This is a genomic window from Staphylococcus sp. GDB20D11A (assembly GCF_016893255.1).
In the GTDB taxonomy this organism is placed as follows: domain Bacteria; phylum Bacillota; class Bacilli; order Staphylococcales; family Staphylococcaceae; genus Staphylococcus; species Staphylococcus aureus.
On sequence record NZ_JAFEPJ010000008.1, the window covers coordinates 1 to 115,343 of the forward strand.

The 115,343-nt window shown below is 33.9% G+C and carries 114 protein-coding genes and 3 pseudogenes (1 of these 117 running past the window's edge); 83 read left to right on the top strand and 34 right to left on the bottom strand.

The window, feature by feature from the left end; genetic code table 11:
* Positions 1–14: 14 nt before the first annotated feature.
* The 7 genes and pseudogenes from JV528_RS05760 to JV528_RS14795 all read left to right on the top strand — a co-directional run.
* Positions 15–734 (top strand): annotated as a pseudogene (locus JV528_RS05760) (amino acid permease); the annotation flags it as partial.
* A 16-nt stretch (positions 735–750) separates the two neighbouring features.
* A complete protein-coding gene (arcC, locus tag JV528_RS05765; protein WP_000660032.1) occupies positions 751–1,692 on the top strand; it encodes a carbamate kinase in 942 nt (313 codons plus the stop codon).
* A gap of 98 nt (positions 1,693–1,790) precedes the next feature.
* Positions 1,791–2,495: a Crp/Fnr family transcriptional regulator gene (locus JV528_RS05770; RefSeq protein WP_000138218.1), complete on the top strand. Its 705-nt coding sequence runs from the start codon at positions 1,791–1,793 to the stop codon at positions 2,493–2,495.
* A gap of 363 nt (positions 2,496–2,858) precedes the next feature.
* Positions 2,859–5,594, top strand: a complete 2,736-nt coding sequence (gene clfB, locus JV528_RS05775) for an MSCRAMM family adhesin clumping factor ClfB (RefSeq protein ID WP_204177359.1) — start codon at positions 2,859–2,861, stop codon at positions 5,592–5,594.
* Between the two features lie 117 nt (positions 5,595–5,711).
* Positions 5,712–6,473, top strand: a complete 762-nt coding sequence (locus tag JV528_RS05780; protein WP_204177353.1) for an alpha/beta hydrolase — start codon at positions 5,712–5,714, stop codon at positions 6,471–6,473.
* A gap of 244 nt (positions 6,474–6,717) precedes the next feature.
* On the top strand, positions 6,718–7,173 hold the full coding sequence (locus JV528_RS05785) for a MarR family winged helix-turn-helix transcriptional regulator (RefSeq protein WP_000106185.1): 456 nt from the start codon (positions 6,718–6,720) through the stop codon (positions 7,171–7,173).
* Positions 7,174–7,294: 121 nt separating this feature from the next.
* Positions 7,295–7,396: an SE2200 family small protein gene (locus JV528_RS14795; RefSeq protein ID WP_000731972.1), complete on the top strand. Its 102-nt coding sequence runs from the start codon at positions 7,295–7,297 to the stop codon at positions 7,394–7,396.
* A gap of 59 nt (positions 7,397–7,455) precedes the next feature.
* Here the strand turns inward: JV528_RS14795 and JV528_RS05795 are convergent, their stop codons facing one another.
* Positions 7,456–8,880 (bottom strand): alkaline phosphatase, encoded by a 1,425-nt coding sequence (locus JV528_RS05795; protein ID WP_000948998.1) that lies wholly within the window; start codon positions 8,878–8,880, stop codon positions 7,456–7,458.
* 197 nt (positions 8,881–9,077) lie between these two features.
* Between JV528_RS05795 and JV528_RS05800 the strand changes: the two genes are divergently transcribed.
* The 8 genes from JV528_RS05800 (at position 9,078) to JV528_RS05835 (ending at position 15,664) form a co-directional block, all read left to right on the top strand.
* Complete coding sequence (locus tag JV528_RS05800) at positions 9,078–9,278, top strand: hypothetical protein (RefSeq protein WP_000604725.1); 201 nt, start codon at positions 9,078–9,080, stop codon at positions 9,276–9,278.
* A gap of 25 nt (positions 9,279–9,303) precedes the next feature.
* The gene (nsaR, locus tag JV528_RS05805; protein WP_000697877.1) at positions 9,304–9,969 is read left to right on the top strand and encodes a nisin susceptibility-associated two-component system response regulator NsaR; all 666 of its coding nucleotides are present in this window, start codon (positions 9,304–9,306) and stop codon (positions 9,967–9,969) included.
* Positions 9,970–9,979: 10 nt separating this feature from the next.
* Positions 9,980–10,867, top strand: a complete 888-nt coding sequence (gene nsaS, locus JV528_RS05810; protein ID WP_000143420.1) for a nisin susceptibility-associated two-component system sensor histidine kinase NsaS — start codon at positions 9,980–9,982, stop codon at positions 10,865–10,867.
* A gap of 107 nt (positions 10,868–10,974) precedes the next feature.
* Entirely contained in the window at positions 10,975–11,730 is a 756-nt protein-coding gene (locus JV528_RS05815; RefSeq protein ID WP_000923770.1) for an ABC transporter ATP-binding protein, read from the top strand.
* On the top strand, positions 11,727–13,727 hold the full coding sequence (locus JV528_RS05820) for an ABC transporter permease (protein ID WP_204177351.1): 2,001 nt from the start codon (positions 11,727–11,729) through the stop codon (positions 13,725–13,727). Before JV528_RS05815 ends, JV528_RS05820 begins: the two co-directional genes overlap by 4 nt.
* A 674-nt stretch (positions 13,728–14,401) precedes the next feature.
* Positions 14,402–14,515 carry a hypothetical protein gene (locus JV528_RS05825; RefSeq protein ID WP_078315476.1) on the top strand — a complete coding sequence of 38 codons (114 nt, stop codon included), beginning with the start codon at positions 14,402–14,404 and terminating at the stop codon, positions 14,513–14,515.
* Between the two features lie 381 nt (positions 14,516–14,896).
* Entirely contained in the window at positions 14,897–15,157 is a 261-nt protein-coding gene (locus JV528_RS05830) for a hypothetical protein (protein ID WP_011382405.1), read from the top strand.
* A gap of 9 nt (positions 15,158–15,166) precedes the next feature.
* Complete coding sequence (locus JV528_RS05835; RefSeq protein WP_001065267.1) at positions 15,167–15,664, top strand: glutathione peroxidase; 498 nt, start codon at positions 15,167–15,169, stop codon at positions 15,662–15,664.
* Between the two features lie 107 nt (positions 15,665–15,771).
* Here the strand turns inward: JV528_RS05835 and JV528_RS05840 are convergent, their stop codons facing one another.
* On the bottom strand, positions 15,772–15,864 hold the full coding sequence (locus JV528_RS05840; protein WP_010956583.1) for a hypothetical protein: 93 nt from the start codon (positions 15,862–15,864) through the stop codon (positions 15,772–15,774).
* Positions 15,865–16,058: 194 nt separating this feature from the next.
* Here JV528_RS05840 and JV528_RS05845 point away from each other — a divergent pair, with 194 nt between their 5' ends.
* From JV528_RS05845 to JV528_RS05870, 6 genes are all read left to right on the top strand, one after another.
* Positions 16,059–17,939 carry an assimilatory sulfite reductase (NADPH) flavoprotein subunit gene (locus tag JV528_RS05845; protein WP_204177349.1) on the top strand — a complete coding sequence of 627 codons (1,881 nt, stop codon included), beginning with the start codon at positions 16,059–16,061 and terminating at the stop codon, positions 17,937–17,939.
* A gap of 62 nt (positions 17,940–18,001) precedes the next feature.
* Positions 18,002–18,607, top strand: coding sequence for an NAD(P)-binding protein (locus JV528_RS05850; RefSeq protein WP_204254812.1), 606 nt, complete (start codon positions 18,002–18,004; stop codon positions 18,605–18,607).
* A 475-nt stretch (positions 18,608–19,082) separates the two neighbouring features.
* Complete coding sequence (locus JV528_RS05855) at positions 19,083–20,453, top strand: CitMHS family transporter (RefSeq protein WP_204177346.1); 1,371 nt, start codon at positions 19,083–19,085, stop codon at positions 20,451–20,453.
* A 246-nt stretch (positions 20,454–20,699) separates the two neighbouring features.
* A complete protein-coding gene (gene nrdD, locus JV528_RS05860; RefSeq protein WP_001071717.1) occupies positions 20,700–22,550 on the top strand; it encodes an anaerobic ribonucleoside-triphosphate reductase in 1,851 nt (616 codons plus the stop codon).
* Entirely contained in the window at positions 22,547–23,083 is a 537-nt protein-coding gene (nrdG, locus tag JV528_RS05865; protein ID WP_025785622.1) for an anaerobic ribonucleoside-triphosphate reductase activating protein, read from the top strand. Before nrdD ends, nrdG begins: the two co-directional genes overlap by 4 nt.
* 99 nt (positions 23,084–23,182) lie before the next feature.
* Positions 23,183–23,293 carry a hypothetical protein gene (locus JV528_RS05870; RefSeq protein ID WP_014532714.1) on the top strand — a complete coding sequence of 37 codons (111 nt, stop codon included), beginning with the start codon at positions 23,183–23,185 and terminating at the stop codon, positions 23,291–23,293.
* Positions 23,294–23,308: 15 nt separating this feature from the next.
* On the opposite strand, the gene JV528_RS05875 is transcribed toward JV528_RS05870, so the two are convergent.
* Entirely contained in the window at positions 23,309–23,464 is a 156-nt protein-coding gene (locus JV528_RS05875) for a hypothetical protein (RefSeq protein ID WP_042906193.1), read from the bottom strand.
* A gap of 137 nt (positions 23,465–23,601) precedes the next feature.
* On the opposite strand from JV528_RS05875, the gene JV528_RS05880 reads away from it, so the two are divergent.
* The gene (locus JV528_RS05880) at positions 23,602–25,224 is read left to right on the top strand and encodes a BCCT family transporter (RefSeq protein ID WP_204177339.1); all 1,623 of its coding nucleotides are present in this window, start codon (positions 23,602–23,604) and stop codon (positions 25,222–25,224) included.
* 169 nt (positions 25,225–25,393) lie between these two features.
* On the opposite strand, the gene cudC is transcribed toward JV528_RS05880, so the two are convergent.
* Positions 25,394–25,957 (bottom strand): choline uptake/conversion transcriptional regulator CudC, encoded by a 564-nt coding sequence (cudC, locus tag JV528_RS05885; protein WP_000198598.1) that lies wholly within the window; start codon positions 25,955–25,957, stop codon positions 25,394–25,396.
* Between the two features lie 88 nt (positions 25,958–26,045).
* Complete coding sequence (locus JV528_RS05890; RefSeq protein WP_001789908.1) at positions 26,046–26,141, bottom strand: hypothetical protein; 96 nt, start codon at positions 26,139–26,141, stop codon at positions 26,046–26,048.
* Positions 26,142–26,209: 68 nt separating this feature from the next.
* Between JV528_RS05890 and betB the strand changes: the two genes are divergently transcribed.
* From betB to mbcS, 5 genes are all read left to right on the top strand, one after another.
* Positions 26,210–27,700, top strand: coding sequence for a betaine-aldehyde dehydrogenase (betB, locus tag JV528_RS05895; RefSeq protein ID WP_000421701.1), 1,491 nt, complete (start codon positions 26,210–26,212; stop codon positions 27,698–27,700).
* Between the two features lie 260 nt (positions 27,701–27,960).
* Positions 27,961–29,670 (top strand): choline dehydrogenase, encoded by a 1,710-nt coding sequence (gene betA, locus JV528_RS05900; protein WP_000066521.1) that lies wholly within the window; start codon positions 27,961–27,963, stop codon positions 29,668–29,670.
* Between the two features lie 276 nt (positions 29,671–29,946).
* Positions 29,947–30,159 (top strand): sterile alpha motif-like domain-containing protein, encoded by a 213-nt coding sequence (locus tag JV528_RS05905; protein ID WP_000011688.1) that lies wholly within the window; start codon positions 29,947–29,949, stop codon positions 30,157–30,159.
* A 279-nt stretch (positions 30,160–30,438) separates the two neighbouring features.
* Positions 30,439–30,882, top strand: a complete 444-nt coding sequence (locus tag JV528_RS05910; protein ID WP_001028784.1) for an antibiotic biosynthesis monooxygenase family protein — start codon at positions 30,439–30,441, stop codon at positions 30,880–30,882.
* A gap of 193 nt (positions 30,883–31,075) precedes the next feature.
* Positions 31,076–32,674, top strand: coding sequence for an acyl-CoA synthetase MbcS (gene mbcS / locus JV528_RS05915; protein WP_204177337.1), 1,599 nt, complete (start codon positions 31,076–31,078; stop codon positions 32,672–32,674).
* 59 nt (positions 32,675–32,733) lie between these two features.
* On the opposite strand, the gene JV528_RS05920 is transcribed toward mbcS, so the two are convergent.
* Positions 32,734–33,063, bottom strand: a complete 330-nt coding sequence (locus JV528_RS05920) for a hypothetical protein (protein ID WP_001798838.1) — start codon at positions 33,061–33,063, stop codon at positions 32,734–32,736.
* 295 nt (positions 33,064–33,358) lie between these two features.
* On the opposite strand from JV528_RS05920, the gene lqo reads away from it, so the two are divergent.
* Positions 33,359–34,855: an L-lactate dehydrogenase (quinone) gene (lqo, locus tag JV528_RS05925; RefSeq protein WP_001130051.1), complete on the top strand. Its 1,497-nt coding sequence runs from the start codon at positions 33,359–33,361 to the stop codon at positions 34,853–34,855.
* A 193-nt stretch (positions 34,856–35,048) separates the two neighbouring features.
* On the opposite strand, the gene JV528_RS05930 is transcribed toward lqo, so the two are convergent.
* Together JV528_RS05930 and JV528_RS05935 are read right to left on the bottom strand one after the other, a co-directional pair.
* Positions 35,049–35,939, bottom strand: a complete 891-nt coding sequence (locus JV528_RS05930; RefSeq protein WP_001031407.1) for a fructose bisphosphate aldolase — start codon at positions 35,937–35,939, stop codon at positions 35,049–35,051.
* A 122-nt stretch (positions 35,940–36,061) separates the two neighbouring features.
* Positions 36,062–36,478, bottom strand: a complete 417-nt coding sequence (locus tag JV528_RS05935) for a hypothetical protein (protein WP_001237626.1) — start codon at positions 36,476–36,478, stop codon at positions 36,062–36,064.
* A 253-nt stretch (positions 36,479–36,731) separates the two neighbouring features.
* On the opposite strand from JV528_RS05935, the gene JV528_RS05940 reads away from it, so the two are divergent.
* A complete protein-coding gene (locus JV528_RS05940; protein ID WP_000030077.1) occupies positions 36,732–38,069 on the top strand; it encodes an aspartate aminotransferase family protein in 1,338 nt (445 codons plus the stop codon).
* Between the two features lie 79 nt (positions 38,070–38,148).
* Here the strand turns inward: JV528_RS05940 and JV528_RS05945 are convergent, their stop codons facing one another.
* Entirely contained in the window at positions 38,149–39,597 is a 1,449-nt protein-coding gene (locus JV528_RS05945; RefSeq protein WP_204177335.1) for an APC family permease, read from the bottom strand.
* Positions 39,598–40,283: 686 nt separating this feature from the next.
* Between JV528_RS05945 and JV528_RS05950 the strand changes: the two genes are divergently transcribed.
* Positions 40,284–41,243, top strand: a complete 960-nt coding sequence (locus JV528_RS05950; RefSeq protein ID WP_000846637.1) for an L-lactate dehydrogenase — start codon at positions 40,284–40,286, stop codon at positions 41,241–41,243.
* Positions 41,244–41,520: 277 nt separating this feature from the next.
* Positions 41,521–42,225: an acetolactate decarboxylase gene (gene budA, locus JV528_RS05955; protein WP_204177334.1), complete on the top strand. Its 705-nt coding sequence runs from the start codon at positions 41,521–41,523 to the stop codon at positions 42,223–42,225.
* A gap of 85 nt (positions 42,226–42,310) precedes the next feature.
* On the opposite strand, the gene JV528_RS05960 is transcribed toward budA, so the two are convergent.
* Positions 42,311–43,171 (bottom strand): oxidoreductase, encoded by an 861-nt coding sequence (locus tag JV528_RS05960; protein ID WP_204177332.1) that lies wholly within the window; start codon positions 43,169–43,171, stop codon positions 42,311–42,313.
* A 72-nt stretch (positions 43,172–43,243) separates the two neighbouring features.
* On the opposite strand from JV528_RS05960, the gene panB reads away from it, so the two are divergent.
* The 4 genes from panB (at position 43,244) to sasK (ending at position 46,263) form a co-directional block, all read left to right on the top strand.
* Positions 43,244–44,062 carry a 3-methyl-2-oxobutanoate hydroxymethyltransferase gene (gene panB, locus JV528_RS05965; RefSeq protein WP_000860047.1) on the top strand — a complete coding sequence of 273 codons (819 nt, stop codon included), beginning with the start codon at positions 43,244–43,246 and terminating at the stop codon, positions 44,060–44,062.
* Positions 44,055–44,906 (top strand): pantoate--beta-alanine ligase, encoded by an 852-nt coding sequence (panC, locus tag JV528_RS05970; protein ID WP_000163745.1) that lies wholly within the window; start codon positions 44,055–44,057, stop codon positions 44,904–44,906. Before panB ends, panC begins: the two co-directional genes overlap by 8 nt.
* 1 nt (position 44,907) lies before the next feature.
* Positions 44,908–45,291, top strand: a complete 384-nt coding sequence (gene panD, locus JV528_RS05975) for an aspartate 1-decarboxylase (protein ID WP_204177331.1) — start codon at positions 44,908–44,910, stop codon at positions 45,289–45,291.
* 336 nt (positions 45,292–45,627) lie between these two features.
* The gene (gene sasK, locus JV528_RS05980; RefSeq protein ID WP_000755984.1) at positions 45,628–46,263 is read left to right on the top strand and encodes an LPXTG-anchored surface protein SasK; all 636 of its coding nucleotides are present in this window, start codon (positions 45,628–45,630) and stop codon (positions 46,261–46,263) included.
* 108 nt (positions 46,264–46,371) lie between these two features.
* Here sasK and JV528_RS05985 read toward each other — a convergent pair.
* Positions 46,372–48,044: pseudogene (locus JV528_RS05985) on the bottom strand (CocE/NonD family hydrolase).
* 56 nt (positions 48,045–48,100) lie between these two features.
* Here JV528_RS05985 and JV528_RS05990 point away from each other — a divergent pair.
* Positions 48,101–48,209, top strand: a pseudogene (locus JV528_RS05990) (hypothetical protein).
* Positions 48,187–48,774 (top strand): TetR/AcrR family transcriptional regulator, encoded by a 588-nt coding sequence (locus JV528_RS05995; protein ID WP_000151120.1) that lies wholly within the window; start codon positions 48,187–48,189, stop codon positions 48,772–48,774. Before JV528_RS05990 ends, JV528_RS05995 begins: the two are co-directional and overlap by 23 nt.
* Before the next feature lie 80 nt (positions 48,775–48,854).
* Here JV528_RS05995 and JV528_RS06000 read toward each other — a convergent pair whose 3' ends face one another.
* The gene (locus tag JV528_RS06000; protein ID WP_000125698.1) at positions 48,855–49,304 is read right to left on the bottom strand and encodes a VOC family protein; all 450 of its coding nucleotides are present in this window, start codon (positions 49,302–49,304) and stop codon (positions 48,855–48,857) included.
* Positions 49,305–49,653: 349 nt separating this feature from the next.
* Between JV528_RS06000 and JV528_RS06005 the strand changes: the two genes are divergently transcribed.
* Positions 49,654–50,376, top strand: coding sequence for an epoxyqueuosine reductase QueH (locus JV528_RS06005; protein ID WP_000606210.1), 723 nt, complete (start codon positions 49,654–49,656; stop codon positions 50,374–50,376).
* A gap of 185 nt (positions 50,377–50,561) precedes the next feature.
* Here the strand turns inward: JV528_RS06005 and JV528_RS06010 are convergent, their stop codons facing one another.
* The gene (locus JV528_RS06010) at positions 50,562–50,837 is read right to left on the bottom strand and encodes a hypothetical protein (RefSeq protein WP_000159838.1); all 276 of its coding nucleotides are present in this window, start codon (positions 50,835–50,837) and stop codon (positions 50,562–50,564) included.
* A gap of 154 nt (positions 50,838–50,991) precedes the next feature.
* Positions 50,992–52,056 (bottom strand): quinone-dependent dihydroorotate dehydrogenase, encoded by a 1,065-nt coding sequence (locus JV528_RS06015; protein WP_000277419.1) that lies wholly within the window; start codon positions 52,054–52,056, stop codon positions 50,992–50,994.
* Between the two features lie 217 nt (positions 52,057–52,273).
* Here JV528_RS06015 and JV528_RS06020 point away from each other — a divergent pair, with 217 nt between their 5' ends.
* The 7 genes from JV528_RS06020 to JV528_RS06050 all read left to right on the top strand — a co-directional run bounded on the left by JV528_RS06020 (position 52,274) and on the right by JV528_RS06050 (position 58,187).
* A complete protein-coding gene (locus JV528_RS06020) occupies positions 52,274–53,140 on the top strand; it encodes a fructosamine kinase family protein (protein ID WP_196931781.1) in 867 nt (288 codons plus the stop codon).
* A gap of 336 nt (positions 53,141–53,476) precedes the next feature.
* Positions 53,477–53,755 (top strand): TIGR04197 family type VII secretion effector, encoded by a 279-nt coding sequence (locus JV528_RS06025; RefSeq protein WP_000987948.1) that lies wholly within the window; start codon positions 53,477–53,479, stop codon positions 53,753–53,755.
* A gap of 14 nt (positions 53,756–53,769) precedes the next feature.
* Positions 53,770–54,138, top strand: a complete 369-nt coding sequence (locus JV528_RS06030; protein WP_000066363.1) for a hypothetical protein — start codon at positions 53,770–53,772, stop codon at positions 54,136–54,138.
* The gene (locus JV528_RS06035; RefSeq protein WP_000447707.1) at positions 54,126–54,422 is read left to right on the top strand and encodes a DUF4176 domain-containing protein; all 297 of its coding nucleotides are present in this window, start codon (positions 54,126–54,128) and stop codon (positions 54,420–54,422) included. Before JV528_RS06030 ends, JV528_RS06035 begins: the two co-directional genes overlap by 13 nt.
* Positions 54,423–54,756: 334 nt before the next feature.
* A complete protein-coding gene (locus tag JV528_RS06040) occupies positions 54,757–55,863 on the top strand; it encodes an NAD(P)/FAD-dependent oxidoreductase (RefSeq protein WP_001163744.1) in 1,107 nt (368 codons plus the stop codon).
* Positions 55,857–57,197 carry a nucleoside recognition domain-containing protein gene (locus JV528_RS06045; RefSeq protein WP_204177324.1) on the top strand — a complete coding sequence of 447 codons (1,341 nt, stop codon included), beginning with the start codon at positions 55,857–55,859 and terminating at the stop codon, positions 57,195–57,197. The genes JV528_RS06040 and JV528_RS06045 overlap by 7 nt, the downstream gene beginning before the upstream one ends.
* Before the next feature lie 99 nt (positions 57,198–57,296).
* On the top strand, positions 57,297–58,187 hold the full coding sequence (locus JV528_RS06050; RefSeq protein ID WP_000706520.1) for a CobW family GTP-binding protein: 891 nt from the start codon (positions 57,297–57,299) through the stop codon (positions 58,185–58,187).
* Between the two features lie 145 nt (positions 58,188–58,332).
* Here the strand turns inward: JV528_RS06050 and JV528_RS06055 are convergent, their stop codons facing one another.
* The 4 genes from JV528_RS06055 to JV528_RS06070 all read right to left on the bottom strand — a co-directional run bounded on the left by JV528_RS06055 (position 58,333) and on the right by JV528_RS06070 (position 61,545).
* Entirely contained in the window at positions 58,333–59,163 is an 831-nt protein-coding gene (locus tag JV528_RS06055) for an alpha/beta hydrolase (protein WP_000448904.1), read from the bottom strand.
* A 19-nt stretch (positions 59,164–59,182) separates the two neighbouring features.
* Positions 59,183–60,193 (bottom strand): amidohydrolase family protein, encoded by a 1,011-nt coding sequence (locus tag JV528_RS06060; RefSeq protein ID WP_000836426.1) that lies wholly within the window; start codon positions 60,191–60,193, stop codon positions 59,183–59,185.
* Positions 60,194–60,290: 97 nt separating this feature from the next.
* Positions 60,291–60,995: an SDR family NAD(P)-dependent oxidoreductase gene (locus tag JV528_RS06065; protein ID WP_000161838.1), complete on the bottom strand. Its 705-nt coding sequence runs from the start codon at positions 60,993–60,995 to the stop codon at positions 60,291–60,293.
* Positions 60,988–61,545, bottom strand: coding sequence for a TetR/AcrR family transcriptional regulator (locus JV528_RS06070; protein WP_001224178.1), 558 nt, complete (start codon positions 61,543–61,545; stop codon positions 60,988–60,990). Before JV528_RS06070 ends, JV528_RS06065 begins: the two co-directional genes overlap by 8 nt.
* Positions 61,546–61,675: 130 nt before the next feature.
* Between JV528_RS06070 and JV528_RS06075 the strand changes: the two genes are divergently transcribed.
* Genes JV528_RS06075 through JV528_RS06085 form a run of 3 tightly spaced genes read left to right on the top strand, consistent with a single transcriptional unit; the run spans position 61,676 to position 63,210 of the window.
* Entirely contained in the window at positions 61,676–61,975 is a 300-nt protein-coding gene (locus tag JV528_RS06075) for a DUF2316 family protein (RefSeq protein WP_000055855.1), read from the top strand.
* 19 nt (positions 61,976–61,994) lie between these two features.
* Entirely contained in the window at positions 61,995–62,816 is an 822-nt protein-coding gene (locus JV528_RS06080; RefSeq protein WP_000651834.1) for an NmrA/HSCARG family protein, read from the top strand.
* Between the two features lie 16 nt (positions 62,817–62,832).
* A complete protein-coding gene (locus JV528_RS06085; protein WP_000616224.1) occupies positions 62,833–63,210 on the top strand; it encodes a VOC family protein in 378 nt (125 codons plus the stop codon).
* 220 nt (positions 63,211–63,430) lie between these two features.
* On the opposite strand, the gene JV528_RS06090 is transcribed toward JV528_RS06085, so the two are convergent.
* From JV528_RS06090 to JV528_RS06100, 3 genes are all read right to left on the bottom strand, one after another.
* A complete protein-coding gene (locus JV528_RS06090; RefSeq protein ID WP_000697134.1) occupies positions 63,431–63,661 on the bottom strand; it encodes a DUF896 domain-containing protein in 231 nt (76 codons plus the stop codon).
* Positions 63,662–63,880: 219 nt separating this feature from the next.
* Positions 63,881–64,381, bottom strand: coding sequence for a hypothetical protein (locus JV528_RS06095; RefSeq protein ID WP_078061131.1), 501 nt, complete (start codon positions 64,379–64,381; stop codon positions 63,881–63,883).
* 197 nt (positions 64,382–64,578) lie between these two features.
* A complete protein-coding gene (locus JV528_RS06100) occupies positions 64,579–65,148 on the bottom strand; it encodes a TetR/AcrR family transcriptional regulator (protein ID WP_001789900.1) in 570 nt (189 codons plus the stop codon).
* A 171-nt stretch (positions 65,149–65,319) separates the two neighbouring features.
* On the opposite strand from JV528_RS06100, the gene JV528_RS06105 reads away from it, so the two are divergent.
* From JV528_RS06105 to JV528_RS06160, 12 genes are all read left to right on the top strand, one after another.
* Positions 65,320–65,448, top strand: coding sequence for a hypothetical protein (locus JV528_RS06105; protein ID WP_001791985.1), 129 nt, complete (start codon positions 65,320–65,322; stop codon positions 65,446–65,448).
* 126 nt (positions 65,449–65,574) lie between these two features.
* Positions 65,575–66,630 (top strand): PTS sugar transporter subunit IIC, encoded by a 1,056-nt coding sequence (locus JV528_RS06110; protein ID WP_000200684.1) that lies wholly within the window; start codon positions 65,575–65,577, stop codon positions 66,628–66,630.
* 608 nt (positions 66,631–67,238) lie between these two features.
* A complete protein-coding gene (isaA, locus tag JV528_RS06115; protein ID WP_000751271.1) occupies positions 67,239–67,940 on the top strand; it encodes a lytic transglycosylase IsaA in 702 nt (233 codons plus the stop codon).
* 689 nt (positions 67,941–68,629) lie between these two features.
* Complete coding sequence (locus JV528_RS06120) at positions 68,630–70,441, top strand: acyltransferase family protein (protein ID WP_000379815.1); 1,812 nt, start codon at positions 68,630–68,632, stop codon at positions 70,439–70,441.
* A 361-nt stretch (positions 70,442–70,802) separates the two neighbouring features.
* Positions 70,803–71,570, top strand: a complete 768-nt coding sequence (locus JV528_RS06125; RefSeq protein WP_000725219.1) for a CHAP domain-containing protein — start codon at positions 70,803–70,805, stop codon at positions 71,568–71,570.
* A gap of 174 nt (positions 71,571–71,744) precedes the next feature.
* Positions 71,745–72,233: a glycosyl-4,4'-diaponeurosporenoate acyltransferase gene (gene crtO / locus JV528_RS06130; protein ID WP_001807273.1), complete on the top strand. Its 489-nt coding sequence runs from the start codon at positions 71,745–71,747 to the stop codon at positions 72,231–72,233.
* Entirely contained in the window at positions 72,226–73,719 is a 1,494-nt protein-coding gene (locus tag JV528_RS06135; protein ID WP_000160463.1) for a phytoene desaturase family protein, read from the top strand. Before crtO ends, JV528_RS06135 begins: the two co-directional genes overlap by 8 nt.
* A 5-nt stretch (positions 73,720–73,724) precedes the next feature.
* Entirely contained in the window at positions 73,725–74,852 is a 1,128-nt protein-coding gene (gene crtQ / locus JV528_RS06140; protein ID WP_204177320.1) for a glycosyltransferase family A protein, read from the top strand.
* Between the two features lie 36 nt (positions 74,853–74,888).
* On the top strand, positions 74,889–75,752 hold the full coding sequence (gene crtM / locus JV528_RS06145; protein WP_000178302.1) for a 4,4'-diapophytoene synthase CrtM: 864 nt from the start codon (positions 74,889–74,891) through the stop codon (positions 75,750–75,752).
* Between the two features lie 11 nt (positions 75,753–75,763).
* The gene (locus JV528_RS06150; RefSeq protein WP_000686193.1) at positions 75,764–77,272 is read left to right on the top strand and encodes a phytoene desaturase family protein; all 1,509 of its coding nucleotides are present in this window, start codon (positions 75,764–75,766) and stop codon (positions 77,270–77,272) included.
* A 426-nt stretch (positions 77,273–77,698) separates the two neighbouring features.
* Complete coding sequence (locus JV528_RS06155; protein WP_000625067.1) at positions 77,699–78,853, top strand: aminotransferase class I/II-fold pyridoxal phosphate-dependent enzyme; 1,155 nt, start codon at positions 77,699–77,701, stop codon at positions 78,851–78,853.
* 22 nt (positions 78,854–78,875) lie between these two features.
* The gene (locus tag JV528_RS06160; protein ID WP_000161375.1) at positions 78,876–79,874 is read left to right on the top strand and encodes a D-lactate dehydrogenase; all 999 of its coding nucleotides are present in this window, start codon (positions 78,876–78,878) and stop codon (positions 79,872–79,874) included.
* Positions 79,875–79,963: 89 nt separating this feature from the next.
* Here the strand turns inward: JV528_RS06160 and copZ are convergent, their stop codons facing one another.
* From copZ to cwrA, 3 genes are all read right to left on the bottom strand, one after another.
* Positions 79,964–80,170 (bottom strand): copper chaperone CopZ, encoded by a 207-nt coding sequence (copZ, locus tag JV528_RS06165; RefSeq protein ID WP_000076663.1) that lies wholly within the window; start codon positions 80,168–80,170, stop codon positions 79,964–79,966.
* Between the two features lie 283 nt (positions 80,171–80,453).
* The gene (locus JV528_RS06170; protein ID WP_065316498.1) at positions 80,454–82,862 is read right to left on the bottom strand and encodes a heavy metal translocating P-type ATPase; all 2,409 of its coding nucleotides are present in this window, start codon (positions 82,860–82,862) and stop codon (positions 80,454–80,456) included.
* Positions 82,863–83,101: 239 nt separating this feature from the next.
* Positions 83,102–83,293: a cell wall inhibition responsive protein CwrA gene (gene cwrA, locus JV528_RS06175; RefSeq protein WP_001221404.1), complete on the bottom strand. Its 192-nt coding sequence runs from the start codon at positions 83,291–83,293 to the stop codon at positions 83,102–83,104.
* 238 nt (positions 83,294–83,531) lie between these two features.
* On the opposite strand from cwrA, the gene JV528_RS06180 reads away from it, so the two are divergent.
* The 3 genes from JV528_RS06180 (at position 83,532) to JV528_RS06190 (ending at position 86,145) form a co-directional block, all read left to right on the top strand.
* Positions 83,532–84,131 carry a sugar O-acetyltransferase gene (locus tag JV528_RS06180; protein ID WP_000136494.1) on the top strand — a complete coding sequence of 200 codons (600 nt, stop codon included), beginning with the start codon at positions 83,532–83,534 and terminating at the stop codon, positions 84,129–84,131.
* 190 nt (positions 84,132–84,321) lie between these two features.
* A complete protein-coding gene (pruA, locus tag JV528_RS06185; RefSeq protein WP_000259692.1) occupies positions 84,322–85,866 on the top strand; it encodes an L-glutamate gamma-semialdehyde dehydrogenase in 1,545 nt (514 codons plus the stop codon).
* Positions 85,867–85,977: 111 nt separating this feature from the next.
* The gene (locus JV528_RS06190; RefSeq protein ID WP_078061130.1) at positions 85,978–86,145 is read left to right on the top strand and encodes a hypothetical protein; all 168 of its coding nucleotides are present in this window, start codon (positions 85,978–85,980) and stop codon (positions 86,143–86,145) included.
* Positions 86,146–86,221: 76 nt separating this feature from the next.
* On the opposite strand, the gene farR is transcribed toward JV528_RS06190, so the two are convergent.
* The gene (gene farR, locus JV528_RS06195; RefSeq protein ID WP_000665224.1) at positions 86,222–86,770 is read right to left on the bottom strand and encodes a fatty acid efflux pump transcriptional regulator FarR; all 549 of its coding nucleotides are present in this window, start codon (positions 86,768–86,770) and stop codon (positions 86,222–86,224) included.
* Between the two features lie 143 nt (positions 86,771–86,913).
* On the opposite strand from farR, the gene farE reads away from it, so the two are divergent.
* From farE to JV528_RS06215, 4 genes are all read left to right on the top strand, one after another.
* Positions 86,914–89,403 (top strand): fatty acid efflux MMPL transporter FarE, encoded by a 2,490-nt coding sequence (farE, locus tag JV528_RS06200; RefSeq protein ID WP_001051436.1) that lies wholly within the window; start codon positions 86,914–86,916, stop codon positions 89,401–89,403.
* A 215-nt stretch (positions 89,404–89,618) separates the two neighbouring features.
* The gene (locus JV528_RS06205; protein WP_000932073.1) at positions 89,619–89,846 is read left to right on the top strand and encodes a FeoA family protein; all 228 of its coding nucleotides are present in this window, start codon (positions 89,619–89,621) and stop codon (positions 89,844–89,846) included.
* An 11-nt stretch (positions 89,847–89,857) separates the two neighbouring features.
* Entirely contained in the window at positions 89,858–91,852 is a 1,995-nt protein-coding gene (gene feoB, locus JV528_RS06210) for a ferrous iron transport protein B (protein ID WP_000432916.1), read from the top strand.
* Between the two features lie 12 nt (positions 91,853–91,864).
* The gene (locus JV528_RS06215; RefSeq protein ID WP_000022350.1) at positions 91,865–92,035 is read left to right on the top strand and encodes a FeoB-associated Cys-rich membrane protein; all 171 of its coding nucleotides are present in this window, start codon (positions 91,865–91,867) and stop codon (positions 92,033–92,035) included.
* 66 nt (positions 92,036–92,101) lie between these two features.
* Here the strand turns inward: JV528_RS06215 and clpL are convergent, their stop codons facing one another.
* Positions 92,102–94,210 (bottom strand): AAA family ATPase, encoded by a 2,109-nt coding sequence (gene clpL, locus JV528_RS06220; RefSeq protein WP_204177318.1) that lies wholly within the window; start codon positions 94,208–94,210, stop codon positions 92,102–92,104.
* Between the two features lie 362 nt (positions 94,211–94,572).
* Between clpL and JV528_RS06225 the strand changes: the two genes are divergently transcribed.
* Positions 94,573–95,094, top strand: a complete 522-nt coding sequence (locus JV528_RS06225) for a methylated-DNA--[protein]-cysteine S-methyltransferase (RefSeq protein WP_000262603.1) — start codon at positions 94,573–94,575, stop codon at positions 95,092–95,094.
* Between the two features lie 170 nt (positions 95,095–95,264).
* Here JV528_RS06225 and JV528_RS06230 read toward each other — a convergent pair whose 3' ends face one another.
* Positions 95,265–96,431: a hydroxymethylglutaryl-CoA synthase gene (locus JV528_RS06230; protein WP_000151980.1), complete on the bottom strand. Its 1,167-nt coding sequence runs from the start codon at positions 96,429–96,431 to the stop codon at positions 95,265–95,267.
* A gap of 254 nt (positions 96,432–96,685) precedes the next feature.
* Here JV528_RS06230 and JV528_RS06235 point away from each other — a divergent pair, with 254 nt between their 5' ends.
* Positions 96,686–97,966, top strand: a complete 1,281-nt coding sequence (locus JV528_RS06235; protein ID WP_001191005.1) for a hydroxymethylglutaryl-CoA reductase, degradative — start codon at positions 96,686–96,688, stop codon at positions 97,964–97,966.
* Positions 97,967–98,106: 140 nt separating this feature from the next.
* Here the strand turns inward: JV528_RS06235 and JV528_RS06240 are convergent, their stop codons facing one another.
* Positions 98,107–98,538 carry a CHAP domain-containing protein gene (locus JV528_RS06240; protein ID WP_000455861.1) on the bottom strand — a complete coding sequence of 144 codons (432 nt, stop codon included), beginning with the start codon at positions 98,536–98,538 and terminating at the stop codon, positions 98,107–98,109.
* A 388-nt stretch (positions 98,539–98,926) separates the two neighbouring features.
* Positions 98,927–99,145: a sterile alpha motif-like domain-containing protein gene (locus JV528_RS06245; RefSeq protein ID WP_000011686.1), complete on the bottom strand. Its 219-nt coding sequence runs from the start codon at positions 99,143–99,145 to the stop codon at positions 98,927–98,929.
* Between the two features lie 166 nt (positions 99,146–99,311).
* On the opposite strand from JV528_RS06245, the gene cidR reads away from it, so the two are divergent.
* The 8 genes from cidR to JV528_RS06285 all read left to right on the top strand — a co-directional run bounded on the left by cidR (position 99,312) and on the right by JV528_RS06285 (position 107,902).
* On the top strand, positions 99,312–100,190 hold the full coding sequence (gene cidR, locus JV528_RS06250; protein ID WP_000351761.1) for a cidABC operon transcriptional activator CidR: 879 nt from the start codon (positions 99,312–99,314) through the stop codon (positions 100,188–100,190).
* A gap of 212 nt (positions 100,191–100,402) precedes the next feature.
* Positions 100,403–100,798, top strand: coding sequence for a holin-like murein hydrolase modulator CidA (gene cidA / locus JV528_RS06255; protein WP_000549734.1), 396 nt, complete (start codon positions 100,403–100,405; stop codon positions 100,796–100,798).
* Positions 100,791–101,480, top strand: a complete 690-nt coding sequence (locus JV528_RS06260; RefSeq protein ID WP_001001019.1) for an LrgB family protein — start codon at positions 100,791–100,793, stop codon at positions 101,478–101,480. The genes cidA and JV528_RS06260 overlap by 8 nt, the downstream gene beginning before the upstream one ends.
* A 39-nt stretch (positions 101,481–101,519) precedes the next feature.
* The gene (locus JV528_RS06265; RefSeq protein ID WP_001062663.1) at positions 101,520–103,259 is read left to right on the top strand and encodes a pyruvate oxidase; all 1,740 of its coding nucleotides are present in this window, start codon (positions 101,520–101,522) and stop codon (positions 103,257–103,259) included.
* Positions 103,260–103,558: 299 nt separating this feature from the next.
* Positions 103,559–105,625 (top strand): glucose-specific PTS transporter subunit IIBC, encoded by a 2,067-nt coding sequence (gene ptsG / locus JV528_RS06270; RefSeq protein WP_000473689.1) that lies wholly within the window; start codon positions 103,559–103,561, stop codon positions 105,623–105,625.
* 379 nt (positions 105,626–106,004) lie between these two features.
* A complete protein-coding gene (locus tag JV528_RS06275) occupies positions 106,005–106,415 on the top strand; it encodes an acyl-CoA thioesterase (protein WP_000206035.1) in 411 nt (136 codons plus the stop codon).
* Between the two features lie 41 nt (positions 106,416–106,456).
* A complete protein-coding gene (locus JV528_RS06280; protein ID WP_000240662.1) occupies positions 106,457–106,801 on the top strand; it encodes a thioredoxin family protein in 345 nt (114 codons plus the stop codon).
* Between the two features lie 132 nt (positions 106,802–106,933).
* Positions 106,934–107,902: an alpha/beta hydrolase fold domain-containing protein gene (locus JV528_RS06285; RefSeq protein WP_204177317.1), complete on the top strand. Its 969-nt coding sequence runs from the start codon at positions 106,934–106,936 to the stop codon at positions 107,900–107,902.
* 79 nt (positions 107,903–107,981) lie between these two features.
* Here the strand turns inward: JV528_RS06285 and JV528_RS06290 are convergent, their stop codons facing one another.
* Positions 107,982–108,917 carry a DMT family transporter gene (locus tag JV528_RS06290; RefSeq protein ID WP_078061128.1) on the bottom strand — a complete coding sequence of 312 codons (936 nt, stop codon included), beginning with the start codon at positions 108,915–108,917 and terminating at the stop codon, positions 107,982–107,984.
* 182 nt (positions 108,918–109,099) lie between these two features.
* The gene (locus JV528_RS06295; protein ID WP_001177186.1) at positions 109,100–109,303 is read right to left on the bottom strand and encodes a hypothetical protein; all 204 of its coding nucleotides are present in this window, start codon (positions 109,301–109,303) and stop codon (positions 109,100–109,102) included.
* Positions 109,304–109,851: 548 nt separating this feature from the next.
* On the opposite strand from JV528_RS06295, the gene JV528_RS06300 reads away from it, so the two are divergent.
* From JV528_RS06300 to JV528_RS06320, 5 genes are read left to right on the top strand one after another with little or no spacing between them, the layout of a single operon-like run.
* The gene (locus tag JV528_RS06300) at positions 109,852–110,895 is read left to right on the top strand and encodes a PTS sugar transporter subunit IIC (RefSeq protein WP_000353634.1); all 1,044 of its coding nucleotides are present in this window, start codon (positions 109,852–109,854) and stop codon (positions 110,893–110,895) included.
* A gap of 2 nt (positions 110,896–110,897) precedes the next feature.
* The gene (gene sdaAB, locus JV528_RS06305) at positions 110,898–111,578 is read left to right on the top strand and encodes an L-serine ammonia-lyase, iron-sulfur-dependent subunit beta (RefSeq protein WP_204177315.1); all 681 of its coding nucleotides are present in this window, start codon (positions 110,898–110,900) and stop codon (positions 111,576–111,578) included.
* A gap of 13 nt (positions 111,579–111,591) precedes the next feature.
* Complete coding sequence (gene sdaAA / locus JV528_RS06310) at positions 111,592–112,491, top strand: L-serine ammonia-lyase, iron-sulfur-dependent, subunit alpha (RefSeq protein WP_000460421.1); 900 nt, start codon at positions 111,592–111,594, stop codon at positions 112,489–112,491.
* Positions 112,492–112,509: 18 nt separating this feature from the next.
* Entirely contained in the window at positions 112,510–112,617 is a 108-nt protein-coding gene (locus JV528_RS06315) for a hypothetical protein (RefSeq protein ID WP_031927575.1), read from the top strand.
* 52 nt (positions 112,618–112,669) lie between these two features.
* A complete protein-coding gene (locus tag JV528_RS06320) occupies positions 112,670–112,840 on the top strand; it encodes a hypothetical protein (protein WP_001549802.1) in 171 nt (56 codons plus the stop codon).
* A 148-nt stretch (positions 112,841–112,988) separates the two neighbouring features.
* Here the strand turns inward: JV528_RS06320 and JV528_RS06325 are convergent, their stop codons facing one another.
* Positions 112,989–113,480, bottom strand: a complete 492-nt coding sequence (locus JV528_RS06325; protein WP_000617352.1) for a GNAT family N-acetyltransferase — start codon at positions 113,478–113,480, stop codon at positions 112,989–112,991.
* A gap of 193 nt (positions 113,481–113,673) precedes the next feature.
* On the opposite strand from JV528_RS06325, the gene srtA reads away from it, so the two are divergent.
* Entirely contained in the window at positions 113,674–114,294 is a 621-nt protein-coding gene (srtA, locus tag JV528_RS06330) for a class A sortase SrtA (RefSeq protein WP_000759360.1), read from the top strand.
* A 161-nt stretch (positions 114,295–114,455) separates the two neighbouring features.
* On the opposite strand, the gene JV528_RS06335 is transcribed toward srtA, so the two are convergent.
* A complete protein-coding gene (locus JV528_RS06335; protein WP_078061127.1) occupies positions 114,456–115,187 on the bottom strand; it encodes a peptide ABC transporter permease in 732 nt (243 codons plus the stop codon).
* A gap of 5 nt (positions 115,188–115,192) precedes the next feature.
* Positions 115,193–115,343, bottom strand: the final stretch of a protein-coding gene (locus tag JV528_RS06340) for an ATP-binding cassette domain-containing protein (protein ID WP_204177314.1). The gene runs 485 nt beyond the window's last position; only the last 151 of its 636 coding nucleotides appear in the window; its start codon lies beyond the right edge, outside the window; its stop codon occupies positions 115,193–115,195.

A 115,343-nucleotide genomic window follows, 5' to 3' on the forward strand; every position in this document is an offset into this window, starting at 1 on the left:
ACTAGACTGGGTGCAGTTCAACGGTTATAGGACTTATATCAGTTTTAATTATCTATTTCTTATTAACTGTATTAGCTCAAGGCGTGATTTTGCAAAATCATATTTCTCAATTAGATTCGCCAAGTATGGCGCAGGTGCTTGCAACTATTGTAGGTGGTTGGGGATCTACACTTGTAAATATTGGTTTAATTATTTCGGTACTAGGTGCATGGTTAGGATGGACACTGCTTGCTGGTGAATTACCTTTCATTGTTGCAAAAGATGGATTATTTCCAAAATGGTTTGCTAAAGAAAATAAAAATGGAGCACCTGTAAATGCACTGCTTATTACCAATATATTAGTACAATTATTTTTAATAAGTATGCTATTTACACAGAGTGCGTATCAATTTGCATTTTCACTAGCATCAAGTGCTATTTTATACCCTTATATGTTCAGTGCATTTTACCAAGTTAAATACACTTTAGAGCATAGACAGCAAGCAACTACTAAACAATGGACGATTGGTATCATAGCCTCAATTTATGCTATATGGCTTATATATGCAGCAGGTATCAATTACTTATTATTGACGATGTTACTTTATATTCCAGCTTTTCTTGTTTATTCAATCGTTCAAAAGAATAATCAGACACGTTTGATTAAATCAGACTATATTCTTTTTATGATTATTATCGTACTTGCAGTTATCGGGTTAATTAAGTTATTGATGGGAACGATAAATGTTTTTTAAAAGGAGCGACAAAAATATGAAAGAGAAAATTGTCATTGCATTAGGCGGTAATGCGATACAGACAAAAGAAGCAACAGCTGAAGCACAACAAACAGCTATTAGACGTGCGATGCAAAACCTTAAACCTTTATTTGATTCACCAGCGCGTATTGTCATTTCACATGGTAATGGCCCACAAATTGGAAGTTTATTAATCCAACAAGCTAAATCGAACAGTGACACAACGCCGGCAATGCCATTGGATACTTGTGGTGCAATGTCACAGGGTATGATAGGCTATTGGTTGGAAACTGAAATCAATCGCATTTTAACTGAAATGAATAGTGATAGAACTGTAGGCACAATCGTTACACGTGTGGAAGTAGACAAAAATGATCCACGATTTGATAACCCAACTAAACCAATTGGTCCTTTTTATACGAAAGAAGAAGTTGAAGAATTACAAAAAGAACAGCCAGACTCAGTCTTTAAAGAAGATGCAGGACGTGGTTATAGAAAAGTAGTTGCGTCACCACTACCTCAATCTATACTAGAACACCAGTTAATTCGAACTTTAGCAGACGGTAAAAATATTGTCATTGCATGCGGTGGTGGCGGTATTCCAGTTATAAAAAAAGAAAATACCTATGAAGGTGTTGAAGCGGTTATAGATAAAGATTTTGCTAGTGAGAAATTAGCAACGCTGATTGAAGCAGATACCTTAATGATTCTTACGAATGTAGAAAATGTATTTATTAACTTTAATGAACCTAATCAACAACAAATCGATGATATTGATGTAGCAACACTGAAAAAATACGCAGCACAAGGTAAGTTTGCGGAAGGATCGATGTTGCCAAAAATAGAAGCTGCGATACGATTTGTTGAAAGTGGGGAAAACAAAAAAGTTATCATTACCAATTTAGAGCAGGCATACGAAGCTTTGATTGGTAATAAAGGTACACACATTCACATGTAGCACTTTATCACGCGACAAAACATTAAATATGTTTCTCCGTTGATTCAAATGAAAAAGTTGTCTGCTGACACTTTGCAAGGTTTGAAGGAGTTTAACTTATGACAGAAAACTTTATTTTGGGTAGAAATAATAAATTAGAACATGAACTAAAGGCATTAGCAGATTACATTAATATCCCATATAGTATATTACAACCATATCAAAGTGAATGTTTTGTCAGACATTATACGAAAGGCCAAGTTATTTATTTTTCGCCACAAGAAAGTAGCAATATTTACTTTTTAATTGAAGGTAACATTATTAGAGAACATTACAATCAAAATGGAGATGTATATCGTTATTTTAATAAAGAGCAAGTATTATTTCCAATCAGTAACTTATTTCATCCGAAAGAAGTTAACGAATTGTGTACAGCATTAACCGATTGTACAGTTCTTGGATTGCCTAGAGAATTGATGGCCTTTTTGTGCAAAGCTAATGATGATATATTTTTGACACTTTTTGCATTAATAAATGATAATGAGCAGCAACACATGAACTATAATATGGCATTAACAAGTAAATTTGCTAAAGATCGAATTATCAAATTGTTATGCCATCTATGTCAGACAGTAGGATACGATCAAGATGAATTTTATGAAATCAAACAGTTTTTAACTATTCAACTCATGAGTGATATGGCTGGGATTTCCCGGGAAACAGCTGGTCATATTATTCATGAACTTAAAGATGAAAAACTTGTTGTTAAAGATCATAAAAATTGGTTAGTAAGCAAACATTTATTCAATGATGTATGTGTTTAATATACAATGTAAAATGAATAAGTTGAACATGAGGTCTAACGTACATTTATACGTTAGGCCTTTTTTTGCTAGCGTGATGATTAATTTAATATGTTAGTTAAATTTGATTGTTGAAATTACAGTAAAATTTAAGGTGATGAAAAATTTAGAACTTCTAAGTTTTTGAAAAGTAAAAAATTTGCAATAGTGTAAAAATAGTATATTGATTTTTGCTAGTTAACAGAAAATTTTAAGTTATATAAATAGGAAGAAAACAAATTTTACATAATTTTTTTCGAAAAGCAATTGATATAATTCTTATTTCATTATACAATTTAGACTAATCTAGAAATTGAAATGGAGTAATATTTTTGAAAAAAAAGAATTGATTATTTGTCGAATAAGCAGAATAAGTATTCGATTAGACGTTTTACAGTAGGTACCACATCAGTAATAGTAGGGGCAACTATACTATTTGGGATAGGCAATCATCAAGCACAAGCTTCAGAACAATCGAACGATACAACGCAATCTTCGAAAAATAATGCAAGTGCAGATTCCGAAAAAAACAATACGATAGAAACACCTCAATTAAATACAACGGCTAATGATACATCTGATATTAGTGCAAACACAAACAGTGCGAATGTAGATAGAACAGCAAAACCAATGTCTACACAAACGAGCAATACCACTACAACAGAGCCAGCTTCAACAAATGAAACACCTCAACCGACGGCAATTAAAGATCAAGCAACTGCTGCAAAAATGCAAGATCGAACTGTTCCTCAAGAAGCAAATTCTCAAGTAGATAATAAAACAACGAATGATGCTAATAGCATAACAACAAACAGTGAGCTTAAAAATCCTCAAACATTAGATTTACCACAATCATCACCACAAACGATTTCCAATGCGCAAGGAACTAGTAAACCAAGTGTTAGAACGAGAGCTGTACGTAGTCTTGCAGTTGCTGAACCTGTAGTAAATGCTGGTGATGCTAAAGGCACAAATGTAAATGATAAAGTTACGGCAAAAGATTTTCAATTAGAAAAGACTACATTTGACCCTAACCAAAGTGGTAATACTTTTATGGCGGCAAACTTTACAGTGACTGGACAAGTGAAATCAGGGGATTATTTTACAGCGAAGTTACCAGAAAGTTTAACTGGTAATGGAGACGTGGATTACTCTAATTCAAATAATACGATGCCAATTGCAGATATAGTGAATGATAAAAAAGACGTTGTAGCTAAAGCAACATATGATATCTTGACTAAGACGTATACATTTGTCTTTACAGATTATGTAAATGATAAAGAAAATATTAACGGACAATTTTCATTACCATTATTTACAGACCGAGCAAAGGCACCTAAATCAGGAACATATCCTGCTAATATTAATATTGCAGATGAAATGTTTAATAATCAAATTACTTATAACTATAGTTCACCAATTGCAGGAATTGATAAGCCAAATGGCGCGAACATTTCTTCTCAAATTATTGGTGTAGATACAGCTTCAGGTCAAAACACATACAAGCAAACGGTATTTGTTAACCCTAAGCAACGAGTTTTAGGTAATACGTGGGTGTATATTAAAGGTTACCAAGATAAAATCGAAGAAAGTAGCGGTAAAGTAAGTGCTACAGATACAAAACTGAGAATTTTTGAAGTGAATGATACATCTAAATTATCAGATAGCTACTATGCAGACCCAAATGACTCTAACCTTAAAGAAGTAACGAATGAGTTTAATAATAGAATTTTTTATGAACATCCAAACGTAGCAAGTATTAATTTTGGTGATATAACTAAAACATATGTCGTATTAGTTGAAGGCCACTATGATAATACAGGTAAAAACTTGAAAACGCAGGTTATTCAAGAAAACGTAGATTTAGCGACAGGTAAAGATTACAGTATTTTCGGTTGGAATAATGAGAATGTTGTACGTTATGGTGGTGGAAGTGCTGATGGTGATTCAGCAGTAAATCCGAAAGATCCAACTCCAGGGCCACCGGTTGACCCAGAGCCAGAACCGGAGCCAACGCCGGATCCAGAACCAAGTCCAGACCCGGATCCGGAACCAACGAGAGATCCAGAGCCAAGCCCAGAACCAGATCCGGATTCGGATTCGGACAGTGACTCAGGCTCAGACAGCGACTCAGGTTCAGACAGCGACTCAGGTTCAGACAGCGACTCAGGTTCAGACAGTGACTCGGACTCAGATAGCAACTCGGACTCAGACAGCGACTCGAATTCAGACAGCGATTCTGATTCAGACAGCGATTCTGATTCAGATAGTGACTCAGATTCAGACAGTGATTTAGACTCAGACAGTGAGTCAGATTCAGACAGCGATTCGGACTCAGATAGCGATTCTGATTCAGACAGCGATTCGGACTCAGATAGCGATTTTGATTCAGACAGCGACTCAGATTCAGATAGTGATTCAGACTCAGATAGTGACTCAGATTCAGACAGCGATTCTGATTCAGACAGCGACTCGGATTCAGACAGTGAGTCAGATTCAGACAGTGACTCAGATTCAGACAGCGATTCTGATTCAGACAGTGAGTCAGATTCAGACAGCGACTCGGACTCAGATAGCGATTCGGATTCAGATAGCGACTCGGACTCAGACAGCGACTCAGATTCAGATAGTGATTCAGACTCAGATAGTGACTCAGATTCAGACAGCGATTCGGATTCAGACAGCGACTCGGATTCAGACAGTGAGTCAGATTCAGACAGTGATTCTGATTCAGATAGTGATTCGGATTCAGACAGCGATTCGGATTCAGACAGCGATTCAGACTCAGACAGTGACTCCGATTCAGACAGTGACTCCGATTCAGATAGCGATTCGGACTCAGATAGCGACTCCGATTCAAGAGTTACACCACCAAATAATGAACAGAAAGCACCATCAAATCCTAAAGGTGAAGTAAACCATTCTAATAAGGCATCAAAACAACACAAAACTGATGCTTTACCAGAAACAGGAGATAAGAGCGAAAACACAAATGCAACTTTATTTGGTGCAATGATGGCATTATTAGGATCATTACTATTGTTTAGAAAACGCAAGCAAGATCATAAAGAAAAAGCGTAAATACTTTTTTCAGGCCGAATACATTTGTATTCGGTTTTTTTTGTTGAAAATGATTTTAAAGTGAATTGTTTAAGCGTAAAATGTTGATAAAGTAGAATTAGAAAGGAGTCATGACGTATGGCTTATATTTCATTAAACTATCATTCACCAACAATTGGTATGCATCAAAATTTGACAGTCATTTTACCGGAAGATCAAAGCTTCTTTAATAACGATACAACTGCTAAACCATTAAAAACTTTAATGTTGTTACATGGATTATCAAGTGATGAAACGACATATATGAGATATACAAGCATAGAAAGGTATGCGAATGAACACAAATTAGCTGTGATTATGCCCAATGTGGATCATAGCGCATATGCTAACATGGCATATGGTCATAGCTATTATGATTATATTTTGGAAGTATATGATTATGTTCATCAAATATTTCCACTTTCCAAAAAGCGTGATGACAATTTTATAGCAGGTCACTCTATGGGAGGATATGGCACAATTATATTTGCATTAACACAAGGGGATAAATTTGCCAAAGCTGTACCATTATCTGCTGTGTTTGAAGCGCAAAATTTAATGGATCTAGAGTGGAATGATTTTTCAAAAGAGGCCATAATTGGCAATCTTTCAAGTGTTAAAGGAACTGAACATGATCCGTATTACTTGCTAGACAAAGCTGTAGCTGAAGATAAACAAATTCCAAAATTGCTCATTATATGTGGTAAACAAGACTTTTTATATCAAGACAACTTAGATTTTATCGATTATTTATCACGCAAAAATGTTCCTTATCAATTTGAAGATGGACCAGGAGATCATGATTATGCATATTGGGACCAAGCGATTAAGCGGGCTATAACATGGATGGTGAATGATTAATTATTTCTTGGAAAATATGTGGCTGCATTAAATACACAGAGTGAGTGATACAAACTATTTACTCACGACTAACATTTCTGAGTGTTTAAATTAATTTTGTATTAATATGATTGGCGCAATTTGCTGATACACAAAAATGTTTCTCGTGAAACTTAGATTTAGCTTATAGTTTTATCATCATTTGTATGACTTACATTATAAATTTTATTATAATGAGGTTAACGCTTTGAAAGGAGTCATCATCATGTCGACCAATAAAAACGATTATGAGCATATGTTGTTTTATTTTGCATATAAAACGTTTATTACTACCGCTGATGAAATTATAGAGAAGTATGGTATGAGCCGTCAGCATCATCGTTTTTTGTTTTTTATCAATAAATTACCTGGTATTACTATTAAATCATTACTAGAAATATTAGAAATTTCTAAACAAGGATCACATGCAACACTTCAAAAATTAAAAGAGCAAGGTCTCATTATTGAAAAAGTTTTAGAGACTGATCGACGTGTCAAAAAATTATATTCGACGGATAAAGGTGATCAACTCATTGCTGAATTGAACAAGGCGCAAGATGAATTATTGCAAAATATATATCAACAAGTCGGTTCGGATTGGTATGATGTGATGGAAGCATTGGCTAAAGGGCGACCTGGCTTTGATTTTATTAAGCATTTGAAAGATGAAAAAGAAAGCTAGCATCAGAAATGTTAAAAATCTTCGCATTCTTAAATTTAAAAAATATGTCAAAAAGTGTATAATAAAAACATATAATTTAATTGAACTCAGTTTCAACACATCTTAGAAAGGAGTTTGAATGATGAAAAAATTAGCAGTTATTTTAACATTAGTTGGCGGTTTATACTTCGCATTTAAAAAATACCAAGAACGTGTTAACCAAGCACCTAACATTGAGTACTAAATTAAACCATAAAAAATTCCCGAACACCTTGTTGTAGTGCTCGGGAATTTTTTTATGTTTTACTTGAATATATCAAATATTATTTTTGCGCTTTCTGTATTTTCGATATTACCACTAAATGATTCTGATCTAGGTCCATAAGCGTAGGTATTAACATCCTCGCCTGTATGTCCATCGGAAGTCCACCCTGTATAAGATTTATCATTTACTGGCTTCTGAATTGCGTGTTGTAAGGCTTTTGTTTGTTTTTCTACATCTGCGGATTTTTCGTCTTTTTCTTTTTTAAGTAGTCTTTTTAGCTTTTTATTCTCTTTTTTAACCTTTTTCATATCATCTTGTGAAAATTCAAAGCCATAACCTTCATTAATAACTTTTTCAGGGTCTTCACCTTTAGCCATTTTTTCTGTCATATATGATCCAGAGTGTTTCATCGATTTAATCGGTTGAGGATTCCATTCGTATCCTTTATCTTTACCAATTGTTAGACCACCAGTAGAGTGATCTGCTGTTGCAACGACAAGTGTATCTTTATGTTTCTTAGCATATTGAATGGCGTCATCGAACGCTTTTTCAAAACCTTCCATTTCAGACATAACGCCTGTAATATCGTTAGAATGCGCTGATTTATCTATAGAAGCACCTTCGACCATTAAAAAGAACCCTTTTTTATTACGCTCAAGCTTACTAAGTGCACTTTGTTGCATATCAGCTAATGATGGTTCTTCTTTAGAAGCATCTATTGCAAGTGGCATATTTTTATCTGCAAACAAACCAAGAACTTTATCTTTATCAGATTTTGATAACTCCTTACTGTTCGTGGCAAGATCGTAACCATCTTTTTTGAATTTTTTATCTAAATTGCCATTACTTTTACCGAAATATTTAGCGCCACCGCCTAATAAAACATCAACTTTATGCTTTCCGTTGATTTTATCTTTATAAAATTGTTTAGCGATTTCGTTTTTATCATCTCTAGAAGTCACGTGTGCAGCATATGCTGCTGGTGTTGCATCTGTTAATTCAGCTGTTGAAACAAGACCAGTCGACTTACCTTTTTCTTTTGCACGTTCAAGCACCGTCTTTACTTTCTGCTTGTTACTGTCAACACCGATGGCACCATTATATGTTTTATGACCAGAACTAAAGGCTGTTCCGCCAGCTGCAGAATCAGTAATATTCTGTTTTGGGTCATTTGAATATGTACGATTTGTGCCTTTTAAATATGAATCAAAAGCAGTAGGGGTCATTTCTTTAGCATGCGGATCATTTTTATAATAACGATAAGCTGTGTTAAATGATGGACCCATGCCATCGCCAACTAAAAAGATAACATTTTTTGGATTTTTAGTATTACCAACCGCGAAACTTTCATCTTTAGTACTTTTATCGGATTGCGCAATTGCAGGTGTGACAGAACTAAAAACTGTTGACACGATAATAAGGTTAGCAACTGCAAATTTTGTGGCTTTTTTAATTGATAACATAAGACATCCTCCTGAGTATATGACTATGTCTTCAGTGTAAAAGAGGAATTTTGAGCAATTATGTAGTTTTAGTTAAAAGTATGTAAACAGAGTGATTTAGAATAACAAAAAATGAATATATATGACAATTTGTTATAGAAAGCGTTAGAATAGAAGCGTGTGAAAATATAGAATTAAATATAATTTGAGGTGGAAAAATGATACTAGTAATGTTATCTCCATTATTAATCATATTCTTTATAGTGTTGTCTATTTTAGAAGAGCGTAAACGTACGAAGAAAAAGCAACTCGAGAAAGAAAAAGCAAATACACTAAATCAAAATACAAATGACACGGAAAGTTCAAATCAAGAGCCGTCATTGCAGCAGGCTAAAGAACAAAAAGATGACAAAGGATAATTCAATTGAAGGAAGAAGATTATAGATGAAAATATTAATTGTTGAAGATGATTTTGTTATAGCAGAAAGTTTAGCATCTGAACTTAAAAAATGGAATTACGGTGTTATTGTCGTTGAACAATTTGATGATATACTGTCTATCTTTAACCAACATCAACCTCAGCTTGTATTGCTAGATATTAATTTGCCAACGTTAAATGGTTTTCATTGGTGTCAAGAAATCCGAAAAACATCTAATGTGCCAATTATATTTATTAGTTCCCGTATTGATAATATGGACCAAATTATGGCAATACAAATGGGGGGAGATGATTTTATCGAAAAACCATTTAACTTGTCATTAACGATTGCCAAAATTCAAGCATTATTGAGACGAACTTATGACTTGTCAGTAGCTAATGATTCATTGACGGTTAAAGGTTGTACATTAATATTAGATGAAGCAAAAGTCGTGTATCAAGAACAAAACATACAGCTATCTTTGACTGAATTACAAATATTAAAGTTATTATTTCAAAATGAAGATAAATATGTAAGTAGAACTGCTTTAATTGAAAAATGTTGGGAATCAGAAAACTTCATAGATGATAACACATTAGCTGTTAACATGACGCGCCTGCGTAAAAAATTAAATACTATTGGCGTTAATGATTTTATCATTACAAAGAAAAATGTCGGATATAAAGTATAGGGTGAATGCAATGACCTTTCTTAAAAGTATTACTCAGGAAATAGCAATAGTCATAGTTATTTTTGCTTTATTTGGCTTAATGTTTTACCTGTATCATTTGCCATTAGAAGCATATTTACTAGCACTTGGCGTTATTTTATTATTATTACTCATATTTATAGGTATTAAATATTTAAGTTTTGTAAAAACTATAAGCCAACAACAACAAATTGAAAACTTAGAAAATGCGTTGTATCAGCTTAAAAATGAACAAATTGAATATAAAAATGATGTAGAGAGCTACTTTTTAACATGGGTACATCAAATGAAAACACCCATTACTGCAGCACAACTGTTACTTGAAAGAGATGAGCCTAATGTTGTGAATCGTGTTCGTCAAGAGGTTATTCAAATTGATAACTATACAAGTTTAGCACTTAGTTATTTAAAGTTATTAAATGAAACTTCTGATATTTCTGTCACTAAAATTTCGATTAACAATATCATTCGCCCAATTATTATGAAATATTCAATACAGTTTATTGATCAAAAAACAAAAATCCATTATGAACCTTGTCATCACGAAGTATTAACTGACGTTAGATGGACCTCTTTAATGATAGAACAATTAATAAATAATGCACTTAAGTATGCGAGAGGTAAAGATATATGGATTGAATTTGATGAGCAATCCAATCAATTATACGTAAAAGATAATGGTATCGGTATTAGTGAAGCGGACTTGCCTAAAATATTTGATAAGGGCTATTCAGGTTATAATGGCCAGCGGCAAAGTAACTCAAGTGGGATTGGTTTATTTATCGTAAAACAAATTTCAACTCACACAAACCATCCTGTTTCAGTCGTATCTAAACAAAATGAGGGTACAACATTTACGATTCAATTTCCAGATGAATAAAAACTTTCAATATTGTAAGCATACTAGTAACATTTTTTCACTAATTTAAATGTTATTAGTATTTTTTTGTTTTAATATAGAACTAACAAAGAAATGAGGTGCATGCCATGTTGCTAGAAGTGAAACATGTAAAAAAGGTTTATGGTAAAGGTTTGAATGCTACGACAGCACTTAATCAAATGAATTTATCAGTTGGAGCTGGTGAATTTGTTGCAATTATGGGTGAGTCTGGGTCAGGGAAGTCTACACTACTAAATTTAATTGCTTCTTTTGATGGACTAACTGAAGGTGACATTATTGTGGATGGCGCACATTTAAATAATATGAAAAATAAAAGTAAAGCATTGTATCGTCAACAAATGGTAGGTTTTGTTTTTCAAGATTTTAATCTTTTACCAACAATGACGAATAAAGAAAATATAATGATGCCATTAATTTTAGCTGGTGCTAAACGAAAAGATATAGAACAAAGGGTTCATCAGCTGACAGTACAATTACATTTAGAGGGATTTTTAAACAAATATCCTTCTGAAATCTCAGGGGGTCAGAAGCAACGCATTGCCATTGCACGTGCATTAGTTACTAAACCGACGATTTTACTAGCCGATGAACCTACAGGTGCACTTGATTCAAAAACATCAAAGGCATTGATGATGTTATTTCAAGAGATTCATCAATTGAAACAGACAATTTTAATGGTAACTCATTCAAATATCGATGCGTCTTATGCAGAGCGTGTCATTTTTATTAAAGATGGGCGTCTATATCATGAAATATATCGTGGTGAAGAAAGTCAATTAGCTTTTCAACAACGAATAACAGATAGCTTAGCACTTGTGAATGGAGGAAGTGTCAATATATGAAGTTAAGATTGTTATGGCACATAATGCGACGTCAATTTATCACGCAGCGACTTGTAATCATTCCATTCATTTTAGCGGTAAGTGTACTATTCATGATTGAATATACGCTTGTGTCAATTGGATTAAATAGCTACATAAAACAGAAGAATGACTTCCTAGTACCATTTATTATCATAGCTAATTTTTTTATGGCGCTTTTAACTTTTATTTTTATTTTCTATGCAAATCACTTTATGATGTCACAAAGACGAAAAGAGTTTAGCATTTTTATGACATTGGGCATGACCAAGAAAAGTATGCGTTTAATTGTAGTGATGGAAACTATCTTACAATTTATAATAATTTCAGTCGTTAGTATTGCCGGCGGATACTTACTTGGTGCGATATTTTTCTTGTTTATACAGAAAATAATGGGCAGTGAAGTTGCGACGTTAAGGTATTATCCATTTGACTCTGTAGCGATGTTTATTACTTTGATTATCATTGCTGTATTAATGGGCATGCTACTTATATTCAACTTGTTCAGTATTAATTTTCAACGACCGATAACTTATCAACATCGTTCTGATTCCAGTGTCATATCACGATGGTTGCGTTACGTTTTAATTGTTATAGGAAGCGCAGCACTATATTTAGGCTACTTTATTGCATTACAACAAGATACGACGTTTGGTGCCTTTTTTAAAATATGGATTGTCATAGGATTAGTTATTATCGGTACTTATGCATTTTTTGTAGGTATAAGTGAAATAATTATTAGTATATTGCAGCAGGTATCAAAAGTTTACTATCATCCACGGTATTTTTTTGTGGTAGTCGGGATGCGTGTACGTCTTAAAATGAATGCAGTCAGTCTTGCAACAATCACTTTGCTGTGTACATTTTTGATTGTAACGCTCACAATGACATTAACAACCTATCGCGATATGAATCATACCATTACGAAGTTGATTACGAATGATTATGATTTGTCATTTAGCGACAATTCTAAGTCACAAATAGAACGTCAACAAACGATTGAGAATATTAAACGTGATATACAGGGTTCGGTTAATGCAAAAGACTTCAAAGTATATGAAACGACATTATTTAGAGCTTCTTTAGAAAAGAATCGTGCTTATTACAAGTTAAAACAGGCTAGTGATGATATTCCAATAGACTTCATTGGTAATGAAGGCTCGATATTTTCTAAGCAATCATTAATGATCACAGCACTTACTGCACAAGATTATAATCGATATCACGAAAACAAATTACACTTAGACAATCAAAGTATAGGTATGATTACGAATGTACCTATTTTTAAAAAGCAGTCTAAGGTCGGTCTTAATAATGAAGTCTTTAAAGTGAAACAACTTGACGCACATGCGTTAAATTTGATGATGATTCAAGATAGTATGGTTTTAATTGTTAAAGATAACAATCAATTACAAAAAGTAAAAGGATTTTATGCACATGAACAAAAGAAGTCGACAATATCGATAAACTTTAATGTATCTGGAAAGACGAAATTAACAACATCACAAATACAAAAGCTATCGAAAAAATACGATGCGTCAATAAATTCTAAATCAGAAATGCTAATGGTTTGGGATCGTCTGACAGGTGGACTAATATTTGTAGGTGGCGTAGTATCAATTGTACTTGTCATTGGAATATTTTTAATGATGTACTATAAACAAGTTTCAGAAGCCTATGCAAATCAGCACAATTATGACATTATGAAAAAACTTGGTTTAGATAATGGGAGAATAGCAAAGATAACACGAAATCAAATGACTTTCTTGTTCGCAATACCAATAACAGTAGCACTGATTCATACATTAATTTCTAGTAACATTGTATATACGTTACTAAATATGTTAGGTATTAATAATCATCATATATTTTTAACAAGTTACGTATTAGCTGTCATTATAATTTCGTTTCTATATATGGCGATGTACAAAATAACTTCCTATATTTATGCTAAAGTTATTCATCAACAACGTAATTAACCATGTTTCAGTGAAATCACAATCAATCATGTATTTTCACTGAAATATATTATATTAAAAAGAAACCTAAAAACATTACAAATAACAATAACAAATTTTAACCGATAAGATACAATGTCTTGTCGGTTTTTTTACTTTTATGACAAGTTATATTTTTGAAATATCAAAAATATATAGCTTGTTTATATAAAATGATTTAAAATGTTTTATAACAACATATTTTATGCAACACATAAAATGGGTAACTAACATCACGAAATCATTGTATTTGTTGTTACACTGATGAAGCGATGTCACAAAGAAATGTCGTTATCAAACGAAGCCCGAAATACATACTGATACTCGAAATAATGTAACGATAAATAACAATGATAACGATTGATTACTACGCAAAAATATATGTAAATTGACGATTTAAATGCAATTCGTATATTTTGCCAATGATTTACACATTAAAATGTTTGAAAATTGTCACAATTCAGTCTAATTTAAAAAGAAGTTAAAAGTAAATTAATTACAAAGTTCAAAAATCATGCATCGTGTCATTTAGATATTGAAAAAGATGAGTCAAATTTGTTTCATATATTTTCCAATAACAAATGATTATATCTAAATATACAATCAGAAATATATGAATAGAAATATCAATATGAAAAATAATATCATTAAAAATGATGAATGGCATACTTATAAAGTGTCTAAATATTGGTGGTCAATATTACTTACAAACACGAATGTTAAGTAATGAAGACAATGATGAAAAAACAATAAGTGGAAACTCTATATAGAATGTTCGTTTTTATTTTTAATAATTGAATAATCATTATTGATGATTTAATATGTATTCGGTCGCACACGATACAAAGTGACTTGTTTTAATGATATGCAATAATATGACGTTTATCGTCGCGTGTAACAATGTATGAGTGTGTCAGTTTAATTTTAAAAGGGTTATAAGGATATTTAGTAAGATAAAGGAGGGCTTAATAAACAATCACATGTGAAGTTTTTAAGGATTATATGAGTTGGGCAGCTCTTTAATCCATAGTTATAACGAATTTTAAATTGTTAGATTTAACGTATGGTATCAGTATGTATGAGTTTAACTTAAGTATTAATCTATAGTTTAAAGAGCGGTCTAATTGTCTTTTTAAAAATAGAAAATAAGGATGATTATAATGAGGGGTTATAACGAAAGATATTGTAGCTGGACTAATACAGCTATACAATGTGATTATTTTAATAAAGTAAGACAGGTGAAAAAAGACGGTAAATCGGATAGGTTGAGCAACAACATAAACTCGAACATTATTTATCGTGTGCTCGAAAAATGTATCACGCTATATAATGTGTGTTCGCGGTATAAACGCGCACTTATTTTATCAGAACATTCTAAAAAGAACATATTCAATATAAAAAAGGCTGTGTAGGGGTGTCTTATGAATAATAGAAATGTGTATGATATCGAAGTAAGTGATTATAAAGGCTTAACTTATAAATTAGAAGCATTTAGAGGTAAAGTGATTTTAGTTGTTAATACTGCAACAGAATGTATATATAGCGAACAATTGAAAAAACTAGAGACTTTGTTTCAAAAATATAAGGATCGTGGGTTTGTAGTGTTGAGTTTTCCGAATAATAATTTTGACAATCGACAACCTGGTTCTAATGAAGAAATCTTGAAAATTAGTCGTGAGAAATTTGGTGTTACATTTCCAGTGCTAGCTAAAATATCTGTGAACGGGAACGATGAACATCCGTTATTTACGCATTTAAAGAATGAACAACCAGGAATCTTTGGGTCCCCAATAAAATGGAATTTCACAAAATTTATAATCGATCGACAAGGCAATGTTGTAAATCGATTCTTGCCAATGGAAGATCCATTGGATATATCGGCAAATATAGAAATATTATTGCAAGAATCTTCATCTTAAATTTAAAATTGAGCGCTTAGTATGCAAATAACACAAGAGCCTCTTAATGATGTACTAATAGTATGTCATTAAGAGGCATTTTATATTTAGAAAATCAGTAATTTGACCTATTTTACTGAAAGGCTGATTTGGTACATAATAAATAGTAAATAAATAAAAAATAACAACGATGCATTACTGTATGCATTAATGACTGACACGACATAATCAAAGTTTTGTCTGAATTACTGATAATGTCATTCAAGCAACATGAAGGTTGTAAATATTTGTAAGTATAACTATCAGACACAACTCAAGTTTGTTTTAATTTATACCATACATATTAAAAAATTGACTGAACTATCGATAAAAAATGAGTCAATCATCTATTTCAAGTTTATTGAGGTGAAAATATTTGAAATTAAATACATCTAATAGTCCATTTACAGAAAAACAAGTCACAGAGATTAACAATCTGCTGCAAACATTAACAGAGAGCCAACAACAGTGGCTTAGTGGTTTTTTACTAGCTAATAGTAACGATACGATAAGTGATAGTAATCAACAACAATTAGAGACAGAAGTGTGGCAACAATCACAAATATCAGAAGAACAAGCAACTTCAACAACGTATATGTTACAAAATAAAGAGCCACATATCGAAGCTAATCAGCGGCATGTCACATTGCTATATGGTTCTGAATCAGGTAATGCCATGCGTTTAGCTGAAATTTTTTCAGAACGTTTAAGTGATATCGGACATCAAGTTGTTTTGATGTCAATGGATGAATATGATACGACAAACATCGCACAGTTAGAAGATTTATTTATTATTACGTCTACTCATGGCGAAGGAGAACCGCCTGATAATGCATGGGATTTCTTTGAATTTTTAGAAGACGATAACGCACCTAATTTAAATCATGTGAGATATTCAGTACTGGCTTTAGGTGATCAAACATATGAATTTTTCTGTCAAGCCGGTAAAGATGTAGATGCTTTACTAGAAAATCTAGGCGCTGAGCGTATATGTAAGCGTGTAGATTGTGATATTGATTATGAAGAAGACGCAGAAAAGTGGATGGCAGACATCATTAATATTATTGATACCACATCAGAAGGTATTCAAAGTGAATCGGTGATAAGTGAATCAATTAAGTCTGCCAAAGAAAAGAAATATTCTAAATCAAATCCATACCAAGCAGAAGTTTTAGCGAATATCAATTTAAATGGTACCGATTCAAATAAAGAAACACGACATATAGAATTTTTACTTGATGATTTTAGTGAATCATATGAACCAGGAGATTGTATAGTAGCATTACCGCAAAACGACCCTGAATTGGTTGAAAAACTAATATCCATGTTAGGTTGGGATCCACAATCTCCGGTGCCAATTAATGATCATGGTGATACAGTTCCTATTGTTGAAGCACTAACATCACATTTTGAATTTACTAAATTAACATTGCCATTATTGAAAAATGCAGATATCTATTTTGACGATGAAGAATTATCTGAACGTATTCAAGATGAGTCATGGGCGCGTGAATATGTTATAAATCGGGACTTTATAGATTTAATAACAGATTTTCCAACTATAGAATTACAGCCTGAGAATATGTATCAAATCCTTAGAAAATTACCACCAAGAGAGTATTCGATTTCTAGTAGTTTTATGGCAACGCCAGATGAAGTGCATATTACCGTTGGTACGGTTCGTTATCAAGCACATGGACGTGAGAGAAAAGGTGTATGCTCGGTTCATTTTGCTGAGCGTATTAAACCAGGCGATATAGTACCAATTTATTTGAAGAAAAATCCGAACTTCAAATTTCCGATGAAGCAAGATATACCGGTTATTATGATTGGACCAGGTACTGGAATTGCTCCTTTTAGAGCATATTTACAAGAACGTGAAGAACTTGGTATGACTGGAAAAACATGGTTGTTCTTTGGTGATCAACACCGTAGTTCTGACTTTTTATATGAAGAAGAAATAGAAGAATGGCTTGAAAATGGAAACTTAACACGCGTAGATTTAGCATTTTCAAGAGACCAAGAACACAAAGAATATGTACAGCATCGTATAATGGAAGAAAGTGAACGTTTCAATGAATGGATTGAGCAAGGCGCAGCAATCTATATTTGTGGCGATGAAAAATGTATGGCGAAAGATGTCCATCAAGCCATTAAAGATGTATTGGTAAAAGAACGTCTTATTTCTCAAGAAGAAGCAGAGTTATTATTGCGACAAATGAAACAACAACAACGCTATCAACGTGATGTTTATTAGCGATTGGTGTTAAATATTTTAAGGTGTAATGATGTAAAATTATATAAAGGATGTTGCTCAACATGAATATGCCATTAATGATAGATTTAACAAATAAAAATGTCGTCATAGTTGGTGGAGGCGTCGTTGCAAGTCGTCGGGCACAAACATTAAGTCAATATATTGAACATATAATGGTTATCAGTCCTGAAATCACTGAAAAACTTCAAAATATGGTAGATAAAGGTGTCGTTATATGGAAAGAAAAAGAATTTGAACCAAGCGATATTGTAGATGCGTATCTAGTCATTGCAGCAACCAATGAGCCACGTGTCAATGAAGCGGTAAAACAAGCCTTACCTGAGCATGCACTTTTTAATAATGTTGGAGATGCATCAAATGGCAATGTTGTATTTCCAAGTGCACTACACCGCGACAAGCTAACTATCAGTGTATCAACTGATGGTGCGAGTCCTAAGTTGACAAAATCAATTATGGCAGAGCTTGAGGCGCTATATCCACCATCATACAGTTCGTATATCGACTTTTTATATACTTGCCGACAGAAAATAAAAGTACTTGATATGAATCACAGCGAAAAGCAGCAATTGTTATCACAAATAGTGACGAAAGAATATTTAAACGATACTAAACAAGCTCAATTTTTGGCATGGTTAAATAAAAAATAATAACTGTGTGCCGTCTAAAGGCAGTCTTGAAGTAATAACATGTCTGTTTGTAAATGAAGATGGGATGCATACTAATAATTTCTAAGCGAAGATGATAAAAATATGTAAGATAATTTCTAACATAGAGAAATAGACGATTTGAAAAATCTTAATAAATATATAGGTTATTAGAAAAACTGGTTGAAGTTGCTATGAATAATAGCTAATTTTAGCCAGTTTTTTTGTGTAATAGAACCGAGAATTCAACTATTGCTATTAAAAATGATACTTATGAAAAGATTCAAATTAATCAATTGGATTCAAATAGTCATTAGAGATACTGCATAAAAATTAGATATCCGAATTAACTATTACGCAAAAAAGATTTTTTTGATAAAATGAGATAACTTAAATATAAAAAATTATATTAATTATTATATTTAAGTTAAAGAGGGGGATTATGTAAATTGTATTAAAAGTGGAGGGAGAAAATAATATGAATAGTGATAATATGTGGTTAACAGTAATGGGGCTCATTATTATTATTTCAATTGTAGGTTTACTCATTGCCAAAAAGATAAATCCAGTTGTAGGTATGACAATCATACCTTGCTTAGGGGCAATGATTTTAGGATATAGTGTGGCAGATTTGGTTGGGTTTTTTGCTAAAGGGTTAGACCAAGTCATTAACGTTGTTATTATGTTTATCTTTGCCATTATTTTCTTTGGCATCATGAACGATAGTGGTTTATTCAAGCCACTTGTCAAACGATTAATATTAATGACACGAGGCAATGTCGTCATTGTCTGTGCAATGACAGCTTTAATTGGCACAATAGCCCAATTAGATGGTGCAGGTGCGGTAACATTTTTGCTTTCTATTCCTGCATTATTACCTTTATATAAAGCGTTAAATATGAATAAATATTTATTGATTCTACTATTAGCATTAAGCGCGGCGATTATGAACATGGTACCTTGGGGAGGTCCAATGGCACGTGTAGCTGCAGTGTTAAAAGCCAAAAGTGTCAATGAATTATGGTATGGATTAATTCCTATTCAAATAATAGGATTCATTCTTGTTATGTTGTTTGCGGTATATCTTGGATTTAAAGAACAAAAACGTATCAAAAAAGCAATTGCTAGCAATGAATTACCGCAAACACAAGATATAGATGTACATAAATTAGTTGAAGTATATGAACGAGATCAAGATATAAGGTTTCCTGTAAAAGGACGTGCACGAACAAAACCATGGATAAAATGGGTGAATACAGCTTTAACTTTAGCTGTTATTCTAGCGATGTTAATAAATATTGCGCCACCTGAATTTGCATTCATGATAGGTGTCTCATTGGCGCTTGTTATTAATTTTAAATCAGTGGATGAACAAATGGAGCGATTAAGAGCGCATGCGCCGAATGCATTAATGATGGCTGCAGTGATTATTGCAGCAGGTATGTTTTTAGGTGTACTAAATGAAACCGGTATGCTTAAAGCGATTGCGACGAATTTAATCAAAGTGATTCCTGCAGAAGTAGGACCATACTTGCATATTATTGTAGGTTTACTTGGCGTACCATTAGATTTACTAACTAGCACAGACGCTTATTATTTTGCTGTGTTACCGATCGTCGAACAAACAGCAGGGCAATTTGGTGTACCGTCTGTATCAACAGCTTATTCAATGGTCATAGGGAATATTATAGGTACATTTGTCAGCCCATTTTCACCAGCCTTATGGTTGGCAATTGGTTTAGCAGAGGCAAACATGGGCACGTATATTAAGTATGCATTCTTTTGGATTTGGGGATTCGCCATCGTTATGTTAGTAATTGCAATGTTGATGGGCATTGTGACGATTTAAGTATGAAAAAATAGAAACTATGGTCCCGTTACAAAATGAAATAATAGTTGCATAAACATGTCGAAATGACGGACGAATCTTTAAACAATTTTAAAAATTAATGAAATAATTGTGTGGAAATATGAATTTCACTAAATGTTAATAACTTTGTGACGTTTTAGTTAACAGACTAATAAAAATTTGAAAATACTATATATAGTGGTATAACGTAATGGGTAGACACAATATATAGGAAGAAGGGGTAAAATGAATCAAATCGAAGAAGCATTAACGGGTTTGATTTCTAAAGATCCTGCTATTGTTAACGAAAATGCCAACAAAGATAGTGATACATTTTCAACAATGAGAGATTTAACAGCAGGTATCGTTTCTAAATCTTACGCATTAAATCATTTATTACCAAAGCACGTTGCAGATGCACATCAAAGAGGGGACATACATTTTCACGACTTAGATTATCATCCATTCCAACCGTTAACAAACTGTTGTTTAATAGATGCTAAAAATATGCTACATAATGGATTTGAAATAGGCAACGCGAATGTAACTTCACCAAAATCAATACAAACTGCATCAGCGCAGCTTGTACAAATTATAGCCAATGTTTCTAGCAGTCAATATGGTGGCTGTACGGTTGACCGCGTTGACGAATTACTTAGTACATATGCACGACATAATGAAGAACAACATAGAAATATCGCAAAGCAATTTGTCAAAGAATCTGAAATTGATCGTTATGTTGATCAACAAGTTACTAAAGACATCAATGATGCGATTGAAAGTTTAGAATATGAAATTAATACCTTATATACATCTAATGGACAGACACCTTTTGTAACATTAGGATTCGGCTTAGGCACAGATCATTTAAGTCGCAAAATTCAACAAGCTATCTTAAATACTCGTATCAAAGGCTTAGGAAAAGACCGCACGACAGCGATTTTCCCAAAACTTGTATTTTCAATTAAAAAAGGAACCAACTTTAGTCCGCAAGATCCGAACTATGACATTAAACAACTAGCATTAAAGTGTTCAACGAAACGTATGTATCCAGATATTTTAAATTATGACAAACTCGTAGAAATATTAGGTGATTTCAAAGCGCCAATGGGTTGTCGTTCATTTTTACCAAGTTGGAAAGATGCGGAAGGTCATTTTGAAAATAATGGTCGTTGTAATCTTGGTGTTGTTACACTTAATTTACCTAGAATGGCATTAGAATCTGCCGGTAATATGACGAAATTCTGGGAAATCTTTTATGAACGTATCGATGTGTTACATGATGCATTACTTTATCGTATAAATCGTTTGAAAGATGCTGTACCGAATAACGCACCAATTTTATATAAAAGTGGCGCTTTTAACTATAAATTAAAAGAAACAGATGATGTTGCTGAGTTATTTAAAAATAAACGTGCAACGATTTCAATGGGCTATATTGGGTTATACGAAACAGCTACTGTTTTCTATGGTCCAGACTGGGAAACATCTCAAGAAGCAAAAGCATTTACGCTTGAAATTCTTAAAGAAATGAAACGTTATCAAACGAAATGGACAGAATTATATGACATTTGGTTCAGTATTTACAGTACGCCGAGTGAATCGCTAACGGATCGTTTTTGTCGTTTAGACCAAGAGAGATTTGGAGATATTAAAGACATTACAGATAAAGGATATTATCAAAACTCTTTCCATTATGATGTACGTAAAGATGTTACACCTTTTGAAAAGTTAGATTTTGAAAAAGATTATCCTTATTATGCGAGTGGTGGTTTCATTCACTATTGTGAGTATCCGAAATTGCAACACAATTTGAAAGCACTAGAAGCGGTATGGGACTACTCTTATGACAAAGTTGGTTACTTAGGTACAAATATTCCGATTGATCATTGTTATGAATGTGATTACGATGGAGATTTTGAAGCAACTGAAAAAGGATTTAAATGCCCGAACTGTGGCAATGATAATCCTAAAACAGTTGATGTCGTTAAACGAACATGTGGCTACTTAGGCAATCCAGTTCAACGTCCAGTAATTAAAGGCCGTCATAAAGAAATTTGCGCACGAGTAAAACATATGAAAGCGCCTAAAGAATGACACTTTTAGACATTAAACAAGGACAAGGTTATATTGCTAAAATAGAATCAAATAGCTTTGTTGACGGTGAAGGAGTAAGATGCAGTGTTTATGTATCAGGATGTCCATTTAATTGTGTTGGATGTTACAACAAAGCCTCACAAAAGTTCAGATATGGCGAGAAATACACTGATGAAATATTAGTAGAAATATTAGATGATTGCGATCATGATTATATATCTGGGCTAAGTCTATTAGGTGGCGAACCATTTTGTAATTTGGATATTACATTAAATCTTGTCAAAGCATTTCGAGCACGTTTTGGAAATACAAAGACAATTTGGGTATGGACTGGATTTTTATATGAATATTTAGCAAATGATTGTACAGAACGTCGAGAGTTATTATCATACATTGACGTTTTAGTAGATGGGCTATTTATACAACACTTATTCAAACCTGATTTACCATATAAAGGTTCTTTAAATCAACGCATTATAGATGTACAACAATCACTCTCGCATGCGCGTATGATTGAATATATTGTTAGTTGAATATGTATTAGAAGTCAAGGTAACATCCGTTGCCTTGGCTTCTTTTTAGGTTAGGTACATAATTGAAAGTTAATAAAAGCAATTCTTTAGAAAAATATATTGATAGAATATGACCTAACAATCATTTTGATACCAATACTAAAAGTTGCATATCCGTTTTTTAAAACAGTTGAAAGAAAAAAGTGGTATTTTAGTGGGAAGGAAGTCTAACTTTTTGGTAGCGTTTTACAATAAATAAATATTCATCAATAACGTATAAATATTCTTAAATACCGTTCTAGTAAAATTTGTTAAATTCGTTAAATCATAACTTAACACAGTTGTTTTAGCGCTATTAAAGTTTTGTTTATTACGAGAAAAATTATATAAATATTCAATAATTGCTAAGTTTCAAATTGTATGAAATTTGCATTATTATTAAATATTAGTTATTGTCAATTTTGTGAATCAATATAATTATTACATTTTGAGATAAATCGAAACAGGATTCATAAAATTAATAATTAGGGGGAGCACAATTGAAAAAAGAGAAAGTTATGGACTGGACGACCTTTATAGGGACAGTAGCTGTACTTCTTTTTGCAGTTATACCTATGATGGCTTTTCCAAAAGCAAGTGAAGATATCATCACTGGTATTAATAGTGCCATTTCTGATTCAATTGGTTCGATATATTTATTTATGGGGCTGGCGATTTTTTGCTTTGTAATGTATATCGCATTTGGTAAATATGGTAATGTCACACTTGGTAAAGCAAGTGATAAACCAGAATTTAATACATTTACATGGGCGGCAATGCTGTTTTGTGCAGGCATAGGCTCTGATATTTTATACTGGGGCGTTATTGAATGGGCTTTTTACTATCAAGTTCCACCAAATGGCGCGAAAAGTATGAGTGATGAAGCACTCCAATATGCGACGCAATATGGTATGTTCCACTGGGGACCAATTGCTTGGGCTATTTACGTTTTACCAGCATTACCAATTGGTTATTTAGTGTTTGTTAAAAAACAACCGGTGTATAAAATTAGTCAAGCTTGTCGTCCGATTTTAAAAGGTCAAACAGATAAATTTGTAGGTAAAGTTGTAGATATCTTATTTATCTTTGGATTGCTAGGTGGTGCGGCAACATCACTAGCGTTAGGTGTGCCATTAATTTCTGCAGGCATAGAAAGATTAACTGGTTTAGATGGTAAAAATATGATTTTACGTTCGGCCATTTTATTAACGATTACGGTCATATTTGCTATTAGTTCATATACAGGATTGAAAAAAGGTATTCAAAAGTTAAGTGATATCAACGTTTGGCTATCATTTGTACTTTTAGCCTTTATATTTATTATTGGACCGACTGTTTTTATTATGGAAACGACAGTGACAGGGTTCGGAAATATGTTGAGAGATTTTTTCCATATGGCAACATGGTTAGAACCATTCGGTGGTATTAAAGGTCGAAAAGAAACGAATTTCCCACAAGACTGGACAATATTCTACTGGTCATGGTGGTTAGTATATGCGCCATTTATCGGTTTATTTATTGCTAGAATTTCAAAAGGTCGACGCCTTAAAGAAGTCGTGCTAGGAACAATTATTTATGGAACGCTTGGATGCGTATTATTCTTTGGTATTTTTGGTAACTATGCTGTGTATTTACAAATTTCTGGACAGTTTAATGTAACACAATATTTAAATACACATGGTACAGAGGCAACCATTATTGAAGTGGTGCATCATTTACCATTCCCATCATTGATGATTGTACTATTCTTAGTATCTGCTTTCTTATTCTTAGCAACAACATTTGATTCGGGTTCATATATTTTAGCGGCAGCATCTCAGAAAAAAGTGGTAGGCGAACCATTAAGTGCCAATCGTTTATTCTGGGCATTTGCATTGTGCTTATTGCCATTTTCATTGATGCTAGTTGGTGGCGAACGTGCATTAGAAGTATTGAAAACTGCTTCAATACTGGCAAGTGTGCCATTAATTGTTATTTTTATTTTCATGATGATATCATTTTTAATCATTTTAGGACGCGATAGAATTAAACTTGAAACGCGTGCTGAAAAATTAAAAGAAGTTGAACGTCGTTCATTGCGAATCGTTCAAGTATCAGAAGAAGAACAAGACGATAATTTATAATTCAATTAATGATGCATAAGATTTTGAATTTTATAAGTATATGATTGATTGTCATATTAAGCAAAAACGGTAATTTCTATTTGTAGAGATAGAAGTTACCGTTTATTTCGTGCACCTATTGCATTGTTTTAAGTATCTATTGTTGTTATTGTCGTTGTTAGAGTCAATTTTAATTTTCAGAATCAGAAGGCTGTTCTGGAATTGGGAAATATTTGAAAATTTCACCGCTTTCAATCGCTTCGGTTAACTGTTCTAACCATTCGTAATAAACATGTGTATGATCAAGCTGAGCTTTAATTTTTTGTGCCTCTTGTGTTTCAGCTTCAGTTAAATCACTGCTTTCAAGTAATGGATTGATAATAGCCTGAGCATCTTTTACTGCTTCGACATTGATGTCAATTTCACGCTGAAATTTTTTAGTGAAAAAGTTTCGGAAAAAGATGAAAAAGTCTTTTTCGGCGATAAAATGTTGTTTGCGGCTTCCTCTCGTAAATTGTTGTTTAACAATATCAAATTCCTGCAATTTCTTAACGCCAGCACTCATACTTGGTTTGCTCATTTGCAATTGATGACGCATTTCATCAAGCGTCATACTGCCTTCAAACACCATAGTGCCATATAAGTTTCCTACACTTCTATTAGTGCCATACAAATCCATTGTCTGTCCAATTGAATTAATTACAATATCTTTTGCTTGTTCTAATTGTTGCTGTTTGTTCTGAGAACGAGTCATCATTGCACCTCCGTACATCATTTTGGTCACGTTAAAATAAATACTAATACATTATAAAACCTTTTCTAAAAAAAGACATTAAAAATATTTAAAGCATTAAAGTTAAATGTTTCGTTAAATAAAAATCTAACGAACTTACAAAACTTAATTCTTGAGTTGTTTTGTAAATTGACACATTTTTCATTTCTATGCTAACATAAGTTTGTAAAATTCGTTAAATAAAAATTTAACAAACTTAACGGAGGTTGTTGAATGGAACTTTTAAAACATTTATCTCAGCGTCAATATATTGATGGTGAGTGGGTTGAAAGCGCGAATAAAAATACAAGAGATATTATCAATCCTTACAATCAAGAAGTGATATTTACGGTTTCTGAAGGGACAAAAGAGGATGCAGAACGTGCAATCTTAGCTGCAAGACGTGCGTTTGAGTCTGGTGAATGGTCGCAAGAAACTGCTGAAACAAGAGGTAAAAAAGTACGTGCCATCGCGGACAAGATCAAAGAACATCGCGAAGCGTTAGCACGATTAGAAACATTAGATACTGGAAAAACGTTAGAAGAATCATATGCAGATATGGATGATATTCATAATGTGTTTATGTATTTTGCTGGATTAGCAGATAAAGACGGTGGCGAAATGATTGATTCACCAATTCCAGATACAGAAAGCAAAATTGTTAAAGAACCAGTAGGTGTAGTTACACAAATTACACCTTGGAATTATCCGTTATTACAAGCATCATGGAAAATTGCGCCAGCGCTTGCTACGGGTTGTTCACTAGTTATGAAACCAAGTGAAATTACACCATTAACAACAATACGTGTTTTTGAATTAATGGAAGAAGTTGGTTTCCCTAAAGGAACAATTAATCTTATTCTAGGTGCAGGTTCTGAAGTTGGTGACGTAATGTCAGGTCATAAAGAGGTTGACCTTGTATCATTTACAGGTGGCATTGAGACTGGTAAGCATATTATGAAAAATGCTGCTAATAATGTTACGAATATTGCCTTGGAACTTGGCGGTAAAAATCCAAACATTATCTTTGATGATGCTGATTTTGAATTGGCGGTAGACCAAGCGTTAAATGGTGGATATTTCCATGCAGGTCAAGTTTGTTCAGCAGGATCAAGAATATTAGTACAAAACAGTATTAAAGACAAATTTGAGCAAGCACTTATTGATCGCGTGAAAAAAATCAAATTAGGTAATGGTTTTGATGCTGATACTGAAATGGGACCAGTGATTTCAACAGAACATCGTAATAAAATCGAATCTTATATGGATGTAGCTAAAGCAGAAGGCGCAACAATTGCTGTTGGTGGTAAACGTCCAGATAGAGACGATTTAAAAGATGGTCTATTCTTCGAGCCAACAGTCATTACAAATTGTGATACGTCAATGCGTATTGTACAAGAAGAGGTTTTCGGACCTGTCGTTACTGTAGAAGGCTTTGAAACTGAACAAGAAGCGATTCAATTAGCGAATGATTCTATATATGGTTTAGCAGGTGCTGTATTTTCTAAAGATATTGGAAAAGCACAACGCGTTGCTAACAAGTTGAAACTTGGAACGGTGTGGATTAATGATTTCCACCCATATTTTGCACAAGCGCCATGGGGTGGATACAAACAATCAGGTATCGGTAGAGAATTAGGCAAAGAAGGCTTAGAAGAGTACCTTGTTTCAAAACACATTTTAACAAATACAAATCCACAATTAGTGAATTGGTTTAGCAAATAAAAATTAGATAAGGTGAGTGCCATTGTAAGAACACAAGACACTCACTTTGTTTTGTATAAGTGGCGATATGTTGATTGATAATTTGGACTAAACGCAAAATGAATCATAGATTATTTCATGACTGTTAGTAACAATCATAAAAGGAAAATCGAGTGTTTTGGTTAGCTAAGTTTAGCAATTCAACGATAACCAATCAGCCACTAACAAATATTTCATGCAATGCTCACTTTGAAATACAACAAACTTTGGAGGTCATAACGATGAGTAACAAAAACAAATCATATGATTATGTCATCATTGGAGGAGGCAGTGCAGGTTCTGTACTAGGTAATCGTCTGAGTGAAGATAAAGATAAAGAAGTCTTAGTATTAGAAGCGGGTCGCAGTGATTATTTTTGGGATTTATTTATCCAAATGCCTGCTGCGTTAATGTTCCCTTCAGGCAATAAATTTTACGATTGGATTTATTCAACAGATGAAGAACCACATATGGGCGGTCGTAAAGTAGCACATGCCCGAGGTAAAGTTTTAGGTGGATCAAGTTCGATTAATGGCATGATTTATCAACGTGGTAATCCAATGGACTATGAAGGCTGGGCAGAACCAGAAGGTATGGAAACTTGGGATTTTGCGCACTGTTTACCGTATTTTAAAAAATTAGAAAAAACATACGGTGCAGCACCTTATGATAAATTTAGAGGCCATGATGGACCAATTAAATTAAAACGAGGGCCAGCAACGAATCCTTTATTCCAGTCATTCTTTGATGCAGGTGTTGAAGCAGGCTATCATAAAACACCTGATGTGAATGGATTTAGACAAGAAGGTTTTGGACCGTTCGATAGTCAAGTACATCGTGGTCGCCGAATGTCAGCTTCAAGAGCATATTTACATCCAGCTATGAAGCGTAAAAACTTAACCGTTGAAACACGTGCCTTTGTAACTGAAATTCATTATGAAGGTAGAAGAGCAACTGGTGTTACGTATAAGAAAAATGGCAAACTACATACCATCGATGCTAATGAAGTCATCTTGTCTGGTGGGGCATTCAATACGCCACAATTACTACAATTATCTGGTATCGGTGATTCAGAGTTCCTAAAATCAAAAGGCATTGAGCCACGTGTTCATTTACCTGGTGTGGGTGAAAACTTTGAAGATCACTTAGAGGTATACATTCAACATAAATGTAAGGAACCTGTATCATTACAGCCAAGCTTAGATATCAAGCGTATGCCATTTATTGGTTTACAATGGATTTTCACACGTACAGGTGCAGCAGCATCTAACCATTTTGAAGGTGGCGGATTTGTACGTTCAAATAACGAAGTTGATTATCCTAACTTAATGTTCCATTTCTTACCAATAGCTGTAAGATATGATGGTCAAAAGGCAGCGGTCGCACATGGTTATCAAGTTCACGTAGGACCAATGTATTCAAACTCTCGTGGTAGCTTGAAAATCAAATCTAAAGATCCATTCGAAAAACCAAGTATCCGCTTTAATTATTTATCAACAGAAGAAGATAAAAAAGAATGGGTAGAAGCAATTCGTGTAGCAAGAAATATCTTATCTCAAAAAGCAATGGATCCATTCAATGGTGGAGAAATTTCACCAGGACCAGAAGTGCAAACAGACGAAGAAATTCTTGATTGGGTTCGTAGAGATGGTGAAACAGCATTACACCCATCTTGTAGTGCTAAAATGGGTCCTGCTTCAGATCCAATGGCAGTAGTTGACCCGTTAACAATGAAAGTCCACGGTATGGAAAATTTACGTGTAGTTGATGCATCAGCTATGCCACGTACGACAAATGGCAATATACATGCACCTGTTTTAATGTTAGCTGAAAAAGCAGCAGACATTATACGTGGCAGAAAGCCTTTAGAGCCACAATATATTGATTATTATAAGCATGGTGTTCATGATGAAAATGAAGGTGCAATCGAAGTAAAACCATATGCTAAATAAATTTATATAGTAGACTCTTAGTCTGGCATCTATTGTATTGGTGCCAGGCTTTTTTGCGTTTTATCTAAATGAGAAGTTAATGTGTTGTTCAAAAACGGTGTGTGAGTATATGAACTGAAAATAGAGTTAATTGTACATTGTGATGATTAATTGACCTAATTGGCAGACATTAAAAGAGTGTACAACCATAAAAGTTCACTAAATAGACATTTAATTGTGTTTTCTTGAAAGCTTTCGTGGTAGGATTTATATAAGTAAATTGAGAGAAGGAATACTATGAGCTTTTACGAATATATACAAACATTTAAAGATGATAAAACACCATTAGGCGAATTAGCGATTTGGATTAAAGAAGATGATTCATTCCCAAAACAAGAGAAGCTAACAGAAAACATTTTGTCTTATTTTCATCAAATGTCTAATATAGATCATGAGTTTTTAGAAATTGTAAAAAGATCACTTTCTCTGTATGATCAATTAAAATCGTAAAATCAGAAATAAAGTTAGCTAAAATAAAAGGCCGGTGATTTCACAGATGAAGTTGTCGGCTATTTTCATGACTAATGTTAAATAATGATTATGAAATTGAAGACACAAAAATAGCGGGCGACTCCTGTCCCCATTTGTATGAAATATTAATACTTTTTACAAAGTCTTATTTTTTAAAAAGAAGCCAAACTATGATTGTAATTAATAAATACGGGAATGAATTAGTAATAGATATAAAGTAATATGACCAAAAATATAAATGAAATGAAGGCATGTATTATGAACATTTATGATGAATATAGAAGTTATGTAATAGAAGAACTGGATGATTGTCTCACAATACAAAAAAATAATGACACTGCATATTACGATGTTCTAGAAGCGATAAATGATTTATCAAATGATTCATTATGTGTGTTAAATCATTTATATATTAACGAAGGACAAGAAGAAACTTTCGAGCAAAAGTTTTTACAACGAAATAAACATTTGCAAAACGTTGATGGGTTTAAAGCATTAAGGTTTTTAAGACCTAGAACAGCTGGTAGACACTATATCATTATTACGCTGTGGGAAAATAGGCAAGCATTTTATCATTGGCAAAATTCAGCTGAGTACAAGCATACACACAAGCATCGTGGCACTTCGAAAGGTGCAGATGTAAAAATAATTAATCGTGAATTATCATACAATATTCGTATTGAATTAGCTGATATGGTCTAGCCCGAGATATCACCCCTCAATCATTTGAAAGTCCTTGAATGCTACGTCATGTCAAAGTGTAGTGTCGAGGACTTTGATATTTAACCCTATTTAATTGAAAATTCTGTAAAGATAGGCGTATGATATATATAATTCATTTATAAAATTACAATGTTCATCACAGGAAAAGTGGATGTATGAAAGGAAGTTAGTTATGCAAAAGTCAGCTCTATTCGCGCCTGAAAAATATAACATTATTTCGGAAATCGAAAAATATAGCCACATACCAGATAAAAAGGCGATTTTATATCATAATACTGAAGGCGAAGATATATCAGTCACTTACCAACAGCTCATTGAACAGTCTAATAAAGTAGGTAATGTTTTAGCATCGCATGGTTTATCTAAAGGCGATAAAGTACTCATTATGATGCCACGATCTATTGCGACGTATGAATTATATATTGCTGCTTTAAAATTAGGTGTTGCAATCATTCCATGTTCTGAAATGCTAAGAACTAAAGATTTACAATACCGTATCACACACGGTGAAATAAATGCAGTCATTGCATTAGAGCCATTCACAGTTGAATTTGAAAAAATTAAAGAATATGATGCGTTAACTAAATTTGTTATTGCCGGTCAAAAAGATGGATGGATTTCACTTGAAGCTGAAAAAGAAAACGCAAGTAACAAACTAGAAATGGCAGATACGACGCGTGATGATATGGCGATTCTGTCATATACATCTGGTACAACTGGCAATCCTAAAGCCGTTACACATTGTCATGGATGGGGATTTGCACATTTACAAATGGCACCAAAACATTGGTTATGTATTAATGAAGATGACTTAGTTTGGGCAACAGCAGCACCAGGTTGGCAAAAATGGGTATGGAGTCCTTTCTTATCTGTATTAGGTTCAGGTGCAACTGCTTTTGTATTTAATGGAAGATTCAGCCCTGAAACATACTTAGAATTGCTTCAAAAATATCAAATTAATGTTTTATGTTGTACACCGACAGAATATCGTATGATGGCTAAATTACAGAACTTAAATGATTATGACTTAACGCATTTACATAGTGCCGTTTCTGCAGGTGAGCCACTAAATCGAGAAGTAGTTGAACAATTCAAGAAATACTTTAATTTAACTGTAAGAGATGGATATGGCCAGACTGAAAGTACCTTGCTTATAGGCTTTTTAAAAGATACACCACAAAGGATTGGATCAATGGGTAAAGGCATTCCGGGTAGTTCGGTCACTGTAGTAGATGATGAGGGGAATAGCGTACCTGCTAATACGAAAGGGAATATTGCAGTGCCACTTGATTTGCCAGCACTTTTCAAAGGGTATTATAAAGAGCCAGAACGTACGGCGAAAGCGCAAACAGGTAAATACTACATCACTGGTGACTTAGCTCATGTAGATGATGATGATTATTTCTGGTTTGAAGGACGTCGAGATGACATTATTATTAGTTCAGGCTATACGATTGGGCCTTTTGAAGTTGAAGATGCGTTAACGAATCATCCAGCCGTTAAAGAATGTGCTGTAGTAGCAAAACCTCATGATATACGTGGAAATATTGTTAAAGCATTCGTTATTTTACAGGATCATACTGCGGGTGATGATACGCTAGTTAAAGAACTACAACAATTTGTTAAAAATGAAGTTGCACCATATAAATATCCGAGAGAGATTGAATTCGTTGACGACTTACCAAAAACAAACTCAGGTAAAATTCGTCGTGTTGAACTACGAGATGCTGAAATAGAAAAATGGCAACAACAAAAAGATAGCAATCAATAAACATAGCAAAGCAGTCCAATGCGTAAGGTATGATGATACGCACTGGACTGCTTGTTTATTTATGATGTTCTTTGTCGTCTAGTTATAAATATTAAAATTAGTTTAGAAACAAGCGCAACCAGTATTAAGAATGAGAAAATATAAGATGTTAAACCTCGAATATCCCAGTTTAATAAAAACACATTACTATCACCGGCATTAAGTTGAAACTCAGTATGTGTTAGAACGATAATTACAATACCTATAAGGGCAAGATTCAAAATAAATTTCAATATTAAAGGTAATTGAAGTGATTTTCTTAGATGCATATATTGAATCTCCTTTTTATGATTGATTTTACACTTATATTGTATCAAAATAGAGTATATGTTTAAAATGCTATAAGTCAAATGTAGATTAAAACAATTGTTAGCTATTTGTTGTCAAATAATTATGATCGATTTGATATTTATCTTCTATGAATAAAAGATTTAATATATTGCAAAGTTAATGAATAATTATAATTTACATTTACCACTGCTTGCTTTAACATATATATGTAAGCACTAACTATAGTATTTTGTTACAGCGTATCAATTAAAACAGGAAGTTATCTATGGCGTTGATATTTTAAAGAAATATGTCAGTTTTATGTAACTTTCATATTGATGATACACATTTACAATTTTTGGAGAGGTGAAACCAATGGCTAAGTCTAATAGTAAAGACATCGTTTTAATTGGAGCCGGTGTACTTAGCACAACATTTGGTTCAATGTTAAAAGAAATTGAGCCAGACTGGAATATCCACGTTTACGAACGCTTGGATCGTCCTGCAATCGAAAGTTCAAACGAAAGAAATAATGCTGGTACGGGTCATGCAGCATTATGTGAGTTGAACTACACAGTTTTACAACCTGATGGTTCTATCGACATCGAAAAAGCGAAAGTGATTAACGAAGAGTTTGAGATTTCAAAACAATTCTGGGGTCACTTAGTGAAAAGCGGTAGCATCGAGAACCCAAGAGAATTTATCAATCCATTACCACACATCAGTTATGTTAGAGGTAAAAACAATGTTAAATTCTTAAAAGATCGTTACGAAGCGATGAAAGCTTTCCCTATGTTCGATAATATCGAATATACTGAAGACATCGAAGTAATGAAAAAATGGATTCCATTGATGATGAAAGGCCGTGAAGATAACCCTGGTATCATGGCGGCAAGTAAAATTGACGAAGGTACAGATGTAAACTTCGGTGAATTAACACGTAAAATGGCTAAAAGCATTGAAGCACATCCAAATGCTACAGTGCAATTTAACCATGAAGTTGTTGATTTTGAACAATTATCAAATGGTCAATGGGAAGTTACTGTTAAAAATCGCCTAACTGGTGAGAAATTCAAACAAGTAACTGACTACGTATTCATCGGTGCTGGCGGTGGAGCAATTCCATTATTACAAAAAACAGGTATCCCTGAAAGTAAACATTTAGGTGGATTCCCTATCAGTGGTCAATTCTTAGCTTGTACAAACCCACAAGTTATTGAACAACACGATGCCAAAGTTTATGGTAAAGAGCCACCTGGTACACCACCAATGACTGTACCTCATTTAGATACGCGTTACATTGACGGCCAAAGAACATTGTTATTTGGACCATTTGCTAATGTTGGACCTAAATTCTTGAAAAATGGTTCTAACTTAGATTTATTCAAATCAGTTAAAACATACAACATTACAACTTTATTAGCAGCAGCTGTTAAAAACTTACCTTTAATTAAATACTCATTTGATCAAGTGATTATGACAAAAGAAGGTTGTATGAACCATTTACGTACTTTCTATCCAGAAGCACGTAACGAAGATTGGCAATTATACACTGCTGGTAAACGTGTACAAGTTATCAAAGATACACCTGAACACGGTAAAGGATTCATCCAATTCGGTACAGAAGTGGTTAACTCACAAGACCACACTGTAATCGCATTATTAGGTGAATCACCAGGGGCTTCAACTTCAGTTTCAGTTGCGTTAGAAGTATTAGAACGTAACTTCCCTGAATACAAAACTGAATGGGCACCTAAAATCAAGAAAATGATTCCATCATACGGTGAATCATTAATTGAAGACGAAAAATTAATGAGAAAAATCCGTAAACAAACTTCAAAAGACTTAGAATTAGGTTACTACGAAAACTAAATTCTAATAGCTATATTTAAAATCGGGCAACTGAGAAATCTTATAGATTTTTCAGCTGTCCGATTTTTTTGCGTAATCTATAATACATACGCAAAATCAACTTTAATCAAAAAGACTCATACACAATGCCTTTAAAGCACATGTATGAGTCCTTTTTAGTAGTTTATATCAAAAAATACGTTTAATGTATAAATTAGTTTTTGTTTACAGATGCGTCGTAGATTGATTCTACAGCGTCACCTAATGCTTTATCGAATTCTTCTTTAGATTGTCCAGCTCTTAAATCACTAGCTAATGCACGTGAGAAGCTTGCGATAAGTTCAGCGTTATCTTTAAGTAATTCGTTCGCTTTTTCTCTGCTGTAACCACCTGATAATACAACGATACGAACAACATTTGGATGTTCAGCTAAGTCTTTGTATAAGTTAGCTTCAGTAGGAATTGTTAATTTTAACATAACTAATTGATCAGCATTTAAGCTGTCTAAACCTTTTTTAAGCTCAGCTTTTAATACTTTTTCAATTTCAGCTTTATCTTTTGCGTTAATATTAACTTCTGGTTCGATAATTGGCACTAACCCTTTAGCAATAATTTGTTTAGCGACTTCAAATTGTTGTTCAACAACGTCTTTGATACCTTGTTCATTTAATTCTAAAATATTAGAACGCATTTTTGTACCAAAAATGTGACGCTCGTTTGCACGATCTAATAAGCTGTCTAAGTTGTCGATTGGTTTCATTAATTGAACACCATTTTGCTCTTCAGCAAGACCTTTGTCTACTTTTAAGAACGGAACAACACCTTTATCAGCTAAGTAATCTGCAGTGTATTTGCCTTCTACTTCGCGATCCATTGTTTGTTCGAAAAGAATAGCACCCAAAATTTTATCTGGTGAGAATGAAGGTGAAGTTACCACACGTGTACGCATATCGTGAACAAGTTGGAACATTTCGTCTTCATTGCTATATTGATCTTCGTTTACACCATATTCTTTAAGTGCTTTTGGTGTACTACCACCACTTTGGTCTAATGCGGCAATAAAGCCTTTTCCATTTTTCATTTTTTCTAATTGCTCTTTATTCATACTTTCCACTCCTTAACTTTTCAATACACCTCCAGTATGATAAAAATGAGAACATTTCTCAAGTCATAAACCTTGAAAAGTGTATAAAATGTGAAAAATAATTGTCAGTTTAATTAAAAATATTATTTTATTCTAGGTATGACTAACGCCATTAATGACATAAAGAAAATATGTGTAATAATCCAACCGATTAATTCTGTCACACTAAATTGAAAAATTGGACGTTGCGCAATAAATACTAAAAAGGGATACAATGCTATAAATAAGAAAACTAAAGGGATATAACATAGATAGTAAAGCCTTTTAGAAATATGAAACAGCAACACAAATACAAAATAAATGACGCTACCAATTAGTAAGTGACATATTATTTCTAGAGTATATGGTGTATTGTCAGAAGGAATTAGAAAATCTAAATTCAATAATAAAGCTTTTAAATGTGATTGATCGCTAGTTATGTCGAACAACATGGTCATCCATAGCAACATGAATGATATGAAAATAGCAGCAATGAAATGGAACAATACTTTTAAACGCATTCATATCACCTCAGAGTCAAATGGAATATAGTAAACAATTCCCTAATCGAACAAAATTATGCGCATAAACAAAGTAGATTGATATAAAATTCTTAATTATCAGAATATATTTACAAATCTGAAATTTATTAGTATATTGGATAGTATTCATAATGACATGACAGTATTTTCACGTGATATCAAATTGAATGTGGTTATCGATGTAGGGAAGGTAATTATACGAATAAGGTCTGTCAATGGGAGGGGAATGTATATGAGTAAAGCACATCAATTAATTCAAGAGGATGAACAATATTTTGCGAAATCAGGACGTATTAAATATTATCCGTTAGTTATTGATCATGGATATGGAGCAACATTGGTTGATATTGAGGGGAAGACATATATCGATTTGTTATCGAGTGCGAGTTCTCAAAACGTAGGTCATGCACCTAGAGAAGTAACAGAAGCGATAAAGGCACAAGTTGATAAATTTATTCATTATACACCAGCATATATGTATCATGAACCGTTGGTACGTTTAGCTAAGAAGCTTTGTGAGATTGCACCTGGAGATTTTGAAAAAAGAGTGACCTTCGGATTAACTGGATCAGACGCAAATGATGGCATCATTAAATTTGCCAGAGCATATACAGGGCGTCCTTATATCATTAGTTTCACTAATGCATATCATGGTTCAACTTTTGGCTCGTTGTCTATGTCAGCTATTAGTTTAAATATGCGCAAACATTATGGTCCGTTATTGAATGGCTTTTATCATATTCCGTTTCCAGATAAATATCGTGGTATGTACGAGCAGCCACAAGCTAATTCAGTAGAAGAATATTTAGCACCCTTAAAAGAAATGTTTGCGAAATATGTACCTGCTGACGAAGTAGCATGTATTGTTATTGAAACGATACAAGGCGATGGTGGACTTTTAGAACCAGTTCCAGGGTATTTTGAAGCGTTAGAAAAGATTTGTCGTGAACATGGTATTTTAATCGCTGTCGATGATATTCAACAAGGTTTTGGGCGAACAGGTACATGGAGTTCAGTCTCGCACTTTAATTTTACGCCTGATTTAATCACTTTCGGAAAATCTTTAGCAGGTGGTATGCCTATGTCAGCAATTGTTGGACGCAAAGAGATTATGAATTGTTTAGAAGCACCAGCACATTTATTTACAACAGGTGCTAATCCAGTTAGTTGTGAAGCTGCATTAGCCACAATTCAAATGATTGAAGATCAGTCGCTTCTTCAGGCTAGTGCGGAAAAAGGGGAATATGTTAGGAAACGAATGAATCAATGGGTATCTAAATACAATAGTGTAGGCGATGTTAGAGGTAAAGGTCTGAGCATTGGTATTGATATTGTTTCCGACAAAAAACTCAAAACACGTGATGCCAGTGCGGCACTTAAAATTTGTAATTACTGCTTTGAGCATGGCGTAGTTATTATAGCTGTAGCAGGAAATGTGTTGCGATTCCAACCGCCATTGGTGATAACATATGAGCAATTAGACACGGCGTTAAACACTATAGAAGATGCACTGACTATTTTGGAAACAGGTAACTTAGATCAATATGACATATCTGGACAAGGTTGGTAATAGCGATTCTCTTAATATAAAATAAAAAATCATTTCCACATCTGGATGTTAATCAGATGGGAAATGATTTTTTTGATTTTTATTTTGGTGGGTGGTATTCAGCTACGTCATTTTTCTTAGAATGTCTAAGTCCATAACTTAAATATAGAATGATACCAACAATAAACCAAATTAAAGTGTATAATTTCGCTTCGAATCCTAATCCCCAGAATACTAGCAATACTAAAACAAATGTAACTGCTGGTAACACAGGATATAAAGGTAATTTAAATGCAGGAATTGGTAGATCTTTACCTTCACGCTTTCTCAAACGATACATTGCTAATGAAACGAACATAAATGCAACAAGTGTACCTGCTGAAATTAATTGTGCTAAAAATGCGAATGGGAACATAGAACCAATTAAAACACCAATAATAGTAAGTATAACTAGTGCGCGATTAGGTAAATGTTTGTCGTTTAAGTGGCTTAACCATGAAGGTAATAAGCCGTCACGTCCAAATGAATAAAGTAAACGTGAGCCTGCTAACATCATACCAATTAATGCTGTAAACATACCGATAACAGAGATAGCTTGAACAATAGCTGCTACAATACCATGACCACTTTGACGTAAAGCCCAACCAACAGGTTCAGCATTGTTTGCGTATTGTGAGTAATGGAACATACCAACTAACACAAGTGCTACAGCAATAAATAATACGATAGCAACACTTAAAGAACCAAGAATACCTCTAGGCATTGTCTTTTGAGGGTCAAGTGCTTCTGCTGAGTTTGCTGCGATAGAATCGAAACCGATATACGCTAAGAAAATCATTGAAACACCAGCATATATGCCTTGCCATCCACCAAAGTCACCTGTAGCAGTTACTTTGTGTTCTGGAATAAATGGCACATAGTTACTAACATTTATTGCTGTTAAACCTACGATTACAAATAAAATAATAGCTAATACTTTTAAAATAACTAAAATATTTTCCATACGTGCTGCTTCCGACATACCACGTGATAGTAATAATGCAGTTAATAAAATAACGATAGCAGCAATAATATCGATAAAACCGCCATTCGTACCAAATGGATTTGATAATGCTGCAGGTAATTCGATGCCAATTGGTTTCACAAGTCCGCGTAAATTCGCTGAGAATCCTGATGCAACAAAGGCTACGGCGATAAAATATTCAGCTAATAAAGCCCAACCGGCAACCCATCCAAAAAATTCACCAAATAATACATTGACCCAAGAATAGGCTGAACCTGCAAATGGCATAGCGGCAGCCATTTCTGCATAAGTAAATGCAACTAAACCAGCAACAATAGCAGCGAGTAAGAATGATAACGCAACGGCCGGTCCTGCATGTTCTGCAGCAACAATGCCAGGTAGCGTAAAGATAGATGTCGATACAATTGTTCCTACACCTAAAGCTAAGAAATCACGCACCCGAAGTGTACGCTTTAAATGACCATCTTTATTTTGATAGATAGCCGGATCCTCTTTTCGTGCTATTTTATTGAAAAAACTTCCCATAAACTTTCCTCCCAAACATTCATAAACAATTCTATACGGTGTTTTTTAATATGTTATATCATAGCACAAATAATCAATATTTTGTCTAAAAATTCCGAAAAATCACAACTTTATGTTACGTATTAATGACTTGTCTTGATAACATCCATAGATTTTTTAAATGATAAAACTGATTATAACAGATATTAAATGAATAAGTACTATTTTTTGCTAATTTTCTAACAATTTTGCACATTATATTTTTAAAATCAATTTCATGTTTATGTCTGATTGGCTAGTTTGTATGAAATGTAATTCTTTGACTATAAAAAGATGCATCAAATATGATGAGGGTAAGGCGGAAAATAGGAGGTTATATAGTAAGTCATTTAAGTCGAATAGCCATTCTTTTTAAAATGAAAAAAATAGAAAGATCAATAGTTTGTTAAAGGCTTTAAATAGCGTCATTATGCAATTTTAGAATGCTAAAAATTGTCACAAATTTCAAATTACGTGCTAAAGCTTGAGATATCAATATTTATTGGCGTTAGAGTGTAATTTGACTCCGCTTACATCTCAGTTTTATGTTTGTAATTTGGTAGCATAATATTATAATAAAATAAAATTGTTAATCTTTAATTTCAGTATAGATATTTTTACGTGTAGTCACGTGTAAAATAAATTCAATTAGGTTAGGAGACATAATTATGAAAACATTTGGTAAAAAGGTTGTATTAATCGGAGATGGATCTGTAGGATCAAGCTATGCCTTTGCAATGGTTACGCAAGGTGTTGCTGATGAATTTGTAATTATTGACATTGCAAAAGACAAAGTAAAAGCAGATGTTCAAGATTTAAACCATGGTACAGTCCACAGTCCTTCACCAGTTGATGTGAAAGCAGGTGAATACGAAGACTGTAAAGATGCAGATTTAGTTGTTATTACAGCTGGTGCACCTCAAAAGCCAGGTGAAACACGTTTACAATTAGTTGAAAAAAATACTAAGATTATGAAGAGCATTGTTAAGAGTGTTATGGATAGCGGCTTTGATGGATATTTCTTAATCGCGGCAAACCCTGTAGACATTTTAACAAGATTTGTAAAAGAATATACTGGATTGCCAGCAGAGCGTGTTATCGGTTCAGGTACTGTATTGGACAGTGCACGTTTACAATATTTAATTAGCCAAGAACTTGGTGTTGCACCTTCAAGTGTTGACGCTAGTATTATTGGTGAGCATGGTGATACTGAACTTGCAGTTTGGTCACAAGCAAATGTAGCAGGTATTTCAGTATATGACACATTAAAAGAACAAACTGGTAGCGAAGCTAAAGCGGAAGAAATTTATGTGAATACACGTGACGCTGCTTATGAAATTATCCAAGCTAAAGGGTCAACATACTATGGTATTGCATTAGCATTGATGCGCATTTCAAAAGCCATTTTAAATAATGAAAATAATGTCTTAAATGTTTCTATACAATTAGATGGTCAATATGGTGGTCACAAAGGCGTTTACCTAGGTGTACCAACATTAGTTAACCAACATGGCGCAGTTAAAATTTATGAAATGCCATTAAGTGCAGAAGAACAAGCATTGTTCGATAAATCTGTTAAAACATTAGAAGATACATTTGATTCAATTAAATATTTATTAGAAGACTAAGCCTATTTTAAGTATTAATTAGAAATATATTAATGGTAAGAGGATCTATTAGTGTTGCGGTAACATGTGGCACTGATAGGTCCATTTTTTTAGCAAGCATTGATAGAGGCAATACTTTTGCGTAAAATAATAATTGAATAAAGTATTATGACTCGTGAAAATTTAGTGACATGAATAGAAATGTCGAGGCGTCATTGAGTATAAAGGAAAGTAGTTCTGCATTAAGCACGAAGTAGAGCATGACAACGAGGAATAACTATAGGGAGATGGTTTTGGAATGACGAATGTCTTGTATCAACATGGTACATTAGGTACGTTAATGGCTGGCTTACTAGAAGGAACAGCTACAATTAATGAATTGTTAGAACATGGAAATTTAGGGATTGCAACGTTAACAGGGTCTGATGGCGAAGTAATATTTTTAGACGGGAAGGCATATCATGCTAACGAGCATAAAGAATTTATAGAATTAAAAGGCGATGAGAAAGTACCGTATGCATCGATTACTAATTTTAAAGCGAGTAAGACATTTCCATTGCAACAATTATCACAAGATGATGTATTCGCACAAATTAAAAATGAAATGTTAAGTGAGAATTTATTTTCGGCTGTTAAAATTTATGGCACATTTAAACATATGCATGTACGAATGATGCCTGCTCAGCAACCGCCATATACACGTTTGATTGATTCAGCACGCAGACAACCTGAGGAAAAAAGACAAGATATTCGTGGTGCCATTGTTGGATTTTTTACACCAGAATTATTTCATGGCGTAGGGTCTGCTGGTTTTCATATACATTTTGCGGATGATGAAAGAGCTTATGGTGGACATGTTCTTGACTTTGAAGTGGATGACGTTGTCGTTGAGATACAAAACTTTGAAACATTCCAACAACATTTCCCGGTAAATAACGAGACGTTTGTTAAAGCGAAAATAGACTATAAAGATGTGACAGAAGAAATTAGAGAAGCTGAATAGTCTAATATAATTAAAAGACCTTAGCGATATTAAGAACAGGTGATTCTAAATGCATCGTTAAGGTCTTTTTATATTATATATGTGCTTACATATTTTGTTGATACGCGCGTAAAAAGCTATAAATAGTATCAAGATATGGGGTGTCAAGATTGTGTTCACGTGCACGTCGATAAATAAAGCCTTGAATCGCTTCGACTTCAAGAGGTTGCTGATGCACAATGTCGTAATACATGCTCGTTCCCATTTCGTCGGGATAACCTTGATATATAGTCATAATAGTATCGACAGTTTGTTCTGAAAAGTTTAACCCCTCTGCCTGTGCAACACGACAACCATCTAGTAATAGCTGTCTACACAGTGTACGTATTTCAGGATTATGCATGATTGCAACTGTCTGTCTCCCGAGTGCTGTGATAGAATTAATGCCCAAGTTAACTAACAATTTATACCAAATAGCTTGTTGAATATTTGCTTCTAGTACAATGTCGATTTGACTGTCTTGGACCAAATCTCTAAATTGTCGAGTTAATGCATTATCTTGTATACGTAATTGATAATCTCTGAAGTGCGTAACAACATCGCCTTTCTTTTGACCACTTATATAGACAACTGCTTGGCATACGTTTTTAAATGGAATATGTTCGAGTTGACCATAACCATTTTGGGCTAAAATGATGAGCGTGTCCTCATGTACAAGATGAGTTAAATGAGGAATAACTGCATCAAGTTGATGTGTTTTGACTGCAATAATAATAACATCAAATGTGTTTGTGACATCTTCATAACCTTTCACAACAATATCTTGTGCAGGTGCATGTGGTACAGTATAATATGTTATTGTTTTGGCGTGTCTCCCGATAAGCGTTGTATGAGGCAATGATTGTTGTAATTCATAGGCAATAGTTGTACCGACAGCGCCTGGGCCAATAATCGCAACTGATAACATCTTCTTCTTTCCTTTCTATAAAAGATTCATTATACTATTTCTAATAATACTGCAAAAAGAGGTTGAATAACATTGAAAACAGTAAGTCAATTAATAGATATGAAACAAAAGCAAACTAAAATTTCTATGGTAACAGCTTATGATTTTCCAAGTGCTAAACAAGTGGAAGCAGCGGGTATTGATATGATTCTTGTTGGGGATTCACTTGGTATGACTGTATTAGGTTATGAAAGTACCGTACAAGTGACGTTAGCAGATATGATTCATCACGGTCGTGCAGTAAGAAGAGGCGCACCAAATACATTTGTAGTTGTTGATATGCCGATTGGTGCAGTAGGCATCTCTATGACACAAGACTTAAATCATGCTCTAAAGCTTTATCAGGAGACGAATGCAAATGCAATTAAAGCAGAAGGAGCGCATATTACACCATTTATTGAAAAAGCAACGGCAATTGGTATTCCTGTTGTTGCACATTTAGGATTAACACCTCAAAGTGTTGGCGTTATGGGATATAAATTACAAGGTGCAACGAAAGAAGCAGCTGAGCAACTTATTTTAGATGCGAAAAATGTAGAACAAGCTGGTGCAGTTGCGTTAGTACTTGAAGCAATTCCAAATGATTTAGCAGAAGAAATTAGCAAGCATTTAACAATTCCAGTCATTGGTATTGGTGCAGGAAAAGGTACAGATGGTCAAGTATTGGTTTATCACGATATGTTAAATTATGGTGTTGAACATAAAGCGAAATTTGTGAAGCAATTTGCTGATTTTAGTGTTGGTGTAGATGGTTTAAAACAATACGATCAAGAAGTTAAATCTGGTGCATTTCCATCAGAAGAATATACGTATAAAAAGAAAATTATGAATGAGGTTAATAACAATGACTAAGCTGATTACTACGGTAAAAGAGATGCAACACATTGTTAAAGCAGCCAAACGCTCAGGCACAACGATTGGTTTTATCCCAACAATGGGTGCCTTACATGATGGACATTTAACGATGGTACGCGAATCAGTTAGTACAAATGATATTACAGTTGTGAGTGTATTTGTTAATCCATTACAATTTGGTCCAAACGAAGATTTCGATGCTTATCCGAGACAAATTGATAAAGATTTAGAATTAGTATCAGAAGTAGGGGCGGACATTGTTTTTCATCCTGCAGTAGAAGATATGTATCCAGGTGAATTAGGTATTGATGTCAAAGTAGGTCCATTAGCTGATGTGTTAGAAGGAGCGAAGCGTCCAGGGCATTTTGATGGGGTGGTAACAGTAGTTAATAAGCTATTTAATATTGTTATGCCGGATTATGCTTATTTTGGTAAAAAAGATGCCCAGCAATTGGCTATTGTCGAGCAAATGGTAAAAGACTTCAATCATGCCGTTGAAATTATTGGTATTGATATCGTTCGAGAAGCAGATGGTTTGGCGAAAAGTTCAAGAAATGTTTATTTAACGGAGCAAGAACGACAAGAAGCGGTACATTTAAGTAAAAGTTTGCTATTAGCACAAGCGTTGTATCAAGACGGTGAACGTCAAAGTAAAGTAATTATAGACAGGGTTACTCAATATCTTGAATCACATATAAGTGGACGCATTGAAGAAGTTGCTGTTTATAGTTATCCTCAATTAGTAGAACAACACGAAATAACTGGACGCATATTTATCTCGTTAGCTGTCAAATTTTCAAAAGCGCGTTTAATAGATAATATAATAATTGGAGCTGAATAAAGTGATAAGAACAATGATGAATGCTAAAATTCATAGAGCAAGAGTGACTGAGTCAAATTTAAATTATGTAGGTAGCATTACGATTGATTCAGATATATTGGAAGCGGTAAACATCTTGCCAAATGAAAAAGTAGCCATCGTGAATAATAATAATGGTGCACGTTTTGAAACATACGTAATAGCTGGTGAAAGAGGTAGTGGTAAAATTTGTTTAAACGGTGCAGCGTCAAGACTTGTTGAAGTAGGCGATGTAGTCATAATCATGACTTATGCACAGTTGAATGAAGAAGAAATTAAACACCATGCACCTAAAGTAGCAGTAATGAATGAAGACAATGTCATTATTGAAATGATTCATGAAAAAGAAAATACGATAGTGTTATAAAATAGTATAAGTTAGAAACCTCTAGTAGATAACAATGTAGTTATCCATTAGGGGTTTTTATTTTTATGCCAATTGGGTTAGCGTAATAGAAGTAAAGGTATTATCGTTGCAATTTTAGCAGTGTTAAATGATGGACATATTTATAAAGAAATAGTTTTGCGAATTGATTATCTAAAACAGTATTCAGAATTTATTTGGTAGAAAATAGAATTCTTAACTTAACGAGATAAGTTAATGACATGTTGTTTAGTTTCGTGAAGTGAAAATATTGAATTGATAGCAATTATATAATAAAATTATACTAAATAGAATGATGGTCTGAAGAAGGTGAATAAGATGAAAAAAGTTATAAGTTTATTTGTTGCAATTTTATCAGTGTTGATTTTTACGGATAATGCGAACGCCGAAAATAACAAACCTGAAGGTGTGAATGAAAACAGCAATTTAATACCAGTTAGACAACCGGATGCAAATTATCCAGGGCCAGTTAGTGACATAGCACGTGTGAAAAAACTTGATAATTTAATAGATGGCACGAAAGATCCAGATGTTATCAAGCAGTTGAAAGATGATAATGAGGTGCCGAATAATGCGGTAAAGGCAAAAGATTCTAAAATAGTATCCGACTGCAGACATTTACTAAAACATCCAGATAACTTAATAGATGGCACGAAAGATCCAAATGTTATTAATCAGTTGAAAAACGCAAATGGAACATCGAATAATAGTGCTGTAAATCCAAGTATTAAAGCAAATGATGTTCACACAAAAAGTAATAAACAAATGGCTAAACAACAAAGTATTCATTTGGATAGCAAGAGCAAGTCAGGACATAAGCAACAATTGAAAGAATTGCCAAAAACAGGAGTAAACAACGAAAGTAATACAGCAATTATGGCTTTATTTATTGGTTTAATATTGCTTGTAGTAAGTTTAGTGACAAGATTTATAAAATTAAATAGCTATAAATAATAAAAAGGGCCACACCTTGGTTTAAGATTCCAAGCGTGTGGCTTTCTCTTGTTATACAGTCCTATCACTATGTCACTTTTAATCAAAATCGACCGTAATTGCTTCATATCAATTAACGATAGGAATGATTAATTGTGAATCATATTTACCACCAGTATAAATCATGTGCATGCCTTTATTTACGGTTTCTTCATGTTCATAACGTGTTTTCATGCCAGGGGTACTATTACCAATTACAATTTCACTACCTTTTACAACAACTTCCAATGTTTCGCCTTGTTTAAATAGCGTGCCTGAAGGTAACAATTCGATTTCAACAGGTACAATCTCATCTTGTGACAACTTTAATTCTGTTTCATGTTTATGCCAAGGTTGCGCGATTGTGGATTTTTCTTGATCTAATTCACGATGTGATACGCGTAACCAACCAGTAGCTACTTGACCATTTTCAATGTGATTAAAATCAGGGAAGTTAACTTCATTACCACGACGATCTAACTTTTTAATACCTGCAAATAAATCCATATCGTCTGAGTCTTTAGTGCTTACCCATAGTTTTAAGTTCATGTTTCCAACTAACTCAGTATCTTTGTCAAACGTATATTTAAAACTTACATCTTGTCGTTTATCTTCAGAGTCATATTGTGCGACATGCGCGCTACTAATCTTTGCATGATTCATTCAGCATTCAAATACAATGGTGTATATTCTGTGTTAGGTAAAGGGAACGCTGACGCTGATTTGAATTCGCCTTTATAAAATTGATCTCTAACTTCATAAATGACATGAGGCGTATCTTTCCAATCGTTATTTTCTTCTTTAAGGTAAAAATCAAAGAATGATTTTTGGCGTTCGAGATTTTCTCTAGCGTAGTAACTTTCCCACTCTTTACGTCCATGCACATATAGCCATTTTTCTTCTGATGCTGCTTGTTTAAATCCTTCAAAAGAGCCACGGTTGTGCAAACCTTGTGTAGACCAACTAGCACATGTTAGTAGAGGTGTTTTAATTTGTGATAATGGCACTTGACGCTGTTTCCAAAAATCATCGAACAAAGGGTGTTCTTGTTGTGCTTGAATCAAGTCTTCGATATTTGGATTATCTGTCCATCTCGCAAAAATACCTTGAGTCCAGAAACGATAAAAGCCAGTATCCGATATACCTCCGTGAAAGGCTACTTCTCTATACATATCATTTAAGCCTTCCCAAGGAATCATTGCTTTTAAATGTGGTGGATTTAATGATGCGACCCACCATTGAGTCACCGCAAGATAAGAAACGCCATTTGTCCCGATATTTCCATTACTCCATGACTGATTTGCTGCCCATTCAATCACTTCGTAATAATCTTCCGCTTCTCTTTTTGACCATGGAGATAAGACGCCTTTTGATTTGTCACTACCGCGTAATGCAACTTTAACTACAACATAATCATTTGGCACCCAAAATCCTGGGTCTGGTGATTCTTCAGGTGTAAAACTAGATGTCGGAATGGCGCCTAATGTTGGCCAAAGGGCACCCATATTTGTGATTTTAGGCTTATTATCTTTACCGTAAGTATCTGCAGACATAACTACAGGGAATTTGCCATCTTTATTTGGTCTGAAAATATTAATATATAATTTTTCGCCATCGCGCATTTCCACAGTGACATCTTTTTCCATAATCATTTCTTGATTTCCATATTGAACACTGTCGACAACGATGTGGTTAATACCGGCTTTCACTTCATTGACATGAGTTATAGTTAATTTTGGATTTCCTAGTAAATGTTGGTTCATTGTTATCACCTTTTTCTGTTTGTTTGTATCACCTATATTAAACAGGTAAACATTGTGTGCCAATCATCAATGTTGGAGATTTGTAGGATAATGAACATAACGTTTATAATTGTTTATAATCATTGGGGAGGACTTGATATAAATGACTATAGATCGACGTATTAGAAAATCACAAGTTGCAATGAGAAATGCATTTATCGAACTTTTACATCAACACCAATTAGAAGAGATTACTGTGCAACAAATTGCAGATTTAGCTGATGTTAACCGTAGTACATTTTATACGCATTATTATGATAAATATGATTTGCTTGAAAAATTAGAGGACCAGCAGTTGGAGGAAATAAGAGACTTCATTCAAGATGAGAAGTTAAATGGAGCAGTTAAGTTATCCACAGATAACATACATCAAATTATGACCGTTTTAATAGAAATGATAGAAAAAGACATCGCATTTTATCAATTGATGTTTCGTATGGGTAAAGATTCAAATATCCACGAAAAACTTTATGATTTAATTATGTGTCATTTACAACGTTATAAAAATGAAAATGATCAAATTAATGGTATACCATTTTCTTATTTCATGAGTTATGTTTCAGGTGCGGGATTGTCTTTGATAAGACATTGGGTAGAAGATCCAAACCGTATAGACAAAGTTGACTTAATAATGCATTTTAATACGATTGTCAATCAAGGGCCAGCAACGATAATTAAAAATATACAATAAAATAAGGCAAGCCATGAATCGAGAGTGGCTTGCCTTGCTAAATAACATAAGTTTATTAAATGATATCTTTATCAATAACATTATTGTTGGATTGCAGTATAGTCTTGACCATGTAACATCCAACGAACACCGTATTTATCGGTAAAGATGCCCATTTTGCCACCCCAGAATTGGTCAGCAAACGGTAATTCGATTTCAATTGAAGAATGATCTTTAATTTGCTCATAGAATGCTTCAACTTTATCAGCATCTTCCTTATTGTTAACATCATAATCAATTAATAATGATATGCCATTATTAATTTTGTCAGCGCGACCAAAAGAATCAGAACATAGAACTTTTACGCCAAGCACTTCAAATTCAGCATGCATAGTTGCTTCTTGCGCTTCTTCCTTAGTCATACCAAAATGTGACGCTTGTTCTTCGCCAACTTCTAAACATTTAACGTCAGTTGCACCAAATACTTCTTCGTAATATGCAAGGGCTTCTTTTGAATTTTCAAAAGCGATATAAGGGAATAATGCTGTCATGTAAAACACCTCAATGTATTATTTTTATTACTAACACCATGTTACATTAAAAATTGGCAAAAGTATAACTTTTACGATGAATTGAAGTCAATCTTTTGCAAAATACACGATAAATTATAAGATGAAATTGATTTAAATAAAGTAAACATATATATAACAAAATATGAAAATGATACAGAGACGTATGTGTTGTTTAGTGTTTTAAAATTCAAGTTTAAAAAATGCTTTTAGATACATAAGGGATTTTCGAAATATAAATGCATTAAAATGAATTTATAACTTTTTTGACTGACATTTAATATGAATCATATATAATAGAAGTTAATGATTAAATGTGGGAGGTTAAATCATGATTAATGCTGAACCTATTATCAGTAAAATGAAAAATCAAAAAATTAATTATGACAAGGTGTTGAAGAAATTAATCGGGCAGTGGGAAAGAGAAGCAATCAGACCTAAAATCTTATTGCATAGTTGTTGTGCACCTTGTAGTACATATACATTAGAGTTTTTAACACAATATGCAGACATTGCAATTTATTTCGCGAATTCAAATATTCATCCGAAAAATGAGTATTTACGACGTGCTAAAGTGCAAGAACAATTTGTGGAAGATTTTAATCGCAAGACTGGTGCGAATGTGAAGTATATTGAAGCACCTTATGAACCGCATAAGTTTGTGAAAATGGTGAAGGATAAAGAATTAGCTGATGAAAAAGAAGGCGGCTTACGTTGTACCGCTTGTTTTGAAATGCGTTTGGATATTGTAGCGAAAGCAGCTGTAGAACATGGCTATGATTATTTTGGCAGTGCAATCACGTTATCACCTAAAAAGAACGCACAATTAATCAATGAACTTGGTATGGATGTCCAAAAAATATACGATGTGAACTATTTGCCAAGTGATTTTAAGAAAAGTAAAGGTTATGAGCGTTCCATAGAAATGTGTAATGACTATAATATCTTTAGGCAGTGTTATTGTGGATGTGTCTTTGCAGCGATGCAACAAGGTATTGATTTTAAAACAGTTAATAAAGAAGCGAAAGCATTTTTAGAACAATATCCAGATTAATCATTGGAAATGAGATAAAAGGCAGGCGCATATACAAGTCATGCCCTATTAAAAATTATCAAATAGAAACCCGAGACTTTAGTGAAATGAATCATACTAAAATCTCGGGTTATTTATATAATCGTAAATATTGTAGCTATAATGAATGACTGGATCCTGAGACATAAAACAATGTCTCACTCTAATTACATCATTTTATGAACAAATCTTATAATTGCTAAAATGACAATAACAAGTGTTGAAATAAGTGAAAACACTTTAAACTTTTTGTAGTCATTTTTCGTTTCATTTTCTCCTGTTTTCATCATTTCACGTAGCTCTTGCTCGATTTCTAAATCAAGATCTGTTTTACGATAACCATTCAAACCTTGACGTTCATTTTCTTCAGGTTGATTTTGTTGCTGTGTGTCTTTGTTGTCAGAAGTCGCTACTGTTTTTTTATTATCTGTTTCTTTAGTCATAACAAACGCCTCCGTTATAAAACGCTATATTTAATGATATGTGATATTTAAGCCATTATTTTGAAAAATGGTGATAAATATATCTTCTTGAGTTATATCATAATTTTAATAAGACGATTCAGCAAGTTTTAAAGTATTATTTGACTACGTTGGATTAGGCATCTAGTCCTATAATATCACTGACATTGTCAAAATGATGATCTTTTAAGTAACGTGCGATGCCTTTGTTCATTTTCTTAGTTAAACCTGGGCCTTCAATAACAAGTGATGAATAAATTTGAATAAGTGACGCACCGTGACGCATCATTTTGATTGCATCTTCAGTACTGAATACGCCGCCTGTACCTATAATTAAAAATTCACCATTTGTTTGCTGATAAGCATACTTAATCAATTTTAAATTACGTTCAAATAATGGACGACCACTTAAACCGCCTTCTTCGACTTTATTAGCAGAAGTTAAACCATCTCGTTGTCGCGTTGTGTTTGCTAAGATGATACCGTCAAATGTCTCAGTAATCGCTGGTAATAGTGCTTTTAAGCCATCGAAATCCATATCAGACGTTAGTTTTAAGTAAATTGGCACTGTTACATCGTGCTGTTTTTTAAATGTTGTCAAAGCTTGACATAACATTGAAAATTCATCTTTATCATGGAAATTTTGAAGGTTTTCAGTATTTGGAGAACTGATATTGACTGTGAAAAATGATACGTCGTGTTTAAACGTATCAATGACTTTTATATAATCTTGATAACGCGCTTCATAAGGTGTCATTTTATTCACACCAACATTGATACCAACAGGTACTTGATAAGCATTTTTACGCAAATGACTGAGTGCTTTGTTCATACCAATATTATTGAAGCCCATACGATTTATCAAGGCATCATCTTCTAATAATCTGAACATGCGTGGTTGAGGGTTACCCGGTTGAGGTTTAGGTGTGATACCACCTAATTCTAAAGCACCGAATCCAAGGTGTTCCAATGCTTTTGGTACTTCGCAAGATTTGTCGAAACCAGCTGCTAAGCCAATTGGATTGTCGTACGTATTACCTTGTATCGTTTGTGATAACGTTGGATTCTTATAAGTAAATAGTTTATCGACGACAGGGAATAAAACTGGAAATTTTTGTAACGTTTTTAATGCATCGATAGTTAGTCCGTGTGCTTTTTCGGGTTCGATTTTGAATAAGAAAGGTTTAATTAATTTGTACATGAGTATGCTCCTATTTCATTATATTTGAGGCTTACTATCCTCAACTTAATATATGTGAAATATATTCTTTTAATAGACTAGCATTTCCCTACATAATTTCCTAGTTAAAACTAAAAAGTTTTGAAAATTGACGCAAGTACCACAAGTTATTTTGAGATTAAATAATCCTAATTAGGCAATATAATAGTATAAAGTAAGCGTAATGGAAGGTGTTTGTATGAATGAACAATGGTTAGAGCATTTACCTTTAAAAGATATTAAAGAGATTTCACGAGTGAGTGGTGGCGATGTAAACGAAGCATATCGAGTCGAAACGGATACGGATACATTTTTCTTACTTGTCCAACGTGGACGTAAAGAATCATTTTATGTTGCAGAAATTGCAGGTTTAAATGAATTTGAACGTGCTGGTATCACGGCACCTAGAGTAATTGCAAGTGGCGAGGTTAACGGTGATGCGTATTTAGTGATGACGTATTTAGAAGAAGGGGCTTCAGGGAGTCAACGCCAATTAGGGCAACTCGTAGCTCAATTACACAGTCAGCAACAAGAAGAAGGCAAATTTGGCTTCTCATTACCTTATGAAGGTGGCGATATTTCTTTTGATAATCATTGGCAAGACGATTGGTGTACCATTTTTGTCGACAAGCGCATGGACCATTTGAAAGATGAGTTGCTAAATAGAGGGCTATGGGATGCCAACGATATCAAAGTATATGACAAAGTGCGACGTCAAATTGTGGCGGAATTAGAAAATCATCAAAGTAAACCATCTTTATTACATGGTGACCTATGGGGTGGTAATTATATGTTCTTACAAGATGGTCGTCCGGCGTTATTTGATCCAGCACCATTATATGGTGACAGAGAATTTGATATCGGTATTACAACGGTATTTGGTGGCTTTACGAGCGAATTTTATGATGCGTATAATAAACATTATCCACTCGCAAAAGGTGCATCCTATAGACTTGAATTTTATCGTTTATATTTATTGATGGTGCATTTATTGAAATTTGGGGAGATGTACCGTGATAGTGTTGCGCACTCTATGGATAAGATTTTACAAGATACAACAGGTTAGTTATTACGTTAGATTGAGATAATAATATGCACAGATATTTTTATAATGAGAAGGCCTTCAGCTGCCTCAATAAAAATATTTGTGCTTTTTTATTGTTGGAAAATAAAATTTTAATCTCTATTGTTAATTTCTATAATGCAAAACAAGATTGAGTTGCAATAAAAGTGATTTTCTAACTTTTTGTTCAATAAAATTCTAGGAATGATACATATTTATTGATACAATAATTTTGAATATAATCACAAAACAATATTTAAGTATTATTGAATGTTTGAATATCATATATTGATACAGTTTCTAATAATTTTAAAATAATTTAAATGGGGAGAGGTGTAAATGATGAGTACAGTTCAAAGTGATATTTTTAAGACCAATAGTGCATCATCATCTATTAAAAGCGCTGTTGAAACATGTAATAATGTGTCGAAACCGGATAAAGATGAAAGTACAACAGTAAGTGGAAATAATAATGCTCATAGTGTGATAGATGATTTGATTAGTAAGAATCAATCTGTTGCTGAAGCAATACGAACTGCGAGCGGTAATATACAAAAAGTTGGTGAGGCTTTTGACCAAACTGATGTAATGATTGGTAATGAAATTGGTAAAAATTAAAACGTGGTGAAATGATGTCGAATAAACTTGATGGAATCAATAAAATGATCACAGCGAAACATAAGCAAATGGATGACTTATATGATGAAAAGCAAGAGGTTAAAGCATTGATAGATGAAAGCGATGCGCTTAATCATTCGATAGAACAATTATATCAACATTTAGGTGAGCGTTATTATAGTAGCAATATGGCTAGTCGTATGGAACAGTTCCGCGATGAATTTCATTTTGCGAAACGACGTTCAACGGAAGCGTTATACGAGCAACAACAGCAAATTCAACATGGCATTCGTAAAGCGGAAGAAGAGATGATTGACTTGGAAATGCGAAGGAATATCGAAATCGAGATGGCGACAAAGGAGGAAAATAAATGGAAACAATAGGAAGCATTATTTATTTAAAAGAAGGTTCGCAAAAGTTAATGATTATTAATAGAGGACCAATTGTAGAAATTGAAAATCAAAAGTATATGTTTGACTATTCTGCATGTAAATATCCGATTGGTGTTGTGGAAGATGAAATTTATTATTTTAACGAGGAAAATATAGATTCAGTTATTTTTAAAGGTTATTCTGATCAAGATGAGGTTAGATTTCAAGAGTTGTTTGATAATATGAAACAAAATTTGGATAGTGAAATACAACGTGGAGAAGTTACACAACAATAAAGAAATACTTTTTCTTTATTGGGGTGGGACGACGAAATAAATTTTGTAAAAATATGATTTCTGTCTCACCTCCAAAATGTTATCTCCAAGTACTTAGGCTGGATGATAACATTAAATGTCATTCATAATCATTTGAACTAACCGTAGCATATTTAAATTTAATAAAAAAGACACATTCCAACTTCCGAAATGTAGATGAATTCTCTACAATAACGGAAGTTTTTCTTTTAATATTGAAATTTCTCAAGGATAGGTCTATACTTTATAAATCGTAATTATTACTATTTATAATCAAAAACAATAACTTGAAATAGATCATTGAGGGAGTGTTAATATGCAACATCATAAAGTGGCTATTATCGGTGCCGGTGCTGCAGGTATAGGTATGGCCATTACCTTAAAAGATTTCGGTATAACAGATGTCATTATTTTAGAAAAAGGAACAGTAGGACATTCATTTAAACATTGGCCGAAATCGACCCGTACGATTACGCCATCATTTACGTCTAATGGATTTGGCATGCCTGATATGAATGCAATTTCCATGGATACTTCACCAGCATTTACATTTAATGAAGAACATATTTCCGGAGAAACATATGCTGAATATTTACAAGTGGTTGCCAACCATTACGAGCTGAATATCTTTGAAAATACAGTTGTCACAGATATATCTGTAGATGATGCATTTTATACGATTGCAACGACAACAGAGACATATCACGCGGATTATATCTTTGTCGCAACAGGTGATTATAATTTCCCTAAAAAGCCATTTAAATATGGTATTCATTATAGTGAAATTGAAGACTTTGATAACTTTAATAAGGGACAATATGTGGTTATCGGAGGTAATGAAAGTGGTTTTGATGCTGCATATCAACTTGCAAAAAATGGCTCTGACATCGCACTTTATACTAGCACAACCGGTTTAAATGATCCGGATGCTGATCCTAGTGTTAGATTGTCACCTTATACACGTCAGAGACTAGGTAACGTCATTAAGCAAGGTGCTCGCATTGAAATGAATGTACATTATACAGTTAAAGATATTGATTTTAACGATGGACAGTATCATATCAGTTTTGATAGCGGACAAAGTGTGCATACGCCTCATGAACCAATACTAGCAACTGGCTTTGATGCAACAAAAAATCCAATCGTTCAACAATTATTTGTGACAACAAATCAAGATATTAAATTAACAACACATGATGAATCGACACGTTATCCGAATATTTTTATGATTGGTGCAACAGTTGAAAATGATAATGCCAAATTATGCTATATCTATAAATTCAGAGCGCGATTTGCAGTACTTGCACATCTTTTAACACAGCGGGAAGGCTTACCAGCTAAACAAGATGTCATTGAAAATTACCAAAAAAATCAAATGTATTTAGATGATTATTCATGTTGTGAAGTGTCATGCACATGTTAGAAGTGAAATATGATATGAGAACGGGGCATTATACGCCCATACCTCATGAACCTCATTATTTGGTTATTAGTCATGCGGATAAACTTACCGCAACAGAAAAAGCGAAATTAAGATTATTAATCATAAAACAGAAATTAGATATTTCATTGGCAGAAAGTGTAGTTTCTTCGCCTATAGCGAGCGAACATGTGATAGAACAATTGACACTATTTCAACATGAGCGACGACAATTAAGACCTAAAATAAGTGCGACATTTTTAGCCTGGTTGTTGATATTTTTAATGTTTGCATTGCCAATCGGTATCGCTTATCAATTTTCAGATTGGTTTCAAAATCAGTATGTATCAGCATGGATAGAATATTTAACTCAAACAACATTGCTCAATCACGATATATTACAGAATATATTATTTGGTGATTATGGTGTGCTATCACTTGGAACATATTCGCTCGTATGGGCATTGCCGGTTGTAATATTGATTAGTTTATCAACTGCTATAATTGATCAAACAGGATTCAAATCATGGATGATATGGGCAATTGAACCATCAATGTTACGGATAGGATTACAAGGTAATGATATCGTGCCACTATTAGAAGGATTTGGATGTAATGCAGCAGCCATTTCACAAGCAGCACACCAATGCCATACCTGCACGAAGACACAGTGTATGAGTTTAATAAGCTTTGGTAGTTCTTGTAGTTATCAAATAGGTGCGACATTATCTATTTTTAGTGTAGCTGGAAAGTCATGGCTATTTATGCCGTACTTAATATTAGTACTTTTAGGTGGCATCTTACATAATAGGATATGGTTGAAAAAGAATGATCAACAACTTAGCGTTCCGCTACCTCATGATAGGCAATTACATGTGCCAAATATACGTCAAATGTTGCTACAAATGTGGCAAAATATACAAATGTTTATCGTTCAAGCGCTACCTATTTTTATCACAATCTGTCTTATTGTTAGTATTTTATCACTAACGCCAATTTTGAATGTTTTATCACAAATATTTACACCTATATTATCGTTATTAGGCATCTCGTCAGAATTGTCACCAGGGATTTTATTTTCAATGATTCGAAAAGACGGCATGCTCTTGTTTAATTTGCATCAGGGCGCCTTATTACAAGGAATGACAGCAACACAGTTACTACTACTTGTGTTTTTTAGTTCAACTTTTACAGCGTGCTCGGTCACAATGACAATGCTTTTGAAACATTTAGGTGGTCAGTCAGCACTAAAATTAATTGGAAAGCAAATGGTGACATCATTGTCTTTAGTTATTGGTGTAGGCATCATTGTTAAAATAGTAATGCTGATTATTTAAAAAAGAAATGAACTATAACTGAATATAGAGTCATGTCAGTCAATAGGAAAGCTATCTTGGAATATTCTATTCATATGAAGTATAAGAGGAGAGTCGCAGATGAAAATAGTTATTATAGGTGGGTTTTTAGGTGGCGGTAAAACGACTGTCTTAAATCATTTGCTCGCTGAATCATTAAAGGAGTCGCTGAAACCGGCAGTCATCATGAATGAATTTGGCAAAATGAGTGTTGATGGTGCCTTAGTATCTGAAGACATACCTTTAAGTGAACTGACAGAGGGGTGTATCTGTTGTGCAATGAAAGCAGATGTATCAGAACAGTTACATCAATTATATTTAAAAGAGCAACCAGACATTGTATTTATTGAATGTAGTGGGATTGCAGAACCGGTCTCTGTCTTAGATGCTTGTTTAACGCCTATTTTAGCTCCGTTTACAACAATTACACATATGATTGGTGTAATAGACGCAAGCATGTATAAACACATTAAATCATTCCCTAAAGACATCCAAGGCTTATTTTATGAGCAATTAGCATATTGTTCTGTCTTATTTGTTAATAAAATAGATTCAGCAGATGTTGAAACGACGAGCAAACTATTGAAAGATTTAGAAGTTATTAACCCAGAGGCCGATATACAAGTTGGTATGCATGGCAGCGTCACTTTGCCAATATCAGTTAGACAAATGACAGCAACTTCTGACAATAAACATAAGTCGTTACATCAAATGATTAATCATCAATTTGTGCAATCACCAGTCAAATGTACAAAAGCACAGTTTATAAAACGTTTAGCATGCCTTCCGTCTCATATTTATAGGTTGAAAGGGTTTATGACATTTAAAGACACTACACATACGTATCTCATTCAATTTACACAAGGACAATATGAATTAACACCTGTAGCATTTTCAAAAAAAGTGCCAGAATATTTGGTGCTTATCGGAAAGGGTATTTCAAAAGAAGACTATCAATGTTTGGAACAGTAGTGTTTTCAGTGGAAGAGAATGGTTAACATGCCTTCATGTATAATAACGAGTTGATTTGAACGTTTAAACGTAAACAAAAAAAGCTTGGTCAGCCATCAAATATAATTTGAAAACTGTACAAGCTGTTTTATTAGAGAACGATAGATTAGCCCCACATATTTAATAATACGTCAGCAAAGCCTTCAGGTTTTTGAATATAACCTAAGTGACCGCCTGGAATATCTACAATAGGTATGTCAGTTTCTTTGTTTATATAAAAGTTGACATCTTGTGGGAAGGATCCTCTAGAATCTGTCCCATTTAGTAGGGTGATTTTATCGCTGTATTTTGTGAAATCATCCAAAGTAATATCTGAATGCGTATATTGTCTAATTTCAAATTCTGACCAGAACATCGTACGTTTGTACTGTTCTATACGTCCTTCTTCAGTATCAGCAGGTTGAGACATCATTTTTGCATCAATTGGTGCGATATTTAATGTTTCACCAAATGTTTTCATGCCTTTTTCTAAGCCTTCTGTTAAAATTTGATGCACAATGTCATCATTTTTATCTTTCCAATAAGTACTGTCTGGTAAAAATGTATTAATTGGTGGTTCATGAAATGCAATCTTTTTAACGACTTCAGGGTAATCTTTTAACACATGCATCGCAACGATTGAACCTGAACTTGAACCTAATATATAGACAGGTTCATCACTTAATGACTTTGCAAGTTCGGCAATGTCCTGTGCGTCGCGTTTGACACGATAATCACTGTCAGGGTTAGAAGCGGAATCAGGGAGTGGCTCAGTTAACTCGCTTTCTCCATAATCACGACGATCAACGGCTACAACAGTAAAATGGTCTTTTAACTGTTCTGCAAGAGGCAGAAAAATGTCTCCGGTACCGTTTGCACCAGGAATAAAGATGAGCACGGGTCCTTGTCCGACTTGGTGGTATCGTAATTTAGCGCCTTGTAATTCTAAAGTTTCCATATTCAATGACCTCCATTTGTTAATTGTTAGATGATAAACCTAATAATTTAGCACCATTTGTATAACTTATTTTCTCTTTTTCTTCATCTGTTAAACCCAGTTCATCTAAAAATACGCCTAATTTTTCAGGCTCAATATATGGATAATCAGCAGCATAAAGAATTCTATCAATACCTACTTCTTTCTTGACTAAATCAAACTGTGGCTTCGTTAACATGCCACTTGGTGTGATATAAAAATTATTTTTAAAGTAATAGCTTACAGGGTGGTTCAAATGTTCAGCGAATAAAGCTTCATCCATACGTTCTAAGAAGAATGGGATAAACTCACCCCAATGTCCTATAATCATATTTAACTTTGGATAACGATCAAAAATGCCAGATAATACTAGATGTATTGCATGAATTCCGACATCAATGTGCCAACCATAACCAAAACAAGCAAATGTTGCCGCGGTTACTTCAGGATAATTTCCTTTGTAGTATGATTGATAAATGTCACTGTTAACTGGTGCGGGATGTAGATAAATTGGTACGCCTAAATTTTCAGCTGTTTTGAAAATAATGTCATATTTGTCTTGATCAAGAAAACCATCTTGTGTACGTCCCATAATGAGCGCACCTTTGAATCTTAAATCATTGATGCAACGTTCGAATTCTCGCGCTGCGGCTTCAGGCTCATTGATAGGTAAAGTTGCAAAGCCTACAAAGCGATTGGGATATTGTGCAATATAGTTTGCCAATTGATCATTTGCTTTTTGACATAATTCAATGGCTTTCTGACCAACTAAATTTGAGGGAGACCCATTTCCATAAGATAAGACTTGAATTTGAACGTCTTGATTATTCATAAATTGGATACGTTCATCATGATGTGATAATTCGTCGGCATTTGTAAAACCTGTCTTTTTTTCAAGGCCTTCTAACATTACTTTCATCGGTACACCTTTAGGATCTGCTGATATCGCATTCATCGTTTCTTTTTGAATATCTTCAATGACATAATGTTCTTCAAACGTAATACTTTTCATTTAATTCGCCTCCATATTGTATTGCATGTTTATTGCATCTATTGCAGAAGCATTTTTTATATACCTCTAATTTCAATGTTTGTAACATAAAATTGATCTACCAAGGCATTTCTCCATCGCCATTAATAAATGTACCTGTTGGGCCATCTGCACCAATCGTTGCTAATTGAATGATTGGCTTGATTCCTTCAGAAACGTGTTTGGAATTATTACTAAAATCACCAACTAAATCAGTGTTTGTAGCACCTGGATCAGCAGCATTGATTTGCATGTTTGGTAATCCTTTAGCGTATTGTAATGTTAGCATTGTTACTGCCGATTTAGACGAACAATAAGCTAATGAATTCACTTTAGATTCAGCTGTTTCGGGGTTTGTAACCATTCCAAATGAACCTAAACCACTTGATACGTTGACGACAACAGGTTGTTCAGATTTTTCTAAGAGAGGGACGAATGTGTTCATCATTCGAACGATACCGAATACATTCGTTTGATATACTTCTTCAACGTCACGAGGTGTCAATTTGGAAGGTGTTGAAAATTGACCAGATATACCTGCATTGTTAATGAGGATATCAAGACGACCTTCTTTTTCAGCAATCATGTTATAAGCATTTTTGACAGAGTAGTCACTTGTAACATCTAACTGTACATAATGAACACCTAATTTTTGTGATGCTTGTTGTCCTCTTACGTCATTACGAGAACCTATATAAACTTTGTAACCCAATGCTTTAAGTGCCTCTGCACTTGCATAGCCTAACCCTTTATTGCCTCCTGTGATTAACACAATTTTAGTCATTACGTTCCACCTCATCTAAATAAATGTTTAATAAATAATTTCTGTACGCTTCAATTGAAATATGGCGATGTTCTATTTGGAAGGCAAATACACTAGTTGATAATGATTGTAACAGCATATCAGTTTTGAACTTTGTGAAAATGTCATCATCGCTTTTAAATAAATCGTAATAAAAATCAAATAATTCTTGATAAAATGCGCTTTGGTAAAAACGTAATTTATTGTTGCCAGCTTCAATACAATGAAGAAGTGTTTTATTATCGATTTTAAATTGTAAAAGATAATCTAAAGATACTTTCATAACCTCATAATTAGAATGATAGTCATCCTTAATTTGTTTAAATCGAGTTATAAAAGTATTAAGATCTCTTTGTATGACGTAGAAGCATAAATCGCTTTTATCTTTAAAATGTCGATATAGTGTCCCCATACCGATACCTAGTTCTTTAGCAATACGATTCATACTAATGTTTTCAACGCCTTCTTCATCAAAAAGTTTGTGTGCTATTTCTTCAATTCGTTGCCTATTCTCTATGGCATCCTTTCGCATTGTTCCACCTACTTATAGTTCTCTAAAATTGACAAACGGATAACTCTCCGTTTATTATAAAGCGTGTTAAGAAAGATAGCAATGAATTTGCAATAACTATTAAATATCATAAAAGAAAAGAGTGTTGCGTATGTCTTTAAATAAAGAGCAAAGACGTATTACAGCTGAAGAATTGCAAGCACATTTTGAAGAATCTACCTTATCGGTTCAAATGATTGCTGAAAAACTGAATGTCACTACAGAAGATGTGGAAAAAGTGTTAGCTATGAAAGCGCCACTAGGCATTTTTAGTCATCAATTACAACGATTTATTCATTTAGTATGGGATGTCAGAGATGTAATAAACGACAATATTAAAGGAAATGGACAAACACCAGAACCATATACGTATTTAAAAGGTGAAAAAGAGGACTATTGGTTTTTAAGATAAAAAGAGGAGTGGATCTAAAATGAAAGATATTTTAGTAATAGGCGCAACAGGGAAGCAAGGTAATGCAGTTGTAAAACAGTTGTTAGAGGATGGATGGTATGTAAGTGCATTAACTAGAAATAAGAATAACCGTAAACTTTCAGACATAGGACATCCGCATTTATCAATCGTTGAAGGTGATCTGAGTGATAATGTTAGTTTGCAATCAGCGATGAAAGGGAAGTATGGATTATACAGTATTCAGCCAATCGTTAAAGATGATGTTAACGAAGAATTAAGACAAGGTATGAAGATAATTGAAATAGCTGAGCAAGAAAATATTCAACATATCGTGTATAGTACTGCGGGAGGGGTTAATCGAAATCGAACTGGCCCACACTTTGAAGTACTAGCAAAAATAGAAAATAGATTAATGGAATCTAATATAAATGCAACAATTATCAAACCATCATTCTTTATGGATAATTTTTTACGCATTGCTAAAGTCGAAGATGAACGTATTACATTACCAGAATTTATTAATCCGAATATAAAATTCACAATGATTTCTTCTATTGATATAGCTAAAATTGCATCGTATATTTTTGCACATCCACAAAGCTTTACGCATCAATCAATAGAGATTGGTTCCGATGAAGTTACATTAAGTGAAGTAGCAACAATTTTTAGTGAAGTGACAGGTAAATCGACTGTTATAGAAGGAGAATTTGTTAGTGGTGTTGCAGAAAAGCAATGGTTGGAAGAAAAAGGTTATGAAGTAGACTTTGAATTAATGGCTGAAATAAATCCAACAAGATTATCATTAAGTGATTGGCTTAAAGTCCAAGACTATAATAAGTAATGAATGGGGTGCAATCATGATTCAATCAATGTGGTTTAATTTGCATGTGCAAGATTTAGAAAAGAGCGCACAGTTTTATAAAGCGTTAGGATTTAAAATAAATAGAAACCCACAAATGTTAGATAAAATGGTCGGCATTCAAATAGGTCAAACAACCGTAATTTTAATAGAAAACAAGCATTTTCAAAATGTAAGTCAGCAAAGCCTTAACACTGAACCAAATGAAGTGATGATTTCTCTAGGTGTGAACACAAATGAAGAAGTTGACCAGTTGCTGAATAAAGTGAAAGAAGCGGGTGGCACAGTCGTTCAAGAACCAACAGTAAGCCAAGGGTTTTATGGTGCAATGTTCAAAGATCTTGATGGACACCATTTTAATTTTTTGGTCTGCTAAAATGAAATTCTCAAAAGAATAAATAAAAAGCCCATACAGAGATGGAGCGTAATGTGGGAGTGGGACAGAAATGATATTTCCGCAAAATTTATTTCGTCGTCCCACCCCAACTTGCACATGTCGTAAGAGACGTGGTGCGATACATTAGTGTCTTCAATCAGTATGGGCTTTGTTTATGAGGTCAGTTGGCACCTTAAGTGCAATACCTCGTGAGCAAATATTAATTTTGAATATAACCGTATTGTTGGCGAAGATCATAAACTTTATCTGGTGTGACATCTTGACCGATTGGATCAACCACTTTTATTGTGGAAAATGTTGTTAATACTTGACCTCGGATCATGCTTAAGTAGTCTTGACGCAATGCATGTTGTTCTTGTTTTTCAGCTACAGTAAGTGGTTGTACTTTTTCTTTATTTGCAAGTTCATTAATTCTATCTAAAATTTTCATATTGTCGTATCCTCCTTAGAATCAAGTGTTGATATATTTTGAGATCATTTCTATAAGGTAATTTATCAACACATTCAGTAATGTTTTTAGTTTCTCGGTCTTTTGACCAGCAGATTTTTGGAATTAAAATAAGGGGTTTGAGACACGATTTTAATAGTAGTACGATGACAAAGTGATGTTATTGAAGTGTCGTTTGATATACATGTCTGCAATGTTGTTTTATAAGACAGGATGACGTAGCTGAGCAAAGAAATGAGCATTGTCGAATGACATCATGTGTCTTATTAAAATTGCAATGGGCATAGCATAGGTATATTCACAGTCGATTTTCTTGATTTCTACATTATCATAATACGTAGTGTAAAAGTTATACGACAGTCGATAGTCGATTCGCTTTTTACCACGAGCAATTATTATGTGTTGCTTCAACTTCGACTTCAATTTACTTTTAATGAATGTCATTAGACTCTGACTATTCTGATTAATATTTAATATGTTATGCGTGTGTTCAAACCCCTGAGGTTCATCTGTCTCGCTCACGTCAATCCCTCCTATCTTAGGATTTAAACAACGCATATCAACTATGCGACATGTGTTGCTTAGACATACTATACTACTATGTCGTACGCTTGCCAATAAACACGCACATATCATTTGTTGCCTAAACAACATATTGCCTGAAGTGTTGTTTAAGTACGCAAAAACAAAAATGCTTGTCACTAAAATCTATATGTTTTAATGACAAGCTTATTTTCATTCAGTTAACGACTGCCAATATGGGATTGTAGAGTATAAGAAGTTGATTTATGTCCTAGACACGGCTAATCAATCGTAATACGTTAAATTTTATTGTGTGTACAAGTATGAACCTAAGTCACATAGTGATTTCAAGATGCATGACTAAATACCAAGTTTTATTAAAAATGTGCTATATGATGAATTAAAAATGGAAGGTTGCGATCGATAAACACATCGGCTGTCTCTTGACTCGTGTTAAACCAATGTAATGCTAAGCCTGATATACCAGCTGCTAAAAAACTCGCACTATTTACAATGATATCTCGTTGATGCTCTGGGTAGCTGTTTTCTAACATAATCGCAAAAATATCTTCTAATTCATTATTAATACGTTGATGTGCTTTGTTGCAAAATGCTTCACTATTTAATTCGCAAGACTTTGCAGCATCTTTGATATAACTCGCAATTGAAATGAAAATATTACGTAGTACCTTTTCATTAATGACATTAGAAATGCTCAAGTTATCATTCAAGTCTTTTAAAATGGTTACAGACAATGTGTAGTCTAGGAGGTCTTCTTTATCAGTGAAATGAGCGTAAAATGTTGCACGATTTAGCGTAGCAATATCAGTGATATCTTTAACTGTAATTTGAGATAATTTCTTTTCTCTAGAAATTTTAAGAAAAGCATCTACAAGCAATTGTTTGGTTCTAACGATTCTTGGATCTATGGATTTACTTTCCATCATTTGTTCACTACCTAACATCTGTTGTTTTAACACTTATTATCAGTATCTTCTATTATGTTGTCAATGGTGTTGATTGTGTGTAGGTGTTGATGATATGTAAGTGCTGATACACTCCTAGCAAATAATGTACCTTTTTGGTAAGCATTTGAATGTCTTTCTTCTATTATATTAATGGATTTTAAAAATGAAGATAAAATAAAAGTGTATTGTAACAATATGTTTGAAAAATTGCCAATTTCTTTATCTAAAAATTCAGAATTTTGTGATATACTATTTTTCATAGTCTTGAGTTATAGATGATACTGCTAGCCTAAATATAACAACATCGGCATGCACATCTTAGAATTTAAGCTAGTGGCAGCTTATAACTTAAGGCTCTTTATTATTTGCATAAAGATGTATATACATAAATGGAAGGATGATATTATGACATCAATTAAAACAATTACACCCAAAGATTTTATATTTAGAGTTTTATCAGGTGTCGCCATAGGTATTGTTGCGGGTTTAGTTCCTAATGCGATACTTGGAGAAATTTTTAAATACTTTATGGATTATCATCCGATTTTTAAAACGTTATTAGGCGTTGTCGTTGCAATTCAATTTACAGTACCTGCTTTGATTGGTGCATTGGTTGCCATGAAATTTGACTTATCGCCATTAGCAATTGCTGTTGTGGCAAGTGCAGCATATGTAGGAAGCGGTGCAGCGCAGTTTAAAAATGGTGCTTGGATGATTACGGGTATTGGTGATTTAATTAATACAATGATTACAGCAGCGATTGCAGTGTTGTTCATTTTACTTATTCAACATCGCGTAGGTAGTATGGCATTGATTGTATTCCCAACAGTTGTTGGCGGTATTTCAGGTGCAATTGGTGTTTTAATATTGCCGTATACGAAAATGATTACAACAGCCATCGGTAATATGGTTAATGGTTTTACAGAATTACAACCGATTGTCATGAGTATTTTGATTTCAATGGTATTTAGTCTTATTATTATTTCTCCACTATCAACTGTGGCCATTGCCTTTGCGATAGGTATTACAGGTTTAGCAGCTGGGTCAGCGTCAATTGGTATTTCCGCGACTGAAGCTGTATTGATAATTGGTACAAGTAAAGTGAATCGTTTAGGGGTGCCGTTATCCGTCTTCTTTGGAGGCGTTAAAATGATGATACCTAATATGGTGAAATATCCAATTCTTATGTTACCAATATTGACGACAGCCATTGTATCAGGTTTGGTATCAGCATTAGTAGGTATTCATGGAACGAAAGAGTCAGCTGGATTTGGTTTTATAGGGATGGTAGGACCGATTAATGCATTTAAATTTATGGAGGTTGATTCTGCTTGGTTGAGTGTCTTACTAATTGTAGTAGCGTTCTTTGTTGTACCATTTGTAACAGCTTGGCTTGCAGATATCATTTATCGTAAAGTGTTTCGTTTATATACTAATGATATTTTTAAATTCATGGGATAAGGACAGTATGTTTTTTGAAAATATGAGACCAAAAATTATTTAATGTTATTGTGAATTGAGAGAATAAAGTTTAACAATATAATTGAGCTGTAGTTTATTTGTGCTTATAAAAGATAAGACAATTCACAAAAGATGTGTGCATAGTAACTTTGAATATATAACAATAATAGCAATCAACACATTTGCAGAACCATATGTGTTGATTGCTTTTTAATTGCGTTTAATGTACGAAAATAAGAGAAGTTACATGTCAGATATATTACAGATATGTAACAAAAATACAATCTGTAATATTACGAAAGTTGTAATAGTTGAGCTAAACATAGTAAAAATCTTATGTGTTAAAGACTATTTCAAGGGTTTATTGGATTCTAAAAGGTACATATTTCACATTACAGTATAAAACAGCCATATTTCAACATTACAAATAAAACTTGATATTGTAATGTTTTGTAAAGAAAGTGTAATTTACTGGCTGGTTTTTTGTGATATAGTGATTACCGTTGAAAGAAATAAAAGACAATTTAAACTTGCACTACGACATTTCAAATTCAAAATATAATTACTAAAAACATAAACTTACAATTATTACTGGAGGATTTTTTACTATGAAAAAGACAATTATGGCATCATCATTAGCAGTGGCATTAGGTGTAACAGGTTACGCAGCAAGCACAGGACATGAAGCACACGCTGCTGAAATGAACGTTGATCAAGCACACTTAGTTGACTTAGCACACAATCACCAAGATCAATTAAATGCAGCTCCAATCAAAGATGGTGCATATGACATCCACTTTGTAAAAGATGGTTTCCAATATAACTTCACTTCAAATGGTACTACATGGTCATGGAGCTATGAAGCAGCTAATGGTCAAACTGCTGGTTTCTCAAACGTTGCAGGTGCAGACTACACTACTTCATACAACCAAGGTTCAAATGTACAATCAGTAAGCTACAATGCACAATCAAGTAACTCAAACGTTGAAGCTGTTTCAGCTCCAACTTACCATAACTACAGCACTTCAACTACTTCAAGTTCAGTGAGATTAAGCAATGGTAATACTGCAGGTGCTACTGGTTCATCAGCAGCTCAAATCATGGCTCAACGTACTGGTGTTTCAGCTTCTACATGGGCTGCAATCATCGCTCGTGAATCAAATGGTCAAGTAAATGCTTACAACCCATCAGGTGCTTCAGGTTTATTCCAAACTATGCCAGGTTGGGGTCCAACAAACACTGTTGACCAACAAATCAACGCAGCTGTTAAAGCATACAAAGCACAAGGTTTAAGCGCTTGGGGATTCTAATTCCTTCATAATTAATAAAAGTAATGTTTAGACATTAAATATATAGCTCTTCCCATAGAAATTGGGAAGAGTTTTTTTATTAGAAATTAAAGTATGATTCTAGAGCCTTAGGATGTTATTTTATTATTCCTGATGATTTTAATGTCATGATAGAAGAATTAATGTCACTATTAAATTAGAATAAGGTGAAATAAACAATACACCATGATTCTTTTTACACAAACACTTCAATAAGGAGTGATTATTTGTCATTTCATATGGTTAAATTTGAAAATGAGTTGGAAAGATATCACCGTGTATATATTTTAATAACAGTGCGCGGTAATTTATCAGTTTATTCAACTTTTTAAAAGTAAATTCCGAACAGCATATCTTAATGATTCTGTTACAGTAAGATGCATAAAATATAAAACGAACCTTTTTTTTGTAAAAATATAATGAAAATAACAGTTATTTTGTTAAAAATTCAAGAATCTATGATAATCTATGTTATGTAGTAAAATCGACAAATTTATATGTGGTTTGCAGTAATGAAATTAACTGTAATAATTGTTTTCTACTTAATAAAAAATTTAAAACTATCTTAATTAAGGGTTAAATCAATTAATGAAAATCAGTGCAATATTTTATTTTCAAAAATATTGTGATATGCTACAAAATAGAGAAAAATAAATGGGGTGTTTATTAACATGGATACAAAAGACTTTAAACGTTTAGAAAAAATGTATTCCCCGCGATACTTACCCGGATTAGATGGATTGAGGGCATTCGCAGTTATAGGAATCATTATTTATCACTTGAATGCACAATGGTTAAGTGGGGGCTTTTTAGGAGTAGATACATTCTTCGTTATTTCAGGTTATTTAATAACAAGTTTGTTGATAAGTGAGTATTATCGGACGCAAAAAATCGATTTGCTAGAGTTTTGGAAGCGACGATTGAAACGACTCATTCCGGCAGTGTTATTTTTAATCTGTGTCGTGCTTACGTTCACACTGATATTTAAACCGGAATTGATTATACAATTGAAACGAGATGCTATTGCAGCTATATTCTATGTTTCAAACTGGTGGTACATTTCACAGAATGTAGATTATTTTAACCAATTTGCTATTGAACCACTCAAACATTTATGGTCTTTAGCCATTGAAGAACAATTTTACTTGCTTTTCCCATTGGTTATCACGTTCTTATTACATAGATTTAAACCGAGAAATATTATTCAAACGCTATTTATTGTATCGTTGATTTCTTTAGGACTTATGATAGCGATTCATTTTATCACTGGAGATAATTCACGTGTGTATTTTGGGACAGATACACGACTGCAAACTTTATTGCTTGGTTGTATATTAGCATTTATTTGGCCACCGTTTGCTTTGAAAAAAGATATTTCTAAAAAGATTGTCGTATCATTAGATATTATAGGGATATCTGGTTTTGCGGTGCTAATGACTTTGTTCTTTATAGTTGGAGACCAAGATCAATGGATATATAATGGAGGATTTTACATTATATCATTTGCAACTTTATTCATTATTGCGATTGCGGTACATCCTTCTAGTTTATTTGCTAAATTTTTAAGTATGAAACCTTTGCTAATTATAGGTAAACGATCATATAGCTTATATTTATGGCATTATCCTATCATTGTTTTTGTGAACAGTTATTACGTACAAGGACAAATACCGGTATACGTTTATATTATAGAAATTTTGTTAACAGCGTTAATGGCTGAAATTTCGTATCGCTTTATTGAAACCCCTATACGTAAAAAAGGATTTAAAGCTTTTGCATTTTTACCTAAAAAGAAGAGTCAATTTGCTAGAACTGTGTTAGTTATCTTATTATTGATTCCATCTATCATCGTGCTCAGTGGGCAATTTGATGCGCTTGGTAAACAACATGAAGCTGAGAAGAAAGAGAAGAAGACGGAATTTAAAACAACGAAGAAAAAGGTCGTTAAAAAAGATAAGCAAGAGGATAAGCAGACGGCGAATAGTAAAGAGGATATTAAAAAGTCATCACCACTATTAATTGGTGACTCGGTTATGGTGGATATTGGTAATGTCTTTACTAAGAAAATACCAAATGCACAAATTGATGGTAAAGTTGGACGGCAACTCGTTGATGCTACACCAATTGTGAAATCGCAATATAAAGACTATGCTAAAAAAGGTCAAAAAGTTGTAGTAGAGCTTGGTACAAATGGGGCATTTACGAAAGATCAATTAAATGAATTATTGGATAGTTTTGGAAAAGCAGACATATATTTAGTTTCTATTAGAGTACCTAGAAATTATGAAGGTAGAATAAATAAATTAATATACGAAGCAGCTGAAAAGCGTCCTAATGTACATCTAGTCGATTGGTATAAAGCTTCTGCAGGTCATCCAGAGTACTTTGCTTATGACGGCATACATTTAGAATATGCAGGTAGTAAAGCATTGACTGATTTGATTGTAAAAACGATGGAAACACATGCTACAAATAAGAAATAACTTGATGCACTAAACTTTTGAAATATTACATTACTTCTGATATTTATTATCAAAAAGGATGTATTTCATTAAAAGTTTAGTGCTTTTTTATTTTCAAATCCCATGTTAACAGTGCAGAAAAAGTGTTGTGAACATTCTAATTGGTATATTACATTCAATGATGCTTTGTTAGGAACAGATTACATTATGATAACAAAGACCACAAGGTACCTAATATCTGTTATAGTTTGTTTTGTCGCAAAACTATAAAAGTTGTAATTATTTGCATAATAAAAAAGATAAAAAATATAAAATTTAAAATAATTGAGTCGCTAATGACTATATGTATAGAGTGTTTTGATTATTGGGAGGATATTTAATTATGAAAAAAATCGTTACAGCTACAATCGCTACAGCAGGACTTGCCACTATCGCATTTGCAGGACATGATGCACAAGCCGCAGAACAAAATAACAATGGATATAATTCTAATGACGCTCAATCATACAGCTATACGTATACAATTGATGCACAAGGTAATTATCATTACACTTGGACAGGAAATTGGAATCCAAGTCAATTAACGCAAAACAACACATACTATTACAATAACTACAATACTTATAGTTATAACAATGCATCTTACAATAACTACTATAATCATTCATATCAATACAATAACTATACAAACAATAGCCAAACAGCAACAAATAACTATTACACTGGTGGTTTAGGTGCAAGTTATAGCACAACAAGCAATAATGTTCATGTGACTACAACTGCAGCTCCATCTTCAAATGGTCGTTCAATTTCTAATGGTTATGCATCAGGAAGTAACTTATATACTTCAGGACAATGTACTTATTATGTATTTGATCGTGTTGGTGGGAAAATTGGTTCAACATGGGGCAATGCTAGTAATTGGGCTAGCGCAGCTGCATCATCTGGCTATACAGTGAACAATACACCAAAAGCTGGCGCTATCATGCAAACAACACAAGGCTATTACGGTCATGTTGCTTACGTTGAAGGCGTTAACAGCAACGGTTCTGTTCGTGTTTCAGAAATGAACTATGGACATGGTGCTGGTGTGGTTACATCTCGTACAATTTCAGCAAACCAAGCAGGTTCATATAATTTCATTCATTAATCAAAGGTAAATCAAATGACGTCAATATTCTCTAACGTGAGAGTATTGGCGTTTTTGTTTTATATAAATATAAATGAGAGCGGTTTATTCACTGATCTTTAGGGAACTAAGTAATAAAATGATAATTTATACTATGTCAGTATGATTGAGAGTGATTCAATTTAGATGAAAACCATGAAAAAATATATCAAAACAGCATTTTTCTGTAGTATGTATTGGTTAATTGTTCAACTAAATATAGCAAATTTAGGTACAAGAATTCCTGACAAGTATTTTCGTCAGAAGCATATAATATTTAAATCATTTAACTTTGAGAAGCATGGAAAATTTTGGAACAAATGGTTTTACGTAAGAAAATGGAAGCATAAGATTTTAGATGGTCATAAGCTTAATCGAAATATATATGATCAGCGTCATTTAATGACAATCAATACTGATGAAATTGAAAAAATGATTATAGAGACAAAGAGGGCAGAGTTGATCCATTGGATATCGATACTTCCAGTCATCATATTCATTAAAGGACCTCGTTTAGTAAAGTATATAAATGTTTTCTATGCAATGATAGCTAATGTTCCAATCATTATTGTGCAACGTTATAATCGACCGAGATTAACGCAGTTACTACGCATATTAAAACGAAGAGGTGAACGTCATGACTAAACATATCATCGTTATTGGTGGTGGCTTAGGTGGGATTTCTGCAGCAATTCGAATGGCACAAAGTGGCTATTCGGTCTCATTATATGAACAAAATAATCATATAGGAGGCAAAGTGAATCGTCATGAATCAGATGGCTTTGGCTTTGATTTAGGTCCATCTATTTTAACGATGCCTTATATTTTTGAAAAATTATTCGAATATAGCAAGAAGCAAATGTCAGACTACGTTACAATCAAGAGATTGCCACATCAATGGCGTAGCTTTTTTCCAGATGGAACGACTATCGATTTGTATGAAGGTATTAAAGAAACAGGTCAGCATAATGCGATATTGTCGAACAAGGATATAGAGGAACTGCAAAATTATTTGAATTATACAAGACGAATCGATCGTATTACTGAAAAAGGGTATTTTAACTATGGTTTAGATACACTATCTCAAATTATTAAATTTCATGGACCATTAAATGCACTTATTAATTATGATTATGTACATACTATGCAACAGGCCATAGACAAGCGTATCTCGAATCCATTCTTGCGACAAATGTTAGGCTATTTTATCAAATATGTAGGTTCTTCATCATACGATGCGCCAGCAGTATTATCTATGTTATTCCATATGCAACAAGAGCAAGGCCTTTGGTATGTAGAAGCTGGAATCCATCATTTAGCCAATGCCTTGGAAAAGCTAGCGCGTGAAGAAGGTGTCACAATTCATACAGGTACACGTGTGGACAATATTAAAACATATCAAAGACGTGTGACGGGTGTCAGATTAGATACAGGTGAGTTTGTAAAGGCAGATTATATTATTTCAAATATGGAAGTCATACCTACTTATAAATATTTACTTCACCTTGGTACTCAACGATTAAACAAATTAGAGCGGGAATTTGAGCCAGCAAGCTCAGGATATGTGATGCATTTAGGTGTTGCTTGCCAATACCCGCAATTAGCACATCATAATTTCTTTTTTACGGAAAATGCTTATCTCAATTATCAACAAGTTTTTCATGAAAAGGTATTGCCAGATGATCCGACCATTTATCTAGTAAATACGAATAAAACTGATCACACACAAGCGCCAGTAGGTTATGAAAATATCAAAGTCTTACCACATATTCCATATATTCAAGATCAGCCTTTTACAACTGAAGATTATGCGAAGTTTAGGGATAAAATTTTGGATAAATTAGAAAAAATGGGACTCACTGATTTAAGAAAACACATTATTTATGAAGATGTTTGGACACCGGAGGATATTGAAAAAAATTATCGTTCTAATCGTGGTGCAATATATGGTGTTGTAGCAGATAAAAAGAAAAACAAAGGATTTAAATTTCCTAAAGAAAGTCAGTATTTTGAAAACTTGTACTTTGTAGGTGGATCAGTAAATCCTGGTGGTGGCATGCCAATGGTTACATTAAGTGGGCAACAAGTCGCAGACAAAATAAACGCGCGAGAAGCGAAGAATAGGAAGTGATATCTATGAAATGGTTATCACGAATATTAACAGTAATAGTGACCATGTCTATGGCGTGTGGTGCATTGATATTTAATCGTAGACATCAGCTAAAGGGGAAAACGCTGAACTTCAATCATAAAGCATTAACAATTATTATTCCGGCTAGAAACGAAGAAAAAAGAATAGGTCATTTACTACATTCGATAATACAACAGCAAGTTCCAGTAGATGTCATTGTTATGAATGACGGATCGACAGATGAAACAGCACGTGTAGCGCGTTCATATGGTGCGACTGTAGTAGATGTTGTTGATGATGCTGACGGCAAATGGTATGGGAAATCACATGCTTGTTATCAAGGTGTGACGCATGCATGTACGAATCGTATTGCTTTTGTAGATGCTGATGTAACTTTCTTAAGGAAAGATGCTGTTGAAACGTTGATTAATCAGTATCAATTACAAGGTGAAAAAGGATTGTTAAGCGTACAGCCTTATCATATAACAAAGCGTTTCTACGAAGGGTTTTCAGCGATATTTAATTTAATGACAGTCGTTGGTATGAATGTATTTTCTACCTTAGACGACGGTCGGACTAACCAGCATGCATTTGGACCGGTGACATTAACAAATAAAGAAGATTATTATGCAACTGGAGGTCATAAAAGTGCGAACCGTCATATTATTGAAGGATTTGCTTTAGGAAGTGCATATACTTCACAATCATTGCCCGTAACAGTTTATGAAGGATTTCCATTTGTTGCATTTCGCATGTATCAAGAAGGATTTCAGTCATTACAAGAAGGATGGACAAAGCATTTGTCAACTGGGGCAGGTGGCACAAAGCCTAAGATCATGACAGCAATTGTGTTGTGGTTGTTCGGTTCTATCGCGAGTATTTTAGGGCTATGTCTTAGTTTAAAATATCGCCAAATGTCTGTAGGAAAAATGTTAACAGTTTACTTGAGCTATACTACACAATTTATTCATCTGCATCGAAGGGTCGGCCAATTTTCTAATTTATTAATGGTATGTCATCCATTGTTATTTATGTTTTTCACTAAAATTTTCATCCAATCTTGGAAACAAACGCATCGTTATGGTGTAGTTGAATGGAAAGGTCGTCAATATTCTATATCTAAAGAACAATAAATCAAGGTAATGGCATTTCAATATAGGAGGACTAGTATGACAATGATGGCTATGAATTTTAAATATTGTCATAAAATCATGAAGAAACATTCAAAAAGCTTTTCTTACGCTTTTGACTTGTTACCAGAAGATCAAAGAAAAGCGGTTTGGGCAATTTATGCTGTGTGTCGTAAAATTGATGACAGTATAGATGTTTATGGCGATATTCAATTTTTAAATCAAATAAAAGAAGATATACAATCTATTGAAAAATACCCATATGAACATCATCACTTTCAAAGTGATCGTAGAATCATGATGGCTCTTCAGCATGTTGCACAACATAAAAATATCGCCTTTCAATCTTTCTATAATCTCATTGATACTGTATATAAAGATCAACAATTTACAATGTTTGAAACGGACGCTGAATTATTCGGATATTGTTATGGTGTTGCTGGTACAGTAGGTGAAGTATTGACGCCGATTTTAAGTGATCATGAAACACATCAGACATACGATGTCGCAAGAAGGCTTGGTGAATCGTTGCAATTGATTAATATATTAAGAGATGTCGGTGAAGATTTTGAAAATGAACGGATATATTTTAGTAAGCAACGATTAAAGCAATATGAAGTTGATATTGCTGAAGTGTACCAAAATGGTGTTAATAATCATTATATTGACTTATGGGAATATTATGCAGCTATCGCAGAAAAAGATTTTCGAGATGTTATGGATCAAATCAAAGTATTTAGTATTGAAGCACAACCAATCATAGAATTAGCAGCACGTATATATATTGAAATACTGGACGAAGTGAGACAGGCTAACTATACATTACATGAACGTGTTTTTGTGGATAAGCGGAAAAAAGCAAAGTTGTTTCATGAAATAAATAGTAAATATCATAGAATATAGGTGGTTGAATAATGAAGATTGCAGTAATTGGTGCAGGTGTCACAGGATTAGCAGCGGCAGCCCGTATTGCTTCTCAAGGTCATGAAGTGACGATATTTGAAAAAAATACTAACGTAGGCGGGCGTATGAATCAATTAAAGAAAGACGGCTTTACATTTGATATGGGCCCCACAATTGTTATGATGCCAGATGTTTATAAAGATGTATTTACAATGTGTGGTAAAAATTATGAAGATTATATTGAATTGAGACAATTACGTTATATTTACGATGTGTATTTTGACCGCGATGATCGTATAACGGTGCCTACAGATTTAGCTGAATTACAGCACATGCTAGAAAGTATAGAACCTGGTTCAACGCATGGTTTTATGTCCTTTTTAACAGATGTTTATAAAAAATATGAAATTGCACGTCGCTATTTCTTAGAAAGAACGTATCGCAAACCAAGTGACTTTTATAATATGACGTCACTTGTGCAAGGTGCTAAGTTAAAAACGTTAAATCATGCAGATCAGCTAATTGAACATTATATTGATAACGAAAAGATACAAAAGCTTTTAGCGTTTCAAACGTTATACATAGGAATTGATCCAAAACGAGGCCCGTCACTATATTCAATTATTCCTATGATTGAAATGATGTTTGGTGTGCATTTTATTAAAGGCGGTATGTATGGCATGGCTCAAGGGCTAGCGCAATTAAATAAAGATTTAGGCGTTAATATTGAACTTAATGCTGAAATTGAGCAAATTATTATTGATCCTAAATTCAAACGAGCTGATGCGATAAAAGTGAATGGTGACATAAGAAAATTTGATAAAATTTTATGTACGGCTGATTTCCCTAGTGTTGCGGAATCATTAATGCCAGATTTTGCACCTATTAAAAAGTATCCACCACATAAAATTGCAGACTTAGATTACTCTTGTTCAGCATTTTTAATGTATATCGGTATAGATATTGATGTGACAGATCAAGTGAGACTTCATAATGTTATTTTTTCAGATGATTTTAGAGGCAATATTGAAGAAATATTTGAGGGACGTTTATCATATGATCCTTCTATTTATGTGTATGTTCCAGCGGTCGCTGATAAATCACTTGCGCCAGAAGGCAAAACTGGTATTTATGTGTTAATGCCGACTCCGGAACTTAAAACAGGTAGCGGAATCGATTGGTCAGATGAAGCTTTGACGCAACAAATAAAGGAAATTATTTATCGTAAATTAGCAACAATTGAAGTATTTGAAGATATAAAATCGCATATTGTTTCAGAAACAATCTTTACGCCAAATGATTTTGAACAAACGTATCATGCGAAATTTGGTTCGGCATTCGGTTTAATGCCAACTTTAGCGCAAAGTAATTATTATCGTCCACAAAATGTATCGCGAGATTATAAAGATTTATATTTTGCAGGTGCAAGTACGCATCCAGGTGCAGGCGTTCCTATTGTCTTAACGAGTGCGAAAATAACTGTAGACGAAATGGTTAAAGATATTGAGCAAGGCGTGTAAGGGAGTAGTCTAAGAGAAAGATGTGAGAAAAGTATAAGGGGAACGTAAAAGGCATAGTGAAATAAGTATGTGCTTAAGAAGTTTTATTTAACAATGAATGACGCCTGTTAAGGTTCACGTTTGAATACGTACCTTGATGGGCGTTATACTTTATATAAGCATATCTAACTGGTTGCGCATGCGGATATGCATGGCAGTTGAATCATAACGATTGAGTGTATATTAATCTGAAAATTCCTAATATTGACAATAATATTGTACCTACCTAAAATGAAAATAAATTCATTCAATACAACGTGTGTCATAAGTTCTGTTGAACATAACGGTGAATGGCGATGTCATTGTAACCATCTAAATGAGAGTGATACAAGTTGTTAGGATTATGATAGTCGCCCAGGCTATGTTTAATGATAGAGGAGGAATTTGATGATCTCTAACAAATTAGCAAATATCCCTGATAGTTATTTCGGGAAAACGATGGGACGTAAAATCGAACATGGACCATTGCCATTAATTAATATGGCAGTTGGAATCCCTGATGGGCCCACGCCACAAGGTATTATTGATCATTTTCAAAAAGCACTAACTATTCCTGAAAATCAAAAATATGGTGCTTTTCATGGTAAAGAGATGTTCAAGCAAGCCATTGTAGATTTTTATCAAAGACAATATGATGTGACGTTAGATAAAGAAGATGAAGTATGTATTTTATATGGTACAAAAAATGGATTAGTGGCAGTACCAACATGTGTTATCAATCCAGGAGACTATGTATTACTACCTGACCCAGGCTACACTGATTATTTAGCAGGTGTACTTTTAGCTGATGGCAAGCCTGTTCCGCTTAATTTAGAACCGCCGCATTATTTGCCAGATTGGTCCAAAGTTGATTCACAAATAATAGATAAAACAAAACTCATTTATTTAACGTATCCAAATAATCCAACTGGATCGACAGCTACGAAAGAAGTTTTTGATGAAGCGATAGCTAAATTTAAAGATACAGACACTAAAATCGTGCATGATTTTGCTTATGGTGCTTTCGGTTTCGACGCTAAAAATCCTAGTATACTTGCTTCGGAAAATGGGAAAGATGTTGCGATTGAAATTTATTCCTTGTCTAAAGGTTATAACATGTCAGGTTTTAGAGTCGGTTTTGCAGTTGGTAATAAAGATATGATTCAAGCTTTGAAAAAGTACCAAACGCACACAAATGCTGGGATGTTTGGTGCATTACAAGATGCCGCAATATATGCTTTGAATCATTATGATGATTTTTTAGAAGAACAAAGCAATGTATTTAAAGCACGACGTGACCGATTCGAAGCCATGCTTGCAAAAGCTGATTTGCCATTTGTTCATGCTAAAGGTGGTATATATGTATGGTTGGAAACACCGCCTGGTTATGACAGCGAGCAATTTGAGCAATTTTTAGTGAAAGAGAAGTCAATACTTGTTGCTCCAGGGAAACCATTTGGAGAGAATGGTAATCGTTATGTGAGAATCTCATTGGCGTTAGATGACCAGCAATTAGACGAAGCTGCAATAAGATTAGCAGAATTAGCATATTTATATAAATAATAAAGTTAAGGGTGATGTTAAAATGACAAAAATTAAAATCATGAGTGTACGTGATGAAGATATGCCTTATATCAAGGCGTGGGCAGAGAAACATCATGTTGAGGTAGATATTACTAAAGAAGCATTAACTGATGACAATGTTGAAGGTGTCGCTGGTTATGATGGCTTATCGCTATCACAACAAATACCATTATCAGGGCATGTTTATAAACGATTAAATGAACTAGGTATTAAACAAATCGCACAACGTAGTGCTGGATTTGATACATATGATTTGGAGTTAGCAAACAAGTATAACTTGATTGTGTCAAATGTGCCGTCATACTCTCCGAATTCAATTGCGGAGTTTGCTGTGAACCAGGCTATTAATGTGGTTCGTCATTTTAATCAAATTCAAACGAAAGTCCGAGAGCATGATTTTAGATGGGAACCTACTATTTTATCGAAATCCATTAAAGATTTAAAAGTAGCTGTTATTGGTACAGGTCGAATTGGCCGTGTAGTAGCCGATATATTTGCCAATGGTTATCAAAGTGATGTGGTCGCATATGACCCGTTTCCTAATGCTAAAATTGCAACGTATGTCGATTACAAAGATACGATTGAGGAAGCGGTTGAAGGTGCTGATATCGTGACATTACATGTACCTGCAACGAAATATAATCATTATCTATTTAATGCTGAATTATTTAAACATTTTAAAAAGGGCGCAGTATTTGTCAATTGTGCGAGAGGTTCTTTAGTAGATACTAAGGCGTTATTAGACGCATTAGACAATGGTGTGATTAAAGGTGCAGCACTTGATACGTATGAATTTGAACGCAAACTTTTCCCAAGTGATCAAAGGGGCAAAACACTGAACGATCCATTGTTAGAATCGTTGATTGACAGGGAAGATGTCATATTAACACCACATATTGCGTTTTATACTGAAGCTGCAGTTGAAAATCTAATTGTCGATGCATTAGATGCAACATTAGATGTATTGCAGACTGGAGATACTAGGTTACGAGTAAATTAAAAATCGAACTGATGAGATAATTTGGATTGTTGGGATTCTCATCAGTTCGATTTTTTAATTTGGTGTTGATGACGTTGAATATTGCCTAATTAAACGACATCGTAACCTTGATCTTCAATTGTGTCTTTCATTTGAGATACAGCAACTTTACTGTCATCATATTGAACACTTACTTGACCATTTTCAAGGTTAACTTCAGCTGAAGTGACACCGTCAATATTATTTAATGCAGATTCAACAGCACTTTTGCAGTGACCACAGCTCATACCTTCAACATTTAAAATTTCTTGTGACATAGCATTCACCTCCTTTTAGGGAGTGGGACAGAAATGATATTTTCGTAAAATTTATTTCGTCGTCCCACCCCGGCAAAGTTGACTAGAATTGAAAAAAGCTTGTTACAAGCGCATTTTCGTTCAGTCAACTACTGCCATTATAACTTTGTAGAGCATAGAGCATTGATTTATGTCTCAGGCTCTTATGCAGTTGGAGCGAAGATCCAACTGTAAACCGCGACATTATAGAGCCAATCACTAGCCTATCTCAGAATCACCAACGAATCCTTCATTATTCAGGAATCTAGGCATCTTTACGGCGTGGTTCTAATCGCATCTTTTTCAATCTAAGTGCGTTTGTGACAACACTTACTGAACTTAGTGCCATTGCAGCACCAGCAACCCATGGCGCAAGTAAGCCCAATGCAGCTATAGGGATACCGGCAATATTATAGCCGAATGCCCAAAATAGATTTTGACGAATATTACGAATGGTTGCTTTACTTGCATAAATGGCTTTAGGAATAAGCATCAAGTCGCCACCAAGAATAGTAATATCAGCTGCTTCAATGGCAACTTCTGTACCTGTACCAATGGCGATACCGATATCAGCTTTAACTAATGCAGGTGCATCATTTACACCGTCACCAACCATCGCAACCTTCTTACCTTGTTGCTGTAGTTTCGCAATTTGTGCAGCTTTTTCTTCTGGTAAAATATCTGCAATAACAGTATCTATGCCTACTTGTTTTGCAATGGCTTGAGCAGTGTTTTTATTATCGCCAGTTAACATGGCAACTTCAATGCCCATATCATGCAATTGTTTTATAGCATCTTTGGCATGATCTTTTACAGTATCTGCCACTGCGATGATACCAGTTAATGAATAATTAACAGCAATGAGCATAGCAGTTTTACCATCTCGTTCATAATGTGTTAAATCATCAGAAATATGCTTAGGCAAGCTAATATCATTGTCAGCCATTAATTTACGGTTACCAACCAATATATGGTGATGATCAATCGTTGCTTCAATTCCATGACCAGGTACTGATTTAAATGTTGTCGTCTCAGTTAATGTTAATTGCTTTTCTTTTGCATAATTGACAATGGCTTCTGCCAATGGGTGTTCAGAATCTTTTTCAGCAGTAGCAAGTAGTTGTAGCGTTTGATCGTCACCATGATAATCTGTCACGACTGGACGACCATTTGTAATGGTACCCGTCTTATCTAAAACGATGGTATCAATTTGATGTGTGCGTTCAACAAACTCGCCACCTTTAAATAAAATACCATTTTCAGCAGCGCGACCGGTACCTACCATAATAGAAGTTGGTGTAGCAAGTCCTAATGCGCATGGACAAGCAATGACGAGAACGGAAATACTCGCAACAAGTGCAGGTTCAAATGTACCTGGTGTAACTAAAGTAATCCACACGATAAATGTTAATAGTGCGATACCAACAACGATAGGAACGAAATAACCAGAAATAATATCTGCCAATCGCTGAATCGGCGCTTTAGAACTTTGAGCTTCTTCGACAACTTTAATAATATTTGCCAACGCAGTGTCCCCGCCAACTTTTGTTGCTGTCATAGTAATAGTACCGTTTTTGTTCATCGTTGAACCAATTACAGTATCATCAACATTCTTTTCAACAGGGATAGATTCACCTGTTAACATAGATTCGTCGATGGCAGTCATACCTTTAATAATTTTGCCATCAACAGGTATCTTTTCACCTGGTTTAACGATAAGTGTATCTCCAACATGTACCTCATTTAGAGGAATCATAACTTCATTACCGTCTTTTAAAATGCGTGCTTCTTTAGCTTGTAAACTTAATAATTCGCCAAGCGCATTGGTTGTTTGAGACTTCGCTCTAGCTTCTAAATACTTACCGAATAAGATTAAGGTAATTAGTACGGCGCTTGTTTCAAAGTATAAATGCGGTTGCGTTGTTGAGCCATTTAGCCAACGAACCATTTCATAAATACTGTAAAAATATGCTGCACTTGTACCAACAGCAACAAGTACATCCATATTGGCGCCACCATTTCTTAAGTTTTTATAAGCACCTACATAAAATTGCCATCCAATAATAAATTGTACAGGTGTAGCTAAAATAAATTGGAACCATGGATTCGTAAATAGTGCTGGTATATGCATATTGAAAAGATGCACAAACATTAACATTAATAGCGGTAAAGATAATACTGCTGATATGATAAGCTTAATCAATTTATGTTGTAGCGCTTCAGCTTTGCGTGACGTTTGATCTTTATTGTTATCTTTAATAGACGCGTCATAACCTAATTTTTGAATGCGAGTGACAAGTTTATCAGCATCTGTTTCTTCAGGATAATAGTCAACTTTAGCTTGCTCTGTTGTTAAATTGACCGTTGCATTTTGAACGCCGTCCATTTTATTTAACACTTTTTCAATACGGCTTGAGCATGCAGCACAAGTCATGCCTGTAATGTCTAATTCGACAGTTTCTACAGCGACACCGTAACCTAAATGTTGAATCGTATTAATAAATTCTTGGACATCATGTTGATCAGGGTTATACTCAACAGTTGCTTTCTCTGTAGTTAAATTCACTTGGGCATTAACGTCATCAAGTTTATTCAGTTTCTTTTCGATACGATTTGAACATGCGGCACAAGTCATACCAGTGATATCTAATGTTGTTTTTTTCGTATTAGCCACATTATTGCCTCCCTGTGATTCATTGTTACACGTCTAATGTACCCCCTATAGGTATATAAGTCAATCGTTGCGTTTTACTTTTACCAATTTTAAAAAGAAAAAGAGAGATTGCCGTGCAAACATTGCACAACAATCTCTCTATTTAGCATCTATATAAAAGAAGTCGTAATTAATATTAAAGGATGTATGAATGAAAGGTAAAACTTAAATGACTTCTGGATTTGCAATTCTTAGGTGACTTAAAAGAAATCAGATGGGTTAAATTCTTTCGCATGTAAATTTTTAAAATTATTAAGATGGATGACTTTATCATCATCTTTGTTGTCTGACAACTGACGACTCGTGTCGTTTGTCATTTCGTAATCTTGTATCGTTTTAACTAAACCTAGAATGATTAAGATAGCAACTGTGCCTGTAATTAATATTCTCATCGCTATCATACTCCTTTATATTTCTCTTACTCACATTGTACGTTAATAGATTAAAAAATGAATGCGTCTGTAGTATTGAATTTATCTACTACTTTAGCAGTATTTGATGTGAGAATTGTATAGATAAGGGTGATAAGGTCATGATTTCATAATGTTATAGCGAATTAGTTGCATAGGCGAATGTTTATTTGATTAACTTTTAAACAAGTAAATAAGTTATTAGGAGTTGAAAGGTGTAATGACTGAAAAAGAAAAAATGTTAGCAGAAAAATGGTACGATGCAAACTTTGATCAAGACTTAATCAATGAACGTGCACGAGCGAAAGATATTTGCTTTGAATTAAATCATACAAGACCGAGTGACACAAATAAAAGAAAGGAATTAATCGATCAATTATTTCAAACAACAACGGACAATGTCGAACTCGCAATTCCTTTTGATACTGATTATGGATGGAACGTTAAACTTGGGAAAAATGTCTTTGTAAATACCAATTGTTATTTTATGGATGGTGGACAGATTACAATTGGCGATAATGTTTTTATTGGACCTAATTGTGGATTCTACACAGCAACACATCCACTTAATTTTCATCATAGAAATGAAGGTTTTGAAAAAGCCGGACCCATTCATATTGGCAGTAATACTTGGTTTGGCGGACATGTAGCTGTGTTACCAGGGGTGACGATTGGAGAAGGTAGTGTGATTGGTGCAGGTAGTGTTGTCACAAAAGATATTCCGCCACACAGTTTAGCGGTTGGAAATCCTTGTAAAGTCGTTCGTAAAATTGATAATGAGGTACCATCAGAAGCATTGAACGATGAAACACTAAATTAGTTGTCATGACGCTTCTAAATTTTAAAAAGTAACTAATCATTTTCAAAATGCTTGAGAAGAAAGGTATAAAGCACAAAAATGAAAGCGATTGCAAAACCGACCTTACTCATAGTAAAATGAGTTTAAATGATGTTATATCATTAAATCAAAGGGTTAAACCACTTTCAAAATTTATAGGGGGTAAGTGTACATGGTAGTAGAATTTAAAAATGAACCTGGTTACGATTTTTCAGTCCAAGAAAATGTGGATATGTTTAAGAAAGCATTGAAAGACGTGGAAAAAGAATTAGGTCAAGACATACCATTAGTGATTAATGGAGAGAAGATTTTCAAAGATGACAAAATTAAATCAATCAATCCTGCAGACACATCACAAGTGATTGCAAATGCATCAAAGGCAACAAAACAAGATGTTGAAGATGCATTTAAAGCAGCAAACGAAGCTTATAAATCTTGGAAAACATGGTCAGCAAATGATCGTGCAGAGCTTATGTTACGTGTTTCGGCAATTATTCGTCGTCGAAAAGCGGAAATTGCAGCAATTATGGTTTATGAAGCAGGTAAGCCATGGGATGAAGCAGTTGGTGATGCAGCTGAAGGTATTGATTTTATTGAATACTATGCACGTTCAATGATGGACTTGGCTCAAGGTAAGCCAGTACTTGATCGTGAAGGTGAACACAATAAATATTTCTATAAATCAATTGGTACAGGTGTTACAATTCCACCGTGGAACTTCCCGTTTGCGATTATGGCTGGTACGACTTTAGCACCAGTTGTTGCAGGTAATACAGTGTTATTGAAACCTGCTGAGGATACACCTTATATCGCTTATAAATTAATGGAGATTTTAGAAGAAGCAGGATTACCAAAAGGCGTAGTTAACTTTGTTCCTGGCGATCCGAAAGAAATTGGTGATTACTTAGTTGATCATAAAGATACGCATTTCGTTACATTTACAGGATCACGTGCGACAGGTACTAGAATTTATGAACGTAGTGCCGTTGTTCAAGAAGGTCAAAACTTCTTGAAACGTGTTATCGCTGAAATGGGTGGTAAAGATGCCATTGTAGTTGATGAAAATATTGATACAGATATGGCAGCAGAAGCTATTGTAACGTCAGCGTTTGGTTTCTCTGGTCAAAAATGTTCAGCATGTTCACGTGCAATTGTGCATAAAGACGTTTATGACGAAGTATTAGAAAAGTCAATCAAACTAACAAAAGAATTAACGTTGGGCAATACTGTAGACAATACGTATATGGGCCCGGTTATTAATAAAAAACAATTTGATAAGATTAAAAATTATATCGAGATTGGTAAAGAAGAAGGTAAATTAGAACAAGGTGGCGGCACTGATGATTCAAAAGGTTACTTTGTAGAACCAACAATCATTTCAGGACTTAAATCTAAAGATAGAATCATGCAAGAAGAAATTTTTGGTCCAGTTGTTGGCTTTGTGAAAGTTAACGATTTTGATGAAGCAATTGAGGTTGCAAATGATACAGATTACGGTTTAACTGGTGCAGTGATTACAAATAATCGAGAGCATTGGATTAAAGCGGTAAACGAATTTGATGTAGGTAATTTATACCTTAACAGAGGCTGTACATCAGCAGTTGTTGGATACCATCCATTTGGTGGTTTCAAAATGTCAGGTACGGACGCTAAAACAGGTAGCCCAGACTACTTATTACACTTCTTAGAACAAAAGGTTGTTTCAGAAATGTTCTAATGCTTCATAATGAACAAGGGCCATCCATTGCGGTTGGCTCTTTTTATTTATAACTTTAAAAATTAAGTAATAGCAACCATATTTTTAGAAAAGGATTATAGGTATAAGAATGTGAGATACGTTATTTCAATAATAATGGGAATTGTATTAGTAATTTGGTCATTTAAACAACTGAGTCAAAGTCATTTAGATAGCGGATTTATTTTTTTCTTCATAGTTTATGTGTTGTGTATCAGTTATTTTAATAGCGATAAGCACGATAAAAATAAAAAACGATAGTAGTACACGAATTCATTAATGTGTAAACTATCGTTTTTATTATGAATGTTGGTAACGCTTATGAGCCTCTAATCTACTATTTAATCTTAATATTTATTACCTTATGGAAAATTTTATCAATTTCCTCGCTAGGCCAATCAATTTTTTCATCTTTAATCCAATGTAAAAATCCTTCAATCAATGAACCGTATATATAAAATAGTAAATTATTAGGAATATCTCCATCGACATCAATTCTGTCGCTATTGTTTTTGATGTCGTCATTCATAATTTTAATGCAAACATTTTTTAAAACTTTATTAAACTCTGCATCTTCTTGTTGGAAGTCTGCTACTTTTTGTAAGTCTTCTTTATTATTAATTGTATCGTTAATCGTTTGGAATGGGTGGTTAAGGCGATCACTAATATCAGTCGCAAAATATGCTTTGGTCAATTGATTGAACAAATATTCAAGTAAGTCATATTTATCATAAAAATGTTTATAAAATGTTGTACGGTGTACGAGCGCGTTATGACATATTTGGTTGACGGTAATTGTTTGGAACAGATGTTGTTCTAACAATTGAAGCAAACTTGAAGACAATGCTTTCTTTGTCTTAATCACTCTTAAATCGGTCTCTTTCATCTACATTTCTCCTTAATATGTAGTTTAAAATACAGAATTCAAAAATTAGTTCTTTAAGAGGTTGGTTATAGATACTATAATCGAACAATAATCTACACTGTATAGTTAAACTGTAACGTTGATTTTAAAGGGAGGCAATATATTTGGCGAAATTTTTATACAAGATGGGTACATTTATCGCAAAGCATAAGTGGTCCACATTAATCGCATGGGTAATTATTGTAGCTGCAATATTTATACCAATTGCTACAAATGCACCGAAATTTGATAATGATATTAAAATGACTGGTTTAAAGTCATTAGACACGAATGAAAAGATTGAAAAGCATTTTAATCAAGATAGTGAAAAGGCACAAATTCGTGTGGTCTTTAAGACGACTAAAGATGATGGTATTGTGCAACCGAGTATCACTAAAGATATTAAGAAAACGTTAGATGATATTAAAAAAGATGACAAGCACATTGATAAAGTATCAGATCCATACGAAAATAAGCAAATTAGTAAAGACAAAACAACGGCATTTGCAGATATCACATATAACGTGAGTCAAACATCTTTGAAAGATGATTCTAGAGATAATATTAAAAGTCATTTAAAAGATTTGCGTGACAATCATAATGTACAGACTGAATTAACAGGAACAGGTATGACCTCTACAGAAGTAGGCGGTAATTCTGAACTAGTTGGTATCATTGTTGCATTTGTAGTGTTATTGATTACATTTGGTTCAGTCATTGCTGCAGGATTACCAATTATAAGTGCATTGATTGGTTTAGCATCTGGAGTTGGCATTATTAGCCTATTGACCTATGTCTTTGATATACCTAATGTTACATTAACTTTAGCGGTAATGATTGGGCTCGCTGTTGGTATCGATTATGCATTATTTATTTTGTTTAGATATCGACAAGTAATGAAAACTGAAACAGACTATGTTAAAGGTATCGGACTTGCAGTGGGAACAGCAGGTAGTGCAGTCATCTTCGCTGGTGTGACAGTTGTGATTGCCGTATGTGGTTTATCGCTAGTTGGCATAGATTTCTTAGCAGTGATGGGGTTTGCTTCGGCAATTAGTGTTATATTTGCTGTATTCAGTGCACTGACTTTATTACCTGCGTTAATTAGCATTTTCCATAAACGCATTAAAGTGAACAAATTGCAGTCTAATTTTAAAAAAGATATTGATACGCCGTGGTCTAAATTTATTACTGGTAATGCACTTGCAGCAGTATTATTAGGTTTAATTATATTAGTTGCAGCGGCTATTCCAGTTAGTCATATGCGTCTAGGCATTCCGGATGATGGCGTAAAGCCAGCAGATTCTACTCAGAAAAAGGCTTACGATATTATTTCAGATAAGTTCGGTGAAGGATTTAATGGCCAAATACCGATGCTGATTAACGTTAAAGATAAAAAAGATGATCCACAAGGATTACAACAAGATTTACAATCTGTGTATAAAGATATTAAAGATAAGAAAAATGTAGATATTGTTACTCCGCCACAAATGAGTAAAGATAATGATTACGCTTTGATGGTCGTGATACCTAAGCAAGGGCCTAATGCAGAGAGTACAAACGATTTAGTGCATGATTTACGAGATTATCATAAAGATGCACAAGATAAATATGGGTTCAAAACGGAGATTTCAGGACAAAGTGTCATTAATATTGATATGTCTAAAAAGTTAAATGAGGCGATACCTTTATTTGCAACAGTAATTGTTGTATTGGCATTTTTCTTATTAATGATTGTCTTTCGTTCAATTCTAATACCGTTAAAAGCAGTTTTAGGATTCGTCTTGTCATTAATGGCAACACTAGGTTTTACAACCTTTGTAATGCAAGATGGCTTTATGAAAGGATTATTCGGCATAGAAACGACAGGACCAATGCTAGCCTTCTTGCCGGTTATTACAATTGGTATACTATTCGGCTTAGCAATGGATTACGAAGTCTTCCTTATGTCGCGAATTCATGAAGAATATAGTAAAACAGGGGATAATGATTATTCTATCAAAGTAGGATTGAAAGAAAGTGGTCCTGTTATTGTAGCAGCTGCATTAATCATGTTTAGTGTCTTCTTTGCGTTTGTATTCCAAGAAGATGTCATGATTAAATCAATGGGTATGGCATTAGCGTTTGGTGTACTCTTTGATGCCTTCGTAGTCAGAATGATGTTAATTCCTGCATTAACTAAATTGTTTGGAAAAGGTTCGTGGTATTTACCAGCATGGTTGAATCGTATTATTCCACGAGTTGATATTGAAGGACATGCACTTGAAAAATATAAAACGGTTGAATCACAGGAATCTGAAGCTAAAGATAGTAAGGAAACATACGACACAACCTTTAAAGTATATCCACAAGGTGCAACAAATGTATCGAAACATCAAGATGTACATGGGCAAGATGATGCACGTTCAATAGTACTAGATGATAAAACGATGGCATTGTACCAAGAAGTGAAACAGCAAACGACGAATCCATTGTTCTTATATGATGCTTTAATGGATTATCAAAACAAGCATCAACTAAATTCAAAACAACAAGCAACGAATATAGAACAGTTGAATAAAAATATTGAAAAACTCAATCAATTGTTAGAAAAAAACTTAAGAAATAAATCATAAAATAACATGTACATGCCTCCGCTTTAAATGTCTATCAATGACATTTGAAGCGGAGGTTTTTTGCATGGAAGCGATTATACAAAATATTTTTGCAATGTCACAAATTTTACATGAAAAATGAAATTTATTTAAATAAAGTATTGCGAGCTACAATTTTAAGGGTTATGATTTTTAAGTGATAATGATTATTATTTCTAATAGGAGAGCGAAATAGTATGTTAAACATTAAAAATGGTGAAATGAATAAGGCTTATAAAATAAAGCGAATGGATATTGCTAATGAGAATATGTTGTATCGTCTAAGTGCCTTTGGGTTAACAGATGACGCTATCATAACGATTAAACAAAAATGTTTATTTAAAGGGCCATGCATTATTGAAGTAAACGGACAACAGTTAAGTATTAGACATTGCGATGCTTGTTCTATTGCATTAGAAGAATAGGAGTCGGACGAATGGAAAATTATTGTATTTTAGGAAATCCTAATGTTGGTAAAACATCTTTGTTTAACGCTTTAACTGGTTCGTATGAATATATAGGCAACTGGAGTGGCGTAACGGTAGAGAAAAAAGTAGGGAAGCTAAAAGAAAATGTAGGACAATTAATTGATTTACCAGGTACATATGATTTATCGCCGATTTCTAAAGATGAAACTGTAGTGACAGACTATTTATTAAACGATTCATTTTCAGGAATCATTAACATTGTTGATTCGAGTCAACTAAAAAGAAATATGCAATTAACAGTACAATTGTTAGAACTTAATCAACCAATATACATCGGATTAAATATGATCGATGTAGCTACAAAGCGCGGGATAAAAATCGATTATCATAAATTGATGAAAAAGTTAAAAACACCTATTTTTCCAGTTGTGGCACGTACAGGCAAAGGAACTAAACATTTACTTGGCGAAATAAAGCATCTAGGGGAAGGGTATCGACCGCATTTTAAAATCAATTATGGTGAGAAGATTGAAGAGACAATTAAAAATATGTGTCAAATAATAATGACAGAGACATCTCATGATAAGTATCAAGCTAGGTTTATTGCGATTCAATTCTTATTAAATAACATGCAAATTGCAAACGAACTTAATTCAGAGGTTGTAAATAAATTGTCGAGTTTACGTTATCAAGTTGCTGAACAAGTAGGGGCTGTATCTGTTCGTCGAGAGATGGAGCGTATACGCAATCATTATATTGAGACATTATTGCAAGACGTGGTAACGTATCCAGATGAAGATAAGCAATATTTCAGCTCTAGAATAGACAAGATATTAACACATAAATATATAGGGATGCCTATTTTTCTAGCGATTATGTGGTTGATCTTTCAAACTACATTTACATGGATTGGCACACCTTTGTCGGATCAACTCGATGCATTTATAGGTGGTACATTTACAGATAGTGTGAAGACGATTATGAATTATCTTGGCGTTATACCATTTTTACAAGATTTAATTACAGATGGCATTATTGCTGGTGTAGGATCAGTATTAGTCTTTGTACCACAAATTGTTGTGCTCTTTTTCTTTATATCTTTATTAGAAGATTCAGGTTATATGGCACGTATTGCGGTTTTAATGGATCGTATTATGGAATCGTTCGGTTTAAGCGGGAAGTCTTTTATACCGATGATTATCGGATTTGGTTGTAACGTACCGAGTATTATGGCTGCGCGCAGTATTGAAAATGAAAAAGAGCGTTTAACAACGATATTAATTGCACCATTCATGTCATGCTCTGCTAGACTGCCAGTGTATGCGTTGTTCGTAGGTATCTTTTTCAAAGAGAATCAATCTTTAGTAGTATTAAGCTTGTATGTTTTAGGTATTATTATGGCATTTTTAGTTAGTACAGTACTTACTAAGACGGTTTTAAAAAATGATAATGCAATCTTTATTGTGGAATTGCCAACATACCGTGTGCCTTCCATTAAAACGTTGTGGCGTAGTACTTGGGAAAAGGCTAAGGGCTTTGTTCGTAAAGCAGGTACATTTATTTTTGGCGGCTCAGTAGTCATTTGGCTATTAAGTTATGTAGGGCCACATGGTATCAATGTGAATATCAATCAAAGTTTTTTACATATGGTTGGTAGCTTCTTTGGTATGTTAGTGCAACCGCTCGGATTTGGAACATGGCAAGCAGGTGCTACGTTAGTGCCAGGATTTTTAGCAAAAGAAGTTATCGTAAGTTCGATGGCGATTATCTATTCATCAGGTGATGCAGGCCTTGTTAATGTGATTCAAAATCAATTCACACCGCTATCTGCGTATGCATTTATGATATTTATACTATTGTATATTCCTTGTGTTTCTACAGTGGCAGCAATCCGTAAAGAGACTTATTCATGGAAATGGACGGCACTTGCAGTTGCCTATCCTCTAGTCACTGCATATGTCTTAACATTCATTTTTTATCAAGTCGGACATTTATTTGTTTAAGGAGTGGTTAAAGTGTCAATCATTATTAACATTTTAATTTTTTTAGCAATTTTCGGATATGCCTTGTATACGTTAGTTAAATTTTTCAAACGTTCGAAACAAGGAAAATGTGGTACATGTGACATTGATCGTGATTGTTGTGGAACAGAACAACACACAGCGAATCATTTTCCTGGGAAATAATTTTAAAAATGAGCACAGGAGAGGGCGTCCTGATGCTCATTTTTTGATACGCTATATGTTAAAGTATCATGATTTACCTTTGATGACTAATTCGTTGTCTTCGATATCTAAATCCACATGTTTAACGTCTGTATGATCTAAATAATAATCTGTTATTTTGTCACGCACTTGTTGTTCAACAATACGTCTTAATGGGCGTGCGCCTAAGTCTTCATCATAACCTTCTTCAATTAACCAATCTTTTGCATCTTGAGAGACATTCATCGTAATACCTTTTTTATCTAATGTTACTTGGACATCATCCAACAATAAATTAATGATTTCTTGTAGTGACTCTTTATCTAGGTGTAAGAATTCCACAATACCATTGAAGCGGTTAAGAAATTCAGGGCGGAAGAATTTTTTCATTTCTTGCATAATGTCATCGTATTCTTGGTCTGTACCGTTACCAAAACCAGCGTTTGACGTACAAATAATGATTGTGTTTTTAAAGTTGATGACGTTACCTTGACCATCTGTTAAATTACCATCATCCATCACTTGTAGTAATAATGTTAATATTTGTGGATTAGCCTTTTCAATTTCATCAAATAGAATGACTGAATATGGATTGCGTCGTACTTTTTCAGTTAATGTATTTGAATTATCGTCATAACCGACATAACCAGCAGTTGTACCAATCATTTTAGAAACAGCAGTAGTATCACTATATTCACTCATATCAAGTCGAATCAGTGCCTCTTTATTACCAAATAAATCAATGGCTAACTGTTTGGCAAGCTCTGTTTTACCAACACCAGTAGGACCGACAAATAGGAAGCTACCAATTGGACGATTGCCATCATCAAAACCAGCTCGATTACGACGAATGGCACGAGAAACCATTTCTACAGCTTTATCTTGACCGATGATTTTACTTCTTAAACGACTAGAAATATTTTTTAAACGTTCAATGTCATTGGCATCCATTTGAGATACAGGAATACCAGTTAATCGTTGAATGGTATCAGAAATATCGTGCACCGTTGCTACTGCAGTATGTTCACCATTACTGTTTTCTAATTTATCTTGTAGAGATTTAATTACATTTTGAATGTCATCTGCTTTTTTATATTCTTCAGCACTTACAGCTTTACGCTTATCATGTTCCAATTCAGAAATACGTTTTTCAGTCGCGACTTTATCAATAGCAGGGCTTTGTGCAGATAAATGTGCAGCTGTAATATCTAATACATCGATTGCTTTGTCAGGTAATAAGCGTTGTGGAATATATTGAATGGATAAGTCTACACATGCCTTTAATACGTCATCAGGTAATTTGACTTGATGGTGTGTTTCAAATTTTTCGCGAATACCTTTTAAAATTTCAACAGTATCTTTAGCGCTTGGTTCACTAACAAGCACTTCATTAAATCTGCGCGTTAATGCAGCGTCTTTCATGATATTATTGCGATATTCATCTTGAGTTGTTGCACCTATAATTGAAATTTCACCACGACTTAATGCTGGTTTTAAAATATCAGATAACCCTTTACTACCGGAATCACTTCCTGTTGCGCTGGAACCGATGATTTGGTGAATTTCGTCAAAGAAGAGCACAGCATTTTGTGATGATTTAACGCCTTCAACTAACTTTTGGATGTTTTCTTCAAAGGCGCCACGATATTGCGTTCCAGCTTCAAGCGATGAAATATCTATAGATATAATTTCTTTATCTTTGATTGCTGCAGGTACGTTCCCTTCAACGATTGTTTGCGCTAAACCTTCGACAATCGCAGTTTTACCAACTCCAGCTTCTCCGACTAGGATAGGATTGTTTTTAGTGCGTCTACTTAAGACTTCTGCAGTTTCTTGGATTTCTTTATCACGACCGATGACTGGATCTAATAATCCATCACGAGCCTCTTGCGTTAAGTTACGACCAATTTGTTCTAGATAATTGCCATTGCCACTTTGTTGACCTTGTTGTCTTAGTGCTGCTTGTTGAAAAGCTTGCGCACTTTGTTCGGCAGAATGATTACCACCTTGTTGCGTAAATTGTGCTAATTCTTCCGGTGAAACTTCTTTACCATTAATATAGTATTTCTTGTTACTAGTCTGATTTGAGTTTTGCATGTCTTGCATCATTCTTCGCAAAATAGAATCGAAGTCACTATTGAAAAAATTGTTATTCATAAACATCACCTCTAAAATTTTAAACTAATAAGTAAAAGAAAATACATTGAAACTATATGCAAACTATAAACAATGGCAATTCTATTTTTCCACGATTGTAGTTTTAAAAACGGCGCATTGTAGGCACTTTATGAACTTTTTGTGTAATTTTTGAAGTAAGTAAGAATTTAAAAGTAAATATTAATCAATGGTTAAGAAATGTATGTGTTGATACATAGTTAATTAAGAAATGGTATATTGTGTTGGTAGTCTATGTGAATTTTGATTTGGAAGTGAATAGTTGATCTTGATAAAGCATAAAGTGTTAATCATTTTCATAAAGTTAAATGAATAGTATGATGATGCAAAAGGAGTGTGTGTTTATGGTATATAAGAGTTACTATGATTCGCCTGTAGGACGATTGGAACTTGTGAGTGATGGGGTAAGTCTGACCGCTGTTTTGTTTGAAAATCAACAAGATGATAGTACTAGGGAAGAAAATACGTCTTTAGCGATATTTAAAGAGGCGACACAGTGGTTAGACGCGTATTTTAAAGGGGACAATCCTGAAATCACAATACCTTTAAAGCCAACAGGTAGTCATTTTCAACAGTGTGTTTGGAATGAATTAAGACGGATTCCTTATGGGACGTTAACAACGTATGGTGCTATTGCCAAAAAAGTAGGCAAGGTACTTGATAAGCCAAAAATGTCAGCCCAAGCGGTTGGAGGTGCAGTCGGAAGTAATCCATTATCTATTATCGTGCCATGTCATCGTGTTGTCGGTAAAACGGGTAGCTTAACAGGATTCGGTGGAACGATTAATAATAAAATTAAGCTGTTAGAGTTGGAGAATATCGATATGTCAAAGCTTTATGTACCAAAACATAGCACGAAGCCGTAACGTATAAAGGATCCAGGCAATAGGAAAACTTCAATAATATGTCAAATAGGCATAATGAATTCATTCAAGACGAAGCATTATAAATAGAAAACAGCAGTAAGACGATTTCAATGAGAAGCTGTCTTACTGCTGTTTTTAGGTTGTATTTAAATGTCTTTCAAATACACAGATTACTCTGGTCTGTGATATTCGCGAACGTTATTTTCAATATTTGATAAGTAGAAAATATGACGATCTTCATGAACAGCATCTTGTTCTTCGTCAAAGTCAACGTCATCAAAACGTTTGAAGAATGTTTCATATGCATCAACAGATACTTCAGTACGGTTATTTAATAATGCTTTGTGCGCAGCCTGATCTAAATGATCTTTGTAGCCTTCAACTAATGTCGCACTATAAAATTCACCAACTGAACCTGAGCCATAACTGAATAAACCGATTGTTTCACCAGCTTGTAAATCACGATTTTCAAGTAATGATATTAGGCTTAAATATAATGATCCAGTATAAATATTACCGACATAACGGTTATAATCTACAGCATCTTCATATCCTGAACGTAAACGCTCTTGAGTTGTTTCATCAGCGTTATCAATGATTGACTCTAATGCCTTTTTACCCATTTTTGTAAATGGAACATGGAAGCATAGTGATGCGAAGTCAGCTAGCGACTTACCTTGACGTTTTGCGTATTCATTCCAGCTTTGTTGGAATGAGCGGATATAAGCATCTTTAGATAATGCACCATCAACTAATGGATATTTATGTCCAGTTGGACGCCAGAAATCATAAACGTCTTCAGTGTAAGCAACAGCATCTTCATTTAATGCCAAAATGCTTGGATTATGTGCAATAACCATCGCAACTGCGCCAGCACCTTGTGTTGGCTCGCCGCCTGAATTCAATCCATAACGTGCTGTATCTGTAGCAATAACTAATACTTTTTCATTCGGTCTAGTTGCTAAATAATCTTTAGCTAATTGAATTGCTGGTGTTGCAGCATAACAAGCTTCTTTCATTTCAAAGCAACGTGCAAAAGGTTGAATACCTAATAAGTTGTGAATTTGAACAGCGGCTGCTTTAGCAGCATCAACTGCTGATTCAGTTGCCACAATTACCATACCAATTTTCTTTTTATCTTCGTCTGTTATAATGTCCTTAGCAGCGTTAGCGCCCATTGAAACGATGTCTTGATTTACAGGACTAACAGCCATTTCAGTTTGACCAATTCCAATTAAAAATTTGTTTGGGTCTACTTGGCGTGCTTCTGCTAATTTAGCCATGTCTACATAGTACTTTGGAACGTAAAAGTTTATTTTGTCGATACCTATTGTCATAAGGTTTTACATCCTTTCAAATTTATAAAAGCAACACTTGTATCATATCAGAATATGCTAATCTTATACAAAGAAATACACTAAATTTAAAAATGATTTGACGTTTCTTGTAAGCGTTTTAATTTACCTTGCTTTATTTTATAGTTAAAACAACAATTATTCAATTGAATTTTAAGACGAATAACGTTATTTTATGGTAAAAATAGTAGTGATTGAAATGTTAAAAAATTATGTGAAGTAAAAGGAGTATGTCCATGCAAAGTTTAGATAAGAATTTCCGACATTTATCTCGTCAACAAAAGTTACAACAATTGGTAGATAAGCAATGGTTATCAGAAGAGCAATTCAACATTTTATTGAATCATCCATTAATTGATGAGGAAGTAGCAAATAGTTTAATTGAAAATGTCATCGCGCAAGGTGCATTACCCGTTGGATTATTACCGAATATCATTGTGGACGATAAGGCATATGTTGTACCTATGATGGTGGAAGAGCCTTCAGTTGTCGCTGCAGCTAGTTATGGTGCAAAGCTAGTGAATCAGACTGGCGGATTTAAAACGGTATCTTCTGAACGTATTATGATAGGTCAAATCGTCTTTGATGGCGTTGACGATACTGAAAAATTATCAGCAGACATTAAAGCTTTAGAAAAGCAAATTCATAAAATTGCGGATGAGGCATATCCTTCTATTAAAGCGCGTGGTGGTGGTTACCAACGTATAGCTATTGATACATTTCCTGAGCAACAGTTACTATCTTTAAAAGTATTTGTTGATACGAAAGATGCTATGGGCGCTAATATGCTTAATACGATTTTAGAGGCCATAACTGCATTTTTAAAAAATGAATTTCCGCAAAGCGACATTTTAATGAGTATTTTATCCAATCATGCAACAGCGTCCGTTGTTAAAGTTCAAGGCGAAATTGACGTTAAAGATTTAGCAAGGGGCGAGAGAACTGGAGAAGAGGTTGCCAAACGAATGGAACGTGCTTCTGTATTGGCACAAGTTGATATTCATCGTGCTGCAACACATAATAAAGGTGTTATGAATGGCATACATGCCGTTGTTTTAGCAACAGGAAATGATACGCGTGGTGCAGAAGCAAGTGCGCATGCATACGCTAGTAGAGATGGACAATATCGTGGTATTGCAACATGGAGATACGATCAAGAATGTCAACGTTTAATTGGTACAATAGAAGTGCCTATGACATTGGCAATCGTTGGCGGTGGTACAAAAGTATTACCAATTGCTAAAGCTTCTTTAGAATTGCTAAATGTAGATTCAGCACAAGAATTAGGTCATGTAGTTGCTGCCGTTGGTTTAGCGCAAAACTTTGCAGCATGTCGCGCGCTCGTTTCCGAAGGTATCCAGCAAGGCCATATGAGCTTGCAATATAAATCTTTAGCTATTGTTGTAGGTGCAAAAGGTGATGAAATTGCGCAAGTAGCTGAAGCATTGAAGCAAGAACCTCGTGCGAATACACAAGTAGCTGAACGCATTTTACAAGATTTAAGAAGCCAACAGTAATCAAATGCGAATAGCGATTTTTAAAGAAAAGTTTAAGTCAGTCCATCGTAGCGCTTAGATAAATTAATATGAACAAAAAATAAAAAACTTCTATCACACGCATACAGGAATTTGAAGCGTTCGTGATAGAAGTTTTTTGATTAGTAAATATAGTTAAAGTTACGTGCTGCCTTTTTGCTTAGTACACGTGTATTGTATTTTAATGGGCGATAAAAGTTGTATTCTGAAACTTTAATACTACCGTTTTTATATACTTGTTCAACAACTGCGACATGTCCATAATATCCTGCAGTTGATTGCATGACAGCAAATTTTCTTGGTGTACGACCAGTCGCATATTTTGATTTACGTGCATTGTAATACCAATTTTTAGCATTGCCCCATCTATTAGAAACAGGTTTGCCGACTTGTGCGCGACGTTTAAATGCCCACCATGTACATTGGTTTTTACTATAATAATTAACTGCGGCATGCGATTGATGCGTTTGTTCGACGGATTGATAAGTGAAATCTGCTGAGAAAAGTACTGCAAAAGCAATTAATAAACGAATTAGTATCTTTTTATATTCCATTTTTATCTCCCAAGTTAATTTTTTTCTTTATTCAACGTTATTTATGATAACAAAATTTTTTAGAAAACAATGCAAGCAATCAACAATAAAAGTAACTGTAATGAAGTTGTCATATAAAGTGTTAAATTGTAATAAAAATGTATTTTTTCATAAAATGTAGAAATTCATGTATCTAACAATTAATTGTCATAGTGATACAAGGATGTCAGGATTGATTAACAGCAGATACTAGTGGGAAAATATAAAATGATTTAAAAGAAAAGATACCTGATTCTATAACTGAAAGAAAATAGCAATCACAACACAATAAATGAAGCGATAGCATTAAAAATAGCGCCCTGCAATCAGAGCGCTAACATGAGATGATGTGACTCCATGTATTCATGTATCATTGTACATTTGTGAATTGGTTGAAAACTGATAGTGCCCGTTTAATTACAGGTACTGAGATGCTTTCAGGACATGGATTTGTTCGAAAATATGACAATATTTCACTATGGCTCTTCACTTCTCTAGGGAAATTGCTATCTTGATTAATCCAATCAACCAATTCACCTAATGGTGTGTCATCACCAAGAAAATTTTGCATAAATTCGTAAAAGCTCAATACCTCACCTCGATTAATATACTTGAGCCATTATTATAATAACATAAAAGAATGTGTATTTTACATGAAACTTTTTATAAAGCAATTTTATAAATCTAAATTTATTGAATGTTTAAGAAGTTGTGTATAATGAAATAAACGTGTTGAAATAGTTAGGATGATGTTAGTGGATATCAAACATATGAAATATTTTATTGAAGTCGTAAAGCAAGGAGGCATGACTAATGCTTCCAAATCATTATATATTGCACAACCTACAATTAGTAAAGCAATTAAAGATATTGAAAATGAAATGGGCACGCCCTTATTTGATAGAAGTAAAAGACATTTAATACTTACCGATGCAGGTCAAATTTTTTATGAGAAAAGTAAAGAAATTGTTGCGCTGTATGATTATTTACCATCTGAAATGGAACGCTTGAATGGACTGGAAACAGGGCATATAAACATGGGCATGTCGGCAGTCATGAATATGAAGATTCTTATCAATATTCTTGGTGCATTCCATCAACAATATCCAAATGTTACATATAATTTAATAGAAAATGGCGGAAAAACGATTGAGCAGCAAATTATCAATGATGAAGTAGATATAGGCGTGACCACTTTGCCAGTCGATCATCATATTTTCGATTATACTACCCTAGATAAGGAAGATTTGCGACTTATCGTGAGCAGAGAGCATCGACTCGCAAAATATGAAACCGTTAAACTCGAAGATTTAGCAGGTGAAGACTTCATTTTATTTAATAAAGACTTTTACTTGAATGATAAAATTATTGAAAATGCTAAAAACGTTGGCTTTGTTCCGAATACTGTAGCGCAAATTTCACAATGGCATGTTATAGAAGATTTAGTTACGAATGAATTAGGTATTAGTATTTTACCAACATCAATTTCAGAGCAACTAAATGGAGATGTGAAGCTACTACGCATTGAAGATGCGCATGTACATTGGGAATTAGGTGTTGTTTGGAAGAAGGATAAACAATTAAGTCATGCCACAACGAAATGGATAGAATTTTTGAAAGATCGTTTAGGCTAACATATTAATACAGCACTCATTATTTAAGGCGCATCATTACGTGGGTCATTGAAATAATGAGTGTTTTTTTGTGAAAATGAAGTGAAATTTAGAGAGCGTTTCCATAGAAAATAGTAATACAAACTATAAAAAAAGAGTATTTTTATATTGTGTACGCCATCTTTATAATAGTTATTGTAACAATTTAGACATATTTAGAAAGGGATGGCGCCATGCACAAAGTCCAATTAATAATCAAACTACTACTACAACTAGGAATCATCATTGTGATTACTTATATTGGCACAGAAATTCAAAAGATTTTTCATCTTCCCTTAGCCGGCAGTATTGTTGGTCTATTTTTATTTTATTTACTATTACAATTTAAGATTGTACCGCTAACTTGGGTAGAAGACGGTGCAAACTTTTTATTAAAGACGATGGTCTTTTTCTTCATACCGTCAGTTGTAGGTATTATGGATGTTGCTTCCGAAATTACACTAAATTATATACTCTTTTTCGCAGTCATTATCATAGGAACATGTATCGTTGCATTATCATCAGGTTATATTGCTGAAAAAATGTCTGTTAAACATAAACATCGTAAAGGTGTAGACGCTTATGAATGATTACGTGCAAGCCTTATTAATGATTTTGTTGACTGTCGTTTTATATTATTTCGCTAAAAGGTTACAACAAAAATATCCGAACCCATTTTTGAATCCAGCATTAATTGCATCTTTAGGAATTATTTTTGTCTTACTTATCTTTGGAATTAGTTATAACGGGTATATGAAAGGTGGCAGTTGGATCAACCATATTTTAAACGCAACGGTCGTATGTTTAGCGTACCCACTTTATAAAAATAGAGAGAAAATTAAAGACAATGTCTCTATCATTTTTGCAAGTGTATTAACTGGCGTCATGCTGAATTTCATGTTAGTGTTCTTAACACTTAAAGCATTTGGCTATTCTAAAGACGTCATTGTAACGTTATTGCCCCGATCTATAACAGCCGCAGTAGGTATCGAAGTGTCACATGAACTAGGTGGTACAGATACGATGACCGTACTTTTTATTATCACAACGGGTTTAATCGGTAGTATTTTAGGTTCGATGTTATTAAGATTTGGAAGATTTGAATCTTCTATCGCCAAAGGTTTAACGTATGGGAATGCGTCACATGCATTTGGCACAGCTAAAGCACTAGAAATGGATATTGAATCCGGTGCATTTAGTTCAATTGGGATGATTTTAACTGCAGTTATTAGTTCAGTGTTAATACCTGTTCTGATCTTACTATTTTACTAATTAGAAAAAGACACTAAGAAAGGGAGGCTATTAGTAATAATGGCAAAAATAAAAGCAAATGAAGCATTAGTTAAAGCATTACAAGCATGGGATATAGATCACTTGTATGGTATTCCAGGAGACTCAATCGATGCAGTTGTCGATAGTTTACGTACAGTGAGAGATCAATTTAAATTTTATCATGTACGTCATGAAGAAGTAGCAAGCTTAGCGGCTGCTGGTTACACAAAATTAACTGGTAAAATCGGTGTGGCATTAAGTATCGGTGGCCCTGGTTTAATTCATTTATTAAATGGTATGTACGATGCCAAAATGGATAATGTACCGCAATTAATATTATCTGGACAAACGAATAGTACAGCACTTGGAACGAAAGCATTCCAAGAAACAAATTTACAAAAATTATGTGAAGATGTAGCCGTTTATAATCACCAAATTGAAAAAGGTGACAATGTGTTTGAAATCGTTAACGAAGCAATTCGTACGGCATATGAACAAAAAGGTGTCGCTGTTGTTATTTGTCCTAACGACTTATTAACTGAAAAAATTAAAGATACAACGAATAAACCAGTAGATACATCAAGACCAACAGTTGTATCACCAAAATATAAAGACATCAAAAAAGCGGTTAAACTAATTAATAAAAGTAAAAAGCCTGTCATGTTAATTGGTGTAGGTGCGAAACATGCGAAAGATGAGCTACGTGAATTTATTGAAATGGCTAAAATTCCTGTCATTCATTCATTACCAGCTAAAACAATCTTACCGGATGATCATCCATATAGTATCGGTAACTTAGGTAAAATCGGTACCAAAACATCTTATCAAACAATGCAGGAAGCGGATTTATTAATTATGGTTGGTACAAACTATCCATATGTGGATTACTTACCTAAGAAAAATATTAAAGCCATTCAAATTGACACAAATCCTAAAAATATCGGACATCGTTTCAATATTAATGTGGGAATTGTTGGAGATAGTAAAATTGCGTTGCATCAGTTAACTGAAAATATTAAACATGTTGCTGAAAGACCATTCTTAAACAAAACGTTAGAACGTAAAGCGGTTTGGGATAAATGGATGGAACAAGATAAAAATAATAATAGTAAACCATTACGTCCAGAACGATTAATGGCATCAATCAATAAATTTATTAAAGATGATGCAGTGATTTCAGCAGATGTAGGTACAGCAACAGTTTGGTCAACTCGATACTTAAACCTTGGTGTAAATAACAAGTTCATCATTTCAAGTTGGTTAGGTACAATGGGTTGCGGTCTTCCAGGTGCAATGGCATCAAAAATTGCATATCCAAATAGACAAGCCATCGCAATTGCTGGTGACGGTGCATTCCAAATGGTGATGCAGGACTTTGCAACAGCTGTACAATATGATTTACCTTTAACAGTGTTTGTTCTAAATAATAAGCAATTAGCGTTTATTAAATATGAACAACAAGCTGCTGGTGAATTAGAATATGCGGTTGATTTCTCTGATATGGATCATGCCAAATTTGCTGAAGCAGCAGGTGGTAAAGGTTATACAATTAAAAGTGCTAGCGAAGTAGATGCTATTGTAGAAGAGGCACTAGCACAAGATGTACCAACAATTGTAGATGTTTATGTTGATCCTAATGCTGCGCCATTACCAGGTAAAATTGTAAATGAAGAAGCGCTTGGTTATGGTAAATGGGCATTTAGATCTATTACTGAAGATAAATATTTAGATTTAGATCAAATTCCACCTATTTCAGTTGCAGCAAAACGTTTCTTATAACTGATTGAAAGGTTATCACAATTGAATTGAACTATAAAAACGGTAATTTCTATTTCAACAAAATGGGAATTGCCGTTTTGTTTATTTATCACAAATGATTGTACTGCATTGATGATAAAATTGTGAAAAAGTTGTTGAAAACGCTTTTACAAATATGTATAATATCTATGAATTACATATCACTTGCGTGTTACTGGTAATGCAGGCATGAGCAAACAACCGTACTATGAGAATAGTCTTGTTTGTTCATGCCTGCTTTTTTGTACATGGAAGCGGAAATTGAGATAGGGGATGTTTATATGTTTAAGAAATTGTTTGGACAATTGCAACGTATTGGTAAAGCATTAATGTTACCTGTTGCGATTTTACCAGCAGCTGGTATTTTATTAGCGTTTGGTAACGCAATGCACAACGAACAATTAGTAGAAATTGCACCATGGTTAAAAAACGATATCATTGTAATGATTTCGTCGGTCATGGAAGCAGCAGGACAAGTTGTATTTGATAACTTGCCATTATTATTTGCAGTTGGTACAGCACTTGGATTAGCAGGAGGAGACGGTGTTGCAGCATTAGCAGCGCTAGTAGGTTACTTAATTATGAATGCAACAATGGGGAAAGTGTTGCACATTACAATTGATGACATTTTTTCATATGCCAAAGGGGCAAAAGAATTAAGTCAAGCAGCGAAAGAACCAGCACATGCCTTAGTATTAGGTATTCCAACATTACAAACGGGTGTGTTTGGTGGTATTATCATGGGTGCTTTAGCCGCATGGTGTTACAACAAATTTTATAATATTACACTACCACCATTTTTAGGATTCTTTGCAGGTAAACGATTTGTACCGATTGTGACATCGGTCGTAGCAATTGCAACAGGTGTGGTTTTAAGCTTTGCGTGGCCACCAATTCAAGACGGATTAAATAGTTTATCGAATTTCTTATTAAATAAAAATTTAACATTAACAACGTTTATATTCGGTATTATTGAACGCTCATTAATTCCATTTGGTTTACATCATATTTTCTATTCACCGTTCTGGTTTGAATTCGGAAGTTATACAAATCACGCAGGTGAATTAGTTCGTGGTGACCAACGTATTTGGATGGCACAATTGAAAGATGGCGTACCATTTACTGCTGGTGCATTTACTACTGGTAAATATCCATTCATGATGTTTGGTTTACCAGCGGCAGCATTTGCTATTTATAAAAATGCACGACCAGAACGTAAAAAAGTCGTGGGTGGTTTAATGTTATCAGCAGGATTAACTGCATTTTTAACTGGTATCACTGAGCCATTAGAATTTTCATTCTTATTTGTAGCACCAGTACTTTATGGAATTCACGTATTATTAGCTGGTACATCATTCTTAGTAATGCATTTATTAGGCGTTAAAATTGGTATGACATTCTCAGGTGGTTTCATAGATTATATTTTATATGGTTTATTAAACTGGGATCGTTCACACGCATTATTAGTTATTCCAGTCGGTATTGTATACGCTATCGTGTATTACTTCTTATTCGACTTTGCAATTCGTAAGTTTAAATTGAAAACACCAGGTCGTGAAGATGAAGAAACTGAAATTCGTAACTCTAGTGTCGCAAAATTACCATTTGATGTCTTAGATGCAATGGGTGGAAAAGAAAATATTAAACATTTAGATGCATGTATTACACGTCTGCGCGTAGAAGTGGTTGATAAATCAAAAGTAGATGTAGCAGGTATTAAAGCTTTAGGCGCATCAGGTGTATTAGAAGTTGGAAACAATATGCAAGCTATCTTTGGTCCAAAATCAGATCAAATTAAACATGATATGGCCAAGATTATGAGTGGTGAAATTACGAAACCAAGTGAAACGACAGTGACTGAAGAAATGTCAGATGAACCAGTTCACGTAGAAGCACTTGGAACAACAGACATCTATGCACCAGGTGTCGGTCAAATCATTCCATTATCAGAAGTACCTGATCAAGTATTCGCTGGTAAAATGATGGGTGATGGTGTTGGCTTTATCCCTGAAAAAGGTGAAATTGTAGCACCGTTTGATGGTACAGTGAAAACAATCTTCCCTACGAAACATGCGATAGGATTAGAATCTGAAAGTGGTGTCGAGGTACTTATTCATATTGGTATCGATACAGTGAAACTGAATGGTGAAGGATTCGAAAGTCTGATTAACGTTGATGAAAAAGTAACACAAGGTCAACCATTAATGAAAGTGAATTTAGCATACTTGAAAGCGCACGCACCAAGCATCGTTACACCAATGATTATTACAAATCTTGAAAATAAAGAACTTGTCATTGAAGATGTCCAAGATGCTGATCCAGGTAAGCTAATTATGACAGTCAAATAATGATTGAAAATGAAATAGCATATCAAATGAATGAACTTTTAGTCATTCGTAGTGCGTATGCGAAGTAGCGAGTTGAAAGAGAATACGTTACAAAAGGCAGTAGCTTAAAATGAAGCTACTGCCTTTTTAGTGCGCAATGATGTATAGCAGGTGTGTTGATGAGAATAAGTTAAATATTAGTGTTAGATATAGAAAACATTGCTTATGTTTTTGTCGCATTTTAGAAAAATGCATCTTCGCGACTAGCCAAATTAATAGCGTCATTGAAAAGTTTGATTTCCCGTAATAAAGTTCAATTGCTTGTATTTTTATCATGAAAGTAATAAAAATAAATTAACATGATTTTAAATCTATTTGTAAGATAAGGAGATTTGTCATTATGACAACTGAAGGTCTATTAGTTGCAGAGAAAGAAATCGAAGTGAATGGTTACGACATTGATGCGATGGGTGTCGTTAGTAATATCGTTTATATTAGATGGTTCGAAGATTTGAGAACAGCGTTTATTAATCAGCACATGAATTACTCAACAATGATCAATCAAGGCATTTCACCTATACTTATGAAAACGGAAGCAGAATATAAAGTACCTGTCACAATACATGACAAACCAGTAGGTCGTATTTACTTAGTTAAAGCAAGCAAGATGAAATGGGTGTTTCAGTTTGAAATTGTGTCCGCACATGGCGTGTATTGTATTGGTACACAGACAGGCGGTTTTTACAGATTGAGCGATAAGAAGATTACCTCTGTGCCACAAGTATTTCAAGACATTTTAGCAACAAAATAATGACCTCATTTTAAAATATAAAAAGTAAGAAGGTGTTCGAAATGGTTAAGCAATTAAATAGTGTCGAAGCATTCCGTGAATTTATTCATCAATATCCGTTAGCAGTTGTACATGTCATGCGCGATCAGTGTAGCGTGTGTCATGCCGTTTTACCACAAATTGAAGACTTGATGCAATCATATCCCAATGTGCCATTAGCTGTGATTAATCAAAGTCAGGTGGAAGCTATTGCTGGAGAATTAAATATTTTCACTGTACCTGTGGATTTAATTTTTATGAATGGAAAAGAAATGCATCGTCAAGGGCGTTTTATCGATATGCAACGTTTTGAACATCATCTTAAGCAAATGAATGATAGTGTGAATAACGATGTCGATGAGCATTAATAGCGCAAATGATTAGCATTGCTAAGATTATGTAGACATCATAACTTATTTCCCAGTAAATATTGGTAGTAATAAGAATCAGCATGGTACAGTAGAACTATAGTAGAAATCATCAAAGAGGAGTGACGACAAATGCGTAAAAAATGGTCTACACTTGCGTTTGGATTTTTAGTAGCGGCATACGCACATATTAGAATTAAAGAAAAACGCAGTGTGAAAAGTTATATGTTAGAACAAGGTATACGATTATCTAGAGCTAAGCGTCGTTTTATGTATAAAGAAGAAGCGATGAAAGCATTAGAAAAAATGGCGCCACAGACAGCAGGTGAATATGAGGGCACCAATTATCAGTTTAAGATGCCAGTAACAGTGGATAAGCACTACGGTTCAACCGTTTATACCGTTAACGATAAACAAGATAAGCATCAACGCGTTGTATTATATGTACATGGAGGCGCATGGTTCCAAGACCCACTCAAAATTCATTTCGAATTTATTGATGAACTTGCAGAAACACTCAATGCTAAAGTCATCATGCCAGTATATCCGAAGATTCCGCATCAAGATTATCAAGCGACGTATGTGCTTTTTGAAAAGTTGTACCATGATTTATTGAATCAAGTAGCAGATTCTAAACAAATCGTTGTAATGGGTGACTCTGCGGGCGGTCAAATTGCTTTATCATTTGCTCAATTGTTAAAAGAAAAACATATTGTGCAACCAGGACATATTGTATTAATTTCACCAGTTTTAGATGCAACGATGCAGCATCCTGAAATTCCTGACTACTTAAAGAAAGACCCAATGGTAGGTGTGGATGGCAGTGTATTCTTAGCTGAACAATGGGCAGGGGACACACCTTTAGATAACTACAAAGTATCACCAATTAATGGTGACTTAGATGGTTTAGGTCGTATTACATTAACTGTTGGCACAAAAGAAGTACTATACCCAGATGCTTTGAACTTATCGCAATTATTGAGTGCGAAAGGTATCGAACATGACTTTATACCTGGATATTACCAATTCCATATTTATCCAGTATTTCCGATACCAGAGCGCCGACGCTTTTTATACCAAGTAAAAAATATTATTAACTAAAATAAAAAACTCTGATATCACATACAAGGTAGCTACATTGCTAAAATAGTTACTTGCTAAAGTGATTATCAGAGTTTTCTTATTCATCTAATGTTTCAGGTTGTCTTTTAAGTGATAGTAATAAAATTAAAATCATAATAAGAATGATGCCTACGATTTGAAATGGTTTGAATGCCACATGTAACCATAGACTGCTTGCGATAACGGCTACGACAGGTTCAACAGTTCCGAATAATGTTGTTTCTTTCGCTGATATGTATTGTAAACTGTCGATAAAGAAATAAAATGCGAGTGCGGTACCACCGATAATACCAAAGATTAAAAATAATATAATTGATATGTCCCATTTAGTGATATCAATGTGCCAAATTGGATGGCGTAAATTCATCGCAACACCAGAAATAAGCATTGCCCACCCGACAATTAGAATCGAACCGAAGCGGTTAAGTAGGTCTGAAGGATAAATTGTGTAAAAAGCGAGTGCTACACCAGCTAAAATACCCCAGAATAAACTTGCAGGATTGACGACTAAATTAGAAAATGAACCATTCGTTAATAATAAAAATGTTCCTAATAGTGTCATGATAATAGCAATCACATCAAATAATGTTAGTTTTGCAACGCCTCTTATGACAAACCAAATAATAATATAAACTGGCGCAATGTATTGTAGTAATGTTGCAATCGCAGCATTACCTGTATTAATAGATGCCATATAAGCATATTGTACAACTAACATGCCCAGTATACTGAAGATAAGTAATTTGCCTAACATACGACGATCTTGGAATACGCTAAATATAGAACGTTTGGGTTGCATCATTTTGTACATAATAAGTAAGAAAACACCACTGACTAGAAGTCGAGCAGTAACGTACCAATCGACATTAATATTCTTATATTTGAACAAGAAATCAGAAACAGTACCACCTAATCCCCATAAACAAGCACCGACAATAGCAAGTATAATTCCTTTTAAACGCAAAGCTGAATGATTATTCGCCAAGTATCTCACCCCTTTAAAACTTAACACCAACAACATAAAATATGTCAGTGTATGATAATGATTTAATTCATTATATCGACTTTTAAGAAAGAGTGAAATGAGAAAATAAAAAAATCATCTAAGATGTAGTGGTCTAGATGATAGATAAATGAATTGATATGGGAAATGAATGTTGAAACACAGAGGATAAACTATTTAAATGAGATTTCAGGAAGACTCAAATGTTTTTGCGTAAGAGATCCATGATGAGAATGCTGACTATCTAACACGAAATGTGATACATCATGTCCAGTCATACTCGTATATAAAATAATGACTAAATAAGAAGTGAACGTTATAAAGATAAGTGCTAAATAGATAGAAATTGCAACTTTAACGGAATGACTCAATTGCATCTTTACCGCCTCCACTAAGTTATACTAAATATTTTCATCTTCAGTATAACCAGCCATTGTTAAGTTGATGTAAATTTAGCTTTAAAAAAAGTAAAGATTCAACCTATAGACTATCATCATTCCTATCAGAAAACTAAAAATAATATCCTACTTTAATTATCTTATTGCAAATATATGTGTAATAAGTTATTTTTGAATATAGTGTGCGGTTTTATAAACACAGCACAAAAACAAAAATAAATAGCTCGAAAGATAAAATGTATAAATATTAAAAATCTTTAGAAATATTACTTACTTTCAGATGTAAAAAAGTTATCAAAAAACTGTCACACAACTGTTTGAAATATAGAGTAAAAAGTTAATTAGTAAATATTAATGACAACATAAGTAGTTTTTGAAACAATCCATTTTAAAAATCTTTCACAAATATGAAATATTTCACTTAAATATTTGATTTGATAACAGATAAAAGTTGAAAACGTTTTCTTAAGGGTGTACGATGTTTATGGTCTGAAAATAAAATAAACATAGAGAGAGGTTTTTGGGAAATGGATATTCTGTTAGGTGTAGGCACATTAGTCTTGGTTTTAGTGATCATGACGCTATTTTTAAAGTATGCACCGTACGGTAAACAAGGACTACAAGCATTATCCGGTGCAGCTTGTGCGACATTTCTACCACAAGCATTCTTAAGTTACGCTATTGGTGGCGTATTTGATATTAAATTTCTACAAGATATTGGGGATTTAGCAGGAAGTTTAAGCGGTATCGCAGTAGGTATTCTAACGTGCTTAAACTTAGGCGTTGCACCAGTATTTGCGGTCATTGTTGGTTTAGTATTACATGACTTTAAATTATTACCAGCATTCATCGCAGCTTATGGCGTAGCTTTTTTAATTAAATGGATTGAAAAGAAAGTTCCAGAAGGCTTGGACTTAATTGTGGTGATCTTATTTGCACCAGCAATTGCTTTCGGACTTGCATCAATCATTACACCTGGTGTGCTAGCAACATTAAAACAAATAGGTAGTGCTGTCACTGCGGTAGGTGATAACAATCCATATGCATTAGCGGTCATTTTAGGACTAGTGATTCCTGTTACAGGTATGACACCGCTAAGTTCAATGGTATTAACAAGTTTATTAGGACTGACAGGTGTTCCTATGGCTATTGGAGCACTAACATGTACAGGTAGCTCATTTGTTAACCTTATTTTATTCCGAAAATTAAACATTGGTGGACCGTCAAAAGCATTTGCAGTTTGTATTGAGCCATTGACGCAAATTGATTTAATAGCGCAATATCCAGTACAACTATATGGTACAAATGCACTGATTGGGGTCGTCAACGCATGTATCGTGACATTTAGCGGACTAGTAATAGGTGTCAAAGGTATGGCAACACCAATTGCAGGTGCCATCGTATTGTTTGGCTTTAATAATGCAGTGACATCAATTGTAACAATCGCAACAGTGATTATTGTCAGTATTGTCTTAGCCTATATTATTGGAACACTAATTAATAAGTTTAATTTAATGAATATCAACTTTAAAATGCCGAGCAAAAAGAATCATATTAAGGAGAGTGTTTAATTATGGCAAAGAGCTATGATTATCAAAGTGCTTTCGATATTATCGGACCAGTTATGATGGGACCTTCAAGTTCTCATACGGCTGGTGCAGTAAAGATTGGGAATTCAGCACGCGCAATATTGGGAGATATTCCTAAAAATATTGAAATACATTATTATGAATCATTTGCTCAAACACACCAAGGACATGGTACAGATGTCGCTATTGTGGGTGGAGCAATGGGATATTCAACATTTGATAACCGAATTAAATCTTCATTAGAAATTGCAGCTGATGATGGTATTAAAATAGATATCATCGAAGAAGAAGGCGATAGTATTGGTCAACATCCAAACTGTGCTTATATTAAATCATCTCGTAATGATGGTCGCTACATTGAAATTATCGGTATTTCAATCGGTGGTGGTACAATTAAAATTAAAGGTATTCATATAAATGGACTAGAAGTAGATTTAAATCATGGATTACCAATTTTAGTTGTTGACGGAAATATGACTAAAGCACAAGTAAATCATTTCATTAATGATATCAACGATATGAAATTAGACTGTAAAGATGAATTTATTAAGATAGATGAAGATAAATGCTTGCTTGTAATACCATTAAATAAAGCAATCTCAGAATCGACATTAAATACAATTAAAGAGAAATACAGTGACGTAAACGTTTCCTATATAAATTAGAGGGGGAATAAACATGTTTGATTCAATTAGAGAGACTATAGATTATGCCGTAGAAAATAATATGTCATTTGCGGATATCATGGTTAAAGAAGAAATGGAATTAAGCGGTAAATCACGTGATGAAGTGCGAGCGCAAATGAAACAAAATTTAGATGTCATGCGAGACGCAGTAATCAAAGGGACGACAGGTGATGGCGTTGAAAGTGTAACGGGCTACACTGGTCATGACGCTGCTAAACTACGTGATTATAATGAAACACATCATGCTTTGTCTGGATATGAAATGATTGATGCAGTCAAAGGTGCCATTGCAACAAATGAAGTCAATGCTGCGATGGGTATTATTTGTGCAACGCCAACAGCTGGTTCCTCGGGTACCATTCCCGGTGCACTTTTTAAATTAGAAAAAACACATGATTTAACAGAAGAGCAAATGATTGATTTCTTATTCACTTCAGCATTGTTTGGGCGTGTCGTAGCAAATAATGCAAGTGTAGCTGGTGCAACAGGTGGCTGCCAAGCTGAAGTTGGTTCAGCATCTGCAATGGCGGCAGCTGCAGCAGTAGCTATATTCGGAGGATCACCAGAAGCATCCGGGCACGCTATGGCATTAGCGATAAGTAATTTATTAGGTTTAGTTTGTGACCCAGTAGCCGGACTTGTTGAAATTCCTTGTGTTATGAGAAATGCAATTGGTTCGGGTAACGCTTTAATTTCAGCAGATTTAGCATTAGCAGGTATTGAAAGTAGAATCCCAGTTGATGAAGTTATTGAAGCAATGGATAAGGTTGGTCGTAACCTTCCTGCATCATTACGTGAAACTGGATTGGGTGGACTAGCAGGCACACCAACAGGCGAAGCAATTAAACGTAAAATCTTTGGCACAGCTGAAGATATGGTTAAAAATAATTAATAAGATAACAATAAAATATTGATAAAAAAGAAGCATCTGTCTGGATCATTCGTACCAGATAGATGCTTCTTATTTATCTTTCATAAAGTTGAAAAATTTATGGGAAATGCATGCTCATCAAAATAGTGATTGCAAAAGCGCCCCCGTATATCTAAAATAACTTAAAAGGAGTGATGATATGCTAAGACTATCAATCATCTTTATAGCATTCATCATTAACACAACGATTACATATGGATATACGACTGAGGGAACGTGGGTCAATCTATTATTTAAATCTTTATCGCTCAGCATGATTATCGTTTTCATGTTCTACTATATTCGTTTTGTTATTGAGAAAAAGCGTTAAATCAAAGCTATGGGGATAGTATTTGAAAAGAATAAATAAAAGGGACGATGTAAATTGTCCCTGAGAAGTTTTAAATTTTATATGTTGGCTTGTTATGTTAAGTGAATTGACATGGTTGTCTTGTTTATATTATGTGATTCAAAGATTACTAGTCTTGTAAATCTAATTCGTAAAATGCTAAATCTAACCATTGATTAAATTTAAAACCTACATTGGTCAGTGTGCCGGCATGCTTAAAAGCAAACTTTTGATGCAACTGAATACTCGCTTTGTTGGAAGCATCAATGCCTGCAACTAGCGCACGATAACCTTTAGCTTTTGCTTCAACAATTAAATGGTGTAGTAATTGACTAGCAATACCTTTTCCTCTAGCTGAAGCATCGACATAAATAGAATGTTCGATTGTATATAGGTATGCTGGCCAAGGTCTAAACGAACCGAACGTCGCAAACCCTAAGACACTTCCATTTTTCTCAAATACAAAGATAGGCTCATGCTTACGTTGTTTCGTTTCAAACCATGCGACTCGTTCGTCTATGGTTTGTGGTTCATAAGTATAAACAGCTGTAGTATTGATAATGGCATCATTGTATATCGCTAATATAGCGTTTAAATCCTCTTTTTTAGCGCATCTAATCATAACAATTCCCCCTTAGTAATTATTAAAAGCGTTTCGTTATTTGAATGCAAATATGTGTAATGAAATCTAACGTAAAAGTATACATGTAAATTTTATAGTATAAAATGAATTGCTATGAGTCATTTTGAAATTAATGGTATACTATATGAAATGTTAATAGGCATTGTGAAATGTATAAAAGGAGCCTTAACGTATGAAAAAATGGACAAATCGATTAATGACAATCGCTGGTGTGGTACTTATCCTAGTGGCAGCATATTTGTTTGCTAAACCACATATCGATAATTATCTTCACGATAAAGATAAAGATGAAAAGATTGAACAATATGATAAAAATGTAAAAGAACAGGCGAGTAAGGATAAAAAGCAGCAAGCTAAACCTCAAATTCCGAAAGATAAATCGAAAGTGGCAGGCTATATTGAAATTCCAGATGCTGATATTAAAGAACCAGTATATCCAGGACCAGCAACACCTGAACAATTAAATAGAGGTGTAAGCTTTGCAGAAGAAAATGAATCACTAGATGATCAAAATATTTCAATTGCAGGACACACTTTCATTGATCGTCCGAACTACCAATTTACAAATCTTAAAGCAGCCAAAAAAGGTAGTATGGTGTACTTTAAAGTTGGTAATGAAACACGTAAGTATAAAATGACAAGTATAAGAGATGTTAAGCCTACAGATGTAGAAGTTCTAGATGAACAAAAAGGTAAAGATAAACAATTAACATTAATTACTTGTGATGATTACAATGAAAAGACAGGCGTTTGGGAAACACGTAAAATCTTTGTAGCTACAGAAGTTAAATAATCCATTACGCTAATGGATGAATATATTGAGTGGAAAACAGTCTTGATTGCGAGACTGTTTTTTTGTTTGGTCTGAGGCACCAATGACGACGTGTCATTGGTGGAGGTTGTAAAAATATACAATAAAAAGGAGCGACAATGGATGCCGCTCCTTTTTATGTACTACATACCGATTTTCAACCATCTCTTTCTACTTAGTAATAAGACAATAGCATTAACTATAAATAGAAGAACGAAGAATGATACTGTATTTATAATTTCAGTAGGACAAATAAATGTTGACTCGTTATTCAATATTTTTTCTACGGCACGATACATCGTGTTGCTCGCCTCAAATGGAGCAACGATACCAAATATATTTTTATTAATGGCAACTAAGATGACTGAACCAATCCAATATACAATACTGATACCTAAGCTGATTAAAATGTTAGGTGAAACCATACTAATCGTTCCAACAACTAAGATATATTGTAAGATAACGAGTGAAAATAAGATTATTAATAGTAAGTAATGTGAGAAATCAGAATATATAATTGAAATAATTGTGATACTTAGAATTATGAACACTAAACATTCAAAAAATAACACTGCTACCTTTTTATAGAAGAAGGTAAATATATTATCGCCAATCAGCTTGTAAAATAATATATTTTTATTCGAATACTCTTTATTAATAAAATATGCAATAACAAATGAAAATAATAAAAAGCCAAATTCAGTGGCAACTGTATAAGAACTAAAGAAAAACTGACCATAGCTTAAATTTTTAACTTTATCAATACCTATTGGCAAAAAATAACCAAGTAAGAAAAGGAATGAAAATAATACACCAAATGTAAAAATAATTTTATTGGAAATACTTTTTTTAAATTCTAATTTCAAAGTGGACACCTCAATTATAAATTAATGTAATCATTTATGACTTCTTCTTTTGATAGGTACTCTTCTATTTGAAGGTCTTTAAAAATAAAGTATTTACCCGGCAAAGCACTTAAATCGGATAAATTATGTGTAATATTGATAATAGTTTTAGTTTGATGGCTTTGA

Bases quoted from the DNA above. Each gene is read 5' to 3' on its own strand.
- arcC (WP_000660032.1), top strand. From the start codon at position 751: ATGAAAGAGAAAATTGTCATTGCATTAGGCGGTAATGCGATACAGACA.
- JV528_RS05770 (WP_000138218.1), top strand. From the start codon at position 1,791: ATGACAGAAAACTTTATTTTGGGTAGAAATAATAAATTAGAACATGAA.
- JV528_RS05780 (WP_204177353.1), top strand. From the start codon at position 5,712: ATGGCTTATATTTCATTAAACTATCATTCACCAACAATTGGTATGCAT.
- JV528_RS05785 (WP_000106185.1), top strand. From the start codon at position 6,718: ATGTCGACCAATAAAAACGATTATGAGCATATGTTGTTTTATTTTGCA.
- JV528_RS14795 (WP_000731972.1), top strand. From the start codon at position 7,295: ATGAAAAAATTAGCAGTTATTTTAACATTAGTTGGCGGTTTATACTTC.
- JV528_RS05795 (WP_000948998.1), bottom strand. From the start codon at position 8,880: ATGTTATCAATTAAAAAAGCCACAAAATTTGCAGTTGCTAACCTTATT.
- JV528_RS05800 (WP_000604725.1), top strand. From the start codon at position 9,078: ATGATACTAGTAATGTTATCTCCATTATTAATCATATTCTTTATAGTG.
- nsaR (WP_000697877.1), top strand. From the start codon at position 9,304: ATGAAAATATTAATTGTTGAAGATGATTTTGTTATAGCAGAAAGTTTA.
- nsaS (WP_000143420.1), top strand. From the start codon at position 9,980: ATGACCTTTCTTAAAAGTATTACTCAGGAAATAGCAATAGTCATAGTT.
- JV528_RS05815 (WP_000923770.1), top strand. From the start codon at position 10,975: ATGTTGCTAGAAGTGAAACATGTAAAAAAGGTTTATGGTAAAGGTTTG.
- JV528_RS05820 (WP_204177351.1), top strand. From the start codon at position 11,727: ATGAAGTTAAGATTGTTATGGCACATAATGCGACGTCAATTTATCACG.
- JV528_RS05825 (WP_078315476.1), top strand. From the start codon at position 14,402: ATGAATGGCATACTTATAAAGTGTCTAAATATTGGTGGTCAATATTAC.
- JV528_RS05830 (WP_011382405.1), top strand. From the start codon at position 14,897: ATGATTATAATGAGGGGTTATAACGAAAGATATTGTAGCTGGACTAAT.
- JV528_RS05835 (WP_001065267.1), top strand. From the start codon at position 15,167: ATGAATAATAGAAATGTGTATGATATCGAAGTAAGTGATTATAAAGGC.
- JV528_RS05850 (WP_204254812.1), top strand. From the start codon at position 18,002: ATGAATATGCCATTAATGATAGATTTAACAAATAAAAATGTCGTCATA.
- JV528_RS05855 (WP_204177346.1), top strand. From the start codon at position 19,083: ATGAATAGTGATAATATGTGGTTAACAGTAATGGGGCTCATTATTATT.
- nrdD (WP_001071717.1), top strand. From the start codon at position 20,700: ATGAATCAAATCGAAGAAGCATTAACGGGTTTGATTTCTAAAGATCCT.
- nrdG (WP_025785622.1), top strand. From the start codon at position 22,547: ATGACACTTTTAGACATTAAACAAGGACAAGGTTATATTGCTAAAATA.
- cudC (WP_000198598.1), bottom strand. From the start codon at position 25,957: ATGACTCGTTCTCAGAACAAACAGCAACAATTAGAACAAGCAAAAGAT.
- JV528_RS05890 (WP_001789908.1), bottom strand. From the start codon at position 26,141: ATGAAAAATGTGTCAATTTACAAAACAACTCAAGAATTAAGTTTTGTA.
- betB (WP_000421701.1), top strand. From the start codon at position 26,210: ATGGAACTTTTAAAACATTTATCTCAGCGTCAATATATTGATGGTGAG.
- betA (WP_000066521.1), top strand. From the start codon at position 27,961: ATGAGTAACAAAAACAAATCATATGATTATGTCATCATTGGAGGAGGC.
- JV528_RS05905 (WP_000011688.1), top strand. From the start codon at position 29,947: ATGAGCTTTTACGAATATATACAAACATTTAAAGATGATAAAACACCA.
- JV528_RS05910 (WP_001028784.1), top strand. From the start codon at position 30,439: ATGAACATTTATGATGAATATAGAAGTTATGTAATAGAAGAACTGGAT.
- mbcS (WP_204177337.1), top strand. From the start codon at position 31,076: ATGCAAAAGTCAGCTCTATTCGCGCCTGAAAAATATAACATTATTTCG.
- lqo (WP_001130051.1), top strand. From the start codon at position 33,359: ATGGCTAAGTCTAATAGTAAAGACATCGTTTTAATTGGAGCCGGTGTA.
- JV528_RS05930 (WP_001031407.1), bottom strand. From the start codon at position 35,939: ATGAATAAAGAGCAATTAGAAAAAATGAAAAATGGAAAAGGCTTTATT.
- JV528_RS05935 (WP_001237626.1), bottom strand. From the start codon at position 36,478: ATGCGTTTAAAAGTATTGTTCCATTTCATTGCTGCTATTTTCATATCA.
- JV528_RS05940 (WP_000030077.1), top strand. From the start codon at position 36,732: ATGAGTAAAGCACATCAATTAATTCAAGAGGATGAACAATATTTTGCG.
- JV528_RS05945 (WP_204177335.1), bottom strand. From the start codon at position 39,597: ATGGGAAGTTTTTTCAATAAAATAGCACGAAAAGAGGATCCGGCTATC.
- JV528_RS05950 (WP_000846637.1), top strand. From the start codon at position 40,284: ATGAAAACATTTGGTAAAAAGGTTGTATTAATCGGAGATGGATCTGTA.
- budA (WP_204177334.1), top strand. From the start codon at position 41,521: ATGACGAATGTCTTGTATCAACATGGTACATTAGGTACGTTAATGGCT.
- JV528_RS05960 (WP_204177332.1), bottom strand. From the start codon at position 43,171: ATGTTATCAGTTGCGATTATTGGCCCAGGCGCTGTCGGTACAACTATT.
- panC (WP_000163745.1), top strand. From the start codon at position 44,055: ATGACTAAGCTGATTACTACGGTAAAAGAGATGCAACACATTGTTAAA.
- sasK (WP_000755984.1), top strand. From the start codon at position 45,628: ATGAAAAAAGTTATAAGTTTATTTGTTGCAATTTTATCAGTGTTGATT.
- JV528_RS05995 (WP_000151120.1), top strand. From the start codon at position 48,187: ATGACTATAGATCGACGTATTAGAAAATCACAAGTTGCAATGAGAAAT.
- JV528_RS06000 (WP_000125698.1), bottom strand. From the start codon at position 49,304: ATGACAGCATTATTCCCTTATATCGCTTTTGAAAATTCAAAAGAAGCC.
- JV528_RS06005 (WP_000606210.1), top strand. From the start codon at position 49,654: ATGATTAATGCTGAACCTATTATCAGTAAAATGAAAAATCAAAAAATT.
- JV528_RS06010 (WP_000159838.1), bottom strand. From the start codon at position 50,837: ATGACTAAAGAAACAGATAATAAAAAAACAGTAGCGACTTCTGACAAC.
- JV528_RS06015 (WP_000277419.1), bottom strand. From the start codon at position 52,056: ATGTACAAATTAATTAAACCTTTCTTATTCAAAATCGAACCCGAAAAA.
- JV528_RS06020 (WP_196931781.1), top strand. From the start codon at position 52,274: ATGAATGAACAATGGTTAGAGCATTTACCTTTAAAAGATATTAAAGAG.
- JV528_RS06025 (WP_000987948.1), top strand. From the start codon at position 53,477: ATGATGAGTACAGTTCAAAGTGATATTTTTAAGACCAATAGTGCATCA.
- JV528_RS06030 (WP_000066363.1), top strand. From the start codon at position 53,770: ATGTCGAATAAACTTGATGGAATCAATAAAATGATCACAGCGAAACAT.
- JV528_RS06035 (WP_000447707.1), top strand. From the start codon at position 54,126: ATGGAAACAATAGGAAGCATTATTTATTTAAAAGAAGGTTCGCAAAAG.
- JV528_RS06040 (WP_001163744.1), top strand. From the start codon at position 54,757: ATGCAACATCATAAAGTGGCTATTATCGGTGCCGGTGCTGCAGGTATA.
- JV528_RS06045 (WP_204177324.1), top strand. From the start codon at position 55,857: ATGTTAGAAGTGAAATATGATATGAGAACGGGGCATTATACGCCCATA.
- JV528_RS06050 (WP_000706520.1), top strand. From the start codon at position 57,297: ATGAAAATAGTTATTATAGGTGGGTTTTTAGGTGGCGGTAAAACGACT.
- JV528_RS06055 (WP_000448904.1), bottom strand. From the start codon at position 59,163: ATGGAAACTTTAGAATTACAAGGCGCTAAATTACGATACCACCAAGTC.
- JV528_RS06060 (WP_000836426.1), bottom strand. From the start codon at position 60,193: ATGAAAAGTATTACGTTTGAAGAACATTATGTCATTGAAGATATTCAA.
- JV528_RS06065 (WP_000161838.1), bottom strand. From the start codon at position 60,995: ATGACTAAAATTGTGTTAATCACAGGAGGCAATAAAGGGTTAGGCTAT.
- JV528_RS06070 (WP_001224178.1), bottom strand. From the start codon at position 61,545: ATGCGAAAGGATGCCATAGAGAATAGGCAACGAATTGAAGAAATAGCA.
- JV528_RS06075 (WP_000055855.1), top strand. From the start codon at position 61,676: ATGTCTTTAAATAAAGAGCAAAGACGTATTACAGCTGAAGAATTGCAA.
- JV528_RS06080 (WP_000651834.1), top strand. From the start codon at position 61,995: ATGAAAGATATTTTAGTAATAGGCGCAACAGGGAAGCAAGGTAATGCA.
- JV528_RS06085 (WP_000616224.1), top strand. From the start codon at position 62,833: ATGATTCAATCAATGTGGTTTAATTTGCATGTGCAAGATTTAGAAAAG.
- JV528_RS06090 (WP_000697134.1), bottom strand. From the start codon at position 63,661: ATGAAAATTTTAGATAGAATTAATGAACTTGCAAATAAAGAAAAAGTA.
- JV528_RS06100 (WP_001789900.1), bottom strand. From the start codon at position 65,148: ATGATGGAAAGTAAATCCATAGATCCAAGAATCGTTAGAACCAAACAA.
- JV528_RS06105 (WP_001791985.1), top strand. From the start codon at position 65,320: ATGGATTTTAAAAATGAAGATAAAATAAAAGTGTATTGTAACAATATG.
- JV528_RS06110 (WP_000200684.1), top strand. From the start codon at position 65,575: ATGACATCAATTAAAACAATTACACCCAAAGATTTTATATTTAGAGTT.
- isaA (WP_000751271.1), top strand. From the start codon at position 67,239: ATGAAAAAGACAATTATGGCATCATCATTAGCAGTGGCATTAGGTGTA.
- JV528_RS06120 (WP_000379815.1), top strand. From the start codon at position 68,630: ATGGATACAAAAGACTTTAAACGTTTAGAAAAAATGTATTCCCCGCGA.
- JV528_RS06125 (WP_000725219.1), top strand. From the start codon at position 70,803: ATGAAAAAAATCGTTACAGCTACAATCGCTACAGCAGGACTTGCCACT.
- crtO (WP_001807273.1), top strand. From the start codon at position 71,745: ATGAAAAAATATATCAAAACAGCATTTTTCTGTAGTATGTATTGGTTA.
- JV528_RS06135 (WP_000160463.1), top strand. From the start codon at position 72,226: ATGACTAAACATATCATCGTTATTGGTGGTGGCTTAGGTGGGATTTCT.
- crtQ (WP_204177320.1), top strand. From the start codon at position 73,725: ATGAAATGGTTATCACGAATATTAACAGTAATAGTGACCATGTCTATG.
- crtM (WP_000178302.1), top strand. From the start codon at position 74,889: ATGACAATGATGGCTATGAATTTTAAATATTGTCATAAAATCATGAAG.
- JV528_RS06150 (WP_000686193.1), top strand. From the start codon at position 75,764: ATGAAGATTGCAGTAATTGGTGCAGGTGTCACAGGATTAGCAGCGGCA.
- JV528_RS06155 (WP_000625067.1), top strand. From the start codon at position 77,699: ATGATCTCTAACAAATTAGCAAATATCCCTGATAGTTATTTCGGGAAA.
- JV528_RS06160 (WP_000161375.1), top strand. From the start codon at position 78,876: ATGACAAAAATTAAAATCATGAGTGTACGTGATGAAGATATGCCTTAT.
- copZ (WP_000076663.1), bottom strand. From the start codon at position 80,170: ATGTCACAAGAAATTTTAAATGTTGAAGGTATGAGCTGTGGTCACTGC.
- cwrA (WP_001221404.1), bottom strand. From the start codon at position 83,293: ATGAGAATATTAATTACAGGCACAGTTGCTATCTTAATCATTCTAGGT.
- JV528_RS06180 (WP_000136494.1), top strand. From the start codon at position 83,532: ATGACTGAAAAAGAAAAAATGTTAGCAGAAAAATGGTACGATGCAAAC.
- pruA (WP_000259692.1), top strand. From the start codon at position 84,322: ATGGTAGTAGAATTTAAAAATGAACCTGGTTACGATTTTTCAGTCCAA.
- farR (WP_000665224.1), bottom strand. From the start codon at position 86,770: ATGAAAGAGACCGATTTAAGAGTGATTAAGACAAAGAAAGCATTGTCT.
- JV528_RS06205 (WP_000932073.1), top strand. From the start codon at position 89,619: ATGTTAAACATTAAAAATGGTGAAATGAATAAGGCTTATAAAATAAAG.
- feoB (WP_000432916.1), top strand. From the start codon at position 89,858: ATGGAAAATTATTGTATTTTAGGAAATCCTAATGTTGGTAAAACATCT.
- clpL (WP_204177318.1), bottom strand. From the start codon at position 94,210: ATGAATAACAATTTTTTCAATAGTGACTTCGATTCTATTTTGCGAAGA.
- JV528_RS06225 (WP_000262603.1), top strand. From the start codon at position 94,573: ATGGTATATAAGAGTTACTATGATTCGCCTGTAGGACGATTGGAACTT.
- JV528_RS06230 (WP_000151980.1), bottom strand. From the start codon at position 96,431: ATGACAATAGGTATCGACAAAATAAACTTTTACGTTCCAAAGTACTAT.
- JV528_RS06235 (WP_001191005.1), top strand. From the start codon at position 96,686: ATGCAAAGTTTAGATAAGAATTTCCGACATTTATCTCGTCAACAAAAG.
- JV528_RS06240 (WP_000455861.1), bottom strand. From the start codon at position 98,538: ATGGAATATAAAAAGATACTAATTCGTTTATTAATTGCTTTTGCAGTA.
- cidA (WP_000549734.1), top strand. From the start codon at position 100,403: ATGCACAAAGTCCAATTAATAATCAAACTACTACTACAACTAGGAATC.
- JV528_RS06260 (WP_001001019.1), top strand. From the start codon at position 100,791: ATGAATGATTACGTGCAAGCCTTATTAATGATTTTGTTGACTGTCGTT.
- JV528_RS06265 (WP_001062663.1), top strand. From the start codon at position 101,520: ATGGCAAAAATAAAAGCAAATGAAGCATTAGTTAAAGCATTACAAGCA.
- ptsG (WP_000473689.1), top strand. From the start codon at position 103,559: ATGTTTAAGAAATTGTTTGGACAATTGCAACGTATTGGTAAAGCATTA.
- JV528_RS06275 (WP_000206035.1), top strand. From the start codon at position 106,005: ATGACAACTGAAGGTCTATTAGTTGCAGAGAAAGAAATCGAAGTGAAT.
- JV528_RS06280 (WP_000240662.1), top strand. From the start codon at position 106,457: ATGGTTAAGCAATTAAATAGTGTCGAAGCATTCCGTGAATTTATTCAT.
- JV528_RS06285 (WP_204177317.1), top strand. From the start codon at position 106,934: ATGCGTAAAAAATGGTCTACACTTGCGTTTGGATTTTTAGTAGCGGCA.
- JV528_RS06295 (WP_001177186.1), bottom strand. From the start codon at position 109,303: ATGCAATTGAGTCATTCCGTTAAAGTTGCAATTTCTATCTATTTAGCA.
- JV528_RS06300 (WP_000353634.1), top strand. From the start codon at position 109,852: ATGGATATTCTGTTAGGTGTAGGCACATTAGTCTTGGTTTTAGTGATC.
- sdaAB (WP_204177315.1), top strand. From the start codon at position 110,898: ATGGCAAAGAGCTATGATTATCAAAGTGCTTTCGATATTATCGGACCA.
- sdaAA (WP_000460421.1), top strand. From the start codon at position 111,592: ATGTTTGATTCAATTAGAGAGACTATAGATTATGCCGTAGAAAATAAT.
- JV528_RS06320 (WP_001549802.1), top strand. From the start codon at position 112,670: ATGCTAAGACTATCAATCATCTTTATAGCATTCATCATTAACACAACG.
- JV528_RS06325 (WP_000617352.1), bottom strand. From the start codon at position 113,480: ATGATTAGATGCGCTAAAAAAGAGGATTTAAACGCTATATTAGCGATA.
- srtA (WP_000759360.1), top strand. From the start codon at position 113,674: ATGAAAAAATGGACAAATCGATTAATGACAATCGCTGGTGTGGTACTT.